Here is a 115,343-nt window from a genome sequence, read left to right as displayed (position 1 = left end):
GCGGTCCGCGTGGTCTGCGCGGTCCGCCGGGGTCTTCGGTGCGGGACGGGCGGGCCGGTGCCGGTGCGGCGGCCCGCCCGGGGTCAGCCGAGCGGTGCCATGGCGCCCGCCCATATGGAGTACGGAACGCTGTCGGCGGTGGTTCCCGCGAGTCCTTCCAACGGCAGTGGTTCGAGGCTTTTCGCCAGATCCATCCGGTAGACGACCACCGCCGTGGACACCGACCCGGCGGTGCCGACGTACCAGGCGGCCTTGTCGTCCTCGGTGGTGCCGGCCTTGCCGGCCACCACCGTGGTCGCGGGCGTCGAGCCCGAGACGGTCGCCTCGGTGGGATGGGCGGTGCGGAAGGCGTCGGCGAGCGCGTCGGTGACCTGCTCGGCGACCTGGGCGCCGACCGCGCGGTTCGCGGCCGGGGTCTCGAGCCGTACCGTCGAGCCGTTGCGGGTGATCCGCCGCACCGAGTACGGCTCGGTGTGCGTTCCCCCGGCGGCGAAGGTGGCGTAGCCGTCGGCCATGCGGATCGCGCTCGGCGTGGAGCTGCCCTGGGACAGGGCGGGCACCTGCGGGCCGATGCTGGAGGGCAGCAGCCCCGCCGCCACGGCGGTCTGCCTGACCCGGTCCAGGCCGGTGTCCATGCCGAGCTGCATGAACGGCGTGTTCACCGACTGGGCGAGCGCCTTGCGCAGGCTGATCGGGCCGTAGGACTTCTTGCCGTCGTTGTGCGCGGCGACCTTGCGGCCGCTGCGGTCCCAGTAGGGGCCCTCCGGGGTGGTGACGGGCACGGCGTCGTCCCCGTCGTAGACGGTGTCCGGGGTGATCTGCTCGCGGGGCGCGTCGCGCCGTTTGACGACCCCGTGCTCCAGGCCGGCCGCGTACACGAACGGCTGGAAGGCCGAACCGGCCGGGACCGTGGTGGCGTTGGACTCGTTGAAGCCCTGCTTGCGGTGGTCGGGGCCGCCGTAGACGGCGAGGATGCGGCCGTCGGCGGCCACCGAGGCGGCCCCGTAGTGGGCGGTCTTCGCCGCCTTCGGGTCCTTCGCCTTCGCGTCCTTGCGGGCCTTGGTGACGACGTCGGTGAGCGTGGCCTCCCGCTTGCGGTCGAAGGTGGTGTAGATCTGGTAGCCGCCCAGGTCGAAGTCCTTGTCGGACAGGTGCGCGGCCTTCTTCGCGTACTGTGCGGCCAGTTCGACCAGGTAGTCGCTCTGCTGGCCGGTGTCGTACAGGGGGTTGCTCTTGAGCGGCTCCGGGAACGTCCGATACCGGGCCCGCTCGGCCGGCGACAGCTTGCCTATCTTGACCATGCGGTCGAGGATCCACCCCCAGCGCTCCACGGCGCGGTCGTGGTTCTTCGGGTTGAGGGTGGGGTCGTAGAGACCGGCGCCCTTGAGCAGGGAGGCGAGGAAGGCGGCCTCGCTGACGTCGAGTTCGCTCACGTCCTTGCCGTAGTAGGCCTGGGCGGCGCGCTGGATGCCGTAGGTGCCCCGGCCGAACCAGCTGGTGTTGAGATAGCCCTCGAGGATCTTGTCCTTGCTCATCCTGTTGTCGAGCTTGAGGGAGATCATCGCCTCGGTGAACTTGCGGCTGACGGTCTGGTTCTGGGTCAGGTAGACGTTCTTGACGTACTGCTGGGTGATGGTGGAGCCGCCCTCGGTGTCGCCCTTGCCGACCGTGCGCCACAGGGCGCGGGTGAGGCCCTTGAAGGAGATGCCGGGGTCGCTGTAGAAGCTCTCGTTCTCGGCGGCGAGCACGGCCCAGCGGACGTCCTCGGGTATGTCCTTCAGCGGCATCGCCTGCCGCTGCACCCAGCCGGTGCGGGCCATCGGGGTGCCGTCGGACCAGAAGTAGACGTTGTCCTGCTGGGTGGCGTAGGTGTTGAGGTTCTCGGGTATGTCCGTGGCGGCGTAGGCGACGACCAGGAACAGGCCGGTCAGGCCGATGGTGGAGAAGACGACGCCGATCCACTGCCGCCAGGAGGGCAGCCAGCGGCGCCAGCCGCTGCGGCCGGGGCGCGGATAGACCGGTTTGAGCTTCCGGGCGTAGGGGGCCACCACCGCGGCCACGGGCGCCAGTCGGCGGGTTACCGGGGCGAGGCGCCGGCCGGCCTCGGCGGTCAGCCGGGCGAGGGACGGGGGCAGGGCGGGCTTCGCGCGGCGCGGCTTGCGGCGGTCGACCTTCGGGCCGGTGCCCGAACCGGCCCGGCCGGCCGTCCGGTCGGCTGCCCGGCCGGTGCTCCCCTCCGGCATCCGCTGCCGGACGATGTGCAACTGCATGGTCTCGTGCGGCCGTTTACGCAGAGTGTCGACCTTGAGCTGCATGGTCTCGTCCGGCCGGGGCGGCCCGGCCTCGGCCTTCGCCTGCGCCGGTTGCTTCCGCTCTGCGCGGGGGGCGTCCTTGCGCAGGGCCTCGACCTTCAGCTGCATGGTCTCGTCCGGCCGGGGCGGCCCGGCCTCGGCCTTCGCCTGCGCCGGTTGCTTCCGCTCTGCGCGGGGGGCGTCCTTGCGCAGGGCCTCGACCTTCAGCTGCATGGTCTCGTCCGGCCGGGGCGGCGCGGACTCGGCCCGCGGTTGCACCGGTTGGGCTGGTTCTTCTTGCTTCTCCTGCTTTTCCTGTGTGCCCGGGGTGTCTTTGCGCAGAGCGCCTTTGCGCAGAGCGTCGACGTTCAGCTGCATCGTCGCGTCCGCCGGCGGCGGCGCGCCGTCGTCGGGTGCTCGAGGGGGCGCGACGCGGCGCTCACCGGACCGGCGGCCTTCCTCCGGAAGGCCCTCCCCCTGCCCTGCCTCGGTCACGACTGCGTCTCCCTCCGCACTCCGTGTTGCTCGCGCGGGTCGACACAGCTGCCGCACACGCGGCCGCCAGCCCCCATCACTCCCAGCCGTCTCACGGCTCTCGCGGCCGTACAAAATTATCAGCCGTCTTTTCAATATCTCCGCATGAGAACGGGACAGAAACGAACACACGAGAAACACAAATCTCTGTGCGTCTCGTCACGCTCGCGCGGGCCTGTCCTAACCTGGGGCCATGCCTCGCTACGAATACCGCTGCCGGAGCTGCGGCGACACCTTCGAACTGAGCCGTCCCATGGCGGAGTCCGCCGCTCCCGCGGTCTGCCCGGCCGGCCACGACGACACCGTCAAACTGCTGTCCACGGTCGCGGTGGGCGGCTCGGCGACGGCCCCGTCCGCCACGCCCCGCTCCGGCGGCGCGGGTGGCGGCGGAGGATGCTGCGGAGGGGGCTGCTGCGGCGGCTGACGGCCGGTTCGGCCGTACGGCTCGGCGGGACCGGTCGCGTCCCGCCTACCGCGGCGCCCGGGCCGCCTTGAGGAACTCCCGTACGATCCGCTCCCCGGCCAGGACTCCGCGCTCGGGCAGCGCGCCGATGCCGGGGGCGGTCCAGCCCGTGTCGGCCAGTTCGCCGTGGCCGGGGCGCCAGCCGCGGTCCACGGCCAGCAGCAGATCGGCGTCCAGCAGCGAGTCGCCCGCCCCGAGCACCAGATCGGTGCCGGTGCGGCGGGCGACCTCGCGGACGGCGGCGCTCTTGGTGAGCGGCTTGGGGACGGCGTAGATCTTCCGGCCTTGCAGGGAGACCGTCCAGCCGAGGTTCTCCGCCCAGGCACCGAGCTCCTTCACCCAGTCCTCGGGGAGCAGTTCACGCTCCACGACGAGGTAGGCGAACAGGTCCTCGGCGACCCGGTGCTTGCGCACCCACACCGGGTCGGCGGTGCGCAGCAGATGCTCGCGCACCTCGGCGAGCGGCGCGCACTCGCCGGCCAGCCGCTCGGTGACCCGCCGGTGCCAGTCGGCGTCCGACACCCCGTCCACCAGCAGATGGCCGCCGTTGGCGCAGATCGCGTACGTCGGGGCCGGACCCGGCAGATTGATGCGCTGGTACTGCTTGCGGGTGCGGGTCGTGGTCGGCACGAACACCGCCGTGTCGCCGAGGTCGGTCAGCAACTGGGCGGCCGTCTCCGTCATGTACGACAGCGGCCTGCTCTCGTGCACCTCCACGCACAGCAGCCGTGGAGCCCGCGCGTCCGGCATGGTCAGCGCCAGCGCCGACGACGAGTAGATGAGCGTACGGTCGAGGTCGCTCGCCACCACCACGGGCATCAGCCGTTCACCGCCTTGCCGTCGGCGCCGGTCGCGCCGCGCGTGAAGCGGGGGTGGATCAGGCCCACGCAGGTGTACGGCAGTTCGTCCACCTCCTCGACCGGGACCCCTCTCTGCTCGGCCAGCAGGCGTACGTGGTCCAGGTCGGCGCCCGCCCCGGACCGCGCCAGGATCTTCCACGGCACCCGGCGCAGCAGCACCCGCGTGGTCTCGCCGACGCCCGGCTTGACCAGGTTCACGTCGTGGATGCCGTACTCCTCGCTGATCCGCTCGACCGCCGCCCAGCCCTCCCAGGTGGGAGTGCGCTCGGCGGACAGCAGCTCCTTGGCGGCCTGTTCGACGGCGTCGGCCACCTGCGGGAAGCGGGCGGCCACGGTGTCGAGGAAGACGTTCGAGACGTCGGCGCCGGCGAGTTCGCGGTAGAACTTCGCGCCGTGGAAGTCGTCGGGTCCGACCAGGTCCGCGCGCAGGACGGTGCGCGAGATGAGCCCGGAGACGGTGGAGTTCAGGCAGGCGGAGGGCACGAGGAAGTCATCCCGGGTGCCGTAGGTGCGCACGCACGAGCCGGGGTCGGCCAGCACGGCGATCTCCGCGTCGAAGCCGGTGATCCCTTCCTTCTCCTCGAACTCGCGTATCGCCTGGGCCAGTTCCCGGGTGATGGCGCCCTTGCCGGTCCAGCCGTCGACGAAGACCACGTCCGCGGGGTCGTGCCGGCCGGCCAGCCAGCGCAGCGCGTTGGCGTCGATGCCCCGGCCGCGCACGATCGAGACCGCGTAGTGCGGCAGGTCCAGACCGTGCCGGAACCGGGCCCAGCGGCGCATCAGCACACCGACCGGGGTGCCGGCCCGGGCGAGCGAGACCAGGACGGGACGGGGCGACCGTTCGGCGAGGACGGTCTCGGTGACCGCGCCGACGGCCCGCGCGATCCGGTCCGCCGAGGCCTCCAGCGCCGCCTGGAAGAGCTCCTGGTACTGCTCGCTGGGCTGGTACTCCACCGGCAGCGACTCGGCGTAGTGCGCGCCGCCGCTCTGGATCGCCTCCTCGCGCTCCTCGGTCGGCGCCTCCAGCGTCACGTCCGAGAGGTCCTGCAGCAGCCAGCCGACCTCCTCGGGAGCGTACGAGGAGAAGGCGGGGCCGCGGAGGGGCTCGGGCAGCATACGGGGCCTTTCGGGGCTGGGCGCGGGCGCGGGGACGTACGACGGTACGACCGCGAGCAGAACGTGCGGGGTGTGCCCGGCGAGCTGGGCCAGCAGGCCGTCGGGGGCGTGCAGCGCGGGGGTGTCGGCGGCCGAGTCGACGACGGCGACGACGGCGTCGAAGCCCGCTCCGGCCACGTTGTACGCGTAGCGCTCGCCGGGGCCGTCGGCCGGGTCGTCGTGCGCCGGGAAGACCAGGCGGGTGCGGATCGCGTACCCGGGGTCGTCGACCGCGAGGACCGGGGAGCGGGTCGTGGTCGAGTAGCGCACCTCGGCGCCCACGACCTGCTCCAGTTCGCGGGCGAGCCGCAGCGGCGCGTACATCAGCTCCTCGAACCCGAGGACCAGCACCCGGCGGGCGGTCCCCGGCAGCGCCTCGGCGACCCGGGCGGCCATGGCGGGCAGGGCACGCTCCAGCCGGTTCCGGTGCGCGGGCGTGAATCCGTGCCGGCCGCCGTCGGGCAGACCGCGCGGCCAGCGCAGGTCGACGCGGGCGACCCGGCCGCGGGTGCGCTGGGCGGGCAGGGCGGCCTCCGGTTCCGTCTGCGGCCGGGGCCGGGGCTGCGGTGTCACGCTCGCCGTCTCGTGCCGGGCCACCAGCGCCTGGCCCTTCTCCAGCACGTCCTCGGGCAGACGCACGGTCCCGGAGGCCGCCGTGACCAGGTCCACGCGGGCACCGATCTCCCGGGCGAAGTCCTCCAGGCGCGCGGAGTCGGCCGGTGAGCGCATGTCGACCAGGGCGACCACCACGTACCTGTGACGCGGATGGCGGGAGTGCAGGTCGCGGATGGTGTTCAGGACGGTGTTGCCGGTGGAGAACTCGTCGTCCACCAGGACCAGCGGGCCGTCCCCGGACAGCAGCGCCGGGTCCTCGGGCAGCAGCAGGTGCGAGGTGGCGTGCGAGTGGGACTCCTCGAAGCCGCCCGCCGGGGCGAGGCCGGGGACGGGGCGGCGCGTGGAGTGCAGGTAGGTGGCCGGGCCGAGGCCGTCGGCGACCGAGTGGCCGAGGCCGGTCGCCGTCTCCGCGTAGCCCAGGACGACCGCCGCGGCGGTCTCCGGCTCGCCCAGCAGCTCCCGCACCCGGCGGCCCAGCGCGAATCCATGGCCGTAGACCACCGACGGCGACTGCGGTACGTGCTTGCCGAGCACGTTGGACACGAGCAGGTGCGCCCGCTTGGGGTTGCGGCGCAGCGCGAGCCCGAGCAGGCCGGTCAGCTCCTCGCCGCCCAGCAGTTCCACCCCGAGCCGCTCGGCGACCCAGGTGCCGGACCAGACTCCGTCGTTTCCTGCCGTGTTCCGGAGGTTCATGCGATTCCTGTGGATTCCCTGTGGTGGGTGGGCGTGGGTCGTCGGCCGTGCCGGGCGCGGGTCAGCCGGGGACTCCGGCGGCGAGCAGCTCCACGAAGCCGACGTCCTCCCTGGCGACACCGAAGACCTCGGCGCGCAGCAGGGTCCGCTCGGCCCAGGCGCGGTGCGGCTTCACCTCGTTCATCTTGTTCGTGTACGCCGACCTGAGCACTCCCCCGCCGCACCGCTCCGGCCGCAGTATGTCCTGCGCGTCGCTGAACTCCTCGTGGCTGACCACGGACAGCGCGTGCACGGGCAGGACATGGGAGGGGTGGATGCAGGTCTTGCCCAGCAGGCCGTTGGCCTGGTCGAGGGAGATCTCCCGCAGCAGCCCGTCCATCGCGTGCTCGATCAGTCTCGCGCGCAGCTCGACCGCCTGCACCTCCAGGAAGGGGCTCTGCCGCAGCTGCGGCTTGAACATGCGCTCCTGTGCCCGGAAGTACTCCCACACCGGGCCGGTCACCGTGAATCCGGTGCCGTCGGCCCGGCCCAGCATGTTCACCACGTCGGCGATCACGGAGGCGACGACCTGGACGTCGTAGGCCGTCATGTCGGGAGTTCTGCGCAGGCCGTACGACGAGCAGAAGTCGGTGACGCCCAGGCGCAGTGCCAGCACCCGGTCCCGGTACTTGTCGACCGCGCGGAAGATGCCCTCCAGGGTCTCCACTCGCGTCTCGCGGTACAGCAGCTCGGGAGACTCCAGCACCGGCATGGCGAACAGCCGGCGTCCGCTCGCCGTCTCGGCGGTCTGCAGGGCCTCCAGGAACGGCAGGCCCCGCTCCCCGGTGAACTTCGGCAGTACGAATCCGGACAGCAGCCGCACGGACGCACCCAGCCGGCGCACCAGGTCGGGTATCTGCTCGGCGGCGCGGACCCGGATGAACAGCAGAGGCAGGCCGGTGTCGCCGGGACGCGCGGCCAGCTCGGCGAACTGCCGGACGAGGTTCTCCTCGCCGTACTCCACGTCCGCGTCGTCTATCGAGTCCTCCAGGCAGAGCACCATCGAGACCACGCCGTGCGCGGCCTGCTTGACGATGTCGCCGGCCAGGCGCGGGCGGGTGGCGGGGCTGTAGAGCGTGGCACCCAGCGCGGCGGAGAGCAGTCGGGCCGGGGAATCGGCGGTGAACTCCCCCGGCTCCCGGTGGAAGAGGCGCTGCCGCACCTCAGGAGCGAGGTGCCCGAAATGACGCATGAAGCTCCCCCGTGGTGATGGCGAGTGGCCCGGGCGGAACCGCCGGCCAGCCCGGTCCTGGAAAAAAGGTGGCCGGTAATAGTACGTACAAATCAGTGTCAGCAGTTCCCGTTGGGCATGAACTTCTGGTAACGGGACCGGGATCCGCGTCGGACCCCGCGTTGTCGTGGCCAGGACGGAGAAGGCAGGATGACCGCATGACGCACGCGATGCTGAGAGGGTCGAACGTCCCGCTGGACGCCGCCACGGTACGGGCCGTGGTGCGGTGGACGCCCGGCCAGGGGGTGCCGGACGTCGATGCCTCGGCGCTGCTCCTGGGGTCCGACGGTCGTGTGCGCTCCGACGAGGACTTCGTGTTCTACAACCAGCCCCGGCACCCCTCCGGGAAGGTGTGGCGGCTCGGCAAGCGGCGAGTCGCGGAGGGCATGACCGACACGGTCCAGACCGACCTCGCCGGCGTCGGCCCCGGAGTCGGCCGAATCCTGGTGGTCGCCTCGGCGGACGGCGTCACCTTCGACCGCGTACGGAGCCTGCGCATTCTGCTGTACGACGCCGCGGTCGCGGACGGGGAGCCGCTGGCCTACTTCGACATCAAGCCCGAGACCGGCCAGGAGACCGCACTGATCTGCGGGGAGCTGTACCGGCGGGGCGAGCAGTGGAAGTTCCGGGCGCTGGGCGAGGGCTACTCGAACGGGCTGAAGGGGCTGGCCACGGACTTCGGGATCTCGGTGGACGAAGGGGAGGAGACGGAGGCGGAGACGCCGGTGGCGCAGCCGTTGCCGCCGGAGCGGCCCGCATACGGGTATCCGCCGGCGCAGCAGCCCACGGCGGCGGTGGCGACCGCCCCGGCTCCGGCCCCGGTCCCCGCTCCGGCTCAGCCCGCGTACGGGTATCCGCAGTCGGGGTACGGGTACCCGCCGGCCGTCGCGGCCGTGCCGGACCCGGAGTTCCGCCTGCCGCCGCAGGGTCCTCAGTTCATCGGGCGGTGAGGCGGACGCTCACCTGTCCGCCTTCGTCTTGTAGCCCCGGCCCCATTGCAGGCCCCAGCCGTACAGGCGGTCGAGCTCCGACTGGAAGCCGTAGACGAACTTGACCTCGCGGCGGACCAGGAGTTCGCCCTTCACGTTCTCGATCAGGACGACCGCGCAGGAGCGGGCCTGGGGCTGGCGTTCGTCGAGCCCGATCTCGATGCGGGGTCCGTTGCTCGGATAGAGCGTGACGATCGCGTGGGTGCGGTCGAAGGCGGGCGTCTGGTCGTAGATGTAGACGAACACCAGCAGGCGCTTGATGTCGTCGCGGTGGTCGAGGTTGACGTAGATCGTCTCGCCGGACGCGGAGCCGAACCGGTCGTCCCCGCTGAGCTTGACGTACGGCGGCGCGTTCACGTCGCCCAGGAAGCCGCCGAGCGGCTGGACGACCCCCTTGGTTCCGTCGGCCAGCTCGTACAGGCAGCCGAGGTCGAGGTCGACGTTGACCATCGACTGGCTGTGTCCGAGCACCTCCGGCGGCTTGAGCGCCTTGAACGGGTGGCGCAGCAGGCTCTGCCGGGCGGAGCCGCCGATGTCGGAGGTACGCATCCGCCAGGCCAGGTTGATGCGCAGATGCCCGGTGGCGGCGCCCTGCTTGGTCAAGGACACCTGGTGGTGCCGTTTGGTCAGTTCGATCGCGTTGGACGCGGCGCTGCCCGAGTCGAACTCGGACGTGCGTCCGCCCAGCAGACCGTCGAAGAAACCCATCTCCCGCCCCCAGCCTCACCGCTCTCGCCACCCCGGCCCCGTACGCGGCGGGGCGGCCCCGGGACCCGGCTCGGTTCGCCGTCGTCCTGTCGGCCGCCCCGCTCAGAAGCGTTCCTCGCACCGGGGGGTGTCACACCCCCGAAGGGACCTCAGCCTTCTCGCCGGATCCCGCCGCTTTTCCCTCCTCGGCCGCCAGCGCGCGGTTGCGGCGCACGGAGGACCAGAAGGACCAGGCGATGAGGATCACGCCGACCAGGCCGGTGATGACCTCGTTGATCTCGTACTGGATGGTGACCATGAGGATCACGGCCAGCGCGCCGATGGCGTAGTGGGCGCCGTGCTCCAGGTAGACGTAGTCGTCGAGGGTGCCCTGGCGGACCAGGTAGACCGTGAGGGACCGGACGTACATGGCGCCGATGCCGAGGCCGAGGGCCATCAGGACGATGTCGTTGGTGATGGCGAAGGCGCCGATCACGCCGTCGAAGGAGAAGGACGCGTCCAGGACCTCCAGGTAGAGGAACATGAAGAACGCGGCCTGGCCGGCCAGCTTCACGGCCGAGCGTGGCTTGCCGGCACGGGCGGCCTCTTCCTCCGCCTCGTGCTCACGCTCCTCCTCTTCCTCCAGCCGGTCCTCGAAGAAGCCGGACAGGCCGCCGACGACCATGTACGTGATCAGACCGGCGATGCCGGCGATCAGGACCGTCTGCGCCTTGTCAGCGTGCGCTCCGCCGTGCTGGTGGGCCTGGGTGGCGAAGGTGAAGGAGGTGATCAGCAGGACGACCAACGCGATGCAGACCGACAGCATGTCGACCTTGCCGAGCTTGGCCAGCGGCCGCTCGATCCAGCGCAGCCACTGGATGTCCCGGTCCTCGAAGATGAAGTCGAGGAAGATCATCAGCAGGAACATGCCACCGAAGGCCGCGATCGCCGGGTGGGCGTCCGTGACCAGCTGCTGGTAGCGGTCCTTGTCGCTGAAGGCCAGGTGGACGGCCTCGATGGGCCCCATTTTGGCTGTGATCGCGACGATGACGACGGGGAAGACCAGCCGCATCCCGAAGACCGCGATCAGAACGCCGACCGTGAGGAAGATCTTCTGCCAGAAGGCATTCATCTTCTTCAGGATTCCGGCGTTGACCACTGCGTTGTCGAACGACAGCGAAATCTCGAGGATGGCGAGGATCGCCACCACCCCGAAGGCGGTCCAGCCGCCGTAGAAGGCTGCCGCGACGAGGCCGAGCGCGGTGATCGCGAACGACCAGCCGAAGGTTTTCAGAAGCACTGGCTACCCAATCCGTATGTGTACGGGTCTCCCCCGTCGCCGTACCCGGCTTTACGAAACATTGACTCCGAAGTCTAGAGCGATGCCGCGCAAGCCGGACGCGTACCCCTGTCCCACCGCCCGGAACTTCCATTCGCCCTGATAGCGGTAGAGCTCGCCGAAGATCATCGCGGTCTCGGTGGAGGCGTCCTCGCTGAGGTCGTAACGGGCGAGTTCCTGGCCGTCGGCCTGGTTGACGACGCGGATGAACGCGTTGGAGACCTGTCCGAAGGTCTGTCCGCGCTCGTCCGCCATGTGGATCGAGACCGGGAAGACGATCTTCTCGCACTGCGGCGGCACCTTGGCGAGGTCCACCAGGATCGACTCGTCGTCGCCCTCGCCCTCACCGGTCAGGTTGTCGCCGGTGTGCTCGACCGAGCCGTCCGGGCTCTTGAGCTGGTTGTAGAAGACGAACCACTCGTCGCCCAGCACCCGGTTTCCCGCGGAGCACAGCAGTGCGCTGGCGTCGAGGTCGAAGGGCGCTCCGGTGGTGGAGCGCGCGTCCCAGCCGAGCCCGACCATGACGTTGGTCAGGTTGGGTGCGGCCTTGGACAGGGAGACGTTGCCCCCCTTGGCGAGCGTGACGCCCATGATGCTGGTCCTCCCCGGGGATGGTGCCTGTGTGGTTCCTGCGCGTCCGGCGCCGCGCGGAAACACGCGGCGCCGGACGATCAGGCGTTCTGTTGTGCGGATGTTCGATCGCGCGGGAGCTCGGCTCAGACGTTGACGCCGAAGTCCTGGGCGATGCCGCGCAGGCCCGAGGCGTAGCCCTGGCCGATGGCGCGGAACTTCCACTCCGCGCCGTGGCGGTAGAGCTCGCCGAAGACCATGGCCGTCTCGGTGGAGGCGTCCTCGCTGAGGTCGTAGCGGGCGATCTCCGCACCGCCGGCCTGGTTCAGCACGCGGATGTAGGCGTTGCGCACCTGGCCGAAGGACTGCTGGCGGTTCTCCGCCTCGTAGATCGAGACGGGGAAGACGATCTTCTCCACGTCGGCGGGGACCCCGGCGAGGTTCACCTTGATCACCTCGTCGTCGCCCTCGCCCTCACCGGTGAGGTTGTCGCCGGTGTGCTCGACCGAGCCGTCCGGGCTCTTGAGGTTGTTGAAGAAGACGAAGTTCTGGTCGTTGCCGACCTTCCCGGAGTTGTTCAGCAGCAGCGCGCTGGCGTCGAGGTCGAAGTCGGTGCCGGTGGTGGTGCGGGCGTCCCAGCCCAGACCGACGAGGACCGCGGTCAGGCCGGGGGCCTCCTTCGTCAGCGATACGTTGCCGCCCTTGCTGAGGCTGACTCCCACGAGTCCTCCATTGGTGTTCGGGGGCGGGGAGCCCCGTCGTGCATCGGATATGGGATCAACGTGTCGATCCTAGTGAGGGGTTCCCGCCCCACGCAGGCCCCACAACCGAAGAATCCCAGGTGTCGGTTCCCTCCCCGCACACCGGCCACGCGGGGCTCACAGGGCCCCCACCGGCCGCGCCGGGCTCAGAGGGTCTCGAGAGCCTTGACGTAGTCGTTCAGGTCGCGGGCGTCGGGAAGGCCGTTGACCACGGTCCAGCGGACGATGCCGTCCTTGTCGATGATGAAGGTGCCGCGCACGGCGCAGCCCTTGTCCTCGGCGAAGACGCCGTAGTCGCGCGAGGTGTTCCCGTGCGGCCAGAAGTCGCTCAGCAGCGGGTACTCCAGGCCCTCCTGCTCGGCGAAGACGCGCAGGGTGTGGATGGAGTCGTTGGAGACGGCGAGCAGCTGGGTGTCGTCGTTGACGAACTTCGGCAGGTTGTCGCGCAGCGCGCACAGCTCGCCGGTGCACACGCCGGTGAAGGCGAACGGGTAGAAGAGCAGCACCACGTTCTTCTCGCCGCGGAAGTCGGACAGCTTCACGGTGCGGCCGTGGTTGTCCTTGAGCTCGAAGTCGGGTGCCTTGTCGCCGACCTGGATCGCCATGGTCCTGCTTTCCCTTCGGTGGGACTGTTCGGGTGAGTCCACCCTACGCAGCACCCACCGCGGGCCCGCGGACGGGCGGGGGCGGGTCGGCCCGTCCGGGTTCCGGGCTGCGGATGTCCGCCGTACGGCGGCGTCCGCGGCCCCCCGGACGGGCCGGCGCTCCTTGCCGGACCGCTACTTCTTGGACTTCGCGGCCTTCGGCGTCAGCAGCCTGGTGCCGTTCCAGTCCTTGCCCACGCTGACGCTCTTGGTCTGTGACAGTCCCGCCGTCGTCGCGGCGTCGCCGATGTCGCTGGGCTCGACGTATCCGTCCCGGCCGGTCTTCGGGGTCAGGAGCAGGATCACACCGCCCTCGTCGAGGAAGCCGAGGGTGTCGACCAGCGTGTCCGTCAGGTCGCCGTCCTCGTCGCGGAACCACAGCACCACGGCGTCGGCCACGTCGTCGTAGTCCTCGTCGACGAGCTCGCTGCCGATCGCTTCCTCGATGGCCTCGCGGAGCTCCTGGTCGACGTCGTCGTCGTAGCCGATCTCCTGGACCACCTGCCCGGGCTGGAATCCCAGCCTGGCGGCCGGGTTAGTCCGCTCCTCCGCGTGGTCCGCGGTCGCGCTCACGGGTTGCCTCCTGATGGTGTTGCGATATGGGTCTTCAGCCACGCGCGTGCGCGAAGCATTGGCCGTAGTCCACACGGGCGGGCCGGATCGCGCAAGTACCCGGCGGTCCGGACCGCCGAAACGGTGATGTTCCCGGCTGTGTCGCCGCAACTCCTGACACCGTATCGCGATCAGCCGTGACTCACACCACACCCTTCTGCCCGCTTTTGCGTGTTTGGGAACCCCCCACGGGCAGGGGAACCGACAGGACTCCTGCGGTTACCGGGCAGTAGAGATGACGTGCGGCTCACGCCAGGTACACGATGGGGAACGGTGCAGGCACAGACAGGCAAACCGACCGAAACCCAGGGAAAGTCCGACAAGAACCAGAACCGCCCCAGATATGTCAGCCCTCTGACAGGTAAGGAACAGCGTGGCTTCCGGATCCGATCGAAACCCGATCATCATTGGCGGCCTTCCGAGTCAGGTTCCTGACTTCGATCCCGAGGAGACCCAGGAGTGGCTCGACTCGCTCGACGCCGCCGTCGACGAGCGAGGCCGGGAGCGGGCCCGCTACCTCATGCTCCGGCTGATCGAACGCGCCCGTGAGCGGCGCGTGGCCGTGCCGGAGATGCGCAGCACCGACTACGTCAACACCATTCCCACCAAGAGCGAGCCGTTCTTCCCGGGCAACGAGGAGATCGAGCGCAAGATCCTCAACGCGACCCGCTGGAACGCCGCGGTGATGGTCTCCCGCGCCCAGCGCCCCGGCATCGGCGTCGGCGGCCACATCGCCACCTTCGCCTCCTCCGCCTCGCTCTACGACGTCGGTTTCAACCACTTCTTCCGCGGCAAGGACGACGGCCGCGGCGGCGACCAGGTCTTCTTCCAGGGGCACGCGTCACCGGGCATCTACGCACGCGCGTACCTGCTGGACCGGCTCACCGAACAGCACCTGGACGGCTTCCGCCAGGAGAAGTCCAAGGCGCCCTACGGCCTGTCCAGCTATCCGCACCCGCGCTCCATGCCGGACTTCTGGGAGTTCCCGACGGTCTCCATGGGCCTCGGCCCGATCGCCGCGATCTACCAGGCCCGGATGAACCGGTACATGCACGCGCGCGGCATCGCGGACACCTCCGCCTCGCATGTGTGGGCGTTCCTCGGCGACGGCGAGATGGACGAGCCGGAGTCGCTCGGCCAGCTGTCCATCGCCGCCCGTGAGGGCCTGGACAACCTGACCTTCGTGGTCAACTGCAACCTCCAGCGCCTGGACGGCCCGGTGCGCGGCAACGGCAAGATCATCCAGGAACTGGAGTCGGTCTTCCGCGGCGCCGGCTGGAACGTGATCAAGCTGATCTGGGACCGCACCTGGGACCCGCTGCTCGCCCAGGACCACGACGGTGTGCTGGTCAACAAGATGAACATCACGCCCGACGGCGCGTTCCAGACCTACGCCACCGAGTCCGGCGCCTACATCCGCGAGCACTTCTTCGGCGACGACCACCGGCTGCGCAAGATGGTCGAGAACATGACCGACCAGCAGATCCTGCACCTGGGCCGCGGCGGTCACGACCACCGGAAGATCTACGCGGCGTACAAGGCGGCCCTGGAGCACAAGGGCCAACCCACGGTGATCCTGGCCAAGACGGTCAAGGGCTGGACGCTGGGCCCGAACTTCGAGGGCCGCAACGCCACGCACCAGATGAAGAAGCTCACGGTCGACGACCTCAAGCGCTTCCGGGACCGGCTGCACCTGCCGATCTCCGACAAGGAGCTGGAGTCCGGCCCGCCGCCGTACTACCACCCGGGCCGGGACACGGACGAGATGCAGTACATGCACGACCGGCGCAAGGGCTGCGGCGGCTACGTGCCGACCCGGATCGTGCGCGCCAAGCCGCTCGCGCTGCCCGACGACAAGGTGTACGCGGCGGTGAAGAAGGGCTCCGGCCAGCAGGCCATCGCCACCACCATGGCGTTCGTGCGGCTGCTGAAGGACCTCATGCGGGACAAGGAAATCGGCCGGCGGTTCGTGCTGATCGCGCCGGACGAGTACCGCACGTTCGGCATGGACTCGTTCTTCCCGAGCGCGAAGATCTACAACCCGCTCGGTCAGCAGTACGAGTCGGTGGACCGTGAGCTGCTGCTCGCGTACAAGGAGTCGCCGACGGGGCAGATGCTGCACGACGGCATCTCCGAGGCGGGCTGCACCGCCTCGCTGATCGCCGCCGGCTCGGCCTACGCCACGCACGGCGAGCCGCTGATCCCGGTCTACGTGTTCTACTCGATGTTCGGTTTCCAGCGCACGGGTGATCAGTTCTGGCAGATGGCCGACCAGATGGCACGCGGTTTCGCCCTGGGTGCGACCGCCGGACGTACGACTCTGACCGGTGAGGGTCTCCAGCACGCCGACGGCCACTCGCAGCTGCTGGCCTCCACCAACCCGGCGTGCGTGGCGTACGACCCCGCCTACGCGTACGAGATCGCGCACATCGTGCAGGACGGCCTGCGCCGGATGTACGGCGGGGAGGCCGAGAACCCCGGGCACCCGCACGGCGAGGACGTCTTCTACTACCTGACCGTCTACAACGAGCCCATCCGGCAGCCGGCCGAGCCCGCGAACGTGGACGTCGAGGGCATCCTCAAGGGCGTCCACCGGATCGCCCCGGGCGTCGCGGGCGACATCCCGGCGCAGATCATGGCCTCCGGTGTGGCGGTGCCCTGGGCCCTGGAAGCGCAGAAGATCCTCGCGGAGGACTGGAACGTCAAGGCGGACGTCTGGTCGGCGACCTCCTGGAACGAACTGCGCCGCGAGGCCGTGGCCTGCGAGGAGCACAACCTGCTGCATCCGGAGGAGGAGCAGCGGGTGCCGTGGGTGACACGGAGGCTGAGCGGGGCCGAGGGTCCGTTCGTGGCCGTGTCCGACTGGATGCGGTCGGTGCCGGACCAGATCGCCCGCTGGGTGCCGGGGCCGTACCAGTCGCTGGGGGCCGACGGCTTCGGCTTCGCCGACACCCGTGGGGCGGCCCGGCGGTTCTTCCACATCGACGCCCAGTCGATCGTGGTGGCCGTGCTGACCGAGCTGGCCCGCCAGGGCAGGGTCGACCGGTCGGCGCTCAAGCAGGCCATCGACCGCTACCAGGTCCTCGACGTGACGGCGGCCCACCCGGGCGCGGCGGGCGGCGACGCGTAACCGCGGCGGGGCGTGGGGGCCGGTCGCACGGTTCCCGCGCCCGTCCGGGCGGGACCTCCGACGCGGACGTGAACGACCTGTCGGCCCACGCCCGTTGGGAACGGCGTACGCGGCCGGCGGCGCGGCGGGACGCACCGGACGGGAACATCAGGACGCCGGGTGACGCGGCGCGGTGGTCGTTCACGGCCATGGCGCCCGCCGGTCACGGCGGTGAACACGAAGCAGGGCCCCGGCCTTCGGCCGGAGGCCCTGCTCGCGGCGCCGCGCGGGATCAGAACACGCCGTTGCCCCAGGTGGCGGCTCCCGCCAGCGAGATGACGGCGATGAGTGTGTCGATGGCGCCCAGGACGAGGGCGACCAGTGCCGGGACCGAGCGGTTGGCTCCCGCCCAACTGCGGCCCATCGCCAGCCAGCCGCAGACGACCGCCACCGGGCCGAGGACGATACCCAGTACGAAGAAGCCGGCGATCGCGCAGACGACTCCGACGATCCCGAGCGTCGCGCTGTCCGGCCTTCCCCCAGCCTCGAATCCGCTCGGCCGGGGGGACCCCCACCTTGACCACGTCCGGCCACGTGAACGGGGGTGTGCGCGCGTACCGTGTCCGAAGCCCGTCATCATCAACTCCTCGAACCCTGTGTCCGGTTGGGGTTCTGTCGGGGTTCCTGTATGCGGGTACCCCGGTTACGGAGAACATGCCTGGCGCGCCTCGACGGACGCCCGCACCGCGTCCGCTGCCTGCGCGCTGCCCCCCTCCAGCAGCGCGCCGCAGACGGTCGTCCTCCGTCCCCTGCGCAGGACGTGACCCACTGTGACCTGCGGCGCGCTCCCGGGCGAGCCGTCCTGCGCAGCGTCACCCTGATGGGCGAACCGCGGCCGGCGGAGCCAGAAGCGCGCCGACCGGGCGCGTCAGATGTGGCCGACGCCCGCGCCCGCCTCCGCGTTCTGCCCACGCTTGGTGAGCAGCGCGACCAGCACGGCGACGGCGGCGACCCCGGCGGCCACCAGGGAAGCGAGGCTCATCCCGGAGATGAACGTGTCGTGCGCGACGGAGGTGATCTTCGCGGCGACCGCTTCCGGCACGCCCTTCGGCACCGGTGCCACGCCGACCTGGACGGCCTCGGAGGCCTGGTCGGCCTGAGCGCCCGTGAGTGGCGGGAGACCCGCGGCCTTCCAGTTGCCCGCCAGGTCGTTGTCGACCTTGGAGGCCATCACGGCGCCCAGCACGGCCGTGCCGAGACTGCCGCCGATCTGCATGGCGGCCTGCTGGAGACCGCCGGCCACACCGGACAGCTCCATCGGCGCGTTGCCGACGATGACCTCGGTGGCACCGACCATGACCGGGGCCAGGCCGAGGCCGAGCAGGGCGAACCAGAGCGACATGGCCGCGCTGCCGGTGTCCGTCTCCAGGGTGGACATGCCGTACATGGCGACGGCGGTGACCAGCATGCCGCCGGCCAGCGGGACACGCGGGCCGAGCTTGGTGATCAGGGCGCCGGCGAGCGGAGAGCCGACGATCATCATGCCGGTGAGCGGCAGCAGGTGGAGACCGGCGTCGATCGGGCTCATCCCGTGGACGTTCTGGAGGTAGAAGGTGACGAAGAACAGGCCGCCCATGAACGCGATGGCCATCAGAACCATCAGGACGACGCCCGCGGACAGCGGGAGGGAGCGGAACATCCCGAGCGGGATCAGCGGCTCCTTCACCTTCGTCTCCCAGAAGGCGAACAGCGCGAAGCCGAGCGCGGACGCGGCGATGAACGTCCACGTCCGGCCGTCGCCCCAGCCCCAGGTCGGCGCCTTGATCAGGGCCCAGACCAGGCAGAACATCGCTCCGGAGAGCAGCACGATGCCGGGGATGTCGAAGGAGCGCGGGGCGTTCTCGGCGCGGTGGTCGAGCAGGATGATCAGCCCGAGGATCAGGGCGAGGGCGCCGACGGGCACGTTGATGAAGAACACCGACTGCCAGTTGACGTGCTCGACGAGGACGCCGCCGAGAATCGGCCCGCCCGCGGTGGAGGCACCGATGACCATGCCCCAGATGCCGATGGCCATGTTGAGCTTCTCGGCCGGGAAGGTGGCCCGCAGCAGCCCCAGCGCGGCGGGCATCAGCAGCGCGCCGAACAGGCCCTGGAAGACGCGGAAGGTCACGACCATCGCGATGCTGTGCGACAGGCCGATGGCTCCTGACGCGGCGGCGAAGCCGGTCACGCCGATCAGGAAGGTCTGCCGGTGCCCGAAGCGGTCACCGAGCTTGCCCGCGGTGATCAAGGAGACCGCGAGCGCCAGGAAGTAGCCGTTGGTGATCCACTGCACGTCGGCGAAGCTGGCGTGCAGGTCCTTCTGGATGGCCGGGTTGGCGATGGCCACGATGGTGCCGTCCAGGGCCACCATCATCACGCCCACGGCGACGGTGATCAGGGTGAACCACGGGTGCCCGCGCAGACCCTGGGGCGGCGCGGGATCCGACGGGGCCGACGACTTGTCCCCCGGCCCTGTCGATTCGATGGTCTGACTAGTCATACCTTGGAGGCTAATGTCAGCTACTGACAAAAGACAAACGGATTCACAAGTCGGTAACTGACATGCAGCACCCCTATAGTCTGAACAGGGGAAACAGACCACCGGGAGGGCCGAAGACGTTGATGGAGACGGTGGGTGCCGCCGAGGCGGCGCCACGTCCGGGGCTGCGCGAACGCAAGAAGCGGCGCACCCGGGACGCACTGCTGCGGGCCGCGCTGGAACTGTTCACCACCCGCGGGTACGAGCAGACGACGGTCGACGACATCGTCGAGGCCGTGGACGTCTCGCAGCGCACCTTCTTCCGCTACTTCCCCGGCAAGGAGGAGGCCGCCTTCGCCGTGCAGGACATGGTGGAGGAGCAGTTCCTGGAGTCCCTGCGCGCCCGCCCGCCCCACGAGGCCCCGCTGGAGGCCCTGCGCCGGGCGGTGCTGGACAACTGGGACAGGATCGGCGAGGCCATCATGAGCACCGTCCCGCTCGAACTGCACCTGCGCATGTTCCAGGCGATCGAGTCGACGCCCGCCCTGCTCGCCGCGCATCTGCGCCGCTCGGTGGAGACCGAGGAGCAACTGGCGCGCCTGCTCGCCGCGCGCGAGGGTCTCGACGTGGACAGCGACCCTCGTCCGCGCCTGCTGGCGGCCGCGTTCGGCGCGGTGATGCGGGTGACAGGGCGTCAGTGGAGCACGAGCGAGGACCTCAGCCTGGCGGGGATCCGGGCGCTCACGGCCGCGTACCTCGACCAGATGGGACCGGCCCTGGCCGGGAACTGGCGCGCCACCGGACCCGCCCGCGGCGCCGGTTGAGCGACGGCCGCTCGCCCGGCCGGCGCGAAGACGCCGCAGGGCCGGCACGGGGGGCGGCACGGGGGACGTCCACGGCCGGCGAACTGCCGCACGGACAGCCGATCTTGAACACGTGTGCGGGGAGCGGAGGGACTGAGGCCCCCGTCATGCCCCTCAAAACGTGATCCCCGTCACTCGGTTAACGCGAGACCGGCTCGTTCTCCTAGTGTGTCCTCCCAGTGACTTCCTTCGACACCTCCCCGCAGCTCAACGTCTGGCGCGCGCTGCTCGCCCTGGCCGTGGTCTTCGTGATGCTGGCGACCACCGGTTGGACCGTCGTGCGCGGCCACCGCGGGTCCACCGCCCTCCAGGCGTCCCTGTCCGCGTGGGAGCACGGTCGGCTGCACGGGCACCGGCTGCCGGACCCCGACGCGGCCCCCGCCCTGCTGACGCGTTTCTTCGCCTCGCTCGGCGCCCAGGACCGCGCCCGGCTCGCCCGCCGCTACCCGCTGGCGGTCGGCAACATGAACGGCGCACCCGTCCGGCTGCGTTACCTGGCCAACCGCATCGCGCTCGGCCACGCACGCAAGGTCGAGCTCAGGCGCATGCACGACAGCCGGCTCACCCCGGTCGGGCAGCAGGAGGCGGGCCGCCGTATGCACCACTTCACGGCGCTGATGGCCAAAGGCCGCCACATCCTCGCCTTCGACCCCGAGGGCTCCGGCCGGGTCGCGGAGGTCTTCGGCGACCTGCCGAGGGCCGAGCGGGTCTCGGTCGTGGTCCCCGGTGTGGACACCGACCTGTTCACCTTCCGCAAGACCTCGCGTCCGTACTCGGCGCCGTACGGCATGGCCAAGTCGCTGTACACCGCCGAGCGCACCGCGTCCCGCTCCACGCGCACGGCCGTGATCGCCTGGGCCGACTACACCGCGCCCAGCGGGCTCGGCGTGGACGCGGCCACCGCGATGCGGGCCGAGGACGGCGCCCTGCGGCTGAACAAGATGCTCGGCGGGCTGCCCGGCCGCTCGCCCGTGGCGCTGTTCTGCCACAGCTACGGCTCCGTGGTCTGCGGGCTGGCGGCGCGCGAACTGCCGGGCCGGGTGACCGACATAGCGGTCGCCGCGAGCCCCGGCATGCGGGTACGGAACGCCTCCCACCTGCACACCGACGCGCATGTGTGGGCGATGCGGGACGCCACCGACTGGATCCGGGACGTGCCGTACATGGAGCTCGGGGGTCTCGGCCACGGAGCCGACCCGGTCTCCGACGCGTTCGGGGCGCGGGTGCTGTCGGCCCGGGAAGCCAAGGGCCACGCCGGCTACTTCGAGCCGGGCACCGACAGCCTGATCAACTTCGCCGAGATCGGCGTCGGCTCGTACGAGTCGGTGCGGTGCGCCCATGACAACAACGGATGCCGGGCGGATTTGTCCGCCACGACGACGGCCGGACGCGCGTAGAGACAGCAGGAAGTGCGGTCTGCGCGAGGAGGGACGCAGAAGCTCGTGCCGCCTACGATGAGCCGCATGGGTGACGTACTGACCGGATTTCACGCTGCCTGGGAGTTCGAGTCCGATTCCGTGCTCATCCGCTACGAACGGGGGATACGGACACCGAAGCTCTTCCAGGCACTCGGCGAGCGCCGGGTGCCCCTCGCCGCGCTCGCGGGGGTGACGCTCGCTCCGGGCCGGCGCGGGACCGTGGTCCTGCGCGCCGAGCCCCGTCCGGGTGCCGATCCGCTGATGGACGCGGCCGAGGGACAGCTCAAGGAGGGCTACGACCCCTATCGGCTGGTGCTGCCCGCCGAACGGGAGACCCTCGCCGAGTACTACGCCGACGAACTGCGCACCCGGATCACCGACACCGGCCCCACCGACCGCCACCTGGTGGCCCCGCCGCCGGCGCCGCTGCATTTCAAGGCCTACGACGGCAAGGCGTCCTTCGACGGCACGGCGGTGCGGTTCCGATGGTCGTGGACCGGGGCGTCCTCGGCGAAGTGGAAGGCCGGCGACCAGAGCTTCCCGGTCGGCGAACTGAGCGGGGTGGAGTGGCGCTCGCCGGAGGTCTTCGACGGGCACCTGCGACTGCTGCCACGGACCACGGACGTCACGCAGGGCACCGCCGAGCGCACCGTGCGGCAGGCCCAGCGCCCGCAGCCGGACCAGGACCCGGCCACGGTCGTGTTCGGCCTCGGCTACGGCCCGGTGCACGAGTCGCTGCCGTTCGCCGCGGCGGTACTGGCCGCGGTGCGCGCGGCGGGACCGGCGACGCCCGTGCCCGTACCGGCCCCGCGCCGCGACCCCGCCGACATCGCCGACCGCATCCGCCACCTCGGCGAACTCCACCAGGCGGGACTGGTGACGGACGAGGAGTTCAGCGTGAAGAAGGCGGAGCTCCTGGCGGAGCTGTGACGGGCGGCGCCCGGAAGATCCGCACCGGGGCCGCACCCGTCCGGCGGACGGACAGCTCGCCTCCCCCTATTCCCGGCCCGCCGACGCGAACGACATGTCCCGGTACCTGGTACCCGCCACCTGCCCCGCGATCGGCTCCAGCCGCGTCAGCTCCTCCCCCGTCAGCACGATCCCCGTCGCCGCCGCGTTCTCCTCCACCCGGCCCGGCCTGCGCGTGCCCGGGATCGGCACGACCGGCAGGCCGTGGACGGACGCCCGCTGCTGCACCCACGCCAGCGCGACCTGTGCCATGGAGACGCCGTGCGCCTCGGCGACGGAGCGGACCGGCTCCAGCAGCGCCGCGTTCGCCGTGGCGTTCTCCCCCTGGAAGCGCGGCATCGTACGGCGGAAGTCGTCCTCGGTCAGCTCCTTCTCGGCCTGGACGAAGCCGCCCGTGAGGAAGCCCCGCCCGAGCGGTGAGTAGGGCACCAGCGCCACGCCCAGCTCGCGTGCGGCCGGCACCACCTTCGCCTCGATGTCCCGGCTGAACAGCGACCACTCCGACTGCACGGCGGCGATCGGGTGCACGGCCTGCGCGGCCCGCAGCTCCTCGCCGGTGACCTCGCTCAGGCCCAGGTGCTTGACCTTGCCCTCGCGCACCAGCTCGGCCATCGTCCCGACGGTCTCCTCGATGGGCACGTGCACGTCCCGCCGGTGCATGTAGTACAGGTCGATCACGTCGACGCCCAGGCGCTCCAGGCTCGCCTCGACGGCCTGCCGGATGTAGGGCGGGTCGTTGCGGATGATCCGCTCGGCCGGGTCGTCCGGCGGGATCGACAGGGCGAACTTCGTGGCGATCACGACCTCGTCCCGGTGCGCCCGGAAGAAGGGCGAGAGGAACCTCTCGTTCTCCCCCGCGCCGTAGGCGTCCGCCGTGTCGTAGAGCGTCACGCCCAGTTCCAGGGCCCGCTCCAGCGTGGCGCGGGACGCCTCGGTGTCCGTGGGGCCGTAGGCGAAGCTCATGCCCATGCAGCCCAGGCCCTGGACGCCCACCTCCGGTCCGCCCTCGCCGAGCCGTACGGTCGGGATCCTGGTGTCGGTCATCGAGTGCCGTTCCTCTCGGTCTCGAAGCGGTGTCCGGCCTGCGCGTAGAAGTCGATCTTGCGGTCCAGGACCGCGAGCGTGTCGCGGAGCTCGGCGATGCGGGCGAGGACGTCCCGACGGGTCGCCTCCAGCAGCTCGTACCGCTCGCCGTACGTGCTCTCGCCGGCGCGCACCAGTTCCGCGTACCGGACCATGTCGGCGACCGGCATGCCGGTCAGCCGGAGCTTGCCGACGAGGTCGAGCCAGTCCAGGTCGCGGTTGGTGTAGCGGCGCTGGCCGGTGTGCGAGCGGTCGACGTGGGCCATCAGGCCGATGCGCTCGTACCAGCGGAGCGTGTGGGCCGTGAGCCCGGTGAAGGCGACGACCTCGCTGATCGTGTACTGGTCCTGCCCGTCGGGACGCGGGTGGCGCCGGGGCGGGGCGGAGCAGATGTCGGTGCGGGTGGGAGCCTGCGAGGTCTCCTCGGTGGTCACGGCCGTGGTCTGCATCACCGTCATGACCTCCACGCTATGACGTTGGAGTGCACTCCAGGCAAGCCGGACCGGACGCGGCGGCCGAAAAGCGCGGGACACGACGCGGGCCCGCTGGTTAGCGTGCCGGGCATGAGTCTCGTACGACGTGCCGAGCCGGCCGACGCGGAGGAAGTGCTGCGCCTGCGCCAGGTCATGATCGACTCGATGTCCGGAGCCGACCGGTCCACCGACTGGCACACCGAGTCCCTGCCCACCCTGCGTGCGAAGCTCGCCGAACCCGGCGGGACCTTCGCGGCCTTCGTCGTCGACCACCCCGAGCGGCCGGGAGCCCTGGCCGCGCTGGTGGCGGGCACGATCGACTACCGGATCGGGCGGGCGGGCAACCCGCTCGGCGCGGTCGGCTACGTCTTCAGCGTCGCCACCGACCCGGACGCCCGCCGCCGCGGGTACGCGCGTGCCTGCATGGACACGCTTTTGAAGTGGTTCCGCGAGCGCGGCGCCGACCGGGTGCAGCTCACCACGTCCGCCGAGGGGGCGCCGCTGTACGCCTCGCTCGGCTTCCGGCCGAAGCCCGACCCGTTGCTGGAGCTGTGGCTGTGAGCGCTTAGGCTCGACGCATGTCGTTGAACAGCCTGGCGTCGATCGAGAACTGGCCGGTCTCCGCCGCCGCGGCGGGCGTGGTCCGCGCGGACGGCACGGTGGTGGGCACCCACGGCCCGGCCGACCGTCGTTTCCCGCTCGCCTCGGTGACCAAGCCCCTGGCGGCCTACGCGGTGCTGGTGGCGTACGAGGAAGGCGCGATCGACCTGGACGAGCCGGCCGGCCCACCCGGCGCGACCGTCCGCCACCTGCTCGCCCACACCTCGGGCCTGGCCTTCGACGAGCACCGGGTGACGGCCCCGCCCGGGGAGCGCCGCCTGTACTCGAACGCCGGCTTCGAACAGCTGGGCGACCATGTCTCGAAGGCCACGGACATCCCGTTCTCCGACTATCTGCGCCAGGCGGTCCTGGAGCCCTTGGGCATGACCGGGACGACCCTGGAGGGTTCCCCGGCGAAGGACGGCGTCTCCACGGTCGCGGACCTCCTCCGCTTCGCCGCCGAGGTCCAGGCCCCGCGCCTGCTCGATGCCCGCACGGTGGCCGAGGCGATGACGGTCCAGTACCCGGGCACGAAGGGTGTCCTGCCGGGCTACGGCCACCAGAACCCCAACGACTGGGGACTCGGCTTCGAGATCCGCGACTCCAAGTCCCCCCACTGGACGGGCGCTTCCTCCTCCCCCCGCACCTTCGGCCACTTCGGTCAGTCGGGCACGTTCCTGTGGATCGACCCGGACGCGGGACTGGCCTGCGCGGCCCTGGCGGACCGGGCCTTCGGCCCCTGGGCGGTCGAGGCCTGGCCGCCCTTCACGGACGGGGTGCTGGCGGAACTCCGCTGACGCCGCCGAACGTGCCCGAGACGGCCGTCGTACGGCCGGTCAATCGGCGTCGAGGCCGTCGACCAGCCGGTTGAGAAAGCGGGCGAAGGTGGCCTCGGGGGTGAGGCGACGTCCGGGCGAGGCGAGGGCCTCGGCGAGTTCCGGGTGCCGGCCGTCGGCGGCGACGGCGGCGACGGCGGCGAGGTAACGGGCTTCGGCAGCGCTGCGTTCGGTGGACCGTGCGGCCGCGGCCTGGGCGATCTCATGACCAACGTGCCCGGCCACGAAGGCGGTGAGCTGGGCGAAGATCTCCAGTCTCGCCCCGCCGTCCAGCCCGCTGGGCCGCAGCGCGGCCAGGGCCCGCTCCAGGAGAAGGCCGGCGTGTTGGGGCCGGGGCGACGGCGGGTGGCCAGGGCGGCGGGCAGCCAGGGGTGGCGCAGCATGTGGGCGCGCTGCATGCGGGCGATGGCCTTCAGGTCGGCCCGCCAGTCGCCGCTGGGCGGGTCCGTCGCCGTCAGCTCGCCGCTGACGTGATCCACCATCAGCTCCAGCAGCGTCTCCTTTCCGTGACGACGTCCTGACGTTCACCGGTCCGCCGCTGACCGAGCCCGTCGACATCCTGGGCCCGGTCTCCGCGCACCTGACCGTCTCCACGGACACCGGTCACGCCGATGTCTTCACCCGCCTGTGCGACGTGGACCCGCAAGGCCGCTCCGTCAACATCTGCGACGGACTGGGCCGGCTCCGGACGACCGGAGAAACACCCTCGCGGATCGCCGTGCCGATGAGCCACACCGCCCATCGCTTCCCCGCCGGCCATCGCATCCGCCGGCAGATCAGCGGCGGCGCGCACCCGCGCTAAGCCCGCGGCTCCGGCACCGGACGGCCTCCGGCGGACGCCACCGCCTTCACCCCCGTGCGCATCACACTCCACACGGACTCGGCGTTGCTCCTCCCCAGCGGCTCCCCGATCGGCACGGCTCCGCGCTGACGACAGCTCCGTGCCGGTCCGATCCGGCCGGTCCGGGCCTCCCCGCCCGGCTGGATCTCACGCTCGCCGGGCGCCCATCTCCCAGACCAGCAGCTCCGCCCGCGTCACCGACACCGCCTCCAGATCCCCGCCCGCGTCCGTGATCCGGGCCGCGTCCCCGGGGCCCAACCGGTCCCCGTCCAGCACCACTTCGCCCCGTACGACATGGACGTACACGTACGGCGCCTCGGGAACCGCCATGCGTTCGCCCGCCCCCAGCCGCCGTACGTGGAGCATGGCGCCGGCCTCCGGGACGGCGTACGGGGTGGAGTCGGCGATGCCGTGGACGATCTCGTAGAACGGGTCGCCGCCGGGCTCGAGGGGGGCCAGCCACATCTGGACGAAGGTCAGGGGGACGGCCGCGTCGTTGCGTTCGACGTGGCGTACCCCGCCCGCCGCGCTCAGGCGCTGGACGTCGCCGGGGCGGATCAGCGTCTCGTGGCCGGTGGAGTCGCGGTGGGTCAGTTCGCCGGTCACCACCCAGGTGACGATCTCCGTGTGGCTGTGCGGATGCTCGTCGAAGCCCGCGCCGGGGGCCAGGTGCTCCTCGTTGCAGGCGATCAGGGCACCGAAGCGGAGGTTGTCCGGGTCGTAGTGGGGGCCGAAGGAGAAGGCGTGACGGGTGGTGATGCCCGCCGCCGGGTCGCCGCCCTGGTAGCGCTCTGCCGCGCGCCGTACGTCCGTCGTCACGGAGACCACCGTAGCCCCGACCGTGAAACCGGCCCCTGCCACCGGTCCGGAAACCCGGTCGTGGGGCCCCGACGACCTGACCTCCTACCCGGCGGCACGCACTGACGTCCGGATAAGGCAGTCTTGTCCCCGTGCCCGAACCCGAATCCCGTCACGCCGACACCCCAGCGCGCCCCGCTCATCCGCATGCCGCGACCCTGAGACGGCTGGAGCAGTCCTCCGGGTCCCTCGCCGCGCAGGCGATCGCACGGATGGACGAGTCGCTGCCGTGGTACCGGGCCATGCCCCCGGAGAACCGTTCCTGGATCGGGCTGGTGGCCCAGGCCGGTATCGCCGCGTTCACCGAGTGGTTCCGGCACCCGGACGCCCCGCAGGCGATCTCGACGGACGTGTTCGGGACGGCTCCGCGAGAGCTGACGCGGGCCATCACGCTGCGGCAGACCGTGGAGATGGTGCGGACCACGATCGAGGTCATGGAGTCCGCCATCGACGAGGTGGCGGCGCCGGGGGACGAGGCCGTGCTGCGCGAGGCCCTGCTCGTCTACGCCCGGGAGATCGCCTTCGCCACCGCCCAGGTCTACGCCCAGGCCGCCGAGGCACGCGGTGCCTGGGACGCCCGGCTGGAGTCGCTCGTCGTCAACGCCGTGCTCAGCGGGGAGGCCGACGAGGGCGCCGTGTCACGGGCCGCCGCCCTCGGATGGAACTCGCCCGAGCATGTGTGCGTGGTGCTCGGGACCGCGCCCGACGGGGACTCCGAGCTGACCGTGGAGGCGATCAGGCGGGCCGCGCGGCACGCCAAACTCCAGGTGCTCACCGGGGTTCTCGGGGAGCGGCTGGTGGTGATCGCGGGCGGCAGCGACAACCCGCTGGCCGTGGCGAAGTCGCTGATCGGGCCGTTCGCCGCCGGGCCGGTCGTGGCCGGTTGCGTCGTGCCCGACCTGCTCGCCGCGACCCGGTCCGCGCAGGCCGCCGCGGCCGGGCTGAAAGCCTGTTTCGCCTGGCAGGACGCGCCGCGCCCGGTGCTCGCCGACGATCTGCTGCCGGAGCGCGCCATCGCCGGTGACCCCAGCGCCCGGGAGCAGTTGGTAGAGGAGATCTACAGACCGCTGGAGGAGGCCGGGTCCGCGCTCCTGGAGACCTTGAGTGTCTACCTGGAGCAGGCGAGCAGCCTGGAAGGCGCCGCCCGGATGCTCTTCGTTCACCCGAACACCGTGCGCTACCGGCTCCGACGTGTGACAGACGTCACCGGGTGGTCGCCGTCCGATGTACGATCCGCGTTCACACTGAGGATCGCCTTGATCCTGGGGCGTCTGGCCGAGGGAGATCCCCAGACCTAGGCTTTTGTCGAGGGCCCACAAAACCCCTCCGTGTTCTTCGTCCCTGTCCCCACGGGCGGCTCCGGCCGTCCCCAAGAGAGAGTGTGAGAGTGCTCGTACTCGTCGCTCCCGGCCAAGGCGCCCAGACGCCCGGCTTCCTGACCCCCTGGCTCGAACTGCCCGGGGCAGCCGACCGTGTCACCACCTGGTCGGACGCCCTCGGACTGGACCTCGTCCACTACGGAACGCAGGCCGACGCGGACGCGATCCGCGACACCGCCGTGGCCCAGCCGCTGCTCGTCGCCGCCGGGCTTCTGTCGGCCGCGGCACTCGGTGACATGGCACCGGATGCCGTCGCCGGACACAGCGTCGGTGAGATCACCGCCGCCGCCTTCGCGGGCGTCCTGAACGACACGGCCGCGCTGACGCTGGTGCGCAAGCGGGGCCTGGCGATGGCCGAGGCCGCCGCCGTCACCGAGACGGGCATGTCGGCGCTGCTCGGCGGCGACCCGGAGGTGTCCGTCCAGCACCTGGAGAAGCTGGGCCTGACCCCGGCCAACGTCAACGGCGCGGGCCAGATCGTGGCCGCGGGCACCATGGAGCAGCTCGCCGCGCTGAACGAGGACAAGCCCGAGGGCGTGCGCAAGGTGGTGCCGCTGAAGGTGGCCGGCGCCTTCCACACCCACCACATGGCCCCCGCGGTCGCGAAGCTGGCCGAGGCCGCCAAGGCGCTCGAGCCCACCGACCCGAAGGTGACCTACGTCTCCAACAAGGACGGCCGGGCGGTGCCGAGCGGCACCGAGGTCGTCGAGCGGCTGGTCGGCCAGGTCGCCAACCCGGTCCGCTGGGACCTGTGCATGGAGACCTTCAAGGAGCTCGGCGCCACCGCGCTGATCGAGGTGTGCCCCGGCGGCACGCTCACCGGTCTGGCCAAGCGGGCGTTGCCGGGCGTGAAGACGCTGGCCCTGAAGACCCCCGACGACCTCGACGCGGCGCGCGCGCTCATCGCCGAGCACACGAACGCCTGACGCCCAAAGGAGCCGATCGCACATGTCGAAGATCAAGCCCAGCAAGGGCGCCCCGTACGCGCGCATCCTCGGAGTGGGCGGCTACCGGCCCACCCGGGTGGTGCCCAACGAGGTGATCCTCGAGAAGATCGACTCGTCCGACGAGTGGATCCGCTCGCGCTCCGGCATCGAGACCCGGCACTGGGCCGGCCCCGACGAGACCGTCGCGGCGATGTCCGTCGAGGCCGCGGGCAAGGCGATCGCCGACTCGGGGATCGACGCCGAGCAGATCGGCGCCGTGGTCGTCTCCACCGTCTCGCACTTCAGCCAGACCCCGGCGGTGGCCACCGAGATCGCCGACAAGCTGGGCACCGACAAGGCCGCGGCCTTCGACATCTCGGCCGGCTGCGCCGGTTTCGGCTACGGCCTCACCCTCGCCAAGGGCATGATCGTGGAGGGCTCGGCGGAGTACGTCCTCGTCATCGGCGTGGAGCGGCTGAGCGACCTGACCGACCTGGAGGACCGGGCGACGGCCTTCCTGTTCGGCGACGGCGCCGGCGCGGTCGTGGTCGGCCCTTCGCAGGAGCCGGCGATCGGACCGACGGTGTGGGGCTCGGAGGGCGACAAGGCCCACACGATCAAGCAGACCGTGCCCTGGGACCGTTTCAGGATCGGTGACCTGTCCGAGCTGCCGCTGGACAGCGAGGGCAACGTCAAGTTCCCTGCGATCACGCAGGAGGGCCAGGCGGTGTTCCGCTGGGCCGTGTTCGAGATGGCGAAGGTCGCCCAGCAGGCGCTGGACGCGGCCGGGATCAGCCCGGACGACCTGGACGTCTTCATTCCGCACCAGGCGAACGTGCGGATCATCGACTCGATGGTGAAGACGCTGAAACTGCCGGAGCATGTCACGGTCGCCCGTGACATCCGCACCACCGGCAACACCTCGGCCGCCTCGATCCCGCTCGCGATGGAGCGGCTCCTGGCGACCGGCGAGGCGAAGAGCGGCGACACCGCGCTCGTCATCGGCTTCGGGGCGGGTCTCGTGTACGCCGCGACGGTCGTTACCCTCCCCTAGGCACTCCGTGCCGGACCGTGCGTCCGGGACGGCAACCGCAACACCTGCCGCTGCCGCGGCGGGCGCCACACCCTTACGGAACACAACGAAGGAGCGCCGACATGGCCGCCACTCAGGAAGAGATCGTCGCCGGTCTCGCCGAGATCGTGAACGAGATCGCCGGGATCCCCACCGAGGACGTCCAGCTGGACAAGTCCTTCACCGACGACCTGGACGTCGACTCGCTGTCCATGGTCGAGGTCGTCGTCGCCGCCGAGGAGCGCTTCGACGTCAAGATCCCCGACGAGGACGTCAAGAACCTCAAGACCGTCGGCGACGCGACCGACTACATCCTCAAGCACCAGGCCTGATCGACCGATCACTGCCTTGGGCTGACTGCCCCGCCACCCGGCGGTGGCGCCGTACGAATCCTCGTTCCCGTTGGAGAAAGAATTCCCGTGAGCTCGACCAATCGCACCGTGGTCGTCACCGGTATCGGCGCAACCACACCGCTGGGTGGCGACGCAGCCTCGACCTGGGAGGGCCTGGTCGCCGGCAAGTCCGGTGTCAAGCCTCTGACCCAGGAGTGGGCGGCCGACCAGGCCGTCCGTATCGCGGCCCCGGTCGCCGTGGAGCCGACCGAGACGATCCCGCGGCCGCAGGCCCGCCGCCTGGACCGCTCGGCGCAGTTCGCGCTGATCGCCGCTCAGGAGGCCTGGAAGGACGCCGGCTTCACCGGTAAGGCCGGCGAGGACGGGAACGTCGACCCGGACCGGCTGGGTGCGGTGATCGCCTCCGGCATCGGCGGCGTGACGACGCTGCTGGACCAGTACGACGTGCTGAAGGAGAAAGGCGTCCGCCGGGTCTCCCCGCACACCGTGCCGATGCTGATGCCGAACGGCCCCTCCGCCAACGTCGGTCTGCTCGTGGGCGCCCGAGCCGGTGTGCACACCCCGGTCTCCGCGTGCGCGTCGGGCGCCGAGGCCATCGGCTACGCCATCGAGATGATCCGCACCGGCCGCGCCGACGTGGTCGTCGCCGGCGGCACGGAGGCGGCTATCCACCCGCTGCCGATCGCCGCGTTCGGCAACATGATGGCGATGTCGAAGAACAACGAGAACCCCGAGGGTGCCTCGCGCCCCTACGACGTCGACCGGGACGGCTTCGTCCTCGGCGAGGGCGCCGGTGTGATCGTGCTGGAGTCCGCCGAGCATGCCGCCCGGCGTGGCGCCCGCGTCTACGCGGAGGCGGTCGGCCAGGGCATCTCCGCCGACAGCCACGACATCGTGCAGCCGGAGCCGGAGGGCCGCGGCATCTCGCACGCCCTGCAGAACCTGCTGGACCGCACCGACCTGGACCCGGCCGAGATCGTGCACGTCAACGCGCACGCCACGTCGACCCCGGCCGGTGACGTCGCCGAGCTGAAGGCGCTGCGCAAGGTGTTCGGCGACGACACCGACCACATCGCGGTCTCCGCGACCAAGTCGATGACGGGTCACCTGCTCGGTGGCGCGGGCGGTGTGGAGTCGGTGGCGACCGTGCTGGCCCTGTACCACCGGGTGGCCCCGCCCACCATCAACGTCGAGAACATCGACCCGGAGGCCGAGGCGAACGCGGACGTGGTCCGCGGCGAGGCCCGCAAGCTGCCCGTCGAGGGCCGCATCGCGGCGCTGAACGACTCGTTCGGGTTCGGCGGCCACAACGTGGTGCTGGCGTTCCGGTCCGTCTGAGGAACCGCCCCACGCGCGTGAAGGGCCCCCACCGGTCGGTGGGGGCCCTCCTTGCTGTGGCCGCGCGGACTCGGGGCCCCGCCTGAGTGGCCGTCACACCACCTGGTGCAGCCAGCGCACCGGTGCCCCCTCACCCGCGTAGCGGAACGGCTCCAGTTCGTCGTCCCAGGGCTTGCCCAGGAGCCTGGCCAGTTCGGCCTCCAGGTCGCTCTCGCCGCGCTGGGAACGGATCAGGGCGGCGCGCAGCCGGTCCTCGGGGATGAGGATGTCGCCGTGGATGCCGGTGACGGCGTGGAAGATGCCGAGGTCGGGGGTGCAGCTGTAGCGCTCGCCCTCGGCGGTCGGGCAGGGCTCGGCGGTGACCTCGAAGCGCAGCAGGTGCCAGCCGCGCAGCGCGGAGGCGAGCTTGGAGGCGGTGCCGGCCTCGCCCTGCCAGGAGAACTCCGAGCGCCAGGTGCCGGGCGCGGCGGGCTGCCGGATCCAGTCCAGGCTGACGCGTGTACCGAGCACCCCGGCGACGGCCCACTCGACGTGCGGGCACAGCGCGCGCGGCGCGGAGTGCACGTACAGAACTCCACGTGTCGTCACCGGGACCTCCGGGCAGAGCGGGACAGGGTGCGGGCGGGCGGCAGTGGCGCTCGACCGCCCTGCTGATGGCGAGGCTACCGTGCGAGGGGGCAAGGAGTGTGACGTACCGTCGGTCCCGGTGCCAGGAAGGGGCGCCATTCACCCAGGGGGACGCTTGTACGGCTGTGCGCCGTCGCCCCGGGTGGGGAGGGGAACCCCCGCGCGTTCTCATGGAGGGGAGTGCCAGTTCCGCCTGAGGTTCCACGCGACGACCGAGGAGATCACGAGGATGCGGAAGCGAAGCCACCGTATGCGGGCCGCTCAGGCCGTCGTGGCGGCGGCCGTCCTGGCCACCGCGGGCTGTGACGTGGTCGGTGACAAGGCGTCCGCCCGTGACGCCGGTGGCAGAGCGGCCGAGCCGTCCGCGTCGGCGGCGCCGCTCTGGGACGTCCGTCCGCACTCGATCGCCGCGGTCGGCGACTCCATCACCCGCGGTTTCGACACGTGCGCCGTGCTGTCGGACTGCCCGGAGGCGTCGTGGGCGACGGGCAGCGACCCCTCGGTGAAGAGCCTGGCGGTGCGGCTGCTCGGGGCGGGCGGCGCGGCCCGGCGCAGCTGGAACCACGCGGTGACCGGTGCCCGGATGGCGGATCTGAACGGCCAGATGGCGAAGGCGGTGCGGAACAAGCCGGAACTGGTGGCGGTGATGGTCGGCGCCAATGACGCCTGCCGCGACTCCCCCGCCCGGATGACCTCGGTCGCCGACTTCCGCCGCGACTTCCGGAAGGCGATGGGCACCCTGCGCAAGGCGCTGCCGACGGCGGAGGTGTACGTCTCCAGCGTGCCGAACCTGAAGCGGTTGTGGTCGCAGGGGCGGACCAACCCGCTCGGCAAGCAGATCTGGAAGCTGGGCCTGTGCCCGTCGATGCTGGGGAACGCGGACGCGCTGGACGCCGCGTCCGAACAGCGGCGCGAGACGGTGCAGTCGCGGGTGGTGGACTACAACAAGGTGCTGGCCGAGGTGTGTGCGGAGGACCGCCGCTGCCGCTTCGACCACAACGCGGTCTTCGACTACCAGTTCGGTACCGCGCAGCTCAGCCACTGGGACTGGTTCCACCCGAGCCGCAACGGCCAGGCGAGGCTCGCGGAGATCGCCTACCGCACCGTCACCGCCAAGACCTGGTGACCTAGGGTTTCTTCCATGAGTGAACTCTTCGGCGCACTGTCCGACGGCACCCCGGTCCACCGCTGGACGCTTGACCGGGCCGGGGTGCGGGTGCGCGTGCTGTCGTACGGCGGGATCGTGCAGTCGGTGGAGGTCCCGGACCGGGACGGGCGCACCGCGGACGTGGTGCTGGGCTTTCCGGACCTGGACGGCTATCTCGCCCACCCCGAGCCGTTCCTCGGCGCCCTGATCGGCCGGTACGCCAACCGGATCGCCGGCGGCCGCTTCCCGCTGGACGGGCGGACGTACTCGCTCGCGCGCAACGACGGCCCCAACTCGCTGCACGGCGGCGAGCGCGGCTTCGACAAGCGGGTGTGGGACGTCACCGCCGTCGAGCACGGCGTGCGCCTGTTCCGGGTCAGCCCGCACGGCGAGGAGGGCTTCCCCGGCCGGCTGGAGGTCACGGCGACGTACACGCTGGATTTCGCGGGCGCCCTGCGCATCGTCTACGAGGCGGTCACGGACGCGCCGACCGTGGTCAACCTGACCAATCACACGTACTGGAACCTCGGCGGCGCCGGCTCGGGCCCGACCGGCGGGCACGAACTGCGGCTCGCCGCCTCCCGCTACCTGCCCGTCGACGAGCACCTCATCCCGGCGGGCGCGCCGGCCGGCGTCGAGGGGACCCGCTTCGACTTCCGGCAGTCCCGCAAGACCGGCTCCGGCTACGACCACGACTTCGTTCTCGACAAGGGCGTCACCCGAACCGCCGAGGAGGTCGCCGAGCTCCACGACCCGGCCTCGGGCCGCACCCTGACGGTGGCGACGACGGAGCCGGGCATACAGCTCTACACCGCCGACCACATCACGGCGCCGTTCTCCCCCGGAGACGGGATCGCCCTGGAGACCCAGCACCACCCGGACTCCCCCAACCGTCCGGACTTCCCCACCACGGTGCTCCGTCCGGGCGAGGTGTACCGCACGGAGACGGTGTACACGTTCTCGGCGCGGTAGAGGGCGTGGGGGCGTACGCCTCGGGGGCGTACGCCTTCGTGCGCGGCCGTCGGTGTGCGGCCTCGAAGGCGGGCCGGCCCTCAGAGTCCCTCGCCGCGCATGCGCTTGGCGGCGCGGCCGAGCAGGGCGACGGCGCCCGCGCAGACGAGCAGCACCGCGCCGCCGATCAGCGTCGGCTGCGCCTCGCCGCTCTTGATGCCCTCGCCGGTGACGGTGGCGGCCAGCACCAGGATGATCGAGTACAGACTCCGGCCGACCTTGGCCCCGGCCGGGATCACCTGGAGCAGCTGCGGAATGGTCGTCGCGGCCCCGAGCCCCATGGCGAACGGGATGAACGCGGCGGCCATCAGCGCCCCGAACCCGAAGGAGTTGCCGTAGGCGCCCCAGCCGGCGCCCTTGACCAGCAGACAGCCGGTGGCGGCGAAGGACAGCAGGACCAGCACGCCGTTGACGTACGCGGCCAGGGTGGCGGCCTTGCGGGCGCCGGGCAGGTGCGCCGCCGGGGAGCGCCAGGCGTCCGGGGTGATCAGGCGCAGCTGCCGCTTCATGGCCTGCATCTGCGTCAGCGCGAGGACCCCCATGGCCACGAGGGCCAGCCCCACGACCGCGGCGCCGAAGCCGGCCGGGGCGCGTGTGACGCCGTAGTGCGCGCCGCCGAAGGTGAGCGGGATGCCGAGCACGGAGCCGTAGGCGAGGAGCTTGGCCTTCTTCTGGATCCTGAGCACCAGCGTCCGCTGGTCGGCGGTGAGGTTCGGGTCCAGCCGCATCTGGCCGTCGCCGAGCCGCTGGAGCGGAACCTGGGGCTGCTGCGGGGCCTGGGGTGGGTAGGGCTGCGGCGGGGGCGGCGGGTACTGGCCGGACTGCTGCCCGTACGGCCCCGGCCGCGGTGCCTGCTGCGGATACGGTCCGGGCTGTCCCTGGCCGCCCTGCGGCGGATACGGCTGCTGTCCGTACGGTCCCGGTCCCTGCCCGTACGGTCCTTGCTGGGCCCCCTGCTGTCCGTACGGCCCCGGCTGCTGCCCCGGATACATCCGCGTCTCCCCCTGAACGTCCACCGGGCCTGTCCGGTCCGGCGTTTCGGGCCGGGAGTCTGCCACATTCGGCCACGACGCCACGAGCCCCGGCCCAGGGGTCAGGTCCCGGGCCGGGGCTGCTCGTGGGGAAACTTGTCCCGGATCAGACCCTAATCGCCGGGCTGCCGTGATGGCCGCCGATCGAACGTCTGGCCGTAACCTCGTACGAACCCTTCACATACGGACGGTCGTCCCGGCCGGAGACGGACAACAGGGCGCTGCCGTCGGCTACCGCGGCGCCTGCGGTGCCCGGGTGATCGTGTCGCCGTCGCGGTCCGGGCCGTCGTCGCCCGTGTCGCCGTCCCCCGTGCCGCCGTCGGTCCGGTCGACCGTCTCCTCGTCCAGCAGGTCGCGGGCGAGCAGGGTGGCGCCCGCGACCGCGCCCGGCATGAGGAACACCGCGACGAACGGCACCAGGAAGGCCAGGCCCAGTGGCACGCCGAAGCCCCAGACCAGCGTCTTGCGAGAGCGCAGCAGGGTGAGGCGGTCCCGGAGTTCGAGGCCGCGACGCTGAAGTGCGACGGCCGCCAGTTCCTCGGTGAGGAAGAAGCCCGTGACGAAGAAGCCGATCACGGGCACGACCGTCTGGCCGACGACGGGCAGCAAGCCGAGGGCGAAGAGCAGCACGCCCCACACCGCGGCCCGGACCAGCACGCGCAGGCTGTCGCGGGCCGAGATCCACAGCTCCCGCCAGAGCGGCAGCGCGGACTGGGGTGCCGTGCCGTCCGGGGACACGTCCCGGTCGACCTGCTCGGACAGGAGCTCGTAGAACGGCTGGCCGACGAGCAGGGTGACCGCGGTGAAGGTGACCACGGCGAGCAGCAGGGCGAGGGCGAACAGCACGGCGGTGAGGAAGCCGCGGAACAGCCCGAGCCAGGGACTCGGCCAGCCGTCGGCGAACGGGGTGGCCCAGGCGACGGCGTCCTCGCCCCAGATCGCGAGCGCGACCAGGGCCGCGGCGTACAGGACGAGGGTGATCAGACCGGGCAGCAGCCCCAGGTCGAACGCCCTCCCGTGCCGGGCCACCCAGCGCTGGCCCTTCAGGAGATGACCGAAACCCACCCCAAGATCACGCATGGGGCCACTGTAGCGAGGGGCCGGCTCCCGCGAAGGGGCGTCTTCCGCGAGGGGCCCGTCACCCGGCACCGGGGTCGGTCCGCTCGTCAGAGTTTGACGATCATCTTTCCGATGTTGTCGCCGCGCAGCACACCGAGGAACGCCTCCAGGGTGTTCTCGACGCCCTCGACGACGGTCTCGCGGTACTTCAGCTCGCCCGAGCGGACCCACGGGCCCACCTCCCGCACGAACTGCGGCTGGAGGTCGTAGTGGTCGCCCACGAGGAAGCCCTCGATACGGCCGCGGGTCTGGATCAGCCGGGCCAGGTTCCGGGGGCCGGGGACGGGCTCGGTGGCGTTGTAGACCGAGATCATGCCGCAGATCGCGATGCGGCCTCCCCGGTTCAGGGAGCCGATGGCGGCCTCCAGGTGGTCGCCGCCGACGTTGTCGAAGTAGACGTCGACGCCATGGGGGGCGGCGGCGCGCAGCTGCTCGCTCACCGGGCCGTTCTTGTAGTTGAAGGCGGCGTCGAAGCCGTACTCCTCCAGGAGCAGCTTCACCTTCTCGTCGGAGCCGGCGGAGCCGATCACGCGCGAGGCGCCCTTGAGCTTGGCGAGCTGTCCGACCTGGCTGCCGACCGCACCGGCCGCGCCGGAGACGAACACGACGTCGCCCTCCTTGAAGGAGGCGGTGCGCAGCAGACCCGCGTAGGCGGTGAGCCCGGTCATGCCGAGCACGCCGAGGTACGTCGACAGGGGTGCGGCCTCCGGGTCGACCTCGACCGCGTGGCCCCCGTCCACGGCGGCGTACTCGCGCCAGCCGCCGAAGTGCAGGACGTGGTCGCCCACGGCGAAGTTCTCGGCGCGCGAGGCGACGACCCGGCCGACAGCGCCGCCCGCCATGGGCTCGTTCAGCTCGTACGGCGCCGCATAGGACTTCGCCGCACTCATCCGGCCGCGCATGTACGGGTCCACGGAGAGGTACTCGTTGCGTACCAGGATCTGACCCTCGCCCGGCTGCGGGAGCGGGGCCTCGACCAGAGCGAAGTCCTCGGGCTTCGGCCAGCCGACCGGACGGCGGAGCAGGTGCCATTCACGGCTGACGGCGGGCAGTGTGGGGGTGTCGGACACGGTGGCGCCTCTCGTCGGTGCGGTGCGGTGCGGTTGCCGGGGGATCCGGGGCGGTTCCGGCGACTCGGACCCCCCAAAATATTTCAGTAACTGAAACAACCATGCACATCAATATTTCAGGATGTCAAGTAAGCGGGTACCCTGGACGCCATGGCCACTCCACCGAAGACCCAACGCCCCGATGCGCTGACCCAGGAGGTCGTCGAGCTCATCGGCGACGTCGTGGCCCGGTTCTACGAGGACTACGAGGAGGCCGCCGGGGAGCACGCGCTGACCGGCGCGCAGGCCCGGCTGCTGAGCCTGCTGTCGCTGGAGCCGCTGCCGATGCGGAAGCTGGCGCAGAAGCTGAAGTGCGAGCCGTCGAACGTGACGGGGATCGTGGACCGGCTGGAGGCGCGGGGGCTGGCGGAGCGGCGGGCCGACCCGGCGGACCGCCGGGTGAAGCTGGCGGCGGCGACGGAGGACGGGCGGCGGGTCGCCCGGGAGCTGCGGGAAGGGTTGCGGTTCGCGCGGGAGCCGCTGGCCGGACTGAGCGAGGGGGAGCGGCTGACGCTGCGGGACCTGCTGCGGCGGATGCTGGGTTGAGGACTGTCCCGCAATCCCCGGCGGGCGGGCGCCGGCGACCTGAGCGGGCGGGCGTCCCTTCGCCGGGCCCGAGTGCGGTCGGCCCGGGCGGCGTGCTCGGCCGTGTGCGCGGGGGCACCGCGCCCGCACTCGATGCGCTCGCGCGGCAGCACCCTCGTCGCCCGCCCGCGCCGTCGGCACGGCTACGGCGTCATGTGCACCACCACAGGAAGCGTTCGCACTTCGTGTGGGTCGGGGTGGGGGTCGGGCTCGGGTCGGGGGCCGAGGTGGGCGGTGGCGGCGTGGGGGTGCTGGTCGGAGGCGGTGGCGCCACGGTCGGACCGGATCCGCCGCCCGTGGCCGCGCCCGTCGTCGCCGGTGCCGAGCGTGCGGGGGGTTTCGTGGCGCTCTCTCCCGGTTCCGGCTTGTCGTCCGTCGCGGAGGCGGACGGGGACACCGATGTCGTGGCGGAGGCCTTGTGCGCGGCCGTGCCACCGCCGGGGGCGCCGTCCGTCGGCCGGGCCGTCCCGGACGCGTCGGGGCTCGCGGTGCCGCCGTCGGTCGACTCGTCGTCCGCGGCGGCCGGCTCCGGGCTGGAGAAGTTCGGCAGGATCGGCGCGTCCGTGCCCAGTTCGGCCAGGCTCAGGCCGCCCGCCGCCAGAACGAAGCCCGCGCCGATCAGCAGGGTTCTGCGGCGGCGCCTGCGGTGGGCCGCGGCCTTGCGGTCGCGGCGGCTCGCCATGGGACCTTGCCGGTCCTGCTCGACCGCGCCGCGCCGACGGCCCCGGCGCCGTTGCGCCCGGTCCCCGACGTCCCCGGAGCCGTCCTGACCGTCACCCGCGCCGTCCGCGAACTCCCCCTCCTCTTCGAGTGGTTCAAGGTGCTCGGCCGGCGTCGCGTCCGCGTACTCATGAAGCGCTTCGGCCGGAGTGCCGCAACCGGGGCAGGTGAGTGCGCCGTTGAGGTGACGCCGGCACGGGTGGCAGTAGTTCATGACGCGGGAAGACTAGATTCCGCACGCGTCGGGTTCCTAGAGATCATTGTGAAGGTTCCGTGGGGAAGCCCCGAAAGGCTTGCCTAAACCGTTACGTGTCGGACCCATTGACACCCCCCGCCGCCCGTCCTTACTGTCACGCCAGCATTTCGAACGGGTGACGAAATACCGAACAGCGAGAGGCAGCCGCCGTGCGCATCACCGGAATCAGCACACACGTGGTCGGGACGCCGTGGCGCAACCTGACCTACGTTCAGGTGCACACCGACGAGGGGATCACCGGAGTCGGCGAGACCCGGATGCTGGGTCACACCGACGCGCTGATCGGCTACCTGCGGGAGGCCGAGACCAACCACATTCTCGGATCCGACCCGTTCGCTGTCGAGGACCTGGTCCGCCGGATGAAGTACGGCGACTTCGGGCGCGCCGGCGAGATCGTCATGTCGGGCATCGCGGTCGTGGAGATGGCCTGCTGGGACATCAAGGGCAAGGCCCTGGGCGTACCGGTGTGGCAGCTGCTGGGCGGGAAGGTGACGGACAAGGTCAAGGCGTACGCCAACGGCTGGTACACCACCGAGCGGACGCCGGAGGCCTACCACAAGGCCGCCCAGGGGGTCATGGAGCGCGGGTACCGGGCGCTGAAGATCGACCCCTTCGGCACCGGGCACTTCGAACTGGACCACGAGCAGACCCTGTACGCCGTCTCGCTGATCGAGGCCGTGCGCGACGCCATCGGCCCCGAGGCCGAGCTGATGCTGGAGATGCACGGCCGCTTCTCCCCCGCCACCGCCGTACGACTGGCCAAGGAGCTGGCCCCCTTCCGGCCGGCCTGGCTGGAGGAGCCGGTGCCGCCGGAGAACCTGAAGGCGCTGGAGAAGGTCGCCGCCAAGGTGGACATTCCCGTCGCCACGGGTGAGCGCATCCACGACCGGATCGAGTTCCGGGAGCTGTTCGACAGCCAGGCCGTCGACATCGTCCAGCCCGACGTCGGCCACATCGGCGGGATCTGGGAGACGCGGAAGCTGGCCGCCACCGCCGAGACCCACTACATGCTCGTCGCCCCGCACAACGTGGGCGGGTCCGTGCTCACCGCCGCTTCCCTCCAGGTGGGCTTCACCTCCCCGAACTTCAAGATCCTCGAGCACTTCAACGACTTCGCCGACGCGGAGATCAAGAAGGTGGTCAAGGGCGCCCCGCAGGTGGACCCGGAGGACGGCTGCTTCCACCTCTCCGACGCACCGGGGCTGGGCGTGGAGCTGGACACGGACGCGGCCGCCGAGTTCCCGCAGCAGCAGGCCCGCTTCGACCTGTGGGCCGAGGGCTGGGAGCAGCGCAAGCCCAAGGGCACGAAGTGAGTGCGGCCGTGAGCGCCGCCGTCGTCGTGGAGGCGCCGGGCGCCCACCGGCTCGCCGAGCACACCCCGCGCGAGCCGGGTCCCGGCGAGGCCCTGGTCGCCGTGCACGCGGTAGGGATCTGCGGCAGCGACCGCGAGGTGTACCAGGGCAACCGGCCCGAGGGGTACGTCCGTTACCCGCTCACGCCCGGCCACGAGTGGTCCGGCACCGTGCGGGCGGTCGGCTCGGGCGTGCCCGGGGACCTGGTGGGCCGCAAGGTGGTCGGCGAGGGCTTCCGCAACTGCCAGGTCTGCGACCACTGCCACGCGGGCGAGACCACCCTGTGCGGTGCGGGGTACGAGGAGACCGGCTTCACCCAGCCGGGGGCGATGGCGGCCACGCTGACGCTGCCGGCCCGACTGCTGCACGTGCTGCCGAAGGACGCGGACCTCACCGCCGCCGCGCTGCTGGAGCCCGCCGCCTGTATCGCCGCCGCCGCGCTGAAGGCGGGTGCCCGGCCCGGTGAACGGGTCGCGGTGGTGGGCACCGGGACGCTCGGGATGTTCGCCGTGCAGTTCCTGCGGGCCGTCTCCCCGGCTCAGCTGCTGGTGGTCGGCACACGGCGGGACCGGGAGGCGCTGTCCCGGCGGTTCGGCGCCACGGACTTCCGCACCAAGGACGAGGACCTGCCGGGCGGCTTCGACGTGGTCGTGGAGACCGCAGGGTCCGCGGACGCGGCCCGCACGGCCGCCGCGCTGCTGAAGCGGGGCGGACGGCTGGTGCTGACGGGCATCCCGGCGCCGGGTGCCGAGGGGCTCGACCCGACCGACCTGGTGGTGCGGCAACTGGAGGTGCACACCGTGTTCGGGGCGCCGCCCGCCGCCTGGGCGCACACGGTACGGATGTTCGCGGCCGGGCTGCTCGATCCGCTGCCGCTGATCACCCACGAACTCCCGCTCACCGAGTTCTCGCAGGCCATCGAGCTGGTCGGGGCCGGCGATCCCAAGGTGGGCAAGATCCTGCTCCGCCCGTAGTCGTGCGCCGGTTGCGGCGCGACCTGACGGCGCCGCAACCGGCGCACCGCGACACCTTTTTCACACCCTGAGCCACGAACCTCGTCCGAGATATCGAACGAACGGCTCGGCGAACCGAAGGACAGCTTGTGACCGACGCTTCCGACACGGCAGCCCGCAGGCCTGGCGAGCAGCTGCTCACCGCCCTCGGCCTGGGCGCCCCCGCCCTCGACCCCGCCGACGCCTCGCCGCACGCCTTCCCCGGCGGAGGCCGCTGGCGCACCGAGATCCCCTCGTGCGAGGGTCCCGAGGCACTGGCGGTGGTCCTGAAGGAGTCCGCGCGGCTCGATGTCCCGATCCACCGGATCAGCCAGGGCAGCGGCGTGTGGATGCTCACCGACGCCGAGATCACCGAGATGGTCGAGGCGACCGCCGAACGCGACATCGAGCTCTGCCTGTTCACCGGCCCCCGCGGCACCTGGGACACGGGCGCCTCGGTGCGCTCGGACTCGCACGGCGCCGGACTGCGCGCCCGCGGCCACGACGCTGTCGCGGGCTGCGTCGAGGACGCCGTCCGCGCGGCGGAGCTGGGCGTCAAGTGCCTGCTGGTCGCCGACGAGGGCGTGCTGTGGACGCTGCACCGGGCGCGCGTGGCCGGCATCCTCCCCGCCGACACCACGCTCAAGGTGTCCGCGCTGATCGGCCCGGTGAACCCGGCCTCCTACGCCGTCTACGAGCACCTGGGCGCCGACTCCGTCAACGTGCCCAGCGATCTGACACTCGATCACCTCACCCAGATCCGGCGGGCCTCGCGCGCTCCGATGGACATGTACATCGAGGCGCCGGACGACCTGGGCGGTTATGTCCGGATGTACGAGGTGGCCGAGCTGATCCGGCGCGGGGCGCCGCTGTACCTGAAGTTCGGCCTGTCCAAGGCGCCCGGGATCTACCCGTACGGGCACCACCTGCGCGAGGTCACCCTGGCGACCGCCCGGGAACGGGTGCGCCGCGGACGGCTCGCGCTCGATCTGCTCGAACGCCACGGCGCCACGGGGGACATGGCACCGCTGGGCTCACGGCTGCCGGGCGCGCTGCGCCGGTTCGAAACACCGGCATAACGTTCCGGAAAATCGGCTTCACAGAACACCACACGTTCGCGCACAATCCCACACAACCGTTCCGGGTCCACCAGTGCTCCGCCCGTACAGACTTCAAGGCACCATCCCGACGCACCACCGCAGGACCACGCCGAGCAGCAGCCCCGGCACCACCCCGGCGCAGCGCCCAGCACGGCCCTCGCACCACCGGACCGACCACGGGACCGACCAACCGGCCCGACCCCGCCACACACCAAGGATGATGACCATGCGCAACCGCAGAGCAGCACTCGCCGCGATGGCCACCGCCGCCTCGCTCGCCCTGACCCTCTCCGCCTGTGGCCAGGACAGCGAGGGCGGCAGCAAGGAGAAGTCGGGCGACACCAAGGGCGCCACCATCGGCATCGCGATGCCGACCAAGTCCTCCGAGCGCTGGATCGCCGACGGCAACAACGTGGTGAAGAACCTCAAGGCCAAGGGCTACAAGACGAAGCTCGTCTACGGCGAGGACGACCCGGACACCCAGGTCTCCCAGATCGAGAACCTGATCACCCAGGGTGTCAAGGGCCTGATCATCGCGGCCATCGACAACAAGTCCCTGAACAACGTGCTCCAGGAGGCCGCGGACGCCCACATCCCGGTCATCGCCTACGACCGCCTCATCCTGGGCACCAAGAACGTCGACTACTACGCGACGTTCGACAACGAGAAGGTCGGAGAGCTCCAGGCCACCTCCCTCGTCGACAAGCTCGGCCTGTCGAACGGCAAGAAGGGCCCGTTCAACATCGAGTTGTTCGCCGGCTCCAACGACGACAACAACACCAAGTACTTCTTCAACGGCGCGATGAAGGTTCTCCAGCCCTACATCGACAAGAAGCAGCTCGTCGTGAAGTCCGGTCAGACCAAGATGAACCAGGTCACCACGCTGCGCTGGGACGGCGCCACCGCGCAGAAGCGCATGGACGACATCCTGACGTCGACGTACTCCAGCGCCCGCGTCGACGCGGTGCTCTCGCCGTACGACGGCATCTCCATCGGCATCATCTCCGCCCTGAAGTCCGACGGTTACGGCTCCAAGTCGAAGCCGCTGCCGGTCGTCTCCGGCCAGGACGCCGAGGTCGCCTCGGTGAAGTCGATCATCAAGGGGGAGCAGTACTCGACGGTCTACAAGGACACGCGCCAGCTCGCCAAGCAGGCCGTGACCATGGTCGACGACGTGCTGAACGACAAGAAGCCGGAGACCAACGACAACAAGACGTACGACAACGGCGCGAAGGTCGTCCCCTCGTACCTGCTCCAGCCGGTGGCCGTCACCAAGGAGAACTACCAGAAGGAGCTCATCGACTCCGGCTACTACACCAAGGCCGACCTGGGCCTGTAGTCGGCCGGCACTCCATCCGACCGTCTCCGCACACTAGTTGAAGGGCAGGACCATGGCGGGACCCGTCCTGGAAATGCGCTCGATCGTCAAGACCTTCCCGGGCGTCAAGGCGCTGTCGGACGTCTCCCTGAGCGTCCGCGCGGGCGAGGTCCACGCCATCTGCGGGGAGAACGGCGCCGGGAAGTCCACCTTGATGAAGGTACTCTCCGGCGTCCACCCCCACGGGAGTTACGAGGGCGAGATCCTCTTCGAGGGGGAGCCCTGCCGGTTCAAGGACATCAACGCCTCCGAGAGGCGCGGCATCGTCATCATCCACCAGGAGCTGGCCCTGGTCCCGTACCTGTCGATCGCCGAGAACATGTTCCTCGGCAACGAGCACGCCTCGCGCGGGCTCATCAACTGGCACGAGACCCTCGGGCACGCCACGCGCCAGTTGCGCCGGGTGGGTCTCGACGAGAACCCGAACACCGCCGTCGCCGACATCGGTGTGGGCAAGCAGCAGCTCGTGGAGATCGCCAAGGCGCTCTCCAAGGAGGTGAAGCTGCTCATTCTCGACGAGCCGACGGCCGCGCTGAACGACGAGGACTCCGACAAACTCCTTGATCTCATCCTGGAGTTGAAGAACCAGGGCATCACCTCGATCATCATTTCCCACAAGCTCAACGAGATCCGCAAGGTCGCCGACTCGGTGACGATCATCCGGGACGGGCGCACCGTCGAAACGCTGGATGTGAAGGCGCCGGAGACCACCGAGGACCGGATCATCTCGGGGATGGTCGGCCGCGACCTGGACAGCCGCTTCCCGGACCGCACCCCGCACCACGCCGAGGCCGGCGCCGCGCCCGCCCTGGAGATCCGCAACTGGACGGTGCAGCACCCCATCGACCAGGAGCGCAAGGTCGTCGACGATGTCTCGCTCAGCGTGCGTCGGGGCGAGATCGTCGGCATCGCCGGGCTCATGGGCGCGGGCCGCACCGAGCTGGCGATGAGCGTCTTCGGACGCAGCTACGGCCGGTACGCGGGCGGCACCGTCCTCAAGGACGGCAAGGAGATCCGCACGAGGACGGTCTCCGAGGCGGTCGGCCACGGGATCGCGTACGCCACCGAGGACCGCAAGCACTACGGCCTCAACCTCATCGACACCATCAATCGCAACATCTCGCTCGCGGCGCTCGGCAAGGTCGCGAGGCGAGGTGTCGTCGACGAGCACGAGGAGCGGCAGGTCGCCGAGGAGTACCGGAGGTCCATGAACATCAAGGCCCCGACGGTCTTCGAACCGGCGGGCAAGCTGTCGGGCGGCAACCAGCAGAAGGTCGTCCTCAGCAAGTGGATCTTCGCCGGCCCTGACGTGCTGATCCTGGACGAGCCGACGCGCGGCATCGATGTCGGCGCCAAGTACGAGATCTACACGGTCATCGACAAGCTGGCCGCCCAGGGCAAGGCGGTGGTCTTCATCTCCTCCGAGCTGCCGGAGCTGCTCGGCATGTGCGACCGCATCTACACGATGGCCGCGGGCCGCCTGACCGGCGAGGTGCCGCGCGCCGAGGCGACGCAGGAATCGCTGATGCGCCTGATGACGAAGGACAAAGAGGTAGCGCGATGAGTACGGACGTGACGAAGACCCCGACAGCGGCGCCGCCGGGCAAGGGCGGGACCACGGTCGCGGAAGGCGGGCTGCTGCAACTCGTCGTGGACGGTCTGCGGCGCAACATGCGCCAGTACGGCATGCTGATCGCGCTCGGGCTGCTCATCGTGGTGTTCGCCGTGTGGACCGACGGCACCCTGGTCACCCCGCACAACGTCTCCAACCTGGTGCTGCAGAACGCCTATGTGCTGATCCTCGCGATCGGCATGATGCTGGTGATCATCGCGGGCCACATCGACCTGTCCGTCGGATCGCTGACCGCGTTCGTGGGGTCGACGGCCGCGGTGCTCATGGTCAACAACGACGTCTCCTGGCCGATCGCCCTGATCGTGTGCCTGGCGATGGGCGGTGCGGCCGGTGCCGTGCAGGGCTGGCTGATCGCGTACGGCGGCATACCGTCCTTCATCGTGACGCTGGCCGGCATGCTGGTGTGGCGCGGACTCACGGAGATCCTGCTCAAGGGGCAGACCCTCGGTCCGTTCCCGTCCAGCATCGGCGACCTGGGCAACGGCTTCCTGCCGGAGGTCGGCCCCAACACCAACTACCACAACCTGACGCTGCTGTTCGGCATCCTGCTCGCGGTGGCCGTCGCCTGGCAGGAGGTGCGCGACCGGCGCAGGCAGCGGGACTTCTCCCTCGCCGTGGTTCCCCGCAATCTGTTCATCCTGAAGCTGATCGCGATCGTCGCGGCCATCGCCGTGGTGACGCTGCTCCTCGCCAGCTACAAGGGTGTGCCGATCGTGCTGCTGATCCTCGGCGCCCTGGTGGTCGGCTACGGCTATCTGATGCGCAACGCCGTCTTCGGCCGCCACATCTACGCCATCGGCGGCAATCTGCCGGCGGCGAAGCTCTCCGGCGTCAAGGACAAGAAGGTCACCTTCTACGTCTTCCTGAACATGGGCGTGCTCGCGGCCCTGGCCGGGCTGGTGGTCGCTGCCCGGCTGAACGCGGCCTCGCCGAAGGCGGGCCTCAACTTCGAACTCGAAGCGATCGCCGCGTCGTTCATCGGCGGCGCGTCCATGAGCGGCGGTGTCGGCACCGTGCTCGGCGCGATCATCGGTGGTCTCGTCCTCGGCGTGCTGAACAACGGCATGAACCTGCTGGGTGTCGGCTCCGACTGGCAGTCGGTGATCAAGGGCCTGGCCCTGCTCGCCGCGGTCGGCTTCGACGTCTGGAACAAGCGCAGGGGCGGGCGCTAGTACCGCACGGCACCCGCTCGTACGAAACGCACGACCGGTCCACGGGGCTGACCGATCGCCCCGTGGACCGGGTCCTCACCGCACCTTCGTCGACTGGAGAGCCATCTCATGACTACGAGCAGACGCACCGTCCTCGCCGGAGTCGCCGCCGCGGGCATCGCGATGACGGCCGCGGGCACAGCTTCGGCCCATGGGCACAGGGCTGCCCCTTCCAAGGAACTCTTCGGCAGGCTCGCCGACGGCACCAAGGTCCACCGCTGGTCGCTGGCGAACGGCGGCACCCGGCTGAAGGTGCTCTCCTACGGCGGCATCGTCCAGTCGCTGGAGATCCCGGACCGCCACGGCCGGTACGCCAACGTCTCCCTGGGCTACGACAACCTGGAGGCGTACGTCGAGGGCACCACCTTCTTCGGTGCCACCATCGGCCGCTACGGCAACCGCATCGCCAAGGGCCGCTTCACCCTCGACGGCAAGACCTACCAGGTCTCGGTCAACGACGGCGAGAACAGCCTGCACGGCGGCACGGCGGGCTTCAACACCAAGGTGTGGGACATCGAGCCCTTCACCTCCGGCTCCGACGTCGGCCTGCGGATGTACTACACGAGCGTCGACGGCGAGATGGGTTACCCCGGCACCCTCCGGACGAAGGTGACGTACACGCTCGACCGGCACGGCGACTGGCGCATCGACTACGAGGCCACCACCGACAAGGCCACCGTCGTCAACCTCACGAACCACACCTACTACAACCTCGCGGGTGAGGGCAGCGGCACCATCTACGACCACGAACTGTGGCTCGCCGCCGGCCGGTACACCCCCACCGACTCGGGTCTGATCCCCACCGGCGAGCTGGCCCGGGTGGCGGGCACCCCCTTCGACTTCACCCGGTCCAAGGCGATCGGCCGGGACATCCGCATCGGCCATCCGCAGCTGGTCACCGCCAAGGGCTTCGACCACAACTTCGTCCTCGACAAGGGCCTGACCGCGGCCCCGGTGCACGTGGTCACCCTGCGCGACCCGGAGTCCGGACGCACCCTGCGGATCTCCACCGACCAGCCCGGCGTGCAGTTCTACTCGGGCAACTTCCTCGACGGCACCCTGGTCGGCCCGGCCGGTCACACCTACCGTCAGGGCGACGGCCTGGCCCTGGAGACCCAGCACTTCCCGGACTCCCCGAACCACGCGAACTTCCCGTCGACCGTGCTGCGGCCGGGCCAGACGTACCGGTCCACGACCGTCCACTCCTTCGACGCCTGACCGGGTCAAGTCCCGCGGGCGCCACCATCGTTGAACAGCGCCACCCGGACCGCCGTATGTAAGGGCGGCCCGTGCTCCCCCGCACGGGCCACCCACGGACGGAGGTTCCCTTGGCCGGCAACGTCACCTCGCTCTTTCGCGGCCCGTCGGCGCACAGCCCCTCGATGGCGGCGCTGACGCGTGCGGGCGGCGACGGGGAGGGCGGCCCGGTCGACTTCTGCATACCGTGCAACCCGTACTTCCCCACGCCCGCCATGTTCCAGGACATGGCGGCCGGGCTGCGCGAGATCCTCACGTACTACCCGAGCGGCGCCGAGACGATCACGGCCGAACTGTGCGACCTGCTCCAGCTGCCCCCGCAGTGCGTGGCCATGGGCAACGGCTCCACCGAGCTGATCACCTGGATCGACCACCTCCTGGTCCGCGAGTCCCTCGCCGTCCCGGTCCCCACCTTCGGCCGCTGGACCGACCAGCCGATGGAGACCGGCAAGCGGGTCGACATGTTCCCGCTCCAGGAGGCCGGCGGCTTCGCCCTGGACCTGGCGCGGTACGCCGAGTTCATCCGCGGACGCGGCACCCGGGTCGCGGTCGTCTGCAACCCGAACAACCCCGACGGCGGCTTTCAGCACAAGCAGGCACTGGTGCAGTTCATGGACGCCATGGCCGACCTGGACCTGCTGGTGGTCGACGAGTCCTTCCTGGAGTTCGCCGACGCGGAGGCCGAGCCGAGCGTGGTGCAGGAGGCGATGCTGCGCCCCAACGTGATCGTGCTGCGCAGCCTCGGCAAGAACTTCGGACTGCACGGCATCCGCTTCGGCTACCTGGTGGCCAACCCCGCGCTGGCCGGCCGCGTCCGCGCCATGCTGCCGAAGTGGAACCTCAACTCCTTCGCCGAGCACGTCGTCTTCATGCTGAGGGAGCACGGCGCCGAGTACCGACAGAGCCTTCAGCAGGTGCGCCGCGACCGTCTGGAGATGGCCGGCCACCTCTCCACGCTGCCCGGGCTGACGGTGTACCCGTCCCAGGGCAACTTCCTCTTCGTGCGCCTGCCCGTGGGCGCCGAGGGGACCGTGGTCCGCGACCGGCTGCTCACCGAGCACCGGATCCTGGTCCGCGAGTGCGGCAACAAGATCGGCTCCTCCAGCCGCTTCCTGCGGCTCGTGGTGCGCCCCGAGGTGGACGTGCGTCGCCTGGTGTCCGCCCTTGAACAGGTGCTCTACGGGACCAGGAGGGGAGCCGCCGTACCCGAGCAGGCCACCGGGACCGGCTACAGCTCGGGTACGGCGGCGGTGGACCGGCTGATGAGCCAGACCAACGGGTCCGGTGCGCGGCTCGCCGCTCAGGCCGCCACCGGTCCCGTTCCGGCCGTCGGCACCGGCATGCCGCTCCCCGCCGCCGTGCCCGCCGCACCCGCGGCGGGGCCGGGCGACGGGATGCCGATGCCGGCGGCAGCCCAGGCCGTGCCGGGCCCGCAGTCACCGCCGGCGGCCTCCCTCCCGGCCGCTCCCGCGCCCGCACCGGTACCCACGCCGGCCCCGCTCCCGGCTCCGGCGCCCGTCCCCACACCCATGCCCACGCCTTTCCCGGCACCGGCCCCGGCGGCCGTCTCCATGCCCGTTCCGGCCGCGACGCCGTTTACCGCCGCCACGCCGTTCCCGGTCCCGGTGGCGGCCGGTCCGACCCCGCCCGGTGTTCCGGCCCGGGGCGGCCTGACCGCCGCCCAGGTGCGCGGTATGACGGCCCCGGCCGCCGCCCCCGGCCTGGCCCCCGCGCCCGCGACCGGCTGGCCCGGTGCGCAGAACCGGCCGGACAGCCAGAGCTGGCCGGACGCGGCCGGGATGGGACAGGCGGGATAGGGCCTGTCCGGCGGATGGGATGCGGAAGGGCCGCGGCACCCGACCGGCCCGGGTGAGCGGGGGCCGGTGCGCGTCCGCACCGTGATCCGCCGGACAGTCGCCGGCCGGGGACCCCGGGCGTCCCCGGCCGGCGGGCTCACGGGCTCACTCCACCGTCAGGACTTCGGGCACTCCTTCCACGCCATGTGGTACACCGTGCTGATGTCGCCGTCCGTCGAGTCCATGGTCATGAAGCTGACCTTGCCGGGCGCCGAGGTCCCGGCGCGCACGCGCAGTTCGGTGTTGATGTTGAAGTTGCGCAGCACGCCGCAGGGGGCCCACACCAGTTGGCCCCAGTCGGTGCTGTCGGTGGCCTGCCAGTCGTCGTTGTAGGGGCCGTTGAACGGGTGGGTTCTGAACTCCGTGTTCGGCGAGCCCTGGAAGTAGTACGAGGCCCGCTGGGTGCCGGTCGCGCCGGGCTGGAGGGAGAGGAAGCCCCGGTAGTCGGCGCTGGCGATGGCGTAGGTGAAGCCCTGCGGGACGTGGACGATCAGGTTGAGTTGGCAGTTCTTGCGGAAGGCGGTGGGGTCGGAGTTGCCGCCCGCCTGGGCGAGGTAGTCGCTGTAGGTGACGGTGAAGGCGGTGTTGTCGGGGGCGACGGCGACGGCGGCGGTGCCCCGGGGGCAGCCCGAGCCGTTCACCGTGGCGATGTCGATGACGATCTTGTCCGGGGGCGGTTCGGTCACCACCGGTGACGCGGGGTTCGCGGGAAGCGCGGTGGTCAGCAGCGCTGCGATCGCGCTGCTCAGGAGCAGTCCGCCGGCCATGGTTCTCCATCCGTTCGGTGGGGGGTTGTCGGCGCCTCGGGTCGGTGGATCCGTGCCTGCGTCGGTGCCTGTGCGTCCGCGGCACCGAAGGACGACATGGACATGCTCATGCCAAATCGACGCACGCACACTCCCGCCCGTGAAGGAATCGTGAACACCCCGTGAAGGCCGGGAGCGGTCGCATCGTATGCAGCGCTCGGCGGAACGATAAGGTCGCTCTCCGGCCAATCACGGAATCCGCAGGACCGGTTCCGGGGCCGCCGGTACCAAGTGATCCGCCCGGCCGGGGTCCTCACGGGTCCGGTGTGGCCTTCGGGGCCATGGAGAATGGCGCCACCGCACGCCGTAAGATCCGCCCGGGAGGCAACCTTTGGCGCTCAGCAGACGTACCTTCGGCGCCCTCGCCGGCACTGCCGCGCTCGGTCTCGCCCTGGGCGGCAGCGGCGGGCCGGCGGCCTCGTCGGCCTACGCGGCGCGCGAGGTGCCCACGGGCCCGCCGCCGCCGACGCCGAGCGCCGACGGGCGGCGCCACGCCGTCGGGTTCGACCACTACTCGCTGCTGGTGGACGGCCGGCGGGTGGTGCTGTGGTCCGGCGAGATGCACCCCTTCCGGCTGCCCAGCCCCTCGCTGTGGCGGGACGTCCTGCAGAAGATGCGTGCCCACGGCTACAACGCCGTCAGCGTCCACGTGTCCTGGAACTACCACTCCCCCGCCCCCGGCCGGTACGACTTCGCCGGGGTCCGGGACCTCGACCTGTTCCTGCGCACCGCCGCCGAGACCGGGCTGTACGTCGTCCTGCGCCCCGGGCCCCACATCGACGCCGAGGTCGACGGCGGCGGCTTCCCCGGCTGGCTCACCACCACCGAGGGAAGGGCGCGGACCGCCGACCCGGCCTACCTGAAGCACGTCGACGAGTGGCTGACCCACGTCGACGCCATCGCCGTCCGGCACCTGTTCACCCGGGGCCGCGGCACGGTCCTGCTCTACCAGATCGAGAACGAGTACGACGCGCACGTCCACGACGCCACCGGCCGCGCCTACATGTCCCACCTGTACAAGAAGGTGCGCGCCGACGGCATCGACGTCCCCCTCTTCCACAACGACAGGTCCAGGAACGGCCACTGGACGCCGGGGACCTTCGACACCGGCGGGGAGAAGGGGCGGTGGCTGTACGGGTTCGACGGGTACCCGTCGCCGTCCCTGACCCCGCCCGACTGGGGGCGGTTCGGCAAGGGCGGGGCGACCGGCGGGACCACCGCCAGTCCGCGTACGCCCGGGTTCATGCCGGAGTTCGGGGGCGGCCGGTTCGACCCGTGGGGCGGGCACCGGTTCGAGGGCGAGGGCTACGAGGGGTCCCGGCGCACCCTTGACGCGCCGTACGAGCGGCGCTTCCACCTGACCAACCTCGCCAACGGCATCACGCTGCACAACGTCTACATGACCTTCGGCGGCACCTCATGGGGCTGGCTGCCCGCGCCGGTCGTCTACACGTCGTACGACTACGGGGCCGCCTTCACCGAGGGACGGCAGCCCACCGACAAACTCGTGCCGATGCACCAGACGGGGCACATGCTCCAGCGCGTCCCGGACTTCGCCAAGCTGGACCGGGCGCGGGACGTCGAGGCGGCCGGGCTGACCACGTACCACCTGACGAACCCGGACACCGGCGCGCACGTCTACGTGCTGCGCAACGACGGCGACAAGGAGGTGTCGTCCACGCTCCGGGCCGGGGGAGAGGACCTGCCGGTGACCGTGCCGGGCCGCGACGCCCGACTGCTGGTGGCCGGGCTGTCCCTGGGGCCGCGCAAGGTGCGGTACGCCACCGCGCAGCCGATGCTGTTCCAGGCCGCCGGACGGCAGGACGTCGCCGTGTTCTGCGGCCGGCGCGGCGACATGGCCCGGGTGGTCGTCGAGTGCGCCGAGGAGCCGCAGGTCACCCGGCTGAGCCAGCAGGCCGCGTACGTCCACGACCAGGGTCTGCTGCGGATCACCGTCCCGCTGGGCGCGGGCGGGCTGATCGGGGTCCGGGTGGAGGGCGGTGACGGGGTCGACCGGCCGCTGCTGCTGCTCTTCGCCGACGAGGCGACCTCCCTGCGCCTGTGGCCCTGCGACACCCCGTCCGGGCCCCTGCTGGTGCACGGCCCGAAGCTGCTGCGCACCGCCACCCTGTCCGGCTCCACCGTCCATCTGACCGGTGACACGGTGGAGGCGACCGGCCTGGAGCTGTGGGGGCCGCGGGGCATCGACGGTGTGACGTGGAACGGCCGGGCGGTGCCCGCGCGGGCGACCGGCTCGGGCAGCCTGCGCGCCACCGCTCCGCTGGCGGGTGTACCGAAGGTGGAGCTGCCCGCGCTCGGCGGCTGGCGGATGCGCACGGAGAACCCGGAGGCCGGGCCGGGCTTCGACGACTCGGACTGGCGGGTCGCCGACAAGGCCGTCTCGCACAGCACCACCGCCGTCCCCGCGGGGCAGCCGGTGCTCTTCGCCGACGACTACGGCTTCCACTACGGCGACGTCTGGTACCGGGGCACCTTCACGGATGCCACCGGCATCGAGTCGGTCTCCCTCACCCACAGCACCGGCACCCAGGGGCTGCTGATGGCGTGGCTGGACGGCGAGCCGCTGGGCGTGCACCGGATGCCGGTGCCGGACGGCGGCACGATCCGCAAGGGCACGTGGACGGACACGGCGGTCCTCCCGGTGCGGCGGCGGCTGCGCACCGGCGGCCGGCATGTGCTGTCGGTGCTGGTGCGGCGGATGGCGCACGACCAGGACGGCGGGGCCCAGGACACGCACAAGGCGGCACGCGGGCTGACCGCGGTCGCCTTCGCCGGGGCATCTCCCCGGGTACGGTGGCGCATCCAGGGCGAGGGGGCGCCCGACCCCGTGCGGGGGCCGCTGAACAACGGCGGCCTGTACGGGGAAGGGGAGGGCTGGCACCTGCCCGGCTTCCCCGACCGCGACTGGGAGCCGGTCACCTTCCCGCGGGCCGTGCGGCGGCAGGGGGTGACCTGGTACCGGACCACCTTCGAGCTGTCGGTGGACCCGGGTGTGGACGCGTCGGTGGGGCTCACCCTGGACGACGACCCGAACCGGGCCTGGCGGGCACAGATCTTCCTGAACGGCTGGAACATGGGCCAGTACATCAACGACGTCGGCCCGCAGCACACCTTCGTCCTGCCCAACGGCATCCTGCGCACCCGCGGCGCCAACACCCTGGCCCTGGCGGTGCTGTCGGAACTGACGACGCTGTCGGGCCCGGGGCGGGTGCGGCTGACGCTGCTGGGCAGCGCGGCCGGAGGGGTGCCGGTGACACCGGTGCCCTCCCCCGGCCGCTGAGACCCGCGCGGGTCACGCGAGGCGGATCACGTTCCAGGACAGCGGTTCCAGGGTCGCCGAGAGCGCGCCGTCGATGAGGGCGGCGCCCTCGACCGCGTGCGGGGCGACGCGCTCCGGGTCGGCGAGGGTGTTGCGGGCGTCGGGGTCGGCGTCCGCGAGGGCGCTGTGCTCGACGACCCGGGTCAGGTCCAGGCCGGCCAGGGCGACCTCCAGCGGCAGGGGCTCGGTGCGGGAACGGTTGACCGCGAAGACGGTCACCGTGCCGTCCTCGGCCCGCACCGCGGTGGCGTGCAGCAGGTCCGTCTCGCCGTACCTGCCCGTCGGGTACGTCGGCGAGTCAACCCGCACGTCGAGGACCTGGCCGCGGCCGTACTTCGAGGCCTGCGCGAACGGGAAGAACGTGGTCTGCCGCCAGGCCGGGCCGCCCGGCTCGGTCATGATCGGGGCGATGACGTTGACGAGCTGGGCGAGACAGGCGACGGTCACGCGGTCGGCGTGCCGGAGCAGGGCGATGAGCAGGGAGCCGAAGACGACGGCGTCCAGGACGCTGTAGCTGTCCTCCAGCAGGCGCGGCGCCTCGGGCCAGCCGGCACGGTCGGCGCTCTCGGCCTGCTCCTGCCACCTGGACATGTACCAGACGTTCCACTCGTCGAAGGAGAGGTTGATCTTCTTCTTCGACTTCAGCCGGGCGCCCACGTGATCGCAGGTGGCCACGACGTTCTCGATGAAGGACTCCATGTCGACGGCGGAGGCGAGGAAGGAGTCGACGTCGCCGTCGACCGGCTCGTAGTAGGCGTGCAGCGAGATGTAGTCGACGAGGTCGTACGTCTCCTGCAGGACGGTGGCCTCCCACTCGGCGAAGGTGGGCATGGACTGGCCGGAGGAGCCGCAGGCGACGAGTTCGACGCGCGGGTCGATCTGGCGCATCGCGCGGGCGGTCTCGGCGGCGACGCGGCCGTACTCGGCGGCGGTCTTGTGCCCGGTCTGCCAAGGGCCGTCCATCTCGTTGCCCAGGCACCACAGGCGGATGCCGAACGGCTCCTTGTCGCCGTGCGCGACGCGCAGGTCCGACAGCGCGGTGCCGGAGGGGTGGTTGGCGTACTCCTGGATCTCCAGGGCCTCCGCGACGCCGCGGGTGCCGAGGTTGACGGCCATCATGGGCTCGGCCTGCGGGCCGATCTTCTTCAGGAAGGCGATGTACTCGGACAGGCCGAAGCGGTTGGTCTCCGTGGAGCGCCAGGCCAGGTCCAGGCGGCGGGGCCGCTCCTCGACGGGGCCGACGGAGTCCTCCCACTTGTAGCCGGAGACGAAGTTGCCGCCGGGGTAGCGGACGGCGGTGACGCCGAGTTCGCGGACCAGGTCCAGCACGTCGGCACGCAGGCCGGAGGCGTCGGCCGAGGGGTGGTCCGGCTCGAAGACGCCGGTGTAGACGCAGCGACCGAGGTGCTCGACGAAGGAGCCGAAGAGGCGGGGGTCGACCGTGCCGACGGTGAAGGCGGGGTCGAGGGTGAAGCGGGCGGTGCGCATGGGTTCCCTTCGAGGAGATTCGAGACGGTCCGGGGGGTTTCAGGAGGCTTCGGGAAGACGCGGGTCGGTGGGGTCCTTCTTCTGTACGCCGAACTCGGCGACGAGGTCCACGTCCCAGGCGCCGAGGAGCCGCCCCGGGTTCCGGTGGCGCACGCGGGTGCGCGCGCCGGAGGCGAGTGCGTCGGCGCCCGCGCCGAGGGCCGCGAAGCCGAAGCCGCCCGCGGCGGCCAGAAGGTGCCTGCGATTCAGGCCAGGTCGTCCCATTGCCTGCCCTTACGTTCCTGAAGTGTGGTGCCCTGTGCCGCGGCGCCGGTCAGAGTCTTCTTGTTCGGCATTTCGAATGATGCTCGTAAGCTCGAACGGGACCGTAAAGACGAAGCGCTTGCACGTCAATGGGTACGGCGAGACTTCGAGCACCTGCGAGCCACCGGGAGCGGCGCATCGCACCGGTCGTTTCCGGCCGTTCTGAGATCGTCCCCGGTTGAACGACGTCCATCGGGGCGCATGACGTGGACACTTACGTCCACGTAGGCTCGGACGACCGTCCGGCCGAGGACCGCGCCAGCGAAGACCGACAAGGGGACGAGGAGCAACCGGTGCGTAGGAAAAGGGAGATGCGGCGGCTCGCCGACACTCTCATCGACCCGATCCAGGTGCCGGTGCCCGCCGACCCCGAGGCGCTGTTCACCGCGCTCGTCGACTCCGTCGCCGCATGGCGGGGCCGTCCGGTCGTCGTCCGCCGGGAGGTCTTCCCGCCGCACACCGCCAGCGGACTGTGGCTGGAGGCGGAGACGCGGGACGTGGTGGTCGTCGACCGGCGGGCCGCCGTGTGGCACCAGATCGTGATCTTCTGCCACGAGGTGTGGCACATGAACCGGCGGGACACGGACGCGGCCGGCACGGACGCCGCCGGACCGGCCCCCGCCGGCGTGCCCCGGCCCGTGGCGGCGCGCACCGACTTCAGCCTCGCCGACGAGCAGGAGGCGGACCGGTTCGGCATGCTGATGGGCGGCCGGCTGCGCGACTGGCTGGAGTCGGCGGCGGACGCCGAACCCGACGGCGACGCGGACCTGGCCGGACGCATCGGGGCCGCGCTCAACTACCGCGGGAACCGGAGAAGATGAGCGGCCTGATCAACTACGTCAGTTGCGGCGCGCTCTGGCTGGGCCTGGCGGCGAAGGCCCCGGACCTCGTCCGCCACCCGCGCGACCCCTACCTGCGGGCGATCTGCACGGTGCTGGGCCTGGCCGGCGCCTGCTTCCTGCTCGGCGCCGCGCCCACGGTCGGGGCGATCAACCGCCTCAGCGGCGTGCCGAACCTCGCGGCGCCGCTGACCTACGCGTCGATCATCGCCTACAGCGCGGCGTCCCAGGTCCTGGTCGTCCACTGGCGGGGCGGCGCACGGGTGCGTCATGTGGCCCGCCGCTGGGTGGCCGGGTACACGCTCGTCGTGGTCGGCATCGGCGTCATGTTCGCACTCGGCGACGCCCCGGTGGAACGCCGCACCGACCTGGACACCTACTACGCGACGACGCCGTTCGTCGCCGAGATGATCGTGCTGTACCTGGTCGGGCACCTCGTCGCCGTGAGCGCCACCACGCTGCTGTCGCTGCGCTGGGCGCGTGAGGTGAACGGCTGGCTGCGCGCCGGGATGGTCGTCCTCGGGCTGGGGTCGCTGTGCGGCGCCGGCTACAGCGTCACCAAGCTCACCGCCGTGGCCGCCCGCTGGTGCGGGCGCGACTGGTCGGAACTGAGCACCGACGTCTCGCCGGTGGCCGCCGGCCTGGGCGCCATGCTGACCTCGGTCGGCATCCTGACACCGCTGGCCGGCCCCCGCCTGGCCCAGTGGCGGCGCTCCTGGCACACGTACGCCCGGCTGGCTCCGCTGGAGCGCGAGCTGGACCACCTGCTCACCCGGCACTCCCTCCGGCTGCCCCGCCCGCGCCTGGCCTCCCCCACCACGTTGCTGATGTGGCGGCAGACCAGCATCCACAACGCGCTCGGCCATCTGGACGCCTTCTTCGACCGCGCCCGCTACGAGCGTGTGCACGAGGCGGTCCTTCAGGCCACCGGCGACAAGGAGCACGCCGAGGCCGCCGCGTGGGCCGCGGTCATCGCCGCCGCGGCCCGTGCCCAGCACGCCTCAGGCTCGCCGGTCCCGGCCCCCGGGCCGGGATCCGTGCTCGGACAGGGCGCGGCCGGCCGGGAGCGGCGCGAGACGGCCGGCCCGCCGCCGTTCGAGGCGGCGTGGGCCGCCGCCTGGCCGGTGCCGGCCGGCCGGTCCGAGGGCGGCACGCAGGCCACGGGCGGCAAACCGGCCGAGCGGCCCGGCACCGCGTCACCGGACGACGGTCCGCCACCGGCCGTCGGTCCGTCACCGGGCGGTGGGAGCGCCTTCGGGCCGGGGTACGGCGTGCCGGACCCCGCGGTGCTGGTGCGGATCGCGCAGGCGCTGACCGCCGTCGGCAACCCCGGCAGGGCGTCCGAAGGCGTGTACGGCGGTGCGGCCCCCTCGGGGGCCGCGTGATGACGTGGGCGGTGGTGGCGTCGGCGGGACGGCCGACGGGGCGGGGGTGGCGCCCGTGAGTCTCGTCGTCTATCTCGCGGCCGGGCTGCTGGGGCTCTCCGCCGTCGTGCTGCTGCGCCGTCCGCGCACCGCGGTCCGGGATCCGCTGACCGTGTCCACGTCTGTGTCGATCATCCTGGGTTCGCTGGTGTTCGTCTGCTCGGCGCCGCTGACCCTGGCCGCCGTCAACCGCCTCACCGGCGTCCCCAACTTCGGCGCCCCGCTGACGTACGGCATGCTCAGCGCGTACAGCTGCTCGCTGCTGGTGCTGCTCGTCCACTGGCGGGGCGGCCCCCGCGAGCTGGTCCGGCGGCTGGTGCTGCGCAGCATCGCCGCGTACGTGCCGCTGGTCGCCGCCATCGTCGTGCTGTTCACGCTGGGCGACGCCGGCACCGAACGGCTCACCGACCTCGACACGTACTACGCCAACACCCCGTACGTGCGCGAGATGATCCTGCTGTACCTGATCGGGCACACCGCGGCGACCCTGGCGATGTGCGCGCTGTGCGTGAAGTGGAGCCGGGAGGTCACCGGGCTGCTGCGCACCGGACTGCGGCTGATCATGGCCGGGTCGCTGCTGGACGTGGTGGGGTTCCAGCTCACCAAGTACACGGCCGTCGCGGCACGTTGGTACGGTCACGACCTGGACGTGCTGTCCACGAAGGTGGCCCCGCCGTCCGCCTCGCTCGGCGCGCTGCTGTGTTCCGCCGGTTTCGTCCTGCCCCGGCTGCTGCCGGCCGCCGCCGCCCAGCTGCGCGGCCTGCGCGACTACCGCCGGCTCGAACCGCTGTGGTCGCGGGTGCGGTTCGTGTCCACCGCGCCCAAGCCGCCCAGCGGCTGGTGGCAGTCGCCCCGAGCGCGGCTGCACTGGCGCGAGGTGTCCATCCACGACGCCCTGCTGGCCCTCGCGCCCTACTTCGACGAACGGGTCCGCGCCCGTGCCCTGGACGCCGCCCGCGAGGCGGGCCGCGGCGCGCACGAGGCGCGGATCGCCGCGGAGGCCGCGATGCTCGCCGACGCCGCCCACCGCGCCGCCGCCCGCGAGGCACCCCTGGCGGCGCCGAGCGGATACCGCCTGCACGCCACGGAGGTGTCCGGCACCGGCGGCCTGGTGGAACTGGCGCAGGCCCTGCTGCCGCTTCCCGCGCCCGCTCAGGCCGCGGCCCGGGAAGGAACGTTGAGGACCTCCCATGGCTGAGCCATGGCCCACTCCGAGGAGTCACATGCCCCCTGGTCACAGCCAGCGCAGAGCTGTCGTCGTGGGTGCCGGCCTGGCCGGCATGCTGGCCGCGGCGGTGCTCTCGCACGCCGTGGACGACGTGGTCGTCCTCGACCGCGACGACCTGCCCGACGGGCCCGAGCACCGCAAGGGGCTGCCGCAGGGCCGCCACGCCCATCTCCTCATGGCCGGGGGCCTGGCCGCGATGGAGGACGTGGTGCCGGGCGGAAGCATACGGCGGCGGCTGCTGGCCGCCGGCGCCCACGAGATACCCCTGGGCCACGGCATCGTGGCCCACACCCCCGAGGGCTGGTTCCCGCGCTGGCGGCACGACGGGCCGCGCATGCTCAGCTGCACCCGCGCCCTGCTGGACTGGACGGTGCGTCAGGCCGTCCTCGCACACACGGACGTGGAGGTCCGCAAGGCGCAGGCGGTCGGGCTGACCGGCGACGCCGGACGGGTGCGCGGGGTGCGGATCGCCGCTCCCGGCGGGCGGGAGACGGAACTGGCCGCGGACTTCGTGGTCGACGCGAGCGGGCGCGGCTCCCGTGTGATCACCTGGCTGCGCGAGCTGGGCATCACCGACGTACCGGAGAAGACCGTGGACTCGGGACTGGTCAACGCCACCCGGGTCTACCGGACCCCCGCGGGCGCCGAGCAGTTCCCGCTGACCATCGTGCAGGCCGATCCGTACGGGGGCGAACCCGGTCGCAGCGGCATGATGCTGCCCGTCGAGGGCGACCGCTGGATGGTGAGCCTGGCCGGCACCCGGGGCGGGGAGCCGCCCGCGGATCCGGAGGGCTTCCTGCGCTACGCCCTCGACCTGCCGAGCCCGCTGGTGGGCCGGCTCGTCTCCGGCGCCGAGCCCCTCACCGACGTGCACGTCAGCCGCAGCACCAGCAACTCCCGGCGCTACCTGGAGAAGACCGCGCGCTGGCCGGAGGGTTTCGTCGCCCTGGGCGACGCGGTGGCCACGTTCAACCCCGCGTACGGCCAGGGCATGTCGGTGGCCGCGCTGGGCGCCCGGCTGCTGGGCGAGGAGCTGCGGCGCTGCGGGCTCACCGCGCCCGGCCTGGCCCGGCGGGTGCAGCGCGGCACGGCCCGGCCGGTCGACGCGGCCTGGGCGGCGGCGGTCGGCCAGGACGTCTGGTACCCGGGCACGCGCGGCGCCGACCCCGGCCTGGCGGACCGCCTGGTCACCGCCTACAGCCGCCGCCTGACCAAGGCGGCCACCGGTTCCTACCGGGCGGCGGCGGCCCTGTGGGACGTGACGAGCATGCGCACCGGCCCCGAGCGCCTCTTCCGCCCCCGCACGCTCCTGGACGTCCTCGCCGGCCCCCTCCTGCCCGCCCCGTCCGGCCCCCCGCTGACCCCGGCGGAGCACAAGATCGTGACCACCCTGGACCGGACAGGGGCCGGCGGAACCGGCGCCTGAGCCGCGGCTCAGCCCGCGAAGGCGGGCTGGGGCAGGCCCTGGCCCGCACCGGGCAGCACCAGCAGGGCACCCGCGAGAGGGTGGGGCGCCGTCAGACCCGTGCGGGCCGTGGTGACGTAGAGGTCGGTCAGGGCGGGCCCGCCGAAGGCGCAGGCCGTGGGGCGGGGGACGGGGACGGTGAGGACGCGGTCGAGCGCGCCGGCCGGCGTGTAGCGGCGTACCGCCCCGCCGTCCCACAGGGCCACCCAGACGCAGCCCTCGGCGTCGACCGTCAGGCCGTCCGGGTAGCCGGCGCTCTCCTCCACCTTCGCGAACTCCCGCCGGTTCACGGCCCGGCCGTCGGTGAAGTCGAACACGTCGATGCGGCGGGTCGGCGTGTCGATGTAGTACATCAGCCGGCCGTCGGGGCTCCAGCCGATGCCGTTGCTGACCGTCACGTCGTCCAGGACCGTCTCCGCCGCGCCGTCGCCGGTCAGCCGGGTCAGCGTGCCGCCGCCCGGGGTCTCGTCGTACGGCATGGTGCCCGCCCACAGCAAGCCGTCCGGCGCCACGGCGGCGTCGTTGCCGCGGCGGCCGGGCACCGGGTCGTGGTGCAACCAGCGGAAGCCGCCGTCGGGGTCGACCAGGCCCACCCCGTCCCGCAGGTTCAGCACCAGTCCGCCGCCGGCGCGCGGCTTGGCCGCGCCGACGTGCTGCTCGGTCCTGCGGACCGTGCGCGCGCCCGACGCCGGGTCGTAGGTGTGCACCCGGGAGGAGAGGATGTCGACCCAGATCAGCCGGCCGGCCGCCGGGTCCCACGTCGGGCCCTCGCCGAGCTCGGCCCGCGCGTCCACCGCGACCTCGTGGATGTCGTACGCCATCGTCCTGCCACGCTCCTGTGTCATGCCACGCTCCTGTGTCCGAGCCGCTCCGACAGCTCGGCGGCGCCCTTCGCGGCCAACTGCTCCAGCTCGGCCCGGCGCTCGTCGCTCCAGCGAATCATGGGGACGGAGATCGACAAAGCCGCGACCACCTGCCCGGTGCGGTCGCGCACCGGGGCGGCCACACAGCTGACATCCGGATTGGACTCGCGGCTCTCCACGGCCAGGCCGCGCCGGCGGATCTCGGTCAGGGCCTCGCGCAGGGCGGTCGGGTCCGTGATGCTGTTGGGCGTCATGGCCACGAGTTCGGCGTCCTCCGGCACGCGCGCGTCGAGCTCCTGCTCGGGGAGGGAGGCGAGCAGCATCTTGCCGACCGAGGTGCAGTGCGCCGGGAGGCGGCGGCCGGCCGCCGAGACCATGCGCACCGCGTGCGTGGAGTCGACCTTGGCGATGTAGATGACGTCGGTGTCCTCCAGGATCGCCACATGGACGGTCTCGTCGCAGGTCTCGGCGACGGAGCGGGCGACCTGCTGGCCCTCGGCGGCCAGGTCGAGCTGCTCGGCGTAGCGGCTGCCGAGCTGGTAGGGGCGTACGCCGAGCCGGTAGCGTCCGGGCTGACCGGTCACCGGCACGATGTACTTGCGGGCGGCGAGCGTGGTGACCAGCTCGTGCACGGTCGTACGCGGCAGCTGGAGCCTGCGCACGATGTCGGGGGCGGACAGGGTCCCGTCCCCGTCGAGGAAGAGCTCCAATATGTCGAGAGCCCGGGTCACGGCTGGTACGAGGCGTCCCACGACCGCCCCTCCCTTGCATCCAGGCCTGTTCGAGATTTCAACAGGCGGTCGGCATGACGAACACAGGCTAGCCACCCTGGGATGGGCGGGCAATGGCCGTGACGACCGTGACGGAACGGGTGCGGCCACCCTGGGCGAGCGGGCGCCGTCACGGCGGGCGAACGGGTGCGGCCACCCTGGGCGACGATGGTTCCATGCCCGCCCCGACACCCGCGCCGTTCACCCCGCTCGACTTCCAGCTGGTGCTGCTGCGCCGCATGGCCGACCACAATCCGGACCTGGTGGAGGACGCCCGCCACACCCTGGGCGTGTCCATCGCCCGGATGCGCGAGGCCAACAAGCGCTGGCAGGCGATGGTCCGCTCCCCGAGAGCCCGCTCGGCCGCCGCCCGGTACCGCTCCGTGCTCGGCCCGCCCGAGTCGACGGCGGCCCGCCGGATCGGCGACCTGGACTGCGAGGCCCGGCAGTGGCCCCTCCCCCTGTGGCCCGGCCTGCGCTTCGAGGTGCTGGCCGGCCCGAGCGGCCAGGTGTGGAACGAGTGGCTGGTCCGCGCCCCGGGAGCCGAGCCGCCGGCCCTGCGCACCCTGGACGACCTCACCCCCTGGTCCTGCACGGTCGACGAGGCCGCCCGCGCCTTCGCCCCGGCCCGCCCCCTGGAGGGCACGGCGCCCACCCGGTGGGGGCTGGCGTTCACCGCCCCCGACGCGCGGGGCGTACGGCGTGAGGTGGTCGCGGAGTTCACCTGGGGTCTGCTCCAGCGGACCCGGGTCGACGGGTGAGGGACGGCGGGTCAGCGGGCGGCTGCCGCCTCCCGGATCGCGTCCACCACCGCCGGCAGCGACGCCGGGTGCAGCCACAGGAACAGGTTCGGCTCGATCAGTTCCAGCTCCATGACACAGGGTTCGCCGTCCTCCCCGTCGACCAGGTCCACGCGGGCGTACAGCAGCTCGGGAGCGCCCGGTACGGCGGCCAGGGCACGCTCGGCGACGGCGAGTTCGGCGGGCGTCGGCGTCCAGGGCTCCAGGTCCGGGTGGGCCACCTTGTCGGCGTCGTAGGCGGTGCCGGGCGCCAGTACGGCCCGCTTGCGGCTGGCGTGCAGCAGCCGGCCGCCGAAGAACTGCAACGCCCGCTCTCCGCTGACGTCGATGCGGGTGAGGTAGGGCTGCACCATCGCGGTCAGCCCCTCCGCGTGCATCCGTGCCACCTGGGCGAGAGCCGTCTCCCGCTCCCCGGGCGTGTACCGGGCGGCGAACCGGGCGCCGGCCCCGAAGGCCGGCTTGACGACGAAGTCGCGGTCGCCGGGAAGGTCGCCGGGAACGAGGGTCCGCCGCGGAACCGGGCCGGAGGTCTGCTCGGGGGCGAGGTAGCTGGTCGGGACGACCGGCACACCCGCGGCGGCGAGGTCCCGGAGGTAGCGCTTGTCGGCGTTCCAGCGCACGACGTCGACGGGATTGGCGATCCGGGTCGCCTGCCCGCACTTCTCCGCCCACGCGGTGAACTCGGCGGCCCGCCAGCTGTAGTCCCACGTCGACCGTATGACCACGAGGTCGAACGCCGCCCAGTCGACGGTCTCGTCGTCCCAGTGCACGGTCTCGGCCGCGGCCCCGGCCTCCCGCAGGGCCCCCACCAGCACGGGCAGATCGCGGTCCTTGCTCGGCCCGGTCCGGGGGTCGTAGGTGGCGAGTGCGACACGGGGCACGGCGGGCTCCTCTTCCTGACACGGTCCGAAGTACGGCGCCCGCACGCTAACAACCGCCCCGGCAGACCGCCGCACCCGCCTCGGCCGACACCCCCGCACGGCGGCGGGACGTGACCGGCTCCACGCCCCGGCGGCGACGAACCGCGCCCGCCATGGGGTAGGACGTAGATGTCCTCCATCGGCCAGCACCACAGTGACTAGGAGTCCGCCGCGTGTCCTCCCTCTTCCCGGCCCTGACGGGCGATCCCGGGGCGCGAGCCGCCCTGCGGTTCGGTGATCGGTCGTTGACGTATGCGGAGCTCGCGACGGCGGCCGGGGCCGTCGCCGAGCGGGTGCGGGGGCGGGAGAGGGTCGCCGTGTGGGCGACGCCGACGCCGGAGACGGCCGTGGGTGTGGTCGGCGTGCTGCTGGCCGGGGCCGCCGCCGTCCCGCTGAACCCGAAGTCCGGGGAGAAGGAACTCGGTCACATCCTCGGTGACAGCGCGCCGTCGGCGGTGCTGGCGGGGGCCGGCGACACGCTTCCCCACGCGTCGGCGGGCCTGGAGCGCATCGACGTGGAGGTGGGCCGAGGGGGACCCACTCCCGAGAACCTCTCCGAGGACCGCTACGGGGACGGCGACCCCGCCCTGGTCGTCTACACCTCCGGCACCACCGGGCCGCCCAAGGGTGCCGTCATCCCGCGCCGGGCCGTCGCCACCACCCTGGACGCCCTCGCCGACGCCTGGCAGTGGACGGGCGAGGACGTGCTCGTGCACGGGCTGCCGCTGTTCCATGTGCACGGGCTGGTGCTGGGCGTCCTCGGCCCGCTGCGGCGCGGCGGATCCGTACGGCATCTGGGGCGGTTCACCACCGAGGGCGTGGCGCGGGAGCTGAACGCCGGGGCGACCATGCTGTTCGGCGTGCCCACCATGTACCACCGGATCGCGGAGGCGCTGCCCGGGGACCCCGAGCTCGCCAAGGCGCTCGCCGCGGCGCGGCTGCTGGTCTCCGGCTCCGCCGCCCTGCCCGTCCACGACCACGAGCGGATCGCGGCCGCCACCGGGCGGCGGGTGATCGAGCGGTACGGCATGACCGAGACCCTGATGAACACCAGTGTCCGGGCCGACGGCGAGGCGCGGGCCGGCACGGTCGGGCTTCCGCTGCCGGGCGTGGAGCTGCGGCTGGTGGAGGAGGACGGCAGGGCGATCACGGCGTACGACGGTGAGACGGTCGGCGAGATCCAGGTGCGCGGGCCGAACCTGTTCACCGAGTACCTGAACCGGCCGGACGCGACGGCCGCCGCCTTCACCGCCGACGGGTTCTTCCGCACCGGGGACATGGCGGTGCGCGACCCCGACGGCTACGTCCGCATCGTCGGGCGCAAGGCCACCGACCTGATCAAGAGCGGCGGTTACAAGATCGGCGCGGGTGAGATCGAGAACGCCCTCCTCGAACATCCCGCGGTCCGCGAGGCCGCCGTCACCGGGGAGCCCGACGCCGATCTCGGTGAGCGGATCGTCGCCTGGATCGTCCCGGCCGATCCGCAGTCCCCGCCGGGGCTGGAGGAACTGGCCGGCCATGTCGCCCGGCGGCTGGCCCCGCACAAGCGCCCGCGGGTCCTCCATCTCCTCGACGCGCTCCCCCGCAACGACATGGGCAAGATCATGAAGCGGGCGCTGACGCATGGCTGAACGTCTCTCGGCCCGGCAGGCCATCGCCCTCGTCAGCGACGACTTCGCCGAACTCCCTCGTCCCGCGGAGGAGTCGAAGCCCGACGGGCCGCTCGGCTGGGAGGGCTACGACGTCTCGCGGGCCCGGGCCGCCGAGCGTACCGGCGAGCAGGAGTCCGTGGTCTGCGGCACCGCGCACGTCGAGGGCACCCGGGCCGTGCTGATCGCCTTCGAGTTCGGCTTCCTCGGCGGCTCGCTGGGCCGGCGTACCGGCGACCGTCTGGAGGCGGCGTACGCCCACGCCCGCGAGCACCGCCTTCCGGTCGTACCGCTGGTCGCCACCGGGGGCAGCCGCATGCAGGAAGGCATGCTCGCCCTGACCCAGTTGCAGCGGGTGGCCCGGCAGTCCGCGCTCATCCGGGCGGCCGGGCTGCCGCAGATCGCGGTGGTGCGCGACCCGACGACGGGCGGCGGCTGGGCCACCCTGGGCGCGGGCGCGGACGTGATCCTCGCCCTGTCCGGCGCCCAGGTCGGCTTCGCCGGCTCCCGGGTGCGCCCGGCGGACGCCGACCCCGCGGCCTACCGGGCCGAGGCGCAGCTCGCGGCCGGCGCGGTGGACGCCGTGGTGCGACCGGAGGAACTGCGGGCGACGCTGGGGCTGTGGCTGCGGCTGCTCTCGCACCCGTCGGCGACCGCCGTCGCCCCGCCCGAGGCCCTGCCCACGACAAGGCCCGCGCCCGGATCCCCCGGCGGGTCTCCCGGATCCTGCACCGAGTCCGCCACCGAGTTCGCGACCGGTCTTCCCCGCGCCGGCCTTCCCGCCACCGGCTGGGACGCCGTCCGGCGGGCCCGCTCCCCCGAACGCCCGCGCGCCGAGCGCTACCTGGACTCCTGCCTCACCCGGCGGGCGGCCCTGCGCGGCGACCGCTGCGGCGGCACGGACGACGGGATGCTGTGCGGGTTCGGCGAACTCGACGGCCGTACCGTCGCGTTCGCCGCGCAGACCGGCACCGCCACCCGCCCCGCCGGATACCGGACCGCCACGCGGCTGATCCGGCTCGCGGACCGGCTCGGGATCCCGGTGCTGACCCTGGTGGACACCCCGGGGGCCGCGAACGACGCCGAGGCGGAGCGCCAGGGTGTCGGCGCCGCGATCGCCGAGCTGTTCGGCGTGGTGGCGGCCGCCCGGACGCCGATCACCACCCTGGTGATCGGCGAGGGCGGTTCGGGCGGGGCCCTGGCCCTGGCCGCGCCGGACAACACCTGGGCCACGCCCGACAGCTACTTCTCGGTGATCGCTCCCGAGCTGGCCGCCGCGATACTCAAACGCCCCCCGGACCAGGCACCGACCACGGCCGAACAGTTGCGGATCCGGCCGCAGGACCTGCTGGAGCTCGGAGTGGTCCGGGGGGTGGTGCCGGTCGCCGGCGCTCAGGACGCGACGTGAGGCTCGTCCGGGCCCAGGGTCTTTCGTCTGGATCGGGCCAGACTCCGCGAGCCCGGCCTGATCCGTGTGAGTGCCGTGAAGTGCAGCGACTGCTGATGCGTCAGCTGGTGCGAAGAGTGTCAGGGGGCTTGAGTCACAAGGGAGGTGGCGGATGAGCGCCGTGGCAGGTTCCCGCCACGGGCAAGGCACCCGACTTCATGCTTGTCCGGCGCTTATCCGGCCGATGACCGTGAAACGCGCGTATCCAGCGGCACCCGCCCGGCCCCCTTGAACAGGCGCCCGCTCCCCCGTCGCCCGCACGATGCCTATGTGGCCGCAGCCCGGCGGCCGCCACGGCCCGCGCTCTCGGGAGGATCTGCCATGACCGCGACCGCCAGTCTGGAGCAGTTGCGCCGCTGTCACTTCGCCGTCGACCTGGGAGCCGCCCGGACCCGTGTGTACGTCAAGGGCGCCGGACTCGTCGTCGACCAGCCCTCGGTGGCCGCCGTGAACATCCGCAACGGCGCGCTGATCGCGGTCGGCGAGTTCGCGGAGCGGATGACCGGCCGCACCCCCGACTACATCCGCGTCGTCCGCCCGGTCTCCGGCGGCACGGTCGTCGACATCGAGATGGCGCAGCGCATGCTGCGGCATCTGCTCGGCGACCGGATGCGCCGCTCGCTGCGCCGCAGGCCCCGGCTGCGGGCCGCGGCCTGCACCCCGCACGACGCCGACCCGCTGGCCCAGCGGGCCACGATCGAGACCCTGGTGGGGCTCGGCGCCCGCCGTGTGGAACTGGTCGACACGCTGATCGCCGCGGCCGTCGGCTGCGGACTGCCCGTGGAGCGGCCCGAGGCCACCATGATCCTGGTGTGCGGGGCCGCGGCGACCCAGGTGGCCGTGCTCTCCCTGGGCTCGATCGTCACCGCACAGCGCATGCCCGTCGGCGGCGAGGCCGTCGACCGCGCGATCGTGCAGCACCTGCGCCACGAGCACGCGTTGATGCTGCCCAGCCAGTCCGTCCGGCCCCTCCAGGTCGCCCTGCACGACAACGGGCTCACCGCGCACGGTCCGGTGTCCACGGAGATCCACGGCCGGGACGTGGCGACCGGCCTCGCCCGCTCCGTCGTGGTCGACACCGCCGCCGTACGGGAGGCCATCCAGACCCCGCTGACCACCGTCCTGGACGGCATCTACAAGGTGCTGAGGGAGTGCCCGCCGGACCTGGTGGCCGACCTCGCCGACCGCGGGATCATGATGGTCGGCGGCTCCGCCCTGCTCCCCGGCCTGGACCAGATGCTCCGCGAGGCCACCGGCATGCCGGTCAACATCGCCGAACGCCCCGACGTGTGCGCGGTCCAGGGCCTCGGCGACATGCTGGAGGGCAAGGTGGAACCCCTGGTCCTCGACCCGCTGGGGGCATGACCGGAGGAGGGCGGGGACACCGGCGCGGACGACGCCCGGGGGTCCGATACATGGGGGCCGGCGCGGACGACTCCGGGGCGGTCCAGTACATAGAGGCCGTTCCGGATCCGCCACGCTGTCGGTGGTCGCCCCGGCCGACGCGGCCGTCCCAAGCCCGGGACGACGCTCGCCGCCGCCCTGCGGAGGAGCGACCCCACGACCCGGCGCCACCAGGGCGGACACGCGCGCCCGGCACCCGGCGTTCGCGCCCGCGCGGCCGCCGGACCGCCGCGTCACCGCACGGGTGTCACCGGCGCTCGGGGGTACCCGATGGCCGAGTGACCAGCCCTTTCCGCAGGAGCCCCACCATGAGAGAGCGCACCCCCTCCCAGGCCGAAGGCGAGCGCGACGACAACGAGGCCATGCGCATCGCCGAGCTGCCCGACACGCCGTACCCGACACCCTCGCAGGCCGAGGGCGACCGCGACGACCTGCCCGAGACGGCCGACGCGGCCGACGCTTGATCGCGTTGCCGGCCGCTCCAGCGCGGGTGGACGTGAAGCCAACATTGGCATGCCCCCGACAATCAATCATATGCATCGACGCCCAGCAGCGACTCCCGCGTAGCCGCCCTCACCGAGCGCGGCTACGCCGCCCACGAGGCGGCCTGCCGCCCCCCGGCCCCCCAAGACACGCCCCCTGGAAGGCGACTGCCGGGACGGTTCCGGGACCGCCGAGATCAGCCGTGCGGGAAGCTCTCCGGCCGCGTCCGCGGCCGTTGCCGCGCCGCCGCTCGCCGCGTGCGGGACGACCGAGAAAACGGGCGGGAACGCACGGACGAGCGGGAGAACCTCGGGCGTCAAGGGGGAACGAGGCGACGTCGAGCGAGCCCCGAGCCCGAGGCCGACGTAAGGCTCCTGTCCTGTGCAAAGGACTGAGACCGTCACCCGAACGGCCAACCACTGCATGCCGCCCACATGGGTGAACGTCAAGGTGAAAAGCGCTCCGAACGAGGCAATCCGCGAAAGGGGAACCACCTACGTATTCGACGAGTTCTCGCCGCCGCCATCGCCACGACAGCCCTCGCCGGACTCAGCCTCACGGGCGCCGTCACCGCCACCGCCACCTCCTACCCGGCGGGTCAGGGCGCTGCCCCCACCGTGGGTGAGTGCGAGCAGGGCGGCGGAACGGTCCATTGGGCCACCTGGACCTGCGTGGGCGGCAAGTACGCCGGGCAGAAGATCGACTGAACCCCATCAGGAGGCGCCCCGCAGCCGCGCGCTGCGGGGCCGTCCCGCGCGAGCGTGGCCGGGAGAGCCGTACCGCGCGCCGACGATCCGGCGGACGGAGCGGTGGACACCGCCGAGGGCGGTGCCAACCCCGCGGGCCCGCCGGGGGCGAGTGCGCGGGCGAGGCGATGAGAGGATCTTGATCCGGTCGGGGGACCCCTCGGTGTGGCGAGGGGTCCCGGCTGCCCGCAGGTGAGAACGTGTCTGCTGCGAGGCGCCTCGGTGGGGCGGGTGGGACTCGAACCCACGGCCGACGGATTATGAGTCCGCTGCTCTAACCGGCTGAGCTACCGCCCCGTGCGGCGTGTCGCGCACACTTGTACGCGCCGTCTGCCGCAGCATAGCCGCTCATACGATCTCCTGCTTCGCCATGGTCGGCTTACCGCGGCCCTTCGTGACCTCGACGGTCTTCACGACCTTGAGGACTCCGCCGGGGCCACGACGGTTCCCCCGGAGCGGGACGGATCTGCGAGAAGCCGGATGGGCGGCCGGTAGACCCAGGCAAGGCCCGTGCCCAGAGGGCGGGCAGGAACGCGGACATGAAAAAGGACCCCGGAGGGTCCTCGTTCAGCATGCTCCCCCGACTGGACTCGAACCAGTAACCTGCCGGTTAACAGCCGGCTGCTCTGCCAATTGAGCTACGGAGGACCGAGCTCCCCCGACTGGACTCGAACCAGTAACCTGCCGGTTAACAGCCGGCTGCTCTGCCAATTGAGCTACGGAGGAATGCCTCGTTGCATCGAACGTGCCTACCTGGGTATTCGCCAGGGGGCGCGCGCTCGCTGCGACACATACATTAGCGCAAGCAGGGGGGTGCTCCGCCAATCGGTTCCCTCCGGCAACGACGTCGAGGCTAGGTCGAGGCAAGAAAGGGTGGCCGCCATGCGCTACCGGCTCGTGTTCATCGCAGGACTGGCTGTCGGTTACGTACTGGGCACGAGGGCGGGACGTGAGCGCTACGAGCAGCTGCGGAAGTCCGCGCGGCAGGTCGCGCAGAACCCGGCGGTGCGCAACACCGCCGAGAGCGCGGCGCAGCAGGGACGCCAGTACGCGGGCCGCGCTTATCACGCGGTGAGCGGGAGGGTCGGCGAGCGGATGCCCGACTCGGTCGCCCGGCGTGTGCGCTCCCTGCGCGAGCGGGGCGCGGGCCGCGCGGACGACTGGGGCACCAGCGACACGTAGCGATCCCGTGCCCACGGCCCGAGCAGGCGCTCCGGTGCGGCAGAATTTCGGTCATGGGGATAGTCGCCGGGTTGGACAGTTCACCCGATTTCACTCGCATCGTGGTCTGCGACACGGACACCGGGGCCGTGCTCAGGCAGGGCTACGCGCCGCATCCGGTGGAGAGCCCCGAGGGCGGAGGCCGCCCTGCTGACGTCGATCCGCAGGCGTGGCTGCTCTCGCTCGGGGAGGCCGCGGGCGGCGGACTGCTGGAGGGCGTGCAGGCCATCGGCGTGTCGGCCCAGCAGAACGCGCTGATCCCGCTGGACGGGCAGGGCGCCACCGTGCGGCCCGCACTGGTCGGCGGCGACCGCCGGGCCCAGGTCGCCGCGGCCGATCTGATCGACGCGCTCGGCGGGCGGGAGGCCTGGGCGCAGGCGGTGGGGTGCGTTCCGCAGGCCGCGCAGCCCGTGACCAAGCTGCGCTGGCTCGCCAAGAACGAACCCGATGCCGCCCGGCGTGTCGCCCTGTTGCTCCAGGCGCACGACTGGCTGGTGTGGCAGCTCCTCGGCCGGCCGATACGGCGGACCACCGACCGCGGCGGCGCCTCCGGCACCGGCTACTGGTCGGCGGCCGGCGGCGCCTACCGGCCGGACCTGGTGGAGCTGGCCCTCGGTCACCAGGCGGCCCTGCCGGAGGTGATCGGCCCGGCCGAGGCGGCGGGCACGACCCCCGAGGGGCTGCTGATCTCCGCCGGCACCGGGGAGACGATGGCCGCGGCCTTCGGGCTCGGCCTGAGCGTGGGTGACGCGGTGGTGTCGCTGGGCGCCTCGGGCTCGGTGATGACGGTTCACCCCGAGGCGCTGGTGGACCAGACCGGGATGATCACCTCGCTCGCCGACGCCACGGGGATGCACCTGCCCGTCGTCACCACCCTGAACGCGGTGCGGGCGCTGCGCGGCACGGCCGAACTGCTGGGGCTGTCCGACCTCGAGAGCCTGTCCGACCTGGCGATGAAGTCGACGCCGGGCGCGCACGGGCTGGTCCTGCTGCCGTATCTGGAGGGCGAGCGGACCCCGAACCTGCCGCACACGGCGGGGACGCTGGCGGGTCTTCGACGCGAGTCGATGAAGCCGGAGCATCTGGCGCGGGCCGCGTTCGAGGGCATGCTGTGCGGGCTGGCGGACGCGCTGGACGTACTGCGCGGGCGGGGTGTGGAGGTGCGGCGCGTCTTCCTGCTCGGGCAGGCCGCCGAGCTGCCCGCCGTACAGGCGGTGGCCCCCGCGCTGTTCGGGGCACAGGTCGTGGTCCCGCAGCCCGCGGACTACGCCGCGATCGGCGCGGCCCGGCAGGCCGCGTGGGCGCTCGGCGTGTCCCAGGGCACTCTCGACCCGCGCACCCCGCCGCCGTGGCAGGGCGCGGTCGCCCAGGTCCTGGAGCCGGGCGAGGACCTGGCGGTGGGCCAGGCCGTGCGCCAGCAGTACGTGTCGGTGCGCGAACAGGCCCATCCGGGGGCGTTTCGCCCGTAATGCCGTGTGAATTCCCTTACGCCACCCGGACGGAGTAGGTCCACCGGCTGACGGCGCGTCGGTCGGTGGGCCGCTATCGGCTTAATCAGTTGAGGTAACGCGGGTGGAGTGTTCGACGATAGGGGCCAGGGGACAACGACCGACCCCGACCGCCGACTCCGAGAGACCCAGCGTGCTCATAAGACTTCTGCGGACCTATCTCAGGCCCTACAAGAAACCTCTGGCCGTACTGGTGCTGCTGCAGTTCCTGCAGACCTGCGCCACCCTCTACCTGCCCACCCTGAACGCCCACATCATCGACAACGGTGTCGTGAAGGGGGACACGCACTACATTCTCACGTTCGGTGCCGTGATGATCGGCATCTCGCTGGTGCAGGTCGTGTGCAACATCGGCGCCGTGTACTACGGCGCCCGGACCGCGTCCGCGCTCGGCCGGGACGTGCGCGCGTCCGTCTTCGACCGGGTGCAGGCGTTCTCGGCGCGTGAGGTGGGCCACTTCGGCGCGCCCTCGCTCATCACACGTACCACCAACGACGTCCAGCAGGTGCAGACGCTGGCCCTGATGACGTTCACCCTGATGGTGTCGGCGCCCATCATGTGCGTGGGCGGTGTGGTGCTGGCCCTCGGGCTCGACGTGCCGCTGTCGGGCGTCCTGGTCGCCGTCGTACCGGTGCTGGGCATCTGCGTGACCCTGATCGTGCGCCGGCTGCGCCCGCTGTTCCGGTCCATGCAGACCCGCCTGGACACGGTGAACCGGGTGCTGCGCGAGCAGATCAGCGGCAACCGGGTGATCCGCGCCTTCGTCCGCGACGACTACGAGAAGGAGCGTTTCGGCAACGCCAACTCCGATCTGACGGACATGGCGCTGGCCACCGGCCGGCTGCTGGCGCTGATGTTCCCGATGGTGATGACGGTGGTGAACGTGTCGTCCATCGCCGTGGTGTGGTTCGGCGCACACCGCATCGACAGCGGCGGCATGCAGATCGGTGACCTGACCGCGTTCCTGGCCTATCTGATGCAGATCGTGATGTCCGTGATGATGGCCACCTTCATGTTCATGATGGTGCCGCGCGCCGAGGTGTGCGCCGAGCGCATCCAGGAGGTGCTGGGCACCGAGTCGAGCGTCGTGGCGCCGCTCGCGCCGGTGCGGGAGCTGCGCCGCCATGGGCATCTGGAGATCCGTCAGGCCGGCTTCCGCTACCCGGGCGCCGAGGAGCCCGTGCTGAAGGCCGTGGACCTGGTGGCCCGCCCCGGCGAGGTGACCGCCGTGATCGGCTCCACCGGCAGCGGCAAGTCCACCCTGCTGGGCCTGGTCCCGCGCCTGTTCGACGCCACCGACGGCGAGGTCCTCGTCGACGGCGCGGACGTACGGACCCTGGACGCCGAGCTGCTGGCGAGGACGGTGGGCATGGTCCCGCAGAAGCCGTACCTGTTCGCCGGCACGGTCGCCACCAATCTGCGCTACGGCAACCCGGACGCCACCGACGAGGAGCTGTGGCACGCGCTGGAGGTGGCGCAGGCCAAGGACTTCGTCACGAAGCTGGAGGGCGGCCTGAACGCCCCGATCGCGCAGGGCGGCACCAACGTCTCGGGCGGTCAGCGCCAGCGCCTGGCCATCGCCCGCACGCTCGTGCAGCGGCCCGAGATCTACCTGTTCGACGACTCCTTCTCCGCCCTCGACTACGCCACCGACGCGGCCCTGCGGGCGGCGCTGGCGCAGGAGACGGCCGAGGCGACCGTCGTCATCGTCGCCCAGCGGGTGGCGACCATCCGCGATGCCGACCGGATCGTCGTCCTGGACGAGGGACGCGTCGTCGGCACCGGCCGCCACCACGAACTGATGGCGGACAACGAGACCTACCGGGAGATCGTGCTCTCCCAGCTGACGGAAGCGGAGGCTGCCTGATGGCCGGGCCCATGGGTCGGATGATGGCCGGCGGCGGACCCGACAGCCGCTCGATGGACTTCAAGAACTCGGGCAAGCGGCTCGTCTCCCGGTTCAGGCCCGAACGGGCCACGATCGTCACGCTGGTGCTGTGCGTGGTCCTGAGCGTCGGGCTCAGCGTGATCGGGCCGAAGATCCTCGGCCGGGCCACCGACCTGGTGTTCGCCGGGATCATCGGGCGGCAGATGCCGTCCGGCATGACCAAGGACCAGGTCCTGCACTCCATGCGCGAGCGCGGGCAGGGCTCCATCGCCGACATGCTCAAGAGCACGGACTTCACCCCGGGCAAGGGCATCGACTTCGGCGCCGTCGGCGAGGTGCTGCTGCTGGCGCTCGGCACGTTCCTGGTCGCCGGCCTGCTGATGGCGGTGGCGACCCGGCTGGTGAACCGCGCGGTGAACCGGACCATGTTCCGCATGCGCGAGGACGTGCAGGGCAAGCTGTCCCGGCTGCCGCTGTCGTACTTCGACAAGCGCCAGCGCGGCGAGGTGCTCTCCCGCGCCACCAACGACATCGACAACATCGGGCAGACGCTCCAGCAGTCGATGGGCCAGCTCATCAACTCGGTGCTGACCATCATCGGCGTGCTGGTGATGATGTTCTACGTGTCCTGGCTGCTGGCACTGGTCGCGCTGGTCACCGTGCCGCTGTCGTTCGTCGTGGCCACCCGGGTGGGCAAGCGGTCGCAGCCGCACTTCGTGCAGCAGTGGCGCTCCACCGGCAAGCTGAACGCGCACATCGAGGAGATGTACACCGGGCACTCCCTGGTGAAGGTGTTCGGGCGGCAGGAGGAGTCGGCGCAGCAGTTCGCCGAGCAGAACGAGGCGCTGTACGAGGCGGGCTTCAAGGCGCAGTTCAACAGCGGCGTCATGCAGCCGCTGATGATGTTCGTGTCGAACCTGAACTACGTGCTGGTGGCGGTCGTCGGCGGTCTGCGGGTCGCCTCGGGCTCGCTGTCCATCGGTGACGTGCAGGCCTTCATCCAGTACTCGCGGCAGTTCTCGATGCCGCTGACCCAGGTCGCCTCGATGGCGAACCTGGTGCAGTCCGGCGTCGCGTCCGCCGAGCGGGTCTTCGAACTGCTGGACGCGGAGGAGCAGGAGGCCGATCCGGTGCCGGGCGTGCGGCCGGAGCAACTGCGCGGGCGGGTCGCGCTGGAGCACGTCTCCTTCCGCTACGACCCGGAGAAGCCGCTCATCGAGGACCTGTCGCTCGCGGTGGAGCCGGGCCACACCGTCGCGATCGTCGGCCCGACCGGCGCGGGCAAGACCACGCTGGTCAACCTGCTGATGCGGTTCTACGACGTCACCGGCGGGCGGATCACGCTCGACGGGGTGGACATCTCCCGGATGTCCCGGGACGAACTGCGCTCCGCCATCGGCATGGTGCTCCAGGACACCTGGCTGTTCGGCGGCACCATCGCGGAGAACATCGCCTACGGCGCTGGAGTCGGAGGAGGTGCGCGAAGCGCACTCGGTCAGGGCGGTGGCGGGCGACGGGAGGGCGAGGTCACGCGCGGGGAGATCGAGGAGGCGGCGCGGGCCGCGCACGCGGACCGCTTCATCCGCACCCTGCCCGACGGCTACGACACGGTCATCGACGACGAGGGCTCCGGGGTCAGCGCCGGTGAGAAGCAGCTCATCACCATAGCGCGGGCGTTCCTGTCCGACCCGGTGATCCTCGTCCTGGACGAGGCGACGAGCTCGGTCGACACCCGTACCGAGGTGCTGATCCAGAAGGCGATGGCCAAACTCCAGCACGGCAGGACGTCGTTCGTCATCGCACACCGGCTGTCGACCATCCGGGACGCGGACACGATCCTGGTCATGGAGAACGGGTCCATCGTCGAACAGGGCTCGCACACCGAGCTGGTGGACGCCGACGGCGCCTACGCGCGGCTGTACAAGGCGCAGTTCGCGCAGGCGGTGGCGGAGGTCGACTGACCGTCCGGGCCGCGCGTCGGGGGCCGCTCGCTTCGGGTCGATCCGGTCGACCCCGAGGTGAGCGGCCCTCGTCGTGCCAGGACGTCCCGGCGGCCGGTCGTCAGTCCAGGTAGCCGCGCAACTGGTCGGCGAAGGCGTGGTCGCGGAGCTTGTTGAGGGTCTTGGACTCTATCTGCCGGATCCGCTCGCGGGTCACGCCGAAGATGCGCCCTATCTCCTCCAGGGTGCGCGGTCGGCCGTCCACGAGCCCGTACCGGAGCTGGACGACCTTCCGCTCCCGCTCCCCCAGCGTCGACAGCACGGCCTCCAGGTGCTCGCGCAGCAGCAGGAACGCCGCCGATTCCACGGGGGAGGCGGCGTCGCCGTCCTCGATCAGGTCGCCGAGGGCGACGTCCTCCTCCTCGCCGACCGGGGCGTGCAGCGAGACGGGCTCCTGGGCCAGCCGCAGCACCTCACCGACCCGTTCGGGCGGCAGTTCGAGCTGGGCGGCGACCTCCTCGGCGGTCGGCTCGTAGCCGCGCTCCTGAAGCATCCGCCGCTGGACGCGCACCACCCGGTTGATGAGCTCGACGACGTGCACGGGCACGCGGATCGTGCGGGCCTGGTCGGCCAGCGCCCGGGACATGGCCTGGCGGATCCACCAGGTGGCGTAGGTGGAGAACTTGTAGCCGCGGGCGTAGTCGAACTTCTCCACGGCCCGGATCAGCCCGAGGTTCCCCTCCTGCACGAGGTCCAGCATGGTGAGCCCGCGGCCCACGTACCGCTTCGCCACGGACACCACGAGCCGCAGATTGGCCTCGATGAGCCGGCGCTTGGCCAGCCTCCCCATGACGACCAGCCGGTCCAGATCGCCGGCGAGCCGGCTGTCCAGGTCCGGGGTGTTGCTCAGCTTCTCCTCGGCGAACAGCCCGGCCTCGACGCGCCGGGCCAGCTCCACCTCCTCGGCGGCGGTGAGCAGCGGGATCCGCCCGATCTCCCGCAGGTACTGCCGGAACAGGTCGGAGGACGGGCCGCCGGTCTCGGGGCGGGCGGGGGCGGCCGGCTCGACGGGTTCGGGCGGGTCGGTCTCCAGCGCGCCGGCCTGGGGTTCCTCCGGCTCGGACGGCGCGGGCTCCGCCTCGGGATGGTGCGCGATCCGGTCCTGCGGGGGCACGGCCGCCGAGAGGACGAGGTCGGTGGCGGCACCGGCGGGGACGTCGGTCTGGGTGAGGGTCTGGGTCTGCACGGGGGCGACCTCCAGGATGATCGCTGCTGAGCTGTGCGGCAGCGGTACTCGGGGGGCGGAGTCGGCGGCCACGCCGCTGTCCGTCCCGTACGCGATGAGCGGAACCGCGGGGTTGTAGGACCCGTGAGGGACGGATCGGCCGCGCTCCGAGGACTCAGGCACCGGACCCAGTGTGGGGTACGACACATCGCCGCCACGAGGGGCGTGCGGTGACTTTTTGCGTCCGGTCCGTGACCGGTCGGTTACCCAGGCCGTCAGGCGGCCGGACCGGGCCGCGGGGGGGGGGGCGGAGCCGCCGGCCTCCGTCATCCTGGCGCGGGACGCGATCACCGGCCACTGAGGACTCGGGGCGCCGTCCCCGGCGCGACTCACAGCGCCGCCGCGCCCCGCTCCCGCAGCGCCTGGTCGTACTGCTGGAGGATCCACAGCTCGTTCTGCACCGCGGCCAGCTGGGCCGGGTCGCCGCCGTTGCCGAGGCGGGCGACCGTGCTCTGCAGGTCGCGGATGCGGCGTTCGACCGCGCGGCGGCGGACGGTGACCAGCTGGGCGCCGGCGTAGGCGTCGTCGACCTCCCGGCGGAGCAGGATCGCCTCGACCGCGAGTTCCGTGACCATCGCGCGGACCGTGTCGTCGGGGGCGGCGTCGCGGACGCGGACCAGGTATCCCTGCGGATCCGCGACGCCGTACTCCGCGCCGCCCGCCTCCAGGATGGTCTGCCGTACGGCCGCGTACGGCGGGGCGGTGAACTCGTCCACCCCGTAGGCGTCGAAAGCCGGGGACACCAGTTCGGGTCGCTGCAACGCCAGCTTCAGCAGCTCCCGTTCGGTGGCGTAGACGGGGTTGCGGAGGTTGAGCGCCGGGCCGCGGGGGGCGGCGGGGTGGGCGGGCGCGGCGGCGTACGACTGCTGCGGTCCCCGCTGCTGCCGCTCCGGCGCCGGGCCGCGGCCGCCGCGCTCCCGCGCCCAGCGGGCGAGTTGGGCCACGCGTCTGACCACGAACTGCGTGTCCAGGATGCCGAGCAGGCCGGCGAGCTGGACGGCGACCTCGTGCTGGGCGCCGCTGTTCTTGATCCGGGCGACGACCGGCGCGGCCTCGTCCAGGGCGGCGGCGCGGCCGGCCGGCGTGTTCAGGTCGTAGCGGGCCACGATCTGGCGCAGCGCGAACTCGAACAGCGGGGTGCGCGGTTCGACGAGGTCGGCCACCGCCTCGTCGCCCTTGGCCAGGCGCAGCTCGCAGGGGTCCATGCCGTCGGGCGCGATGGCGATGTAGGTCTCGGCGGCGAACTTCTGGTCGTCCTCGAAGGCGCGCAGGGCCGCCTTCTGGCCGGCCGCGTCGCCGTCGAAGGTGAAGATCACGCGGGCCGAGCCGTTGTCCATCAGCAGCCGGCGCAGGATCTTGATGTGCTCGCCGCCGAAGGCGGTGCCGCAGGTGGCGATGGCGGTCGTCACTCCGGCGAGATGGCAGGCCATGACGTCGGTGTACCCCTCGACGACGACCGCGCGGGAGGCCTTCGCGATGTCCTTCTTCGCCAGGTCGATGCCGTACAGGACCTGGGACTTCTTGTAGATCGGCGTCTCGGGCGTGTTGAGGTACTTGGGGCCGTTGTCCGCCTCGTAGAGCTTGCGGGCGCCGAAGCCGACCACCTCGCCGCCGATGTCCCGGATCGGCCACATCAGCCGGCCGCGGAAGCGGTCGATGGGGCCGCGGCGGCCCTCCTGGGCCAGCCCGGAGAGGATCAGCTCCTTGTCGGTGAAGCCCTTGCCGCGCAGGAAGCGGGTGAGGTGGTCCCAGCCCTGGGGGCTGTAGCCGACGCCGAAGTGGACGGCGGCGGCCTGGTCGAAGCCCCGTTCGGCGAGGAAGACCCGGCCGGTCTCGGCCTCGGCGGAAGCGGCGAGCTGCTCGGCGTAGAAGTCGGCGGCCAGCTTGTGGGCCTCGACCAGCCGGATGCGCTCGCCGCGCTGGTGGGCCGGGTTGTAGCCGCCCTCCTCGTAACGCAGGGTGATGCCGGCCTGGGCGGCCAGTCGCTCGACCGCCTCCGAGAAGGAGAGGTGGTCGACCTTCATCACGAACGTGATGGTGTCGCCGCCCTCCTGGCAGCCGAAGCAGTGGAAGAGTCCCTTGCTCGGGCTGACCTGGAAGGACGGCGACTTCTCGTCGTGGAAGGGGCAGAGACCCTTGAGGTTGCCTCCGCCCGCGTTGCGCAGCTGGAGGTACTCGGACACCACGGCGTCGATCGGGACCGCGTCCCGTACCGCCTTCACGTCCTCGTCGTTGATCCGTCCTGCCACGCGTGAATTCTACGGGGCCGGACCGACACTCCTGGGGCGAGCTGCCCCCGGCCGGGGGTCCGGGGGTTGACCCCCCGGGAACTGCAGCACGGGGGCGGTAGGACAGTGCCGCCCCGTTACGAGGCCAGCGTGGCCAGCGGCACATGCGGGTCCGCCAGCGCGTCGGTGTCCACTTGTGCCTTCGTACGGATCAGTTGCTGGATCGGCTCCGTGACGTCCCACACATTGACGTTCATCCCGGCCAGCACCCGGCCCTCCTTCAGCCAGAACGCGATGAACTCCCGCTTCCCGGCGTCGCCCCGGATCACCACCTGGTCGTACGACCCCGGCGGCGCCCAGCCGCTGTACTCCATGCCCAGGTCGTACTGGTCGGAGAAGAAGTAGGGCACGCGGTCGTAGGTGACGTCCTGGCCGAGCATGGCGCGGGCGGCGGCCGGGCCGCCGTTGAGGGCGTTGGCCCAGTGCTCGACGCGCAGCCGGGTGTCGAACAGGGGGTGCGGGAAGGAGGCCGCGTCGCCGGCGGCGTAGATGTCCGGGTCGGACGTGCGCAGCCGCTCGTCGACCGCCACGCCACCGCCGTGGGCGCGGTCGGCCAGCTCCAGGCCCGCCGCCTCCGCCAGGGCGACGCGCGGTGCCGCGCCGATCGCGGCGAGCACGTCGTGGCAGGGGTGCTCCTCGCCGTCGTCGGTGCGGGCGGCCAGCACCATGCCGTCCTGCCCGACGATCTCGGTGAGCACGGCGCCGAAGTGGAAGCGGACGCCGTGCTCGCGGTGCAGCTCGGTGAAGATCTGGCCGAGCTCGGGGCCGAGGACGTGGTGCAGCGGGGTGGCGGACGGTTCGACGACGGTGACCTCCGCGCCGTACTCGCGGGCCGCCGCCGCGACCTCCAGGCCGATCCAGCCGGCGCCGGCGATCACCAGGTGGCCGTTGTCCCGGCCGAGGTGGGCCAGGACGCCCTTGAGCCGCTCGGCGTGGGCGAGGCGGCGCAGGTGGTGGACGCCGGCGAGGTCGGTGCCGGGGATGTCCAGGCGGCGCGGCTCGGCGCCGGTGGCCAGCAGCAGCTTGTCGTAGCGGACGTGGGTGCCGTCGTCGCCGAAGTGGACGGTCCTGGCGGCGCGGTCGATGGAGTCGACCGTCTGGCCGAGGTGCAGCTCGATGTCGTTCTGCGCGTACCAGGCCGGTTCGTGCACGAAGACCGTGTCGCGTTCGTCCTTGCCCAGCAGGTAGCCCTTGGACAGCGGTGGGCGTTCGTAGGGGTGGTCGCGCTCGTCACAGATGAGGATGACGCGGCCGCTGAAGCCCTCCGCACGGAGGGTCTCGGCCGCCTTGGCGCCGGCCAGACCCCCTCCGACGATGACGAATGTCTGATCCGCGTCGACCACTTGTTGCCTCCTCGTCAGGGTGCCGCCACATGCGAGCGTCCCGCACGGAGCGTGGTGCGGGAAGAGGGAGTGGCCCGATCAGGCCACGGAGGGTCACCTGGAGGCCTGGTCACGGCGCCCGGATCCCCTCTGGAACCGACTGTTGTCACATGGGTATCACCGGTATCACGGACGACCGTAAGCGCGCTGTCAGTGTCATGCGCGCCCCCTCAGGCGTGCGTGCAGCGAGCGGGCCGAGGCGTCGGTGAGGGAGGCGATCTGGTCGACGACGACGCGCTTGCGGGCGCGGTCGTCCCGGGCCTGGTCGAACAGGGCCCGGAACTGCGGGTCCATGCCCTCGGGGGCGCGCGCGGTGAGCGCCTCGGCCAGCTCGGCGACCACGATCCGCTGGTCGGCGCGGAGCCGTTCCTGTTCGGCGCGTTGCATGACGTAGCGGTCGGCGACGGCCTTGAGGACCGCGCACTCCATTCGGGTGCTTCTGGGCACGACCAGCTCGGCGCCGTAACGGCTCAGCCGCCCGCTGCCTCCCCCAGAGCCTGAACGGCCTGGGCGGTACCCCCACGTCTGCCGGGTGGCGCCCTCGGCGGCCAGGCAGAAGCGGCCGATGAGCTGGCTGGTGGCGTCCTTCAGCCGGGCCTGGGCGACCGCCGAGCCGTCGTAGCCGTGCGGCCACCACTCCTGGCCCAGCAGGCGGTCCAGAGCCTCGGCCAGCTCCTCGGGGTCGGTGTCGGCGGGGACGTAACGGCCGACGGCGACCGCGAACACCGCCTGCCGCTCCGGTTCGTCCTGGAGGCAGTTCGGGTCGATGTGGCCGGCGTGCAGGCCGTCCTCCACGTCGTGCACCGAGTACGCCACGTCGTCGGACCAGTCCATGACCTGGGCCTCGAAGCAGGTGCGGGTGCCGGGCGCGTCCTTGCGGACCCAGTCGAAGACCGGCCGGTCGTCCTCGTACACGCCGAACTTGGGGGAGGCCGGGTCGCTGGGGTGCGCGCCGCGCGGCCACGGGTACTTGGTGGCGGCGTCGAGGGCGGCGCGGGTGAGGTTGAGGCCGACGCTGACCAGCTCCCCGGAGGCGGGGTCGGGCACGAACCGCTTGGGTTCGATGCGGGTGAGCAGCCGCAGGGACTGGGCGTTGCCCTCGAAGCCGCCGCAGTCCTGGGCGAACTCGTTCAGCGCCTGCTCGCCGTTGTGCCCGAAGGGCGGGTGACCCAGGTCGTGGGAGAGGCAGGCCGCCTCCACCAGGTCGGGATCGCAGCCGAGGGCGGCGCCCAGCTCCCGTCCGACCTGCGCGCACTCCAGCGAGTGGGTGAGCCGGGTGCGGGGGCTCGGGTCCCACGCCTGGCTGCGCTCGCCGGGTGTGACCACCTGCGTCTTGCCCGCCAGGCGTCTGAGCGCGCCGGAGTGCAGCACGCGCGCGCGGTCGCGCTGGAAGGCCGTACGGCCCGGCCGTTTGTCGGGCTCGGCGGCCCACCGCTCGACGGCGGACGCCTCGTAACCGGCGGGCGGGAGATGGTTCTCGTACTGCCCTGCTGCCTCGGCTGCCCCGGGGGCGATCCCTTCCATGCATCGACAGTAAGCGCAGCCGCCGACAATCGGGACGTCACCGTCCGGCTCCGGTCGGTGGTCGTGGGACCGGTGACGCCGCCGCCGGACGCGCGGGTCAGGCCGGCACGCGCGCGTCCCGCGCCGAGGCCGCCGGCGCCGCCAGGGCGCGGTCGTAGCGGTGCAGGACCAGCCGGGCCATCGCCGGGTGGTCGCCGAGCGGGGCGGAGGCGATCCAGGGGGCGGCCTCGGCGCACTGGGTGGCGAAGCGGCCGGGGGCGGTGAAGCAGGAGGCGACGGCGACGCGGTGGCGGCCCCGGGCCGCGAGGGCACGCAGGGCGGCCGGGACGGAGGGGCGGGCGGCGGAGGCGTAGGCGGGCACGACGGGCACGCCGAGGCGGTCGGCGAGGAGCCGCGCGGTGCGGCGGGTGCCGGCCGCGGACTCGGGGTCGCGCGAGCCGGCGGCGGCCAGCACCACCGCGCTCGTCCGGCGCACGGCGTCGTCGGTCCCGGCCTGGGCGGGCCAGCCCGCCTCGACCAGACGGTCGTACAGGGTCTCCACGAGCAGCGGGTGCGGGCCGAGCGGTGCGGCCACGCGCGTGCGTGCCGGTGCGGCGGCGGCCGTCTCGGGGATGTCTCGTTTGACGTGGTGGCCCGGGCTGAGCAGCAGCGGCACCAGGACGGCGTCGCCGTGGCCCAGCCCGGCGAGGGTGTCGGGGAGCAGCGGCTCGTTCAGCTCGATGTGCCCCAGGTGCACGGACAGTCCGGGGCGCAGCTCGCGGACCCGGTCCATGAGGGCCCGTACGGTGCTCAGCGCGCGCGGGTCGCGGCTGCCGTGCGCCACGAGGACGAGGGCGGGCGGCGCGGGCCGGCGTCCGCCGCTGGGCGACACCAGGCCGAGCCGGGCGGCGAGCCGGGTGCTGATGCTGCTCATGAGCTGCGCCGTGCTGTCGAGGCGGGCATCCGGCAGCGGCGGCCCGCCGGGGCCGTGGAAGGACGCGTGGCGGGACTCGCCGCGAGGAGGGTTCGACGCCGTCATGCACAGATCCTGACGGTGTGAGGTTGCCGCGTCGTTGCGTCGCCGTGACCGGGGTGTTTTCCGGCATTTCACGGCGCGGGGGCGGGCGGGGTGAGCAGGCTCGCCCGCTCCCCGCCCCGCCCGGCGAACCGGGTGGCCGCGCAGCGCGTCCCTATGGGCATGCCGGGCATGAAGATCCACCGACCGAGGCTGCCGCGCACCCGCGCCGGGCGGCGGCGGCTGGTGCAGACCGTGATGTCGTTGTGCGTGCTGGCGCTGCTTCCGGCGACCTGGCTGTTCGTCGCGACCGGCGACCGGCTGCGGACCACGGCCGATGTGCCGCGCACCGAGGTCGGCGTGGTCTTCGGCGCGGGCCTGTGGGACGGCGAGCCGTCGCCGTATCTGGCGCACCGCCTGGACGCGGCGGCGCGGCTGTACCACGCGGGCCGGGTCCAGGTGCTCCTGGTCACCGGCGACAACAGCCGCGAGGACTACGACGAGCCGGACGCCATGCGCGCGTACCTGACCGAGCACGGGGTCCCCGCCGCCCGGATCGTCACCGACTACGCCGGCTTCGACACCTGGGACTCCTGCGTGCGCGCGAAGAAGATCTTCGGTGTGGACCGGGCGGTCCTGGTCAGCCAGGGCTTCCACATCCGCAGGGCGGTGGCCCTGTGCGCGGCGGCGGGCATCGACTCCTACGGCGTCGGCGTGGCCGACAAGCACGACGTCACCTGGTACTACGGCGGCACCCGCGAGGTGTTCGCGGCGGGCAAGGCGGTGCTGGACGTGGTGTTCCGTCCCGACCCGACGTTCCTGGGGCCGAAGGAGCACGGGGTCGCCCGCGCCCTGGCCGGCGCCCGGTGAGCAGCGCCCTTCTCCCGACGGCGGCCTCACGGCGGCCGGGCCGGCGCTGCGAGGTCACCGTGCCGGACGCGTAACAGCGGCCGCCCGGGCGTGTAACACGGCCCGCGCACGCTGAGCGGCATGCAGCGACAGACCTCCGCGACGCCCACGCACTGCCCGTACTGCGCCCTGCAGTGCGGGATGAACCTCACCCCCGCCCCGGACGGGGGCGTGGAGGTGACCGAGCGCGCGGACTTCCCGGTGAACCGGGGCGCGCTGTGCGGCAAGGGCCGCACGGCGCACGCGGTGCTCTCCTCCCGGGCACGGCTGACCTCCCCGCTGGTGCGCTCCGGCGACGGCACCCTCGCGCCGGCCACCTGGGAGGAGGCGTTGGACCGCATCGCCGGGGCACTGGCACGCGCGCGCGAGGAGCACGGCCCGGACGCCTGCGGGGTGTTCGGCGGGGGCGGGCTGACCAACGAGAAGGCGTACGCGCTGGGCAAGTTCGCGCGGGTGGTGCTGGGCACCTCGCAGATCGACTACAACGGTCGCTTCTGCATGTCGTCGGCGGCGGCCGCCGGGACGCGGGCGTTCGGGCTGGACCGGGGGCTGCCGTTCCCGCTCGCGGACATCCCCCGCGCCGGCTGTGTGATCCTGGTCGGCTCCAACCCGGCGGAGACGATGCCGCCCTCGCTGCGCTACTTCACCGAGCTGCGCGAGAACGGCGGCACGCTGATCGTCGTCGACCCGCGCCGGACGAAGACGGCCGAGCAGGCCGATCTGCATCTGGCGCCCCGGCCCGGCACCGACCTCGCCCTGGCGCTGGGCCTGCTGCACCTGGTCGTCGCCGAGGGCCGCACCGACGAGGCGTACATACAGGAGCGGACGACCGGCTGGGAGGAGACGCGGGCGGCGGCCATGGCGCACTGGCCGGAGTACGTGGAGCGGGTCACGGGGGTGCCCGTTCCCCGACTCCGGGAAGCGGTGCGGATGTTCTGCGCGCCGGAGTCGGCGATGGTGCTCACCGCACGCGGCCCCGAGCAGCAGGCCAAGGGCACGGACACGGTGGGCGCGTGGATCAACCTGTGCCTGGCGACCGGCCGGGTGGGCCGGCCGCTGTCCGGGTACGGCTGCCTGACCGGGCAGGGCAACGGGCAGGGCGGGCGCGAACACGGCCAGAAGGCCGACCAGTTGCCCGGCTACCGCAAGCTCACGGACCCGGCGGCGCGACGGCACGTGGCCGAGGTGTGGGGCGTGGACCCGGACAGCCTGCCGGGGCCGGGCCGCAGCGCGTACGAACTCCTCGACGCGCTCGGCACGGACGTCCGCACCCTGCTGCTGATGGGCTCCAACCCGGTGGTGTCGGCGCCGCGCGCCGCGCATGTGGAGGAGCGGCTGGCATCGCTGGACCTCCTGGCCGTCTGCGACGTCGTGCTCTCGGAGACGGCCGCGCTGGCGGACGTCGTCCTGCCGGTCACGCAGTGGGCGGAGGAGACGGGCACGACGACGAACCTGGAGGGCAGGGTGCTGCTGCGGCGGCGCGCGATCACGCCGCCCGACGGGGTGCGCAGCGACCTGGAGGTCCTGCACGAACTGGCCGCGCGGCTGGGCGTGGAGAAGGGCTTCCCGACCGATCCCGAGGAGGTCTTCGAGGAGCTGCGCCGCGCGAGCGCGGGAGGTCCGGCGGACTATTCGGGGATCACGTACCGCAGGCTGGCGGAGGAGAACGGGGTGTTCTGGCCGTGCCCGGCGCCTTCCGACCCGGCCGGCACCGTCCCCGATCCCGGTCCCGTCTCCTCCCCCCTTGCCGCTCCCGCTCCCGCCTCCTCTCCCGCGTCCGGTTCAGAGGCGCACCCGGGTACTCCCCGCCTGTTCCTCGACCGGTTTCCCACCGAGGACGGCCGGGCCCGGTTCGCGCCCGTCTCGCACCGGCCGAGCGCGGAGGAGCCGGACGAGGAGTACCCGGTGCTGCTGACCACCGGGCGGGTGGTGTCCCAGTACCAGTCGGGCGCCCAGACCCGGCGCGTGGACGAGCTGAACGCCGCCGCACCCGGCCCGTTCGTCGAGCTGCACCCGCGGCTCGCCGCGCGGCTGGGGGCCGTCGAGGGCGACCCGGTGGCCGTGGTCTCCCGGCGTGGCCGTGCGGTGGCGCCCGCGCGCATCACGGCCGGCATCCGCCCGGACACGGTGTTCATGCCCTTCCACTGGCCGGGCGAGGGCCGCGCGAACACGCTGACCAACCCGGCCCTCGATCCGACCTCGCGCATGCCGGAGTTCAAGGTGTGCGCGGTGCGGCTGGAAGCGGTGCGTTCCTGAGGGCTGTCCCGTGATCCACCGCGGATCACGGGACAGCCCGTAGCGCTGCCGGGCGGCCTCAGCGCGGGCGGGACGACCAGACGCCTCCCTCGATGACCCGGCCGCCGTCGCGCAGGCGTGCGGTCACGACCGGACCCGCGACGTACACCCACGCCCGCACCGCCGTCTCGTCGGCCTCGCGGACGACCTCGCGTTCGACACGCTCGTACAGGCTGCGGGGGTCCCCGGCGACGTACCCCTCCAGCCGGTCGAGGACGGTGAGCAGTTCGTCGTACGTCTCGAGCCGTGCGGTCACCAGTTCGCCGCGCACCACGCCGCCCGGCTCCTCGACCGCGTACGGATAGCCGGGCCCCTCGTACAGCACGGCGCCGGTGAGGCGCGCCGGCTCCTCGGTCCGGGTGCGGCCGCGCAGGAGAACGTCGTGGTTGCGTTCGCCGGGGCGCAGGGTGCCGTAGACGAAGAACGGGAGGGGCTCGGGCGGCGGGGCAGGGGCCGGAACGATCACGGAAACGATTCTGTACTTCCTCCAGCTCCCCACACATCTCCATGGAGGCGGTATGGACACGACTTGTCATGGTCCCGTAAACCTGAACGAACGTCAGCGCCATCCCCATCCCCCATCGATGGCGCCTTCCCGAGGAGACCGATGAGTCGGACACGGCACACCCGAGGCGGCCGCCTGGCCACGGCCGGCATAGCCGCCACCACCGCCACCCTGCTGGCCGCCGTACTCTCCCCCGCCGCGCACGCGGCAGGCAGGCCCAGCCCCGCCACCGCGGTCCGGAACGCGGCCGCGGCGCTCCTGGACCACGCCACGGCCCTGGGACTGACCTCCGCCGAGAACACCACCGTCCGGGACGTCATCGTCGACAAGGACGGTACCCAGCACGTCCGTTACGACCGCACCTACGACCGGCTGCCGGTGCTGGGCGGCGACTTCGTGGTCCATCTGACCCCGGACGGCACCTACCGCGGCGCCGACCGGGCGACCAGGGGCACGATCTCGCTCCCGACCACCACCCCGCAGCTCGCCGCCCCCAAGGCCGCCGACCTGGCCGTCAACGCGCTGCGCGCCGCGAACCTCGGCGAGACCCTCAGGAGCGTCAAGGCCAGACCCGAACTGGTCGTCGACGCCCTGCACGGCGCCCCGCGCCTGGCCTGGCGCACCAACGCGGCCGGGCTGGACTCCCTCGGCAACCCGGTCGCCCGTACGGTGCTGACCGACGCCCGCACGGGCGCGCAGATCGACGCCTGGGACAGCATCGAGACGGCGACGGGGGACGGCAAGTCCCTCTACAGCGGCACTGTGGCACTGGAGACGACCCAGTCCGGCTCGACGTACCAGCTCAAGGACCCCACGCGCGGCAACACCTACACCGGCGACGCCGCGAACAAGACCGACCTGTGCATCTTCGGCATCTGCTTCAGCCGCGCCCCCGCGACCCTGCTCACCGACGCCGACAACCACTGGGGCACGGGCACCACGGCGGACCGCGCGTCGGCGGCCGTCGACGCGCAGTACGGGACGAACGAGACCTGGGACTACTACAAGAACGTCCACGGCCGGAACGGCATCGCGGGCGACGGCAAGGGCTCGTACAACCGCGTCCACTACGGCAACAACTACAACAACGCCTTCTGGGACGACAGCTGCTTCTGCATGACGTACGGCGACGGCGACGGGACGACGTTCGGGCCGCTGGTCGCGCTCGACGTCGCCGGCCACGAGATGACCCACGGCGTGACGTCGAAGACGGCGGCGCTGACGTACTCGGGCGAGTCCGGCGGCCTCAACGAGGCCACCTCCGACATCCTCGGCACGATGGTCGAGTGGTACGCGAACAGCTCCTCCGACCCCGGTGACTACCTCATCGGCGAGAAGATCGTCCGCTCCGGCTTCGGGGGCACGGCCCTGCGCTACATGGACAAGCCGTCAAGGGACGGCACCTCGGCCGACTACTGGACCAGCTCGGTCGGCAACCTCGACGTCCACTACTCCTCCGGCGTCGCCAACCACTTCGCGTACCTGCTCGCGGAGGGCAGCGGCGCGAAGACCGTCAACGGCGTCGCCTACGACTCGCCGACGTACAACGGCACGGCGGTGACCGGCATCGGCCGCGACAAGGTCGGCAAGATCTGGTACCGCGCCCTGACCGTCTACATGACGTCCTCGACCAACTACGCGGGCGCCCGCACGGCCACCCTGAACGCGGCCAAGGACCTCTACGGCTCCGGCAGCGCGGAGTACAACGCGGTGGCGGCGGCCTGGAGCGCGGTCAACGTCAACTGACCGCCACTGGACGATGCGACGGCCGCCCCGCTCTCATGGCCCGCGCGGCCATCGCATCGTCCTACCCGCAGGGCACGTCCCCGCGCCGGGCGACCGGTGCCGCGCTCACTCCACGATCCGCCGCACCTGCTGCCCCGTGACGCGGGCGATGCCCTCGAAGTCGCCGTCCTCATGAAGGACGGTCGGCTTGTGGTGCCGGGCGGTGACCGCCACCAGCGGATCGACCGGGCTCGCGCACTGGTGCATGCCGCGGTCGGCGAGGTTCCGCCGCAGCGCGGAGGCGCGCTTGTGCCGGCGGACTGACACCCGTCCGCCGCCGGCCCACGGCGTCGACGGCTCCGACTGCCGTCACGGCCGTCACCAGGAAGGCCGTTGCCCCCAAGAGTGCCCTGGTCTCGTAGTACGGGCCGGGGCTCAGCGTCCGGGACACGGTCACGACCACGTACGCGGCCCCCGTGCCCACGAGGCCGGCGCAGGTCAGTCGCCCGGCCAGCCGGAGAGCGCGTGTGCGGCGACGGCCCGGCGGAAAGCCGGCCGCGTCCGTCACGTCCGCCGTCCCGGCCACCGCGTCCCGGCCGGCCGGCAGACAGGACGCCGCCCCGATCACCAGCCCCGCCCCTGCCGCCGACCACGGTGTCCCGAACATCACGCCGTAGCGCACCGCCAGCGCCGGCACGAAGAAGAGCGCGAGCCAGCGGAACAGGGCGTGCCACACGAACGACATCGCCAGACCGGCAGCGGACCGGTCGTCCCGCAGTCGGTGCGCGACCCCGCGCAGTGCCGCCAGAAGGCCGGCGGCCGCCGACGCGACCGGCAGGCGGTCGTTCAACCGCCCCAGGTTGTAGAGCAGGGCAGTGTCGTACACGACCAGCACCAGCACACCCAGAGCGCCCAGCGAGCCAATGAACACCAGGAGCCCGGACACGGAGGCCGGGGTCCGGGTGTCCACGGTGTCACGCGCCGCCAGACGGGCGAGGAAAAGGGGTGTGAGGACGGCGGAGACGGCTCGTACGACGATGTCGTCGACCGTGTACGGATTGCGCAGGTCCCACTCCACGAGACAGAACACGGCGGTGTACGACAGCGAGGCCAGCGGCAGCAGGGCGGACCGGGCGATCGCCCGGTACAGCTCCGCGTCGAACCACCGCACGACGACCGCGAAGGCCAGGAGGACGAAGGGCAGCTCGAGAAGGGCCTGGACCCGCAGGACCGAGGGAGCGAGGAGCTCGGGCGCGGGGAAGCCGTCGGCGAGCCGCCGCGACACGGGGCTCTCGGAGACGAGTTCGAACCATCCCGTCGGCAGGTACCGCGCGACGAAGGACGGGTCGCCGCCGTGCACACGCAGCACGTACACGGTGAACAGCACCTGGTTGACGTAGATCAGCCCGGTCACCACCGCCAGCGCGGCGAGCGGCGGCACCGAGCGGCCCGTACGAGACCGGGGCGGCGTCCGCCGGACGGCCGCCGGCACGCGCGGGGCGAGCACCAGAGCCAGAGCGACGGACACGACCACCACGGCGTCGACGAACACGGGCACCACCGTAGGCCAGGACGTCACGCCGCGGCGCCGCGCGCTCTGCCGTGCGGCTTCGGCGGCTCTCTCGGTACGGCGCCATCACACACGTCGCCGAACGCCCCTATGCTCACCGGCCGTTCAGGCAGGCTCGAAGAACGGCTCGGGCACGGAATCGGCCACGGTACAGGGCCGGAATCCGGGATCGACGCAAGCCGGGAGCATCAGGCGACCTCGCGCCTGACCCTCCCGTGGAGCGTCAGCCAGAACCTCTGCAACGACTCCTCCGGGCCACCCGCGTCGAAGCGGTTGCGGACCTTGCCGAGCGGATTCCACACCCGCCCGTCGGGCATCCGTACGCCGACCGGCTGGCCGAAGTAGGCCCGCTGTGCGGCGTCGAAGTCGACCCAGACCGCGCCGGCGCGGCGCACCAGGACCTCACCGACGTACGCACCGAGCCCGGAGAGCGTCTCGCGGGCCCGCTCCCCGTCGGAGCCGCCCTTGCGCAACCCGTCCACGAGGAAATCGACCAGGCGCAGACTGGCCGCCGAGTAGTCCAGCGGCAACCGGTTGCGTGTCGCGACCCGTTCGACGAAGGCCGCCGCGTACGCCCGCATCCCCCTCGCGTCCGGCACGCCCGCACTCGGCATGCGCCCGTCCGCCCCGCCCATGAGAAACCGCCCCCTCGCTCGGCCCACGCGGGGAACTTCGAGCAGCCCCCCTCATGTCCCAGCGGATCGAGCGGCCGAGGCGACACGGGTCAGAAGCATGCCGAATCTCACACCGGAATCTCACCCAGGAGCCGCAACCTTTCCACGGCTCGTGAGTCATGAACGCCGCATGCCGGACGAACGCCGGGCGCTCTCCGCCGACACCGGGCACGACGACCGACGCCGGCCGTCACCGCGCGCCACTCGGCAGAGTCACCGTCCCGGTGAACACGCCGTAGTTCTCGGCCCGTACCTCCTGACTGACCGTGATGTCCCCGCCCGAGTACGGCACCAGGAACGCGAAGGCGTACCGGTGCGTGGCGATCCGATACCCGTGCGCCGGGTCCAGGACCCAGGTCTCGTCGAAGCTCTTGAGCGTGATCCGACCGTCGGTCGCCCTCACTCCCGCCTTGCGCAGCTGAGCGAGCGTGGGCTGCACCTCCCGAACGGCCTTCTTCAGCGCCGGACGCCCGCGCGCGGCGGACAACCGCCACCCGGAAGCGGTGACCCGAAGCCGCACCCGGCCATCGGCCCCCGCGTCGGTCACCTTCGCGCTCTTGGCGTACGCCGCGAAACCGGCCAGCTCGGCCACCGGGTCCTCGACGTCGTCGGCGATGTCCGGATCGGACAGCGGCCCCTTCTTCCACGCCCCGGCGCCTTCCCTGACATAGCCCGTACCGCCGACGACGTACACCAGCTCGGGCTTGCGCTCCCCCTTGCCGGTGGTGATCGTGCCGATCTGCTCCAGTGCCTCGGGGGCGGTGGTGCGGTGCACGGTCGCGGCGTACGTGGCACTGGACGGCGCCTGCCCCCGCATGACGGCGGACTCGCTGCCGCTGAGAGTGAACGTCCACCCCTTCTCGGCCCCCATGGCCCGCCGGGCCCGCGCGACGAACTCCGCGGCGGTCCGCGGCTTCGCCGCGGGCTCGGCCGGGGTGTCCGGCGCGTTCTTCGGCTCGGGTCGCGCCTCGGCCGCCCCCGTGGACGCGTGCCGCCCCGCCTCCTTCCGCGTACCGTCGCTCCCGGAGCAACCGGACAGGGCCACGACGACCGCGACCGACACGGCGACGACGGCGCGGCGCCCACTGCGACGAAGCCCACTGGGGCGAAGACGTGTTCCGGACAGCACGAAGCAACCCTTCGACGGGGCGGGGGGTTCGATGGCGGGCCGTTTATACATCAACGACCGGTGTGAGCACGAGCGTTCGGACAAATGGGCACGAACCGCCTGGCAGGGGCTATCCAAAGGCGGATCCGGAGCCCGCGGGCTAACGGCCGTACGGCCGTCGCTCCTTGGCCTCCCGCAGCGCCTGCCCCCACCACGCCAGCTGGTCCAGCATCGACTTCGCCGCGGCGTCGGCGGCGGTGGGGTCGTCGAGACGGCCCTCGTCGTCGAAGGACGCGTGTGCGTTGTGGAAGGAGACCGTGTCGCGGACGGTGACCGCGTGGAGTTCGGCGAAGACCTGGCGGAGGTGCTCCACGGCGCGGAGGCCGCCGGACAGGCCGCCGTAGGAGACGAGGGCGACTGGCTTGGCCTGCCACTCGGCGAAGTGCCAGTCGACGAGGTTCTTCAGGCCGGCGGGGAAGGAGTGGTTGTACTCGGGGGTGAGGACGACGAAGGCGTCCGCCCACGCCAGTTTCGGTGTGATGTCCGCCAGGGCCGCCGTCGCCTCCGGGCCGCGCGCCAGGGTCGTCGGCAGGGCCGCCGTCTCCGCCACGTCCACGACCTGCGGGACCAGGTCGGCGCGGTCGCGGAGGCGGGCGAGGAGCCAGTCGGCGACCACGGGGCCGAAGCGGCCGTGGCGGTTGCTGCCGATGACGAGGGTGACCTTCAGGGGTTCCGCGGTGGTGTTCATGCGGCACAGCCTGATACCTCAAGCTTTGTCGAGGTCAAGCCGGTCACGCCCCGGTTTCGCGTCGCCGTCGAGCCCGAGCGTCGCGATCACCCGTTCACCCCCGCGCTGCGCACCCTTCGGGGTGTTTCCCGACGAGCCGTCAGCGAAGCCACGCTGACCTGCTCAAACACCCCTCGTCACGCCTCCCCGGCGAGACGTCTCGACACCCGTTCACCGCATTTCTGACGTGCCCTCAGGAAGCGGGCTCGCGTCCGTGCCACTTACCTCGAAAGGGCAGGGCGCGGCGACGGCCACGGCACTCGTGGGTGCCGCTGGGCCGTGCCGCCGCCGCGGGACCGCAGGGCAACAGCAGAACCGCAGAGCTGGGAGGAGGACCGATGCGACGTCTCGCTCGTCTGTCGTCGGCCGGGGCCGTGACCGGGGCCGCGCTCGCCGTCGCCGCCGTGAGCGGTCTCGCCGCGCCCGCGTACGGCGCCGAGGACGCCGTCGTGGCGGCGCGTCCCTCCGGCCCGGCCACCGGCGCTCTCGAGGTGTACCCGTCCTCGGTGGTGCCGGGCGGTCATGTCAGCGTGAACACCAAGGCGTGCGGCGCGAAGGGCTCCGCGGCGGGTGACGCGAGCGCCGTCGGCGCGGGCGCCTTCCCGCTGGCGCCGAGCGCGCACGAGGGCGACGCGATCGGCCAGTTCCGGGTGCCGGAGAGCGCGCAACCGGGGACGTACGAGATCGTCGCGGACTGCGCCGTGGGCGGCCGGCGGGTCAAGGGCGATCTGATCGTCACCCTCAGTTCCGCCCAGGGGCAGCTCCAGCCCCGGGGAAGTGTGAAGACGGGGGTCGGCGGCGCGCTGGGCGCCGACCCCGTACGGACCGCGGCCGGCGTGGCGGCTCTGGCCGTCGCCGCCGCGGGCGGTACCTGGCTCCTGCATCGCCGGGCGAGAGGCGACGGGATCTGACGGACACCCTCCGCTGTCCGTCCACCGGTACCGCACGTCCCTCCCCCTCCGGGCCCGACGCCCCTCGTGGCCCGGAGGGGGCACGGGGCACCGGATCGAAACGGGGTCCATGAAGCGTCGGGGGTGCAACCAGCGGGGGCCGACACGGGGGCGAGAGGTGTTCGTATGCGCAGGATAGGCAACTCCGCGATAGCCACCGTGACCGTCGTCGCCCTCTGCTCCGGCGTATGGCTGCTGCGTGGCACCGGCCACGAGCAGCCGCCGCCCCAGCCCGCCGCGGCCGAGGGCCACCCCGACCCCGGCGAGGAACGGCTCGCCGCCCCCGCCCTGCCGCCGTCCCCGCCCCTCCGTATCCGCATACCCTCGATACGGGTGGACGCCCCCTTGATGGGCCTGGGCCTGACCCCCTCCGGCAGCCTGGACGTCCCGCCCTCCCAGGAGAAGAACCTCGCCGGCTGGTACGAGGCCGGCACCACGCCCGGCGAGAACGGCACCGCGATCGTCGCCGGCCACGTCGACAACACGGAGGGTCCCGCCGTCTTCTACGACCTCGGCGCCCTGCGCAAGGGCAGCATCATCGAGGTGGACCGCCGGGACCGCAGCGTCGCCGTCTTCACCGTGGACGCGATAGAGGTGTACCAGGCCAGTCACTTCCCCGACCAGAAGGTCTACGGCGCCGCCCCGCGCCCCGAGCTGAGGGTGATCACCTGCGGCGGCGGCTACTCCCGGTCCACCGGCTACCAGGGCAACGTCGTCGTCTTCGCCCATCTGACCGGCAGCCGCTGACCGGCCGACCGTCTCCCGGTCCCCGCCTCGTACCGCACCCCGGCCGCCCCCTCGATCCGCTCCTCGGCGGCCCCCGCACACACCTCACACCACACCCCGGCCGCCCCCGCGAACCCCTCACATCCACCCCCGGCGCCCACTGAGGGCAGCGTTCCGTACGGGAAACAGGTGTGATGCGGCCGGGTAACGTCCGCGCCGCAGGCTCGGGTGCATGACCTCGAATGCGCGTGTGGTGGTGATCGGCGCCGGCCTCGCGGGTGTGACCCTCGCCCGGCGGCTCGGTGAGCTCGGCACGCCCGCGCTGGTCGTCGGCGAGGAGGAGCATCCGCCGTACAACCGGGTGCTGCTCGCCGAGGTGCTGGCCGAGCGGTACGCACCGGAGGTGATCGCGCTCCCGGCGCCCGCCGGTCTGGTCCGCGCCCGGGTCACCGGGATCGACCGCGCCGCACGCGAGGTGCGGTGCGCCGACGGCTCGTCGATCGGCTACGGCACGCTGGTGCTGGCCACGGGTTCCAACCCCGTGCTGCCCCCGCTGCGCGGTCTGTTCACACCGGACCACGAGCTGCCCGAGGGCGTCCACGCCTTCCGCACCATGGACGACTGCCTGGGCCTGTCCAAGGCCGTACGGCCCGGGGTGCGCGCGGTCGTCGTCGGCGGCGGGCTGCTCGGCGTCTCCGCGGCCCGCGCGCTCGCGGCCCGCGGCGCGCAGGTGGTCCTCGCCCAGCAGGCCGAGCGCCTCATGGAACGGCAACTGGACCCGGGCGCCTCCCGGCTCGTGCGGCACCACCTGGAGGGCCTCGGCGTCGAGGTGCACACCGAGTGCCGGGTGCGGGACGTGCGCTGCGTGGGCGGCGCGGTCCGCTCGGTGGAGATGGCGGACGGGTACGCGCTCGACGCCGACCTCGTGGTGGTCGCCTGCGGGGTGCGTCCGCGCACCGGCCTCGCCGAGCAGGCGGGCCTCACCGTCCGCAAGGGAGTCCTCGTCGACGACGAGCTGCGCACCTCCGACCCGCACGTCCACGCCATCGGCGACTGCGCCCAGCACGCCGGCACCGTGTACGGCCTGGCCGCACCGGCCCTGGAACAGGCCGGCGCGCTCGCCGCGCTGCTCGCGGGCGACCCGGACGCCCGGTACACCGGCACCCGTTCCCTGACAAGGCTGACGCTCACCGGCCCGCACTCGCCCTTCGACCTCGCCGCGTTCGGCGAGACCGAGGCCCGCCCCGGCGACGACGTCGTGCAGCTCGCCGACGCCACCCGCGGCACCTACCGCAAGGTCGTCGTCCGCGACGACCGCCTGGTCGGCGGGGTCCTCGTCGGCGAACTCGGCACCGTCGGCGCGCTCGCCCGCGCCTGGGAGGGAGCAGAGCCGCTCCCGACGGACGGCGGCCCCCTGCTCCACCTGCTCACCAACGACGGAGGCTCCTGATGTCCACGGACACCGCCACGGACACCCGCACGGACACCCCCACGATCGTGCTCGTCGGCCACGGCATGGTCGGCCAGCGCTTCCTCGAAGCGCTGGCCGAGCGCGGCCTGACCGCCACGCACCGGGTGGTCGTGCTGTGCGAGGAGCCGCGCCCCGCGTACGACCGTGTGCAGCTCACCTCGTACTTCTCCGGCCGGACGCCCGAGGACCTCTCGCTGACCGACCTCGCGTTCATCGAGGACCACGGCATCGAGCTGCACCTCGGCGACCCGGCCGAGACCGTCGACCGGGAGGCGCGGAAGGTGACCGCCCGGTCGGGCGTGGTCGTCGGCTACGACATCCTGGTCCTGGCCACCGGCTCGTACCCGTTCGTGCCGCCCGTCCCGAACAAGGACGCCACCGGCTGTTTCGTCTACCGGACCATCGAGGACCTCCTCGCCATCGAGGAGTACGCGAAGGCGAGGGCGACCACCGGTGCCGTGGTCGGCGGCGGTCTGCTCGGGCTGGAGGCGGCCGGCGCGCTCAAGGGCCTCGGACTGGACGCCCACATCGTGGAGTTCGCGCCGCGCCTGATGCCGGTGCAGGTCGACGAGGGAGGCGGCGCGGCGCTGCTGCGCACCATCGAGGAGATGGGCCTCGCCGTCCACACCGGCGTGGGCACCCAGGAGGTCGTCGTCGACGACTCCGGCGCCGTCACCGGCATGAAGCTGTCCGACGGCTCCGAGCTCGCCACCGACATGGTGGTGTTCTCCGCCGGGGTCCGCCCCCGCGACCAGCTCGCCCGCGACTGCGGACTGACCGTCGGCGAGCGCGGCGGCATCGCGGTCGACGAGCAGTGCCGTACGGTCGCCGACCCGCGTGTGTTCGCGATCGGCGAGTGCGCGCTGGCCGCCGACGGCCGGGTGTACGGCCTGGTCGCGCCGGGCTACGAGCAGGCCGAGACGGCGGCGGCGACGATCGCCGAGGACGAGGCGGCGTTCACGGGCGCCGACCTGTCCACCAAGCTGAAGCTGCTCGGCGTGGACGTGGCGTCCTTCGGCGACGCGCACGGCGCCGCCGAGAACTGCCTGGACGTGGTCTACTCCGACTCCCGGGCAGGTCTGTACAAGAAGCTGGTCATCGGCCGGGACGGCACGCTGCTGGGCGGCATCCTGGTGGGCGACGCGGAGGCGTACGGCACGCTGCGCGCGCTCACCGGTTCGGTGCCGCCGATCGCCCCGGAGTCGCTGGTGCTCCCCGCCGGCGCGGGCGCGCCCGCGCAGCTCGGCCCGTCCGCGCTCCCGGACGACGCGGTGATCTGCTCCTGCCACAACGTCACCAAGGGCACGATCCGCGGCGCGGTCACCGAGCACGCGTGCACCACCGTGCCCGCGGTGAAGAAGTGCACCAAGGCCGGCACGGGCTGCGGCAGTTGCGTCAAGGTGCTCACCCAACTGGTGAACGAGGAGCTGGAGGCGAGCGGCGTCGAGGTCGACAAGGGCCTGTGCGGCTGTTTCGGGCAGACCCGTGAGGAGCTGTACGAGATCGTCCTGGCCCTGCGCCTCACCTCCTACCAGGAGCTGCTGGACCGCTATGGCCGCGAGGAGACGAGGGGCGGCGACGGCTGCGAGACCTGCAAGCCGGCGGTGGCCTCGATCATCGCCTCGCTGGCCCCGGCGATCGGCGCCCACGGCCATGTCCTGGACGGCGAGCAGGCCGCGCTCCAGGACACCAACGACCACTTCCTGGCCAACCTCCAGAGGAACGGCTCGTACTCGGTGGTGCCGCGGATCCCCGGTGGCGAGATCGCCCCGGAGAAGCTGATCGTGATCGGTGAGATCGCTCGGGACTTCGGCCTCTACACGAAGATCACCGGCGGGCAGCGCATCGACATGTTCGGCGCCCGGGTGGAGCAGCTGCCCCTGATCTGGACCCGCCTGGTCGACGCCGGGTTCGAGTCGGGGCACGCGTACGGCAAGTCGCTGCGCACGGTGAAGTCCTGCGTCGGGCAGACCTGGTGCCGCTACGGCGTCCAGGACTCGGTGCGCATGGCGATCGACCTGGAGCTGCGCTACCGGGGGCTGAGGTCCCCGCACAAGCTGAAGTCGGCGGTCTCCGGGTGTGCCCGCGAGTGCGCGGAGGCCCAGTCGAAGGACTTCGGCGTGATCGCCACCGCGGCCGGCTGGAACCTGTACGTCGGCGGCAACGGCGGCGCCACCCCGCGCCACGCGGACCTGCTGGCCCAGGACCTGTCGGACGCCGAACTGGTCCGGCTGATCGACCGGTTCCTGATGTTCTACATCCGCACCGCCGACCGCCTGGAGCGCACCAGTGTCTGGCTGGAGCGGATCCCCGGCGGCCTGGACCACGTACGGGACGTGGTGGTGCACGACTCGCTCGGCATCTGCGACGAGCTGGAGGCGCTGATGGCCGCGCATGTGTCCCACTACCGCGACGAGTGGGCCGAGACCCTCGACGACCCGGAGAAGCTGGCCAGGTTCGTGTCCTTCGTCAACGCGCCCGACACGCCCGATCCGGTCGTCGGTTTCGTCCCCGAACGCGACCAGATGAAGCCCGACCTGCCGCTGCTGTCCATCGGCATGCGACCCGCCGACGCCACCGAGACCACCGGAAACCTGGAAGACGTCCTGGAAGGAAGCGCCCAGCGATGACCACCCTGGCCCCCGAGAAGACCGACCTGAAGGTGCAGCTGCGGCTGGACGACGACTGGTTCACCGTCTGCGACCTGAGCGCGCTGCTGCCGGGCCGCGGGGTGGCGGCCCTGCTGCCGGACGGCCGTCAGGTGGCCGTCTTCCGTGACCGTTCCGGGCGCGTCTACGCCATCGACAACCGCGACCCCTTCACCGGCGCCGCCGTGCTCTCCCGCGGCCTGACCGGCACCCACCGGGGCCGCCCGTTCGTGGCGTCCCCGCTGCTCAAGCAGCGCTTCGACCTGGCCGGCGGCCGGTGTCTGGATGACGAGTCGGTGCGGGTGACGGCGTACGAGGTCCGGATGGCCTGAAGCCTGCTCCGGGCGCGAGGAAGGGGCGGCGTCCCCGCACAGGATGCCGCCCCTTCTCCTGGTGGACCGGAGTCCTCGTCGCAATCGGTAGTGAGGGTCGGGGACCACGACGAGAACTCCGGGGTCTCTGCCGGTCGCCGCCGGCGGTCCGGCCTACCGGTGGTCGCTGCCCTGCGACTGGGAGGCCGCGCGGCCGGCCTCCAGGCGGGCGACCGGGATGCGGAACGGGGAGCAGGAGACGTAGTCCAGGCCCACCTCGTGGAAGAAGTGGACGGACTCCGGGTCGCCGCCGTGCTCGCCGCACACGCCGAGCTTGAGGTCGGGGCGGGTGGCGCGGCCGGCCTGGGCGGCGGCCCTCACCAGGGAGCCCACGCCGTCCTTGTCGATCGTCTCGAACGGGCTGACGCCGAAGATGCCCTTCTCCAGGTACGCCGTGAAGAAGCTCGCCTCCACGTCGTCGCGGCTGAAGCCCCACACCGTCTGCGTCAGGTCGTTGGTGCCGAAGGAGAAGAACTCCGCGGCCTCGGCGATCTGGCCGGCGGTGAGCGCGGCGCGCGGCAGCTCGATCATCGTGCCGATCGCCAGCTTCAGACGGGCGCCGGTGGCCTCCTGGACCTCGGCGATGACCCGGTCGGCCTCCTCGCGGACGATCTCCAGCTCCTGGACGGTGCCCACCAGCGGGATCATGATCTCGGCGCGCGGGTCGCCCTTGGCCGCCTTGCGCTCGGCCGCCGCCTCGGCGATGGCGCGGACCTGCATGGTGAACAGGCCGGGGATCACCAGACCGAGGCGTACGCCGCGCAGGCCCAGCATCGGGTTCTGCTCGTGCAGCCGGTGCACGGCCTGGAGCAGGCGCAGCTCGTTCTCGTGCGGCTCCTGGCGGGACTCGGCGAGGGCCACGCGCACCGACAGCTCGGTGATGTCGGGCAGGAACTCGTGCAGCGGCGGGTCGAGCAGGCGGATGGTGACGGGCAGTCCGTCCATCGCCTCGAACAGCTCCACGAAGTCCTTCTTCTGCAGCGGCAGGAGCTGCTTGAGGGACTCCTGCCGCTCGTCCTCGGTGTCGGCCAGGATCAGCCGCTCGACCAGCTCGCGGCGGTCGCCGAGGAACATGTGCTCGGTGCGGCACAGGCCGATGCCCTGGGCGCCGAAGCGGCGGGCGCGCAGCGCGTCCTCGGCGTTGTCGGCGTTGGCGCGCACCCGCAGGCGACGCTTGCGGTCGGCGAAGGCCATGATCCGGTGCACGGCCTCGACCAGCTCGTCGGCGTCGTCGGCGCCGGCGTGCATCCGGCCCTCGAAGTACTCCACGACCGGGGAGGGGACCACCGGGACCTCGCCCAGGTAGACCTTGCCGGTGGAGCCGTCGATGGAGATGACGTCGCCCTCCTCGACGACGTGGCCGCCGGGGACCGTCATCCGGCGACGCTTGGTGTCGACCTCCAGCTCCTCCGCGCCGCAGACACACGTCTTGCCCATACCGCGGGCCACGACGGCCGCGTGGGACGTCTTGCCGCCGCGGGAGGTCAGGATGCCCTCGGCCGCGATCATGCCGTCGAGGTCGTCGGGGTTGGTCTCCCGGCGGACCAGGATGACCTTCTCGCCCGAGCGGGACCACTTGACGGCGGTGTAGGAGTCGAAGACCGCCTTGCCGACGGCCGCGCCCGGGGAGGCGGCGATGCCCCGGCCGATCTGCTCGACCTTCGCGCCGTCGTCGAAGCGCGGGAACATCAGCTGCGCGAGCTGGGCGCCGGTGACGCGCTGGAGCGCCTCGGCCTCGTCGATCAGGCCCTGGTCCACCAGCTGCGTGGCGATCCGGAACGCGGCGCCCGCGGTGCGCTTGCCGACCCGGGTCTGGAGCATCCACAACTGGCCGCGCTCGATGGTGAACTCGATGTCGCAGAGATCCTTGTAGTGGTTCTCCAGGGTCTCCATGATCTGCATGAGCTGGTCGTACGACTTCTTGTCGATGTTCTCCAGCTCGGCGAGCGGCACGGTGTTGCGAATGCCCGCGACGACGTCCTCGCCCTGCGCGTTCTGCAGGTAGTCGCCGTAGACGCCCTGGTGGCCGGAGGCGGGGTCGCGGGTGAAGGCGACGCCGGTGCCGGAGTCGGGGCCGAGGTTGCCGAAGACCATGGAGCAGACGTTGACGGCGGTGCCCAGGTCGTGCGGGATGCGCTCCTGGCGGCGGTAGAGCTTGGCGCGGTCGCCGTTCCAGGAGTCGAAGACCGCCTTGATGGCGAGGTCCATCTGCTCGCGCGGGTCCTGCGGGAAGTCCCGGCCGGCCTCGGTCTTGACGATCTTCTTGAACTTGGTGACCAGCTTCTTCAGGTCCGCCGCGTCCAGTTCCGTGTCGACGGCGACCTTCTTGGCCGCCTTGGCCGCCTCGAGGGCCTCCTCGAAGAGGTCGCCGTCGACGCCGAGCACGGTCTTGCCGAACATCTGGATGAGCCGCCGGTAGGAGTCCCAGGCGAAGCGCTCGTCGCCGGCCTGCTTGGCCAGTCCCTGCACGGACTTGTCGGACAGGCCGATGTTCAGGACGGTGTCCATCATGCCGGGCATGGAGAACTTCGCCCCGGAGCGGACCGACACGAGGAGGGGGTCGTCGGCCTGACCGAGCTTCTTGCCCATCCGCTCCTCGAGGGCGTCGAGGTGCGCACTCACCTCGTCGCGCAGGGCGGCCGGCTCCTCGCCGCTGTCAAGGTAGACCTTGCAGGCCTCGGTGGTGATGGTGAAGCCCGGAGGGACGGGGAGGCCCAGGTTGGTCATCTCGGCGAGGTTGGCACCCTTGCCGCCGAGGAGGTCCTTGAGGTCCTTGTTGCCCTCGGTGAAGTCGTAGACGAACTTCACCCCCTCAACACTGTCGCCGCGCTCGGCTACCTGGGGATCTTTGTTTTCCGACACGGGTCTCGACTCCTCGAGGACGCGGTGGCTGCCCTGACGGCGAGGAACATACCCAGATCGAAGGGGCCTTGGTACGTCCACTTGCGCGTCATGCGCCCGTAACCACTCGTCCGCCAGCGGATCGAAAGTCAAGGCTTGGCAAGCGGTCAAGGGCCGATGTTTTCACTTCTTGAACGAATCAACGCCGATAGAGCGCTCCTGTCGCTCATATGAGCAGGTCGCGGCACGTGTGATTTCGATCGATGAACGATCAAGGTGTGGCACTCAGTGCCATCTCTTGATGAGGTGCAGCCGCCCACGATCCGCTCATCTGAGCGTAAGCCTTATCAAGGGTGGCGAGAATCACGCTGCCACAGACGCCCGGATTTCACCATGCGGACGCGTGCCGACGTCGTTTGCCGGGTGTTTGCCGAGCGCCGTGAACAGGTGGCGTGGGCAGGCCGTACGGGACTGCGGCGGGTCCTCACTCCCCTGCGGGACCCGCCGTTCAGCGACGCCGCGTACGGGAAGGACCTCCGGGGTGCCTCAGCACACGAGTACAGACCGGCCATCGGCAACGACCGAGGCGGAGGTCGACACCGGGACCACGGCCCCACCCCCGCCGGCACCGGAGGCGACGGCACTGAGCACGACCGTCGCCGAACCGAAGACGGACCAGTCGGAGGCGGACGGACAGGAGGCCACGGCTCCCGGCCCGGATGAGCCGGACCTGCCCGAACCGAAGACGGACGAGCCGGATGCGAGCACGCCCGAGTCCTCCCCCCACGGGTCCGGCTCCCTCACCGCCCCCGACCCCTCCCGTTCCCCGCGCTCCCCTCTACGGCTCCTCCGTGTGTTCCGTCCCCGTACCGCGCGACGGGCATGGCGGCGCTGGCAGGTGGGGCATCCGGTGGCCGCGCGGGGCGTGTCCACGGCCGTGACCGGGGTGGCCCTGGTCCTCGTCCTTTTCGCACTGCTGCTGCCGAACAAGCAGCAGCAGTTGCATCCCGCGTCGTTCACGCGGATTCCGGTGGAGGCGTTGCTCGGGGCGGCGGTGCTGGTCGCGTTGCCGCGCAGGCCACGGGTGGTGGCGGCGGCGCTCGGCGGGGTGGCGCTCGGCGTGCTGACCGTGCTGAATCTGACGGACATCGAGTTCAACCAGTACCTCGGCCGCAGCTTCGACGTGATCCTGGACTGGCAACTGCTCGACGACGCGCAGTCGTACCTGGCGGACACCCTGGGCGGCACGGTCGCGCTGCTGGCCGCCGTCGCCGTGGTGCTCCTGGTCGTGGCGGTGCTCGCGGTGATGGCGCTGGCGGTGGTCAGGGTCGGGACCTTCCTCGGCCGGGACAAGTCACGTACGACCCGTGGGCTGCTGCTGGTCAGCGTGGTGTGGATGACGTGCTCGACCCTGAACCTCCAGATCTCCGGCATCCCGGTGGCCTCCGAGCACACGGTGACCATGCTCAAGTACCACGAGCAGGCGCTGCGTTCGACGATCCGGGACGAGCGCGCGTTCGCGAGGACGGCGAAGGCCGACGCGTTCGGGAACACACCGGGCCGTCAGCTCGTGCCCGACCTGCGGGGCAAGGACATGATCTTCACGTTCATCGAGAGCTACGGCCGCAGTGCGATCGAGGACCCGATCATGGCGCCCGGTGTGGACAGGACCCTGGACGCCTCCACCCAGGCCCTGGCCGAGGCGGGCTTCCACGCGAAGAGCGGCTGGCTGACGTCGGCCACGTACGGCGGCGGCAGCTGGCTCGGCCACTCCACGTTCATGTCGGGACTCTGGGTCGACAACCAGAACCGCTACCGCACGGTGACCTCCGGCGATCACCTGACCCTCACCGAGGCGTTCAAGAAGACGGGCGCCTGGGACACGGTCGGCATCATGCCGGGCGTGCAGAAGGGGTGGCCGGAGGCGCACTGGTACGGCCTGGACAAGGTCTACAACGCCTTTCAACTCGGCTACCAGGGACCGAAGTTCAGCTGGTCGACCATGCCCGACCAGTACGCGCTGGAGGCCTTCCAGCGCCTGGCGCACGGCAGGAAGCACGACAAGCCGCTGACGTCGTTCGTCATCCTGACCTCCAGCCATCAGCCCTGGGCGCCGATCCCGAAGATGGTTCCCTGGGACCGGATCGGTGACGGCTCGGTCTACAAGGGCATCGAGGCGGCGGGCACCAGGCCGCAGGACATCATCACCGACCCCACCCGGTCCCGGGAGGAGTACGGCAAGGCGGTCCAGTACTCGGTGACGGCCCTGACCCAGTGGCTCCAGCGCTACGGCGACGACGACACCGTGCTGGTCTTCCTCGGCGACCACCAGCCCATCGCCCGGGTCAGCGGCGACCACGCCAGCCGGGACGTTCCGGTCTCCATCGTCGCCAAGGACCCCAAGGTTCTCGACAGGATCGCCGACTGGGGCTGGACCGACGGCCTGCGCCCCGCCCACGACGCCCCCGTCTGGAAGATGAGCGCCTTCCGCGACCGCTTCCTGACGGCCTACGGCTCGACTCCGCATCCCAGGAAGAACTGACCGCTCGACGTCCCGCACGCGTCGCCACCGCGCCACCCGCGCCGAACGGCGCGGGCACCTGACATGGGGGCGACAGCCCTGGTGGGCCAGGGGCAGAGCCCCGGCCGGGCTCAGGGGCGCAGCCCCTGGGACGGTCACCTCTCTAGTGCTGTGACCGAGACGGGTGTGCGGGCGGGCGGAGAAGGCCCCGCTCACCCACCGGAGGTGTCCACCTCCGCGTCCGCACTCACGCCCGCGCAGTCGTACGGATCCCTCAGCCAGCCGTCCGGCAGCACCACCCGGTTGTTGCCGGACGTACGGCCGCGGGGCCCGTCCGCGCCGACCGGCCACGGCTGGTCCAGGTCCAGCTCGTCCAGGCCGGCGCGCAGTTCCTCCAGAGACGAGGTGATCGCGAGCCGTTTGCGCATCTCGGAGCCGACAGCGAAGCCCTTCAGATACCAGGCGACGTGCTTGCGGAAGTCGATGACGCCCCGCGACTCGTCGCCGATCCACTCCCCGAGCAGGGTGGCGTGGCGGACCATGACGTCCGCGACCTCGCGCAGGGTGGGCCGTACGCCGTGTCCCTCGCCGCCTCCGGCGCGAACATCCGCGTCCGTACCGCCCTCGAACGCCGTCACCAGGTCCGCGAACAGCCACGGCCGGCCCAGACACCCGCGCCCGACCACGACGCCGTCGCACCCGGTCTCGCGCACCATGCGCAGCGCGTCCTGAGCCGACCAGATGTCGCCGTTGCCGAGCACCGGGATCTCGGGCACGTGCTCCTTCAGCCGGGCGATCGCGTCCCAGTCGGCGGTGCCGCCGTAGTGCTGGGCGGTGGTGCGGCCGTGCAGGGCGATGGCGGTCACGCCCTCCTCCACGGCGATCCGGCCGGCGTCGAGGTAGGTGAGGTGGTCGTCGTCGATGCCCTTGCGCATCTTCATGGTGACCGGCAGGTCGCCGACGCCGCTCACCGCCTCGCGCAGGATCGCCCGGAGCAGGTTGCGCTTGTAGGGCAGGGCCGAGCCGCCGCCCTTGCGAGTCACCTTCGGCACCGGACAGCCGAAGTTCAGGTCGATGTGGTCGGCGAGGTCCTCCTCCACGATCATGCGGACGGCCTTGCCGACGGTCGCCGGGTCGACGCCGTACAGCTGGATGGAGCGGGGCGTCTCGCTCGCGTCGAACCGGATGAGCTGCATGGTCTTCTCGTTGCGCTCGACCAGGGCCCGGGTCGTGATCATCTCGCTCACGAACAGGCCCTTGCCGCCGGAGAACTCCCTGCACAGGGTGCGGAAGGGTGCGTTGGTGATGCCGGCCATGGGGGCCAGGACCACCGGCGGCCGGACGGGGTGCGGACCGATCTGCAAGGGGGACTCGGGCGTGGGCATTCCCCCATTGTCGCGTATCGACGGAGATCATGTATCGGTCATTAGTTAACCGCACTATCGAAATCGACTACGATGGAAGGCATGCCCGAGCTCAGCCACCGCCGGCGTCTGCTGGTGCTCGCGATCTGCTGCATGAGCCTGTTGATCGTGAGCCTGGACAACACCGTTCTGAACGTCGCCCTCCCCTCCCTGCAACGCGACTTTCACGCCACCACGTCCGGCCTCCAGTGGACCATCGACGCCTACACCCTGGTCCTGGCGTCGCTGCTGATGCTCGCCGGTTCCACGGCCGACCGGATCGGCCGCAGACGCGTGTTCATGACGGGCCTGGTCGTCTTCGGCATCGGCTCGCTGCTGTGCTCGCTCGCGCCCGACCTGGAACTGCTGATCGTCTTCCGCATGGTGCAGGCCGTCGGCGGCTCGATGCTCAACCCGGTCGCCATGTCGATCATCACCAACACCTTCACCGACCCGCGCGAGCGCGCCCGTGCGATCGGTGCGTGGGGCGCCGTGGTCGGCATATCGATGGCGGCCGGACCGCTGGTCGGCGGCCTGCTGGTGGAGTCGGTCGGCTGGCGTTCGATCTTCTGGGTCAACCTGCCCGTCGCCCTCGCCGCGATCCTGCTCACCCTGCGCTTCGTCCCCGAGTCCCGCGCCCCGAAGGCCCGCCGCCCCGACCCGGTCGGCCAGGTGCTGGTCATCGCCCTGTTCGGCGCGCTGACGTACGCGATCATCGAGGCACCGCACGCGAGCGCGGCCCTCGTGCTGCCCTTCGCCGCCGTGGCGCTCGCCGCTCTGATCGGCCTGCTGTGGTACGAGCCGCGCCGCACCGAACCCCTCATCGATCTGCGGTTCTTCCGCTCCGCCCCGTTCAGCGGGGCCACGGTGATCGCGGTCAGCGGCTTCGCGGCCCTGGGCGGCTTCCTCTTCCTGTCCACGCTGTACCTGCAGAACGTGCGCGGCCTGGACGCCCTGCACGCGGGCCTGTGGATGCTGCCGATGGCGGGACCCACCTTCCTGTTCGCCCCGCTGTCCGGACGGCTGGTCGGCAACCGGGGTCCGCGTCTGCCCCTGCTGATCGCCGGGACCGCCATGACGGCGAGCGCGGTGCTGTTCGCGGCCTTCGAGGCCGAGACGTCCGACCTCACCCTTCTGATCGGCTACCTGCTGTTCGGCATCGGCTTCGGCTTCGTCAACGCCCCCATCACCAACACGGCGGTCTCCGGCATGCCGCGCGCCCAGGCCGGCGTCGCCGCGGCGGTCGCCTCCACCAGCCGGCAGCTCGGGCAGACCCTCGGCGTCGCCGTGGTCGGTGCGCTGCTGGCCTCCGGGGTCGGCTCGTCCTCGTACAAGGAGGCGTTCGTGTCGGCCGCCCGGCCCGGGTGGTGGGTGCTGGTGATCTGCGGGCTCGCGGTGCTGCTGCTGGGCGCGATCACCTCCGGCCGCTGGGCCCGACGCACCGCCCAGCACACGGCCGACCGGCTCCAGGAGCACGAGGTCCGCCAGGCGGCGGGCGTCGGCGCCTGAGCCGCTTTCGAGGCCGACCTGACCCACTCCGGGGGCGGACGTGAGCCACTTCGCCGGGCCGGCCTGAGCCATACCCGGCGCCGGCCTGACCGGCCCATCGAGAAACCCGGACGAGCGGGCCCCGCGCTTTCGGCAGCCCGCTCTCAGGAGCCCCGCGCGTTCCGCTCCAGCGCGATCACGTGCAGCTTCTCCAGCCGCTCGCGCGACTCCTCGTCCCCCGGTACGTACGTCACCAGGCGAGGCCCCACCTCGGGGCTGACCCACAGGTCGGTGTGGTCGACGGTGACGCGGCCGACGTGGGCGTTGCGGAACTCCTTGCGCTTGCCCGCCGGGGCCACCACCTCGTGCCGGTCCCAGACCCGGCGGAAGTCGGGCGACTGGTCGCGCAGCCGCTTCAGCAGCGTCTTCCAGGTCGGGTCGGCCAGATGCCCGGCCATCGCGGCGCGGAACCGGGCCGTCATGTGCCGGGTGGCGTCCTCCAGGTGCACGATCGAGGAGCGCCACTCCTCGTGGGTGTACGACAGAACCAGACAGTTGCGGTCCTCGGGCGCCACCGCGTCCAGGTCGCAGAAGAGCATGCCGTAGCTGCGGTTGTAGGCGAGGATGTCGTACCGGCTGTTCTGGAGGCAGGCCGGGAAGGGCTCGATCTGCTCCAGCAGGGCCCGCAGGGCGGGAGTGACCGACGGGCAGGCGGCCGGCGGGGCCGGGTCCGTGGCCCCGGCCAGCTGGAACAGGTGGGCCCGCTCGCCCGGATCGAGCAGCAGGGTGCGGGCCAGGGCGTCCAGGACCTGCACGGAGACCTGGATGTCGCGGGCCTGTTCGAGCCAGGTGTACCAGGTGACGCCGACCGCGGAGAGGTGCGCGACCTCCTCGCGGCGCAGGCCCGGCGTACGACGCCGGCGGCCGCGCGGCAGACCGACCCGCTCGGGGGCGATGTGCTCGCGCCGGTGGCGCAGAAAGGCGGCCAGTTCATGCCGCCGGACCGCCGACGCGGCGGCCCCCCGGGATCGCGCGGCTGCGGGCTCGTCCCCCGCTCCGCCCGCCGCTTCCCGGATCCGCGTCTCGTGCGCCATGGTGGTCATGCCTCCAGCCTGCCCGCGCGCGAAGCCGGTTGCCAGGTAGTGCTCCTACCAGGATAAGAACACACTGGTACCCGTCTGAGCCGGGGCGCACGCTCGGATCCGTGACCACCCGAACCTTCACTTCGCGCACTGCCCGTCCCGTCGCGGCGACACCACCCGCGCTGGGCGCGCTCGGGCTCTTCACGGTGCTGCTGGCCGCGGCACTTCCCCTCGTCGACTTCTTCATCGTCAACGTCGCCCTGCCCACCATCGGCGGAGACCTGCACGCGAGCGAGGCCGTCCTGGAACTCGTCGTCGCCGGGTACGGGGTGGCGTACGCCGTCCTGCTGGTCCTCGGCGGCCGGCTGGGCGACCTGTTCGGCCGGCGCCGTCTCTTCCTCGGCGGCATGGCGGCCTTCGGCCTGACCTCGCTGGCCTGCGGGCTCGCGCCCGGAGCCTGGTCGCTGGTGGCGGCGCGGGTCGCCCAGGGCGCCTCGGCCGCCGCGATGCTGCCGCAGGTGCTCGCCACCATCCAGGCGACCACCTCCGGCCCGCGCCGGGCCAGGGCCATGGGCCTGTACGGGGCGACGGCCGGCCTGTCGATGGTGGCCGGACAGATTCTCGGTGGCGTCCTGGTCGCCGCGGACGTGTGGGGCACCGGCTGGCGCTCGGTGTTCCTGGTGAACGTGCCCGTCGTGATCGCCGGCCTGGTGCTGGCCGTCCGGGCCGTCCCCGAGACCCGCTCGCAGCGCCCGGAGCCGGTCGACGGCCCCGGCACGGTCCTGCTGGCGGTCTCCCTGGTGGCGCTGCTCGCGCCCCTCACCGAGGGGCGTGCGGCGGGCTGGCCGCTGTGGACGTGGCTGTCGCTGGCCGCGTTCCCGCCGTTGACGGCGGCGTTCTACGCCGTGGAGCGGCGGGCCGACCGGCAGGGCCGTACGCCACTGGTGCCGCCGAGCCTGTTCCGGCTGGTGTCGCTGCGCCGCGGCCTGGCGCTGATCGTGCCGTTCTCGGTCGGCTTCAGCGGCTTCATGTTCGTCATCGCGGTGGCTCTGCAGCGCGGCGCGGGTCTCGGCCCGGTCCCCGCGGGGCTGGCCCTCGCCCCGATGGCCGTCGTCTTCTTCTTCGTCTCGCTGGCCGGGCCCCGGCTGGTCGCCCGCCACGGCACGCGCGTGGTGACGGCGGGCGCGGTGGTGCAGCTGGCGGGCGTGGGCCTGATGGCGCTGGCCGTCCGGCACTCCTGGCCGCACCTCGGCGTCCTGGAACTGCTGCCCGGTGCGGCCCTGGCCGGCGCCGGACAGGCGCTCCAGCTGCCCGTCGTCTTCCGGATCGTCCTCTCCGAGGTGCCGGCCGCCCGGGCCGGGGTGGGCAGCGGGGTCATGATCACCGCCCAGCAGTCGTCGCTGGCGCTGGGCGTGGCCACGCTCGGCACGCTGTTCCTGTCTCTGGTCCCCGGCTCCGGCATGCGGGACGCCCTGGTCGTCACGCTGCTCGCCCAGGTGGCGGGCGTGGCGCTGACGGGCCTGCTCAGCCTGCGGCTGCCCCGCACGATCGGCTGAGGCCGAAGGGCCGGCACCGATGACGCCGACGGCCCGCCACCGAGGAGCGGCCGGTGCGATGACTTTCCACGGCGGCGCGAGTCGTCATCCGCGACGGGGAACGCTGTGACGACCGTGACGACCGGGAGGCCGGACGATGAGCGAACTGCACGACACCCTGCGACGGCACGTGGACGACGGCAGGGTGCCGGGCGCGGTGGGCCTGGTCGCCCGTGGTGACGAGGTGGAGGTGGTGGCCGTGGGGTCCGTGGACACCGCCCGTAGCGCCCCGATGACCCGTGAGTCGATCTTCCGGATCGCCTCGATCACGAAGCCGATCACCGCGGCGGCCGTGCTGATGCTGGTGGAGGACGGGCGGATCGGCCTGGACGATCCGGTGGCCGACTGGCTGCCGGAGCTGTCCGGGCCGGTCGCCGTCCGCACCCCGTCGAGCCCCGTGGACGACGTGGTCCCGGCGGCCCGGCCGATCACCGTCGAGGACCTGCTGAGCTCACGCACCGGGTGGGGCTTCCCCTCGGACTTCTCCCTCCCGGCGGTCCAGGCACTGTTCGGGGTGCAGAAGGACGGCCGGGCCCTGCAGCAGTGGCCGGAGCCCGACACCTGGCTGACGGAACTGGCCGCCGTACCGCTGCTGTATCAGCCGGGCGAGGCCTGGCTGTACGGCACGTCCTCCGACCTGCAGGGCGTGCTGGTGGCACGGGCGTCGGGCCGTACGCTTCCGGAGTTCCTGGCCGAGCGGGTCTTCGAGCCGCTCGGCATGCGGGACACGGCCTTCGAGGTCCCGGCGGCCAAGCGCGACCGCTTCACCAGCTACTACCGGGTCGCCGAGTCCGGCGCCCCGGAACTCGCCGACCGCCCGGACGGCGACTGGAGCAGCATCCCGCCCTTCCCGTCAGGCGGCGGGGGCCTTGTCTCCACGGCCGACGACTGGCTGGCCTTCGCCCGCATGCTCCTGGGCGGCGGCAGGGCGGGCGGCCACCGCCTGCTCGGGGATGCCTCGGTGAGCCGTATGACGACCGACCACCTCACCGCCGCCCAGCGGAGGATCGGCGCCCTCTTCATGGAGGGCCAGGGCTGGGGCTACGGGGGCCAGGTCGACGTGACGCCGGCCGATCCGTGGAACGTCCCCGGCCGTTACGGCTGGGTCGGCGGCACCGGCACCACGGCCCACCTCACCCCGGCGGGCAAGGTGACGATCCTGCTCACGCAGGTGGGCATGAACGATCCGACGCCCACCCGCCTGATGCGCGACTTCTGGCACGCGACCGTCTGACGGGGCGGGCCGGAGGGCACCCCTACGGCCGCAGTCCCCGCAGCAGCAGGTCCAGGACCGCGTCGAACTCGGCCTGGACGCCGGGCTGCTCCCACTCCCGCGCGTGGCACGGGTCGTGGAAGCGGCCGGTGGCGTGGAAGAGGGCGCGGGCCGCGGCGGCGGGGTCGGCGGCGGTGAAGGCGCCGACGGCGACACCCGCCTCGACGATCCGGGTCAGCTGGGCCGTGAGATCGTCGATGTGCTCGCCGACCACCGTGCCGTTCTCGTCGGTGAGGACCGAGTACGTGGCGAACAGCTCGGGGTCGTGGCCCGCCTTGCGGCGCTTGGCGTCGAACAGCCCCTGGAACCAGTCCCGCAGCCGCGTCTCGGGATCACGCCCCTCCTCGGCGGCTATGCGCGACAGGGCCTCGGAGGTGCGGTCGAGCCACCGTTTCGTCACCGCCTCGCGCAGCGCCGCCTTGGTGCGGAAGTGGCGGTAGACGCTGCCGTGACTGACACCGAGCGCGCGGGCCACGTCCACCACGGTGGCCTTCGCCGGACCGTGGCGGCGCAGCACCTCCTCGGTCGCCTCGAGGATGCGCTCGGCGGTCAGGGTCTCGGTGGTGGGTGACATGTCTTAGACCGTACCCGGACGCGTGACCGGCGCCGTCGTCAGTGTTCGCTGTCCAGGTGGGCCATCTGCGCCTCGGGGTAGCGCTCGCCCGCCGCCGCGTCCGCCGGCACCGCCTCCTCGATGGCGCTCAGGTCGGCCTCGTCCAGGGTGACGTCGAGTGCGCCGAGTGACTCCGACAGCCGCTCGCGGGTGCGGGCGCCGATCAGCGGCACGATGTCCTCGCCGCGGGAGAGCACCCAGGCGATCGCGGTCTGCGCGACGGTGACGCCCTTGCCCTCGGCGATCTTCCGCAGCGCCTCGACGAGGTTCAGATTGTGCTGGAGGTTCTCGCCCTGGAAGCGGGGCGAGTGCGCCCGGAAGTCGGTCGCGGCGAGCTGCCGGTCGCGGCTGAAGTGCCCGGAGATCAGCCCGCGCGAGAGGACGCCGTACGCGGTGACGCCGATGCCGAGTTCGCGGGTGGTGGGCAGGATCCGGTCCTCGATGCCGCGCGAGATCAGCGAGTACTCGATCTGGAGGTCCGAGATCGGGGCGGTGGCGGCCGCCCGGCGGATCGTGTCGGCGCCGGCCTCGCTGAGGCCGATGTGCCGCACGTATCCCTTCTCGACCAGCTCGGCGATCGCGCCGACGGTCTCCTCGATCGGTACGTCGGGGTCGACCCGGGTGATCCGGTACACGTCGATGTGGTCGACGCCGAGGCGCTGGAGCGAGTAGGCGGCGAAGTTCTTGACGGCGGCGGGACGGCCGTCGTGGCCGCTCCAGTTGCCGTCGGGGTCGCGCAGCGCGCCGAACTTCACGCTGATCAGGGCCTGTTCCCGGCGCGCGGCGGGAGCGGTGCGCAGGGCCTCGCCGATCAGCATCTCGTTGTGGCCCATGGCGTAGAAGTCGCCGGTGTCGAGCAGGGTGACGCCCGCTTCGAGGGCGGCATGGACGGTGGCGACGGACTCGGTGCGGTCCGCCTCGCCGTACAGCGCGGACATGCCCATGCAGCCGAGGCCGAGGGCGGAGACCTGGGGGCCGGTGGTGCCGAGGGATCGGTTGTTCATCGTCATGGCTCCACCCTGCCATGACGAATAACAGATTTCAATATCTGTCATTCACTACTTGTCACCCACTTGGAGCACTCCCCCTCGGCCCAGACCTCTTGACGAAAGGTCTGGACCAGAGCACTGTCATGTCTGCGACATAAGCGCGCACCCCGCGAATTCTCGAAGCCTTGAACCCCCACGACTCCGCGTTCATGACCCTCACCGCACCCCCACCGGGAGGCTCCGCATGATCCGCCGCAGACTGCGTCTGCTCGCCGCCGCTCTGGCCACCGCCTGTCTCGCCCCGCTCTCCCTCGCCCTCACGCCCGCCGCCTCGGCCGCCACCGCGGCTACCGACACCTGCGCGGTGAAGTCGCGGCCCGCGGGCAAGGTCCTCCAGGGCTACTGGGAGAACTGGGACGGCTCCTCCAACGGCGTCCACCCGCCCTTCGGCTGGACCCCGATCACCGACTCCCGCATCCCCGCGCACGGCTACAACGTGATCAACGCGGCCTTCCCCGTCATCCGCTCGGACGGAACGGCCCTGTGGGAGGACGGCATGGACTCGGGCGTGAAGGTGGCCACGCCCGCGGAGATGTGCGCGGCGAAGGCCTCCGGCCGGACGATCCTGCTGTCGATCGGCGGCGCGGCGGCCGGCATCGACCTCAGCTCACAGGCGGTCGCGGACCGGTTCGTGGCGACGATCGTGCCGATCCTGCAGAAGTACAACTTCGACGGCATCGACATCGACATCGAGACCGGCCTGGTGGGCAGCGGCAGCATCTCCCAACTCTCCGCGTCCCAGGCCAACCTGATCCGGATCATCGACGGCATCCTGGCCCGGATGCCCTCGAACTTCGGCCTGACGATGGCCCCGGAGACCGCGTACGTCACCGGCGGCAGCATCGTCTACGGCTCGATCTGGGGAGCGTACCTGCCGATCATCAAGAAGTACGCGGACAACGGCCGGCTGTGGTGGCTCAACATGCAGTACTACAACGGCAGCATGTACGGCTGCTCCGGCGACTCCTACTCGGCCGGCACCGTGGAAGGCTTCACCGCGCAGACCGACTGCCTGAACAGGGGTCTGGTGGTCCAGGGAACGACGATCAGGGTCCCCTACGACAAGCAGGTCCCGGGTCTGCCCGCGCAGCCGGGCGCGGGCGGCGGCTACCTGTCCCCCTCCCAGGTCACCCAGGCCTGGCGCCACTACGGCACGGCGCTGAAGGGCCTGATGACCTGGTCGATCAACTGGGACGGTGCGAAGAACTGGACCTTCGGCGACAACGTG

At 71.9% G+C, this 115,343-nt stretch carries 93 protein-coding genes, 3 tRNA genes and 2 pseudogenes (1 of these 98 cut by a window edge); 53 read left to right on the top strand and 45 right to left on the bottom strand.

Translation table 11 applies throughout. From position 1 onward, the window contains the following. Positions 1-83: 83 nt before the first annotated feature. Positions 84-2,525 carry a transglycosylase domain-containing protein gene (locus tag ACWDUZ_RS07465; RefSeq protein WP_451630949.1) on the bottom strand — a complete coding sequence of 814 codons (2,442 nt, stop codon included), beginning with the start codon at positions 2,523-2,525 and terminating at the stop codon, positions 84-86. 493 nt (positions 2,526-3,018) lie between these two features. On the opposite strand from ACWDUZ_RS07465, the gene ACWDUZ_RS07460 reads away from it, so the two are divergent. After that, positions 3,019-3,249 (top strand): FmdB family zinc ribbon protein, encoded by a 231-nt coding sequence (locus ACWDUZ_RS07460; protein ID WP_451630844.1) that lies wholly within the window; start codon positions 3,019-3,021, stop codon positions 3,247-3,249. Positions 3,250-3,294: 45 nt separating this feature from the next. Here the strand turns inward: ACWDUZ_RS07460 and ACWDUZ_RS07455 are convergent, their stop codons facing one another. From ACWDUZ_RS07455 to ACWDUZ_RS07445, 3 genes are all read right to left on the bottom strand, one after another. Further along, on the bottom strand, positions 3,295-4,107 hold the full coding sequence (locus ACWDUZ_RS07455; protein WP_451630843.1) for an HAD family hydrolase: 813 nt from the start codon (positions 4,105-4,107) through the stop codon (positions 3,295-3,297). Further along, positions 4,107-6,611, bottom strand: a complete 2,505-nt coding sequence (locus ACWDUZ_RS07450; RefSeq protein WP_451630842.1) for a phosphoribosyltransferase — start codon at positions 6,609-6,611, stop codon at positions 4,107-4,109. Before ACWDUZ_RS07450 ends, ACWDUZ_RS07455 begins: the two co-directional genes overlap by 1 nt. 61 nt (positions 6,612-6,672) lie before the next feature. After that, the gene (locus ACWDUZ_RS07445) at positions 6,673-7,842 is read right to left on the bottom strand and encodes an HpcH/HpaI aldolase/citrate lyase family protein (protein WP_451630841.1); all 1,170 of its coding nucleotides are present in this window, start codon (positions 7,840-7,842) and stop codon (positions 6,673-6,675) included. A gap of 197 nt (positions 7,843-8,039) precedes the next feature. On the opposite strand from ACWDUZ_RS07445, the gene ACWDUZ_RS07440 reads away from it, so the two are divergent. After that, positions 8,040-8,831 (top strand): TerD family protein, encoded by a 792-nt coding sequence (locus tag ACWDUZ_RS07440; protein WP_451630840.1) that lies wholly within the window; start codon positions 8,040-8,042, stop codon positions 8,829-8,831. A 9-nt stretch (positions 8,832-8,840) separates the two neighbouring features. Here the strand turns inward: ACWDUZ_RS07440 and ACWDUZ_RS07435 are convergent, their stop codons facing one another. From ACWDUZ_RS07435 to ACWDUZ_RS07410, 6 genes are all read right to left on the bottom strand, one after another. Further along, positions 8,841-9,578 carry a TerD family protein gene (locus ACWDUZ_RS07435; RefSeq protein WP_451630839.1) on the bottom strand — a complete coding sequence of 246 codons (738 nt, stop codon included), beginning with the start codon at positions 9,576-9,578 and terminating at the stop codon, positions 8,841-8,843. Between the two features lie 130 nt (positions 9,579-9,708). Beyond that, positions 9,709-10,857 carry a DUF475 domain-containing protein gene (locus ACWDUZ_RS07430; RefSeq protein WP_451630838.1) on the bottom strand — a complete coding sequence of 383 codons (1,149 nt, stop codon included), beginning with the start codon at positions 10,855-10,857 and terminating at the stop codon, positions 9,709-9,711. Positions 10,858-10,908: 51 nt separating this feature from the next. Then, on the bottom strand, positions 10,909-11,487 hold the full coding sequence (locus ACWDUZ_RS07425; RefSeq protein ID WP_086724953.1) for a TerD family protein: 579 nt from the start codon (positions 11,485-11,487) through the stop codon (positions 10,909-10,911). A 125-nt stretch (positions 11,488-11,612) separates the two neighbouring features. Next, positions 11,613-12,188: a TerD family protein gene (locus ACWDUZ_RS07420; protein ID WP_451630837.1), complete on the bottom strand. Its 576-nt coding sequence runs from the start codon at positions 12,186-12,188 to the stop codon at positions 11,613-11,615. A gap of 185 nt (positions 12,189-12,373) precedes the next feature. Then, positions 12,374-12,832, bottom strand: coding sequence for a peroxiredoxin (locus tag ACWDUZ_RS07415; protein ID WP_451630836.1), 459 nt, complete (start codon positions 12,830-12,832; stop codon positions 12,374-12,376). Positions 12,833-13,006: 174 nt separating this feature from the next. Next, the gene (locus ACWDUZ_RS07410) at positions 13,007-13,444 is read right to left on the bottom strand and encodes a DUF3052 domain-containing protein (protein ID WP_451630835.1); all 438 of its coding nucleotides are present in this window, start codon (positions 13,442-13,444) and stop codon (positions 13,007-13,009) included. Between the two features lie 412 nt (positions 13,445-13,856). Between ACWDUZ_RS07410 and aceE the strand changes: the two genes are divergently transcribed. Continuing rightward, entirely contained in the window at positions 13,857-16,613 is a 2,757-nt protein-coding gene (gene aceE, locus ACWDUZ_RS07405; RefSeq protein ID WP_451630834.1) for a pyruvate dehydrogenase (acetyl-transferring), homodimeric type, read from the top strand. A gap of 271 nt (positions 16,614-16,884) precedes the next feature. On the opposite strand, the gene ACWDUZ_RS07400 is transcribed toward aceE, so the two are convergent. Together ACWDUZ_RS07400 and ACWDUZ_RS07395 are read right to left on the bottom strand one after the other, a co-directional pair. Next, positions 16,885-17,232 (bottom strand): small hydrophobic protein, encoded by a 348-nt coding sequence (locus ACWDUZ_RS07400; protein WP_451630833.1) that lies wholly within the window; start codon positions 17,230-17,232, stop codon positions 16,885-16,887. 288 nt (positions 17,233-17,520) lie between these two features. Beyond that, entirely contained in the window at positions 17,521-19,134 is a 1,614-nt protein-coding gene (locus ACWDUZ_RS07395; protein ID WP_451630832.1) for an MFS transporter, read from the bottom strand. A gap of 122 nt (positions 19,135-19,256) precedes the next feature. On the opposite strand from ACWDUZ_RS07395, the gene ACWDUZ_RS07390 reads away from it, so the two are divergent. The 3 genes from ACWDUZ_RS07390 (at position 19,257) to ACWDUZ_RS07380 (ending at position 22,324) form a co-directional block, all read left to right on the top strand. Then, on the top strand, positions 19,257-19,937 hold the full coding sequence (locus ACWDUZ_RS07390) for a TetR family transcriptional regulator (RefSeq protein WP_451630831.1): 681 nt from the start codon (positions 19,257-19,259) through the stop codon (positions 19,935-19,937). A gap of 218 nt (positions 19,938-20,155) precedes the next feature. Next, complete coding sequence (locus ACWDUZ_RS07385; protein ID WP_451630830.1) at positions 20,156-21,373, top strand: alpha/beta hydrolase; 1,218 nt, start codon at positions 20,156-20,158, stop codon at positions 21,371-21,373. 66 nt (positions 21,374-21,439) lie between these two features. Then, entirely contained in the window at positions 21,440-22,324 is an 885-nt protein-coding gene (locus ACWDUZ_RS07380) for a DUF4429 domain-containing protein (protein ID WP_451630829.1), read from the top strand. 66 nt (positions 22,325-22,390) lie between these two features. Here ACWDUZ_RS07380 and ACWDUZ_RS07375 read toward each other — a convergent pair whose 3' ends face one another. After that, positions 22,391-23,407 (bottom strand): aldo/keto reductase, encoded by a 1,017-nt coding sequence (locus ACWDUZ_RS07375; RefSeq protein ID WP_451630828.1) that lies wholly within the window; start codon positions 23,405-23,407, stop codon positions 22,391-22,393. Further along, on the bottom strand, positions 23,404-23,904 hold the full coding sequence (locus ACWDUZ_RS07370) for a MerR family transcriptional regulator (protein ID WP_451630827.1): 501 nt from the start codon (positions 23,902-23,904) through the stop codon (positions 23,404-23,406). Before ACWDUZ_RS07370 ends, ACWDUZ_RS07375 begins: the two co-directional genes overlap by 4 nt. 105 nt (positions 23,905-24,009) lie before the next feature. On the opposite strand from ACWDUZ_RS07370, the gene ACWDUZ_RS07365 reads away from it, so the two are divergent. After that, positions 24,010-24,480 carry a GNAT family N-acetyltransferase gene (locus ACWDUZ_RS07365; protein WP_451630826.1) on the top strand — a complete coding sequence of 157 codons (471 nt, stop codon included), beginning with the start codon at positions 24,010-24,012 and terminating at the stop codon, positions 24,478-24,480. Between the two features lie 17 nt (positions 24,481-24,497). Then, a complete protein-coding gene (locus ACWDUZ_RS07360) occupies positions 24,498-25,316 on the top strand; it encodes a serine hydrolase domain-containing protein (protein WP_451630825.1) in 819 nt (272 codons plus the stop codon). A gap of 39 nt (positions 25,317-25,355) precedes the next feature. Here ACWDUZ_RS07360 and ACWDUZ_RS07355 read toward each other — a convergent pair. Next, positions 25,356-25,858 (bottom strand): annotated as a pseudogene (locus tag ACWDUZ_RS07355) (TetR/AcrR family transcriptional regulator C-terminal domain-containing protein); the annotation flags it as partial. Between the two features lie 2 nt (positions 25,859-25,860). Here ACWDUZ_RS07355 and ACWDUZ_RS07350 point away from each other — a divergent pair. Continuing rightward, positions 25,861-26,286: pseudogene (locus tag ACWDUZ_RS07350) on the top strand (CocE/NonD family hydrolase); the annotation flags it as partial. Positions 26,287-26,343: 57 nt separating this feature from the next. Here the strand turns inward: ACWDUZ_RS07350 and ACWDUZ_RS07345 are convergent. Then, a complete protein-coding gene (locus tag ACWDUZ_RS07345; RefSeq protein ID WP_451630824.1) occupies positions 26,344-27,015 on the bottom strand; it encodes a pirin family protein in 672 nt (223 codons plus the stop codon). A gap of 131 nt (positions 27,016-27,146) precedes the next feature. Between ACWDUZ_RS07345 and fasR the strand changes: the two genes are divergently transcribed. From fasR to fabF, 5 genes are all read left to right on the top strand, one after another. Further along, entirely contained in the window at positions 27,147-28,352 is a 1,206-nt protein-coding gene (fasR, locus tag ACWDUZ_RS07340; RefSeq protein WP_451630823.1) for a fatty acid biosynthesis transcriptional regulator FasR, read from the top strand. An 89-nt stretch (positions 28,353-28,441) separates the two neighbouring features. Beyond that, positions 28,442-29,359, top strand: a complete 918-nt coding sequence (locus ACWDUZ_RS07335) for an ACP S-malonyltransferase (RefSeq protein WP_451630822.1) — start codon at positions 28,442-28,444, stop codon at positions 29,357-29,359. Positions 29,360-29,381: 22 nt separating this feature from the next. Then, complete coding sequence (locus ACWDUZ_RS07330; protein WP_451630821.1) at positions 29,382-30,413, top strand: beta-ketoacyl-ACP synthase 3; 1,032 nt, start codon at positions 29,382-29,384, stop codon at positions 30,411-30,413. A gap of 101 nt (positions 30,414-30,514) precedes the next feature. Continuing rightward, positions 30,515-30,763 carry an acyl carrier protein gene (locus tag ACWDUZ_RS07325; RefSeq protein WP_018545314.1) on the top strand — a complete coding sequence of 83 codons (249 nt, stop codon included), beginning with the start codon at positions 30,515-30,517 and terminating at the stop codon, positions 30,761-30,763. 87 nt (positions 30,764-30,850) lie between these two features. After that, positions 30,851-32,122 (top strand): beta-ketoacyl-ACP synthase II, encoded by a 1,272-nt coding sequence (gene fabF / locus ACWDUZ_RS07320; RefSeq protein ID WP_451630820.1) that lies wholly within the window; start codon positions 30,851-30,853, stop codon positions 32,120-32,122. 93 nt (positions 32,123-32,215) lie between these two features. Here the strand turns inward: fabF and ACWDUZ_RS07315 are convergent, their stop codons facing one another. Beyond that, complete coding sequence (locus tag ACWDUZ_RS07315) at positions 32,216-32,710, bottom strand: DUF3145 domain-containing protein (RefSeq protein WP_451630819.1); 495 nt, start codon at positions 32,708-32,710, stop codon at positions 32,216-32,218. Between the two features lie 268 nt (positions 32,711-32,978). Between ACWDUZ_RS07315 and ACWDUZ_RS07310 the strand changes: the two genes are divergently transcribed. Continuing rightward, complete coding sequence (locus ACWDUZ_RS07310) at positions 32,979-33,875, top strand: SGNH/GDSL hydrolase family protein (RefSeq protein WP_451630818.1); 897 nt, start codon at positions 32,979-32,981, stop codon at positions 33,873-33,875. A 15-nt stretch (positions 33,876-33,890) separates the two neighbouring features. Next, positions 33,891-34,868 (top strand): aldose epimerase family protein, encoded by a 978-nt coding sequence (locus ACWDUZ_RS07305; RefSeq protein WP_451630817.1) that lies wholly within the window; start codon positions 33,891-33,893, stop codon positions 34,866-34,868. Between the two features lie 80 nt (positions 34,869-34,948). On the opposite strand, the gene ACWDUZ_RS07300 is transcribed toward ACWDUZ_RS07305, so the two are convergent. The 3 genes from ACWDUZ_RS07300 to ACWDUZ_RS07290 all read right to left on the bottom strand — a co-directional run bounded on the left by ACWDUZ_RS07300 (position 34,949) and on the right by ACWDUZ_RS07290 (position 38,127). After that, entirely contained in the window at positions 34,949-35,899 is a 951-nt protein-coding gene (locus ACWDUZ_RS07300) for a hypothetical protein (protein WP_451630816.1), read from the bottom strand. A gap of 270 nt (positions 35,900-36,169) precedes the next feature. Next, positions 36,170-37,018, bottom strand: coding sequence for an EI24 domain-containing protein (locus tag ACWDUZ_RS07295; RefSeq protein WP_451630815.1), 849 nt, complete (start codon positions 37,016-37,018; stop codon positions 36,170-36,172). A gap of 86 nt (positions 37,019-37,104) precedes the next feature. Beyond that, the gene (locus ACWDUZ_RS07290) at positions 37,105-38,127 is read right to left on the bottom strand and encodes an NADP-dependent oxidoreductase (protein ID WP_451630814.1); all 1,023 of its coding nucleotides are present in this window, start codon (positions 38,125-38,127) and stop codon (positions 37,105-37,107) included. Positions 38,128-38,277: 150 nt separating this feature from the next. On the opposite strand from ACWDUZ_RS07290, the gene ACWDUZ_RS07285 reads away from it, so the two are divergent. Next, positions 38,278-38,712, top strand: a complete 435-nt coding sequence (locus ACWDUZ_RS07285; protein ID WP_451630813.1) for a MarR family winged helix-turn-helix transcriptional regulator — start codon at positions 38,278-38,280, stop codon at positions 38,710-38,712. Positions 38,713-38,902: 190 nt separating this feature from the next. Here the strand turns inward: ACWDUZ_RS07285 and ACWDUZ_RS07280 are convergent, their stop codons facing one another. Then, entirely contained in the window at positions 38,903-39,685 is a 783-nt protein-coding gene (locus ACWDUZ_RS07280) for an SCO2400 family protein (protein ID WP_451630812.1), read from the bottom strand. A 191-nt stretch (positions 39,686-39,876) separates the two neighbouring features. On the opposite strand from ACWDUZ_RS07280, the gene ACWDUZ_RS07275 reads away from it, so the two are divergent. The 8 genes from ACWDUZ_RS07275 to ACWDUZ_RS07240 all read left to right on the top strand — a co-directional run bounded on the left by ACWDUZ_RS07275 (position 39,877) and on the right by ACWDUZ_RS07240 (position 50,467). After that, complete coding sequence (locus ACWDUZ_RS07275) at positions 39,877-41,040, top strand: mandelate racemase/muconate lactonizing enzyme family protein (protein WP_451630811.1); 1,164 nt, start codon at positions 39,877-39,879, stop codon at positions 41,038-41,040. A gap of 8 nt (positions 41,041-41,048) precedes the next feature. Then, positions 41,049-42,053 carry a zinc-dependent alcohol dehydrogenase gene (locus ACWDUZ_RS07270; RefSeq protein WP_451630810.1) on the top strand — a complete coding sequence of 335 codons (1,005 nt, stop codon included), beginning with the start codon at positions 41,049-41,051 and terminating at the stop codon, positions 42,051-42,053. A gap of 128 nt (positions 42,054-42,181) precedes the next feature. Next, on the top strand, positions 42,182-43,150 hold the full coding sequence (locus ACWDUZ_RS07265) for a hypothetical protein (RefSeq protein ID WP_451630809.1): 969 nt from the start codon (positions 42,182-42,184) through the stop codon (positions 43,148-43,150). 247 nt (positions 43,151-43,397) lie between these two features. Then, positions 43,398-44,510, top strand: a complete 1,113-nt coding sequence (gene chvE, locus ACWDUZ_RS07260; protein WP_451630808.1) for a multiple monosaccharide ABC transporter substrate-binding protein — start codon at positions 43,398-43,400, stop codon at positions 44,508-44,510. Between the two features lie 52 nt (positions 44,511-44,562). Next, a complete protein-coding gene (gene mmsA, locus ACWDUZ_RS07255; RefSeq protein ID WP_451630807.1) occupies positions 44,563-46,113 on the top strand; it encodes a multiple monosaccharide ABC transporter ATP-binding protein in 1,551 nt (516 codons plus the stop codon). Next, positions 46,110-47,354 carry a multiple monosaccharide ABC transporter permease gene (mmsB, locus tag ACWDUZ_RS07250; protein ID WP_451630806.1) on the top strand — a complete coding sequence of 415 codons (1,245 nt, stop codon included), beginning with the start codon at positions 46,110-46,112 and terminating at the stop codon, positions 47,352-47,354. Before mmsA ends, mmsB begins: the two co-directional genes overlap by 4 nt. 108 nt (positions 47,355-47,462) lie before the next feature. Further along, complete coding sequence (locus ACWDUZ_RS07245; RefSeq protein ID WP_451630805.1) at positions 47,463-48,611, top strand: aldose epimerase family protein; 1,149 nt, start codon at positions 47,463-47,465, stop codon at positions 48,609-48,611. A 110-nt stretch (positions 48,612-48,721) separates the two neighbouring features. After that, entirely contained in the window at positions 48,722-50,467 is a 1,746-nt protein-coding gene (locus tag ACWDUZ_RS07240; RefSeq protein WP_451630804.1) for a pyridoxal phosphate-dependent aminotransferase, read from the top strand. Positions 50,468-50,622: 155 nt separating this feature from the next. Here the strand turns inward: ACWDUZ_RS07240 and ACWDUZ_RS07235 are convergent, their stop codons facing one another. Next, complete coding sequence (locus ACWDUZ_RS07235) at positions 50,623-51,273, bottom strand: DUF4360 domain-containing protein (RefSeq protein ID WP_451630803.1); 651 nt, start codon at positions 51,271-51,273, stop codon at positions 50,623-50,625. A 370-nt stretch (positions 51,274-51,643) separates the two neighbouring features. Here ACWDUZ_RS07235 and ACWDUZ_RS07230 point away from each other — a divergent pair, with 370 nt between their 5' ends. Then, positions 51,644-54,613, top strand: coding sequence for a glycoside hydrolase family 35 protein (locus ACWDUZ_RS07230; protein ID WP_451630802.1), 2,970 nt, complete (start codon positions 51,644-51,646; stop codon positions 54,611-54,613). Between the two features lie 12 nt (positions 54,614-54,625). Here ACWDUZ_RS07230 and arfA read toward each other — a convergent pair whose 3' ends face one another. After that, a complete protein-coding gene (gene arfA / locus ACWDUZ_RS07225; protein WP_451630801.1) occupies positions 54,626-56,140 on the bottom strand; it encodes an arabinosylfuranosidase ArfA in 1,515 nt (504 codons plus the stop codon). Positions 56,141-56,179: 39 nt separating this feature from the next. After that, complete coding sequence (locus ACWDUZ_RS07220; RefSeq protein WP_451630961.1) at positions 56,180-56,404, bottom strand: hypothetical protein; 225 nt, start codon at positions 56,402-56,404, stop codon at positions 56,180-56,182. Between the two features lie 350 nt (positions 56,405-56,754). On the opposite strand from ACWDUZ_RS07220, the gene ACWDUZ_RS07215 reads away from it, so the two are divergent. From ACWDUZ_RS07215 to ACWDUZ_RS07200, 4 genes are read left to right on the top strand one after another with little or no spacing between them, the layout of a single operon-like run. Further along, complete coding sequence (locus ACWDUZ_RS07215; protein WP_451630948.1) at positions 56,755-57,264, top strand: toxin; 510 nt, start codon at positions 56,755-56,757, stop codon at positions 57,262-57,264. Beyond that, positions 57,261-58,667, top strand: coding sequence for an MAB_1171c family putative transporter (locus tag ACWDUZ_RS07210; RefSeq protein ID WP_451630800.1), 1,407 nt, complete (start codon positions 57,261-57,263; stop codon positions 58,665-58,667). Before ACWDUZ_RS07215 ends, ACWDUZ_RS07210 begins: the two co-directional genes overlap by 4 nt. 55 nt (positions 58,668-58,722) lie before the next feature. After that, positions 58,723-59,904: an MAB_1171c family putative transporter gene (locus ACWDUZ_RS07205; protein ID WP_451630799.1), complete on the top strand. Its 1,182-nt coding sequence runs from the start codon at positions 58,723-58,725 to the stop codon at positions 59,902-59,904. Positions 59,905-59,929: 25 nt separating this feature from the next. Beyond that, positions 59,930-61,360, top strand: a complete 1,431-nt coding sequence (locus tag ACWDUZ_RS07200) for an NAD(P)/FAD-dependent oxidoreductase (RefSeq protein WP_451630798.1) — start codon at positions 59,930-59,932, stop codon at positions 61,358-61,360. An 8-nt stretch (positions 61,361-61,368) separates the two neighbouring features. On the opposite strand, the gene ACWDUZ_RS07195 is transcribed toward ACWDUZ_RS07200, so the two are convergent. Both ACWDUZ_RS07195 and ACWDUZ_RS07190 read right to left on the bottom strand, forming a co-directional pair. Further along, positions 61,369-62,244, bottom strand: a complete 876-nt coding sequence (locus ACWDUZ_RS07195; protein WP_451630797.1) for an SMP-30/gluconolactonase/LRE family protein — start codon at positions 62,242-62,244, stop codon at positions 61,369-61,371. Beyond that, on the bottom strand, positions 62,241-63,014 hold the full coding sequence (locus tag ACWDUZ_RS07190; protein ID WP_451630796.1) for an IclR family transcriptional regulator: 774 nt from the start codon (positions 63,012-63,014) through the stop codon (positions 62,241-62,243). The genes ACWDUZ_RS07195 and ACWDUZ_RS07190 overlap by 4 nt, the downstream gene beginning before the upstream one ends. A 194-nt stretch (positions 63,015-63,208) precedes the next feature. Between ACWDUZ_RS07190 and ACWDUZ_RS07185 the strand changes: the two genes are divergently transcribed. Further along, a complete protein-coding gene (locus ACWDUZ_RS07185; protein WP_451630795.1) occupies positions 63,209-63,793 on the top strand; it encodes a hypothetical protein in 585 nt (194 codons plus the stop codon). A gap of 11 nt (positions 63,794-63,804) precedes the next feature. Here ACWDUZ_RS07185 and ACWDUZ_RS07180 read toward each other — a convergent pair whose 3' ends face one another. Beyond that, positions 63,805-64,713, bottom strand: coding sequence for an ATP-grasp domain-containing protein (locus ACWDUZ_RS07180; protein WP_451630794.1), 909 nt, complete (start codon positions 64,711-64,713; stop codon positions 63,805-63,807). A gap of 212 nt (positions 64,714-64,925) precedes the next feature. Here ACWDUZ_RS07180 and ACWDUZ_RS07175 point away from each other — a divergent pair, with 212 nt between their 5' ends. From ACWDUZ_RS07175 to ACWDUZ_RS07155, 5 genes are all read left to right on the top strand, one after another. After that, positions 64,926-66,383 (top strand): acyl-CoA synthetase, encoded by a 1,458-nt coding sequence (locus ACWDUZ_RS07175; RefSeq protein ID WP_451630793.1) that lies wholly within the window; start codon positions 64,926-64,928, stop codon positions 66,381-66,383. Further along, complete coding sequence (locus tag ACWDUZ_RS07170; protein ID WP_451630792.1) at positions 66,376-67,809, top strand: carboxyl transferase domain-containing protein; 1,434 nt, start codon at positions 66,376-66,378, stop codon at positions 67,807-67,809. The genes ACWDUZ_RS07175 and ACWDUZ_RS07170 overlap by 8 nt, the downstream gene beginning before the upstream one ends. 360 nt (positions 67,810-68,169) lie before the next feature. Continuing rightward, positions 68,170-69,213: a rod shape-determining protein gene (locus tag ACWDUZ_RS07165; RefSeq protein WP_451630791.1), complete on the top strand. Its 1,044-nt coding sequence runs from the start codon at positions 68,170-68,172 to the stop codon at positions 69,211-69,213. A 347-nt stretch (positions 69,214-69,560) separates the two neighbouring features. Then, positions 69,561-69,716 carry a hypothetical protein gene (locus tag ACWDUZ_RS07160; protein ID WP_451630790.1) on the top strand — a complete coding sequence of 52 codons (156 nt, stop codon included), beginning with the start codon at positions 69,561-69,563 and terminating at the stop codon, positions 69,714-69,716. A 453-nt stretch (positions 69,717-70,169) separates the two neighbouring features. Next, positions 70,170-70,442, top strand: coding sequence for a hypothetical protein (locus ACWDUZ_RS07155; RefSeq protein ID WP_451630789.1), 273 nt, complete (start codon positions 70,170-70,172; stop codon positions 70,440-70,442). Between the two features lie 262 nt (positions 70,443-70,704). Here ACWDUZ_RS07155 and ACWDUZ_RS07150 read toward each other — a convergent pair. The 3 genes from ACWDUZ_RS07150 to ACWDUZ_RS07140 all read right to left on the bottom strand — a co-directional run bounded on the left by ACWDUZ_RS07150 (position 70,705) and on the right by ACWDUZ_RS07140 (position 71,207). Further along, positions 70,705-70,778 (bottom strand) — tRNA-Ile (locus tag ACWDUZ_RS07150). 278 nt (positions 70,779-71,056) lie between these two features. Then, a tRNA-Asn gene (locus tag ACWDUZ_RS07145) sits at positions 71,057-71,129 on the bottom strand. 5 nt (positions 71,130-71,134) lie between these two features. Continuing rightward, positions 71,135-71,207: transfer RNA gene (locus ACWDUZ_RS07140), tRNA-Asn, on the bottom strand. Between the two features lie 156 nt (positions 71,208-71,363). On the opposite strand from ACWDUZ_RS07140, the gene ACWDUZ_RS07135 reads away from it, so the two are divergent. The 4 genes from ACWDUZ_RS07135 to ACWDUZ_RS07120 all read left to right on the top strand — a co-directional run bounded on the left by ACWDUZ_RS07135 (position 71,364) and on the right by ACWDUZ_RS07120 (position 77,059). Then, on the top strand, positions 71,364-71,663 hold the full coding sequence (locus tag ACWDUZ_RS07135) for a YtxH domain-containing protein (protein WP_451630788.1): 300 nt from the start codon (positions 71,364-71,366) through the stop codon (positions 71,661-71,663). Positions 71,664-71,716: 53 nt separating this feature from the next. Beyond that, positions 71,717-73,171 (top strand): FGGY family carbohydrate kinase, encoded by a 1,455-nt coding sequence (locus tag ACWDUZ_RS07130; RefSeq protein ID WP_451630787.1) that lies wholly within the window; start codon positions 71,717-71,719, stop codon positions 73,169-73,171. A 172-nt stretch (positions 73,172-73,343) separates the two neighbouring features. Further along, the gene (locus ACWDUZ_RS07125; RefSeq protein WP_451630786.1) at positions 73,344-75,077 is read left to right on the top strand and encodes an ABC transporter ATP-binding protein; all 1,734 of its coding nucleotides are present in this window, start codon (positions 73,344-73,346) and stop codon (positions 75,075-75,077) included. Then, complete coding sequence (locus tag ACWDUZ_RS07120; RefSeq protein ID WP_451630785.1) at positions 75,077-77,059, top strand: ABC transporter ATP-binding protein; 1,983 nt, start codon at positions 75,077-75,079, stop codon at positions 77,057-77,059. Before ACWDUZ_RS07125 ends, ACWDUZ_RS07120 begins: the two co-directional genes overlap by 1 nt. Before the next feature lie 100 nt (positions 77,060-77,159). On the opposite strand, the gene ACWDUZ_RS07115 is transcribed toward ACWDUZ_RS07120, so the two are convergent. The 5 genes from ACWDUZ_RS07115 to ACWDUZ_RS07095 form a co-directional block, all read right to left on the bottom strand. Then, positions 77,160-78,446 carry an RNA polymerase sigma factor gene (locus tag ACWDUZ_RS07115; protein ID WP_451630784.1) on the bottom strand — a complete coding sequence of 429 codons (1,287 nt, stop codon included), beginning with the start codon at positions 78,444-78,446 and terminating at the stop codon, positions 77,160-77,162. Between the two features lie 206 nt (positions 78,447-78,652). Beyond that, positions 78,653-80,572 (bottom strand): DNA primase, encoded by a 1,920-nt coding sequence (gene dnaG, locus ACWDUZ_RS07110; RefSeq protein WP_451630783.1) that lies wholly within the window; start codon positions 80,570-80,572, stop codon positions 78,653-78,655. Between the two features lie 116 nt (positions 80,573-80,688). Further along, positions 80,689-81,954 (bottom strand): NAD(P)/FAD-dependent oxidoreductase, encoded by a 1,266-nt coding sequence (locus ACWDUZ_RS07105; RefSeq protein ID WP_451630782.1) that lies wholly within the window; start codon positions 81,952-81,954, stop codon positions 80,689-80,691. Between the two features lie 195 nt (positions 81,955-82,149). Beyond that, a complete protein-coding gene (locus ACWDUZ_RS07100; protein ID WP_451630781.1) occupies positions 82,150-83,517 on the bottom strand; it encodes a deoxyguanosinetriphosphate triphosphohydrolase in 1,368 nt (455 codons plus the stop codon). A gap of 97 nt (positions 83,518-83,614) precedes the next feature. Then, positions 83,615-84,535: a sirohydrochlorin chelatase gene (locus ACWDUZ_RS07095; RefSeq protein WP_451630780.1), complete on the bottom strand. Its 921-nt coding sequence runs from the start codon at positions 84,533-84,535 to the stop codon at positions 83,615-83,617. A gap of 168 nt (positions 84,536-84,703) precedes the next feature. Between ACWDUZ_RS07095 and ACWDUZ_RS07090 the strand changes: the two genes are divergently transcribed. Next, positions 84,704-85,381: a SanA/YdcF family protein gene (locus ACWDUZ_RS07090; protein ID WP_451630779.1), complete on the top strand. Its 678-nt coding sequence runs from the start codon at positions 84,704-84,706 to the stop codon at positions 85,379-85,381. A gap of 120 nt (positions 85,382-85,501) precedes the next feature. After that, on the top strand, positions 85,502-87,676 hold the full coding sequence (locus ACWDUZ_RS07085) for a molybdopterin oxidoreductase family protein (RefSeq protein ID WP_451630778.1): 2,175 nt from the start codon (positions 85,502-85,504) through the stop codon (positions 87,674-87,676). A 58-nt stretch (positions 87,677-87,734) separates the two neighbouring features. Here ACWDUZ_RS07085 and ACWDUZ_RS07080 read toward each other — a convergent pair whose 3' ends face one another. After that, entirely contained in the window at positions 87,735-88,181 is a 447-nt protein-coding gene (locus tag ACWDUZ_RS07080; protein ID WP_451630777.1) for a gamma-glutamylcyclotransferase family protein, read from the bottom strand. 141 nt (positions 88,182-88,322) lie between these two features. On the opposite strand from ACWDUZ_RS07080, the gene ACWDUZ_RS07075 reads away from it, so the two are divergent. Continuing rightward, entirely contained in the window at positions 88,323-89,966 is a 1,644-nt protein-coding gene (locus tag ACWDUZ_RS07075; RefSeq protein WP_451630776.1) for a M4 family metallopeptidase, read from the top strand. Positions 89,967-90,135: 169 nt separating this feature from the next. Here ACWDUZ_RS07075 and ACWDUZ_RS07070 read toward each other — a convergent pair whose 3' ends face one another. The 4 genes from ACWDUZ_RS07070 to ACWDUZ_RS07055 form a co-directional block, all read right to left on the bottom strand. Beyond that, the gene (locus ACWDUZ_RS07070) at positions 90,136-91,497 is read right to left on the bottom strand and encodes a hypothetical protein (RefSeq protein WP_451630775.1); all 1,362 of its coding nucleotides are present in this window, start codon (positions 91,495-91,497) and stop codon (positions 90,136-90,138) included. A gap of 206 nt (positions 91,498-91,703) precedes the next feature. Further along, on the bottom strand, positions 91,704-92,129 hold the full coding sequence (locus ACWDUZ_RS07065) for a hypothetical protein (protein ID WP_451630774.1): 426 nt from the start codon (positions 92,127-92,129) through the stop codon (positions 91,704-91,706). A gap of 250 nt (positions 92,130-92,379) precedes the next feature. Further along, entirely contained in the window at positions 92,380-93,252 is an 873-nt protein-coding gene (locus ACWDUZ_RS07060; protein ID WP_451630773.1) for a hypothetical protein, read from the bottom strand. Positions 93,253-93,457: 205 nt separating this feature from the next. Next, positions 93,458-94,045, bottom strand: coding sequence for an NADPH-dependent FMN reductase (locus ACWDUZ_RS07055; RefSeq protein WP_451630772.1), 588 nt, complete (start codon positions 94,043-94,045; stop codon positions 93,458-93,460). Between the two features lie 377 nt (positions 94,046-94,422). Between ACWDUZ_RS07055 and ACWDUZ_RS07050 the strand changes: the two genes are divergently transcribed. From ACWDUZ_RS07050 to nirD, 5 genes are all read left to right on the top strand, one after another. After that, positions 94,423-94,995 carry a hypothetical protein gene (locus ACWDUZ_RS07050; protein ID WP_451630771.1) on the top strand — a complete coding sequence of 191 codons (573 nt, stop codon included), beginning with the start codon at positions 94,423-94,425 and terminating at the stop codon, positions 94,993-94,995. Positions 94,996-95,160: 165 nt separating this feature from the next. Then, entirely contained in the window at positions 95,161-95,781 is a 621-nt protein-coding gene (locus tag ACWDUZ_RS07045; RefSeq protein ID WP_451630770.1) for a class F sortase, read from the top strand. A gap of 211 nt (positions 95,782-95,992) precedes the next feature. Continuing rightward, positions 95,993-97,210, top strand: coding sequence for an NAD(P)/FAD-dependent oxidoreductase (locus tag ACWDUZ_RS07040; protein ID WP_451630769.1), 1,218 nt, complete (start codon positions 95,993-95,995; stop codon positions 97,208-97,210). After that, on the top strand, positions 97,210-99,861 hold the full coding sequence (gene nirB / locus ACWDUZ_RS07035; RefSeq protein WP_451630768.1) for a nitrite reductase large subunit NirB: 2,652 nt from the start codon (positions 97,210-97,212) through the stop codon (positions 99,859-99,861). The genes ACWDUZ_RS07040 and nirB overlap by 1 nt, the downstream gene beginning before the upstream one ends. Then, positions 99,858-100,211, top strand: coding sequence for a nitrite reductase small subunit NirD (nirD, locus tag ACWDUZ_RS07030; RefSeq protein ID WP_451630767.1), 354 nt, complete (start codon positions 99,858-99,860; stop codon positions 100,209-100,211). Before nirB ends, nirD begins: the two co-directional genes overlap by 4 nt. Before the next feature lie 153 nt (positions 100,212-100,364). On the opposite strand, the gene ppdK is transcribed toward nirD, so the two are convergent. Next, positions 100,365-103,112 carry a pyruvate, phosphate dikinase gene (gene ppdK / locus ACWDUZ_RS07025; protein ID WP_451630766.1) on the bottom strand — a complete coding sequence of 916 codons (2,748 nt, stop codon included), beginning with the start codon at positions 103,110-103,112 and terminating at the stop codon, positions 100,365-100,367. Positions 103,113-103,944: 832 nt separating this feature from the next. On the opposite strand from ppdK, the gene ACWDUZ_RS07020 reads away from it, so the two are divergent. Then, a complete protein-coding gene (locus ACWDUZ_RS07020; RefSeq protein WP_451630947.1) occupies positions 103,945-105,633 on the top strand; it encodes a CDP-alcohol phosphatidyltransferase in 1,689 nt (562 codons plus the stop codon). Positions 105,634-105,824: 191 nt separating this feature from the next. On the opposite strand, the gene dusB is transcribed toward ACWDUZ_RS07020, so the two are convergent. After that, positions 105,825-106,997 (bottom strand): tRNA dihydrouridine synthase DusB, encoded by a 1,173-nt coding sequence (gene dusB / locus ACWDUZ_RS07015; protein WP_451630765.1) that lies wholly within the window; start codon positions 106,995-106,997, stop codon positions 105,825-105,827. A gap of 81 nt (positions 106,998-107,078) precedes the next feature. Between dusB and ACWDUZ_RS07010 the strand changes: the two genes are divergently transcribed. Continuing rightward, on the top strand, positions 107,079-108,524 hold the full coding sequence (locus ACWDUZ_RS07010; RefSeq protein WP_451630764.1) for an MFS transporter: 1,446 nt from the start codon (positions 107,079-107,081) through the stop codon (positions 108,522-108,524). Between the two features lie 143 nt (positions 108,525-108,667). Here the strand turns inward: ACWDUZ_RS07010 and ACWDUZ_RS07005 are convergent, their stop codons facing one another. Continuing rightward, positions 108,668-109,606: a helix-turn-helix transcriptional regulator gene (locus tag ACWDUZ_RS07005; RefSeq protein WP_451630763.1), complete on the bottom strand. Its 939-nt coding sequence runs from the start codon at positions 109,604-109,606 to the stop codon at positions 108,668-108,670. A 101-nt stretch (positions 109,607-109,707) separates the two neighbouring features. Here ACWDUZ_RS07005 and ACWDUZ_RS07000 point away from each other — a divergent pair, with 101 nt between their 5' ends. Both ACWDUZ_RS07000 and ACWDUZ_RS06995 read left to right on the top strand, forming a co-directional pair. Next, a complete protein-coding gene (locus ACWDUZ_RS07000) occupies positions 109,708-111,141 on the top strand; it encodes an MFS transporter (protein ID WP_451630762.1) in 1,434 nt (477 codons plus the stop codon). A gap of 136 nt (positions 111,142-111,277) precedes the next feature. Continuing rightward, on the top strand, positions 111,278-112,414 hold the full coding sequence (locus tag ACWDUZ_RS06995) for a serine hydrolase domain-containing protein (protein ID WP_451630761.1): 1,137 nt from the start codon (positions 111,278-111,280) through the stop codon (positions 112,412-112,414). 22 nt (positions 112,415-112,436) lie between these two features. Here ACWDUZ_RS06995 and ACWDUZ_RS06990 read toward each other — a convergent pair whose 3' ends face one another. Both ACWDUZ_RS06990 and ACWDUZ_RS06985 read right to left on the bottom strand, forming a co-directional pair. Beyond that, positions 112,437-113,027, bottom strand: a complete 591-nt coding sequence (locus ACWDUZ_RS06990; RefSeq protein ID WP_451630760.1) for a TetR family transcriptional regulator — start codon at positions 113,025-113,027, stop codon at positions 112,437-112,439. A 38-nt stretch (positions 113,028-113,065) separates the two neighbouring features. Next, positions 113,066-114,076, bottom strand: a complete 1,011-nt coding sequence (locus tag ACWDUZ_RS06985) for an aldo/keto reductase (protein ID WP_451630759.1) — start codon at positions 114,074-114,076, stop codon at positions 113,066-113,068. 223 nt (positions 114,077-114,299) lie between these two features. Here ACWDUZ_RS06985 and ACWDUZ_RS06980 point away from each other — a divergent pair, with 223 nt between their 5' ends. Further along, positions 114,300-115,343 carry the 5' portion of a chitinase gene (locus ACWDUZ_RS06980; protein WP_451630758.1) on the top strand. It continues 21 nt past the right edge of the window, so only the first 1,044 of its 1,065 coding nucleotides appear in the window; it begins with the start codon at positions 114,300-114,302; its stop codon lies off the right edge, out of view.

The sequence above is a fragment of the Streptomyces sp. NPDC003393 genome, assembly GCF_053589015.1.
This window is presented reverse-complemented; position numbering and strand designations above follow the sequence as displayed.

Coding starts and splice junctions, on each gene's coding strand:
- ACWDUZ_RS07465 (WP_451630949.1), bottom strand. CDS start 2,525: ATGCAGCTGAAGGTCGAGGCCCTGCGCAAGGACGCCCCCCGCGCAGAG.
- ACWDUZ_RS07460 (WP_451630844.1), top strand. CDS start 3,019: ATGCCTCGCTACGAATACCGCTGCCGGAGCTGCGGCGACACCTTCGAA.
- ACWDUZ_RS07455 (WP_451630843.1), bottom strand. CDS start 4,107: ATGCCCGTGGTGGTGGCGAGCGACCTCGACCGTACGCTCATCTACTCG.
- ACWDUZ_RS07450 (WP_451630842.1), bottom strand. CDS start 6,611: ATGAACCTCCGGAACACGGCAGGAAACGACGGAGTCTGGTCCGGCACC.
- ACWDUZ_RS07445 (WP_451630841.1), bottom strand. CDS start 7,842: ATGCGTCATTTCGGGCACCTCGCTCCTGAGGTGCGGCAGCGCCTCTTC.
- ACWDUZ_RS07440 (WP_451630840.1), top strand. CDS start 8,040: ATGACGCACGCGATGCTGAGAGGGTCGAACGTCCCGCTGGACGCCGCC.
- ACWDUZ_RS07435 (WP_451630839.1), bottom strand. CDS start 9,578: ATGGGTTTCTTCGACGGTCTGCTGGGCGGACGCACGTCCGAGTTCGAC.
- ACWDUZ_RS07425 (WP_086724953.1), bottom strand. CDS start 11,487: ATGGGCGTCACGCTCGCCAAGGGGGGCAACGTCTCCCTGTCCAAGGCC.
- ACWDUZ_RS07415 (WP_451630836.1), bottom strand. CDS start 12,832: ATGGCGATCCAGGTCGGCGACAAGGCACCCGACTTCGAGCTCAAGGAC.
- ACWDUZ_RS07400 (WP_451630833.1), bottom strand. CDS start 17,232: ATGATGACGGGCTTCGGACACGGTACGCGCGCACACCCCCGTTCACGT.
- ACWDUZ_RS07395 (WP_451630832.1), bottom strand. CDS start 19,134: ATGACTAGTCAGACCATCGAATCGACAGGGCCGGGGGACAAGTCGTCG.
- ACWDUZ_RS07390 (WP_451630831.1), top strand. CDS start 19,257: ATGGAGACGGTGGGTGCCGCCGAGGCGGCGCCACGTCCGGGGCTGCGC.
- ACWDUZ_RS07380 (WP_451630829.1), top strand. CDS start 21,440: ATGGGTGACGTACTGACCGGATTTCACGCTGCCTGGGAGTTCGAGTCC.
- ACWDUZ_RS07375 (WP_451630828.1), bottom strand. CDS start 23,407: ATGACCGACACCAGGATCCCGACCGTACGGCTCGGCGAGGGCGGACCG.
- ACWDUZ_RS07370 (WP_451630827.1), bottom strand. CDS start 23,904: ATGACGGTGATGCAGACCACGGCCGTGACCACCGAGGAGACCTCGCAG.
- ACWDUZ_RS07365 (WP_451630826.1), top strand. CDS start 24,010: ATGAGTCTCGTACGACGTGCCGAGCCGGCCGACGCGGAGGAAGTGCTG.
- ACWDUZ_RS07360 (WP_451630825.1), top strand. CDS start 24,498: ATGTCGTTGAACAGCCTGGCGTCGATCGAGAACTGGCCGGTCTCCGCC.
- ACWDUZ_RS07330 (WP_451630821.1), top strand. CDS start 29,382: ATGTCGAAGATCAAGCCCAGCAAGGGCGCCCCGTACGCGCGCATCCTC.
- ACWDUZ_RS07325 (WP_018545314.1), top strand. CDS start 30,515: ATGGCCGCCACTCAGGAAGAGATCGTCGCCGGTCTCGCCGAGATCGTG.
- ACWDUZ_RS07310 (WP_451630818.1), top strand. CDS start 32,979: ATGCGGAAGCGAAGCCACCGTATGCGGGCCGCTCAGGCCGTCGTGGCG.
- ACWDUZ_RS07305 (WP_451630817.1), top strand. CDS start 33,891: ATGAGTGAACTCTTCGGCGCACTGTCCGACGGCACCCCGGTCCACCGC.
- ACWDUZ_RS07300 (WP_451630816.1), bottom strand. CDS start 35,899: ATGTATCCGGGGCAGCAGCCGGGGCCGTACGGACAGCAGGGGGCCCAG.
- ACWDUZ_RS07295 (WP_451630815.1), bottom strand. CDS start 37,018: ATGCGTGATCTTGGGGTGGGTTTCGGTCATCTCCTGAAGGGCCAGCGC.
- ACWDUZ_RS07285 (WP_451630813.1), top strand. CDS start 38,278: ATGGCCACTCCACCGAAGACCCAACGCCCCGATGCGCTGACCCAGGAG.
- ACWDUZ_RS07280 (WP_451630812.1), bottom strand. CDS start 39,685: ATGAACTACTGCCACCCGTGCCGGCGTCACCTCAACGGCGCACTCACC.
- chvE (WP_451630808.1), top strand. CDS start 43,398: ATGCGCAACCGCAGAGCAGCACTCGCCGCGATGGCCACCGCCGCCTCG.
- mmsA (WP_451630807.1), top strand. CDS start 44,563: ATGGCGGGACCCGTCCTGGAAATGCGCTCGATCGTCAAGACCTTCCCG.
- mmsB (WP_451630806.1), top strand. CDS start 46,110: ATGAGTACGGACGTGACGAAGACCCCGACAGCGGCGCCGCCGGGCAAG.
- ACWDUZ_RS07245 (WP_451630805.1), top strand. CDS start 47,463: ATGACTACGAGCAGACGCACCGTCCTCGCCGGAGTCGCCGCCGCGGGC.
- ACWDUZ_RS07235 (WP_451630803.1), bottom strand. CDS start 51,273: ATGGCCGGCGGACTGCTCCTGAGCAGCGCGATCGCAGCGCTGCTGACC.
- arfA (WP_451630801.1), bottom strand. CDS start 56,140: ATGCGCACCGCCCGCTTCACCCTCGACCCCGCCTTCACCGTCGGCACG.
- ACWDUZ_RS07220 (WP_451630961.1), bottom strand. CDS start 56,404: ATGGGACGACCTGGCCTGAATCGCAGGCACCTTCTGGCCGCCGCGGGC.
- ACWDUZ_RS07215 (WP_451630948.1), top strand. CDS start 56,755: ATGCGGCGGCTCGCCGACACTCTCATCGACCCGATCCAGGTGCCGGTG.
- ACWDUZ_RS07210 (WP_451630800.1), top strand. CDS start 57,261: ATGAGCGGCCTGATCAACTACGTCAGTTGCGGCGCGCTCTGGCTGGGC.
- ACWDUZ_RS07200 (WP_451630798.1), top strand. CDS start 59,930: ATGCCCCCTGGTCACAGCCAGCGCAGAGCTGTCGTCGTGGGTGCCGGC.
- ACWDUZ_RS07195 (WP_451630797.1), bottom strand. CDS start 62,244: ATGACACAGGAGCGTGGCAGGACGATGGCGTACGACATCCACGAGGTC.
- ACWDUZ_RS07185 (WP_451630795.1), top strand. CDS start 63,209: ATGCCCGCCCCGACACCCGCGCCGTTCACCCCGCTCGACTTCCAGCTG.
- ACWDUZ_RS07170 (WP_451630792.1), top strand. CDS start 66,376: ATGGCTGAACGTCTCTCGGCCCGGCAGGCCATCGCCCTCGTCAGCGAC.
- ACWDUZ_RS07165 (WP_451630791.1), top strand. CDS start 68,170: ATGACCGCGACCGCCAGTCTGGAGCAGTTGCGCCGCTGTCACTTCGCC.
- ACWDUZ_RS07160 (WP_451630790.1), top strand. CDS start 69,561: ATGAGAGAGCGCACCCCCTCCCAGGCCGAAGGCGAGCGCGACGACAAC.
- ACWDUZ_RS07155 (WP_451630789.1), top strand. CDS start 70,170: ATGGGTGAACGTCAAGGTGAAAAGCGCTCCGAACGAGGCAATCCGCGA.
- ACWDUZ_RS07135 (WP_451630788.1), top strand. CDS start 71,364: ATGCGCTACCGGCTCGTGTTCATCGCAGGACTGGCTGTCGGTTACGTA.
- ACWDUZ_RS07130 (WP_451630787.1), top strand. CDS start 71,717: ATGGGGATAGTCGCCGGGTTGGACAGTTCACCCGATTTCACTCGCATC.
- ACWDUZ_RS07120 (WP_451630785.1), top strand. CDS start 75,077: ATGGCCGGGCCCATGGGTCGGATGATGGCCGGCGGCGGACCCGACAGC.
- ACWDUZ_RS07100 (WP_451630781.1), bottom strand. CDS start 83,517: ATGGAAGGGATCGCCCCCGGGGCAGCCGAGGCAGCAGGGCAGTACGAG.
- ACWDUZ_RS07095 (WP_451630780.1), bottom strand. CDS start 84,535: ATGACGGCGTCGAACCCTCCTCGCGGCGAGTCCCGCCACGCGTCCTTC.
- ACWDUZ_RS07090 (WP_451630779.1), top strand. CDS start 84,704: ATGAAGATCCACCGACCGAGGCTGCCGCGCACCCGCGCCGGGCGGCGG.
- ACWDUZ_RS07085 (WP_451630778.1), top strand. CDS start 85,502: ATGCAGCGACAGACCTCCGCGACGCCCACGCACTGCCCGTACTGCGCC.
- ACWDUZ_RS07075 (WP_451630776.1), top strand. CDS start 88,323: ATGAGTCGGACACGGCACACCCGAGGCGGCCGCCTGGCCACGGCCGGC.
- ACWDUZ_RS07065 (WP_451630774.1), bottom strand. CDS start 92,129: ATGCCGAGTGCGGGCGTGCCGGACGCGAGGGGGATGCGGGCGTACGCG.
- ACWDUZ_RS07055 (WP_451630772.1), bottom strand. CDS start 94,045: ATGAACACCACCGCGGAACCCCTGAAGGTCACCCTCGTCATCGGCAGC.
- ACWDUZ_RS07050 (WP_451630771.1), top strand. CDS start 94,423: ATGCGACGTCTCGCTCGTCTGTCGTCGGCCGGGGCCGTGACCGGGGCC.
- ACWDUZ_RS07045 (WP_451630770.1), top strand. CDS start 95,161: ATGCGCAGGATAGGCAACTCCGCGATAGCCACCGTGACCGTCGTCGCC.
- ACWDUZ_RS07040 (WP_451630769.1), top strand. CDS start 95,993: ATGACCTCGAATGCGCGTGTGGTGGTGATCGGCGCCGGCCTCGCGGGT.
- nirB (WP_451630768.1), top strand. CDS start 97,210: ATGTCCACGGACACCGCCACGGACACCCGCACGGACACCCCCACGATC.
- nirD (WP_451630767.1), top strand. CDS start 99,858: ATGACCACCCTGGCCCCCGAGAAGACCGACCTGAAGGTGCAGCTGCGG.
- dusB (WP_451630765.1), bottom strand. CDS start 106,997: ATGCCCACGCCCGAGTCCCCCTTGCAGATCGGTCCGCACCCCGTCCGG.
- ACWDUZ_RS07010 (WP_451630764.1), top strand. CDS start 107,079: ATGCCCGAGCTCAGCCACCGCCGGCGTCTGCTGGTGCTCGCGATCTGC.
- ACWDUZ_RS07005 (WP_451630763.1), bottom strand. CDS start 109,606: ATGACCACCATGGCGCACGAGACGCGGATCCGGGAAGCGGCGGGCGGA.
- ACWDUZ_RS06995 (WP_451630761.1), top strand. CDS start 111,278: ATGAGCGAACTGCACGACACCCTGCGACGGCACGTGGACGACGGCAGG.
- ACWDUZ_RS06990 (WP_451630760.1), bottom strand. CDS start 113,027: ATGTCACCCACCACCGAGACCCTGACCGCCGAGCGCATCCTCGAGGCG.
- ACWDUZ_RS06985 (WP_451630759.1), bottom strand. CDS start 114,076: ATGACGATGAACAACCGATCCCTCGGCACCACCGGCCCCCAGGTCTCC.